This window comes from Bacillus sp. 5RYD7K, from assembly GCF_059831465.1.
In genome coordinates this window covers 1,411,716-1,527,058 of record NZ_CP191200.1, presented here as the reverse complement: position 1 = coordinate 1,527,058, position 115,343 = coordinate 1,411,716, and the positions used below count along the sequence as shown (strand labels likewise).

The window sequence follows — 115,343 nt, the reverse complement described above, 5'->3', positions numbered from 1 at the left end:
CCAGCTCCTGACAAAGCGCTAAAACAAAATCGCTTTTTTTCTCTTTTCGGCATTCAAGCTCAGAAACATAACAGATCGGCGTTTCAATACGGAGCTCTTTTCGGAAAAAATCAATAATGTGCATATTCAAATCATGGAGATATTCCCACTCCCGCTGATAGACATCTTGAAAAAAAGACTGATATCTCTCAAAATACGGGGCTTTCGCATAGTTCATTTTTATTGCCATCCAATGTTTTTTCCGCCAATCCTGTGTCTGATCGATTTTCATATGCCGAAGCTCTATGTCTTTATATTGTTTCATCTGCAAAGGCACCGTCAGCCATCTGGGGCCTTGCGGCGTTTTGATTCTGTTGCGGTTGAGAAATCCTTTTTTCTCAAATTGAGCCGTGTCATGAATGGCAAACAGATCCGACTTATACATTTTTTCGAAAAAACCGTACCACGGCAGATAACTGGATTGATGGCCGCTTATTGTTTTCACTCCGGTTTCGTAAAAAGTCGGCATTGTTTTTCTTCAGCTCCCCAATATCGTTTAGGTCTCGCAATTTCTTTACTGTGTGAATAGCCAAAATCAGCCCATTGAAGTTTGCGGCAAATGGCGAATTGCAGGGCGTCACGCATCAATAAGTAAGAGGCCTGCGCTTTTTTCCCCGCAGGGCTGTTAACATTCTGCCAATAATAGAAATGGGAGCGGTCAAAGAGAAAAATACTGCTGCTGATCAGCGTTTGCTCCTGGTATGCTCCGATCCAAAACATCCGGTCTGAAAAATTGTCAAGCAGCTTTTGAAAAAAGCTTTGACTCAGCACATAAGCCGCGCCGATTGCCGCCGTATGCTCTTTATAAAGTTCATAAAATGCTCCCAATTCATCCTGCCCGATCTGACAGGTAACAACGTTCTCTTTTTCAGCATACCTGACTGCCGTCCTGGCTTTTCCGGAAATGCCCGTCCAAAGTTCGTCAAACGTGTCCGGAAGCGAAAGGATCCGCGTCGTCTTCTCCGTCCACGTATCTCCGATTTCTTCTGTAAAAGAAGTCTGACCGTATGGCAGCAGCATACGGGATATGTTTTGGCCGAAGATGGCATGAATTTCATTTTGAAGCCATTCAAATGAGATGGGACGATCTGAAATAACGCCGCCGTATCCGATCATATTGCCGGATAATACGCCATTCTGTTCAAAAAGCGGCAGATAGATCACTTGTCCTCCGTCCGTTGTCAGTCTGACAGGATGAAATGATGTGCCTGGGAGCTCTTCCATAAGAGTTCCCCAATCATAGCTTTGAAACAGTCCCGCCTGATACATGTCAGCGGCCCGATCCCATGCCTCGCGGCTCGTGCATACTGCTGTTTTTTCCATCGATATCACCACTATTCAGTCTTATTCTTTTGCTCAGCATATGATAAAACGGATTCGGCTATATATCTGATTTGCTCCTTTTGAAGAGGCATTTTAAACGGCAGAGAAAGAACCCTTTTCCAAAGCGGATCTTCCTCTCCATCCTCCGCATATGTTTCATAAATGGGAATGCGTCCGAGGGGAAAATAGTTCCAGCATGTTTGAATTCCTCTCTCGGCTAAATAAACGGAACACTCGTACCGCTCTTCATCCCGGGGAAATACAATCGTTAAATAATTCAGGTGTTCCCCTTCATGAGGCTGGATCATCTTTATGCCGTATGTCTCTTCCGCCTTCGTAAAGATTGCTTCCGCCGCTTGTAAGTTACGGAGCGAAGCTGTTACAAGCTGATCAATCCGTGAGAACTGATCGTCAATAATGGCTTCCCTGGCCGGATGCATGCGCAGCACTGGTATAACAGCCGGTTTATCCGGCAGCGTTTCGAGCTTTGTGGCTTTCATGGAAGGCATGATGCCCGCTTTCCTATAAATATATGAAAGGGGATGATGCCGTTTCAGCTTCATTACAGCTTGTATTCTTTGATTTCTGATATAGGATCGATAGTCATCTGCCACCTGGCCGCGCCGTTCCATCGGGGGAGCTGCGTTCTGCCGCAGTAATTCTTCCGGCGCGATTAACGCGCCGCCTCCGATACTCGCAAGCGGTTTTGACGGACCAAAGCTTAGAACACCGAAATCGCCCAAACCGCCGGCATAGGTATCCGCTTGTTTTGTAAACATGGCTTGAGCGGCATCATCAATGACAAAAATACCGTGTTCCTTCGCCCAGTCAATAATGGCGGTATTTTCTCTCCGGCCGTATACATGCGTGAGGATAATCGCACATGTCTGCCGCGTCGCTTTTTTTTTGACATCCTCAAACGATAAGGAAAGATGCTCCTCCAACTGTGCAAAAACAGGTGTCGCACCGGATTGGAGCACGGCATCAATCACATTCGGACAGCTGAAGGATGAGAAAATCACTTCTTTTCCCGGCCCGGCTCCCGAATATGTTAAGGCGAGCACCAATGCCGCACTGCCGCTGGAGGTCAGCACCACCCCTTTTCCATACCGTTTTTCCAGTTTTTCAGTCAGTCCGCTTTGTCCGGCAGTAAGCAAGTGCTTCACCGCGCGCAGACGGTTCCTGAAGGAAAGCTGTCCGGGATAAACGGGATATTTGACCACTTCCGGGTTTTTAGGAAAGTGAAAGCTTGTGCTTTTGTCTTTCATCTTTTATGATCTCCAGGCCTTCATTCAGACTTACTTTCGGATCGTAACCGAGTAAACGTTTCGCCTTCTCGATTGACGGCGCCCGTTTAAAAATTTCAATGTCTTTTCCTCTCACGCCGTCTTCACCGAGCTTTTTAAACTGATAGTTATCCTTCTCTCTGCCTGAGAGCACATTGACTTTCTCAGCCAATTCTTTTATCGTGATCGGCTGGTCGTTGCCGATATTGAAGTCTTCAAAGACGGCTCCTTCATGAACGAGCGCGAGGTAAGTCCCGGTGACGATATCACTGATATAGCTGAAGCATCGTATTTGTCCGCCGTCTCCGTAAAGAGGAAGTTCAGAGCCCTTCTCGGCCAGACTGAAAAACTTGTTGATGACAAAATCTTCGCGCTGTTTCGGCCCGTATACATTAAAGTACCGGACGACCCGGATATGAAGTTCATCGGAGGCCTGTTCTCTCAAATATTCCTCTGATCGCAGTTTGGCTTTTCCGTAAGCCGATTTCGGAAGTTTTCGGCTTGTCTCGGTATATGGAAAATCAGGTGAATCGCCGAACACTTCTGAGCTCGATGAGAAAAGCAGAGTGCCGATTCCCAATTCCCGGCATACCTCGGTGACGTTTTTCGTTCCTTCAAAATTGACCCGTATGACGTCTTCTTCATTGCTTCGGCAGCTGTCCACTCCGACCATTGCCGCCAAATGGACAACCGCATCCGCTCCCCGCAGTGATTCGCTAAGAGACGTCCGGTCAAGGATATCCGTTTGGCGGAATTCAGTGTCAAAATCCGGCTTCTTTTGGTCTGCAATAATGGTTTGGTACCCTTTAGACTGTAATAATGCCGCCAGCTCGCTTCCGATAAAACCGGCTCCTCCGATAATCGCAATATGCTTCATGATCCAACCTCCTGGCTGATAGTCAAAACTTCTTTTACAGACTTTACAATATAACTGCAATCCTCTTCCGATAACTGGCTGTAAATAGGCAGTGATACGATCTCCCGGAAAACACGTTCAGTTACCGGCAGCTCAGCAGGAAAATGTTTTTGATAGTAAGGATGCATATGCACGGGAATAAAGTGCACGCTCAGCCCGATCTGTTTTTCTTTCATTTTCTCAATAAACAAATCTCTGTCCATGCCGCCGTTTTCTCGAATCCGCAAAATAAATAAATGCCATGAGTGCGTTGTGCCGGTTGGAATGTCAGAAAGCGGAAGCCCCGCTTTGTCGGGTTGGCCGGACAGTTCACGCACATAAAATTGAGCGATCTGCTCCCGTTTCTCTTGAATGTCATTTGCGCGTTTCAATTGAACCAGACCGAGAGCAGCCTGAATATCCGTCATATTGTATTTAAATCCCGGCAATAAAACGTCGTATCTCCAGCTGCCTTTTTCACCGTAACGGTTCCAGGCGTTTTTTGTGATCCCGTGCCAGCCGTACAGTCTCGCTCTTTCCGCGGCCTGTTCGTCTTTCATGACGAGGGCTCCGCCTTCACCGGTCGTTATATTTTTGGTGGCGTAAAAGCTGAAGCACACGGCATCGCCGTGAGTGCCGATCATGCTGCCGTTATATTTTGTTCCGAGCGCATGAGCGGCATCTTCAATCAGGTACAATCCGTGTTCTTTACAAATGGACTGCAAGTTTTTCAGATCAGCCGGGTAGCCTGCAAAGTGAACTGCAATAACCGCTTTTGTACGCGGCGTTATTTTCTTCCTGATATCCTCAGGATCTGCACATAGACTTTCCTCGCATATATCCGCAAACACAGGAACGGCTCCGGCATGCAGGATAACATTGACACTGGAACAGAATGTGAAACTCGGCACGATGACTTCATCGCCTTCTCCCACCCCGAGCGCCAATAAAGCCATATGTAAGGCAGCAGTGCCTGAATTACAGCTGATGACGTGTTCGGCTCCAATATATTCTCCCAGCTTTTTTTCAAAATCGATTACCTTCGGGCCTTTCGAAATCCAGCCCGATTGAATGGTTTCGGTGACGCTTGCGATTTCTTCGTTTGTCATATCAGGTCTGTGAAAAGAGATAAATCGATTACTAATGACCGTTCCCTCCTATAAAGTGACAACCCTGCAATTGTCAGCTGATTTTTCCCTGCATACATTTCTTGTGTCAAAGATAATCGGTGAGGCATCCCTCAAAATACTGTAGTCAATCACATCGTGGTCTGTGTGAATGATGATGACGTCGTATTGATTGATTTGTTCTTTTGTGAAAGGGACAGATTGTTTGCGGCTGCCGTCATTCAAACGGATCTCGCTGATAAACGGATCGTGATAATCAATCGTGCATCCCTTACGCATCAATTCTTCCATGATCGTAAACACCGAAGATTCCCGGGGATCATTTGTATTTTTTTTGTAGGCGGCGCCTATTATTAACATGCTGCATTTGTCTTTGCCCGCCAGTTTCACGGCATAATCAGAGACAGAAATCGGCATGCGGGAATTGATTTCGTCCGCCAGGTCAATTAATTTGGTCTGCAGCCCTTTTTCATTCGCAATCCATTTGAAGTAAAAAGGATCAATCGGGATACAATGGCCTCCGACCCCGGGGCCCGGGATAAATTTTTGAAAACCGAACGGCTTCGTGTCCGCCGCGCAGATGACTTCCCATATATCAATGTCGAGTTCACGGCAGTTAAGCGCCATTTCATTAATAAGAGCTATATTGACATAACGATAGGTATTCTCTAGGAGTTTAGCTGTTTCAGCTACTTCAGGTGAGGTGACCGGGTGAATGCTGGTAACGATGGTGCTGTAAAATGCTGAGGCGAGTTCTGTGCAAGTCTGTGTAATCCCGCCGACTACTTTAGGAATATCTGATACTTCATATTGACTGTTGCCCGGATCGATTCTTTCCGGTGAATAAGCCGTAAAAAAGTCTTTTCCTATTTTCATGCCGCGGCTTGATGCCATTCTGTCGGCAATCTTTTTTTTCGTCGTTCCAGGATAAGTAGTGCTTTCTAAAATTAAAAGCTGATGCTGCCTTCCATAAGCAATCATGCTGTCAACTGCACTGTCGATGTAGGTTAAATCGGGGATCTTATCTTTTTTGTCCAGGGGTGTCGGCACACATATCACAATGATGTCGCATTTTTGGATGAGCGACATGTCGGCACTGACTTGAAATCGTTTTGTTTGTAAAGCAGCGTTCAGTCTATCGTCCTCTATATCTTGAATATGGCTGCTTCCTGCGGCTAACAAGGAAATCTTTTCACTGTTTTTGTCGAATCCGATAACGCTGTACCCTTTATCGACACATTCCAGCGCAAGAGGGAATCCCACATATCCCATGCCTAACACGCCTACTATCGCCTGCTTTGTTTCAATCAGATGTAACAGCCGTTTTTGATCGAGGTTGCTGGCTTCCTTTGTGACAGTATTCATTTTTCGCCCCCTAATAGATTAGAAAGAGTATTGTTTTTTACAATTTAAAACAAATATCGATCGATATCGCAATTATAACAAAAGTAAAAATTTGATAAATGAGTTTTATATCCTTTTGTGAATTGGGTATTATCTATTTATTTTTCTTTTATTTATAAAATAAAATCCTGTTAAATGGTACTTATTTGGTAACAAGTAAGAAAATCTCCCCCAATTGAATGAATATACTGAAAACAATAAAAAAAACAGGCCGAAGCCTGTTTTTTTATTCTTTCACTGCCTCAGTTACAGCAGCGGAAACGAGCGCTCCCGCTTTTTCTAATCGTTCTTTGCTGACGTGCTTCATATCATCCTTCTCGGTGTGATACCAAGGCCCGGGCTCATTTGTATCGGGGCTGAGCCAAATCCAGTTAGCCGACGGAATCCCCGCTTCATAAAAAGAGACATGGTCTGAGTAACCGAGCTGAATCAGGCTTGGCTTGACCAGCCGGGATTTTTCAGCAGCTTTTTCAGCATAGCGGACACTCGGGTTTTCCCGGCCGTCGGGAGTGGTGATACACATTTGACTGGTTTCTTTCCAGTCCGTCGCAATCATATCGGCATTAAAGTTGGCTTGGCTGTGCTTTCTTTCATTGTTCGTGAGTGTACTGACGTAATAAGATGAACCCGCAGACCATAATTCTTCTGCACCGAACAGGATAAAGCGGATTTCTTTGTCTTTCGGGATGTGTGTAAACTGCTTGTTTATTTCCAGAACAGCAGATGTGCCTGAGGCGTTATCGTCCGCTCCGGGCGCCCCATTTACGCTGTCATAATGCGCTGTGACATAAATAATATCAGCAGAAGAAGGATTGGCCTGTGCCGCTTTACGCGTACCTATGATGTTTTGTGAGGTGCGGTTTTTATAGTCTTTAAACTGGATGACTGCCTGCTTTTCTTGCAGCAATGCTTCACCGTCTTCTTTTTTCATACCCGCTGCCGGTATCGATGTTTCTTTCCCGCTGTGCGGGCGGACAGCGAGCGGTTTTGTTTTCTGGTTATAAATGATGACTGCCTTGGCTCCCGCTTGTTCGGCATGCTTTACTTTTTCAGAAACAGGAATCTTTCCTTCACGTATCACTGCGATCTTTCCCTTGGCTCCTGTTACGTCATTTCGCAATCCGAAGCCGCCGTCAAAAATTCCGCCTTCTATTCTGAGCTCTTTTTTAACAGCGGATTGATCAGCGGAGCGGAGCGGGAATTCATGATCTCCTGCTGTGACTGAACCTGAAAAGTACTTTTTCAATTGAAATGTCTGTACTTTGACAGCGGCGCCCTGAGCCTTCAGGCGATTCGATATGTATTCAGCCGCTTCTTTTTCTTTAGCAGTTCCTGTTTCCCGCGGTCCGATGGTTTCACTCAGATCACGCATGGTGTCCAATGCCTCATCGGCATCAAAAACCGGCTCCGTCATTGTTGAATGTGCGTGAATTTCGGACAGCGGCCCGGCAGCTGCGCCCCATATGACGCTCGCTGCCACCGCGGCTGACATGAATGAAAATTTCATCTTAATCCCTCCTCTTAGTAACACCTCTTCCCTTTCGATTCATGAACACTGATTCCTTTAAAAAGGAGGAAAATGAATATAATTGACCAAATGAAGATGATGAAAAAGGAGGGAAAAGCCCGGAAGCATAAAAAAACGCCGGGAGAATATCTCCCGGCGGTCTTCGATTACTTATTCAAGTTATAGAAAGAGTTGATACCGTGGTATTGAGCAGTTTCAGCCAACTGATCTTCGATGCGAAGAAGCTGGTTGTATTTCGCAACACGGTCCGTACGGGACGGAGCACCTGTTTTGATTTGTCCTGCGTTTGTTGCCACAGCGATGTCAGCGATTGTGCTGTCTTCAGTTTCACCTGAACGGTGAGAGATAACAGCAGTGTAGCCTGCGCGTTTCGCCATTTCGATCGCATCGAATGTTTCAGTCAATGTACCGATTTGGTTTACTTTGATCAGGATAGAGTTGCCTACGCCGTTTTTAATACCTTCAGCAAGCTTTTTCGTGTTTGTAACGAAAAGGTCGTCACCGACAAGCTGAACTTTTTTGCCAAGACGCTCTGTAAGAAGTTTGTGGCCTTCCCAGTCGTTTTCGTCAAGTCCGTCTTCGATAGAGATGATTGGGTATTTAGAAACCATTTCTTCATACCAGTCAACCATTTCAGCAGATGTTTTCACAACGCCTTCGCCAGACAGATGGTATTTGCCGTCTTCTTTGTTGTAGAACTCAGAAGATGCAGCATCCATAGCAAGTTTCACTTCTTCGCCAGGTTTGAAGCCGGCTTTTTCGATTGCTTCAACGATTGTTTGAAGCGCTTCTTCGTTAGAACCAAGGTTCGGAGCGAATCCGCCTTCGTCACCTACAGCTGTGTTCATGCCTTTAGCAGAAAGAACTGATTTCAGGCTGTGGAAGATTTGAGCGCCCATGCGAAGCGCTTCACGGAAGTTAGGCGCGCCTACAGGCATAATCATGAATTCTTGAATGTCTACGTTGTTGTCAGCATGCTCTCCGCCGTTTACGATGTTCATCATCGGCACAGGAAGCGTTTTTGAGTTGAAGCCTCCAAGGTACTGATAAAGAGGGATCTGTAAGAAATCAGCAGCTGCGCGCGCACAAGCCATAGATACGCCAAGGATTGCGTTCGCACCGAGTTTGCCTTTGTTTTCAGTTCCGTCAAGCTCGATTAAAAGCTGATCGATTGCGTTTTGTTCTGTTACATCAAAGCCGAGAAGCTCTGGTGAAATGATTTCGTTTACGTTGTTAACAGCAGTTAACACGCCTTTTCCAAGGTAACGGTCTTTGTCGCCGTCACGAAGCTCAACCGCTTCGTATTCGCCTGTAGAAGCTCCGCTTGGCACTAATGCGCGGCCGAAAGCTCCTGTTTCTGTATATACTTCAACTTCAACTGTCGGGTTGCCGCGGGAGTCAAGGACTTCGCGTGCATAAACATCAACAATGTATGGCATGAGTTTTGTCTCTCCTTTTGATTTACGCTTATTTTTGAATTAAAGATGTTCCGGTCATTTCTTTCGGTTTTTCAACACCGAGAAGGTCTAATAACGTTGGTGCGAGGTCGCCTAGGATTCCGCCTTCGCGCAGCGTCACGCCTTCTTTCGTCACAATGACAGGGACTGGGTTTGTCGTATGGGCAGTGTGCGGTTCGCCTGATTCTGTAATCAGAATGTCTGCATTACCGTGATCAGCGGTAATGATGGCATGTCCGCCTTTGGCGATGATGGCGTCAACCACTTCGCCTAAGCACTCGTCCACTGCTTCAATTGCTTTAATCGTCGGTTCGACCATTCCGGAGTGGCCGACCATGTCAGGGTTTGCAAAGTTCAGGATGATCGCGTCATGCTTGTCAGCCGCGATTTCTTTTACAAGAGCATCCTTCACTTCATACGCACTCATTTCAGGCTTCAGGTCATATGTCGCAACCTTCGGCGAGTTAATAAGGATGCGCTCTTCGCCCGGGAATTCTTCTTCGCGGCCGCCGCTCATAAAGAACGTAACGTGCGGATACTTTTCAGTTTCTGCAATGCGAAGCTGTTTTAACCCATGCTGTGCTAATACTTCACCAACCGTATTGTCAAGGTTTACCGGTTTAAAAGCCACATATCCGTCAACAGATTCACTGAAGTGAGTCAGGCAGACGAAATACAGGTTTTTCGGATGATGTTCACCGCGGTCGAAATCGCGGAAATCTTTGTTGGTAAACGTGTTCGAAATCTGGATGGCGCGGTCAGGTCTGAAATTATAGAAAATCACAGAATCGCCGTCATGAATTTTCGCAACGGGTTCACCGTTTTCTTTTGTGATGACGGACGGAATGACGAATTCATCATGAATGCCGTTCGCATAAGAATCGTCGACGACATCCATCGCGCTGCGGTAAGACGGGCCTTCACCGTAAGCCATTGCGCGGTACGCTTTTTCTACACGATCCCAGCGTTTGTCGCGGTCCATGGAGTAGTAGCGTCCGGAAATGCTGGCGATTTCGCCGACGCCGATTTCTTCGATCTGCTCATTCAGCTGCTGAATGTAAGTTTTCGCCGTTTGCGGACCTACATCGCGGCCGTCGAGGAAACCGTGGATATACACCTTCGTCAGCCCTTCACTTTTCGCAAGCTTGAGCAGCGCGAATAAATGATTGATGTGACTGTGTACGCCCCCGTCAGAAAGAAGACCGAACAGGTGCAGCGCTTTGCCGTTGTCTTTCGCGTTTTTGATGGCGTCAAGGAACGTTTGATTGCGTTCGAATTCGCCTTCGCGGATGGCAACGTTCACGCGTGTTAAGCTTTGGTACACAATACGTCCTGCGCCGATATTCAAATGTCCGACTTCAGAGTTCCCCATCTGTCCTTCAGGCAGTCCGACTGCTTCGCCTGATGCCGTCAGCGTCTGATGAGGGTATTGGTTCCAATAACGGTCGAAATTCGGTTTTTTCGCTTGTGCGACTGCGTTTCCGACTGTTTCATTGCGTAATCCGAACCCATCAAGAATGATGAGTGCAGCTGGTTTTTTACTCATATTGACCTTCCTCCAATAATTGAACGAATGACTGCGGTTCAAGGCTTGCGCCGCCGACCAAAGCACCGTCAATATCGGACTCTGCCATATATTCTTTAATATTTGCAGGTTTTACGCTGCCGCCGTATTGAATGCGGAGCTTGTCAGCAGTTTCCTGGCTGAAGCTTTCAGCAACGACTTTACGGATATGCGCGCAGACGTCGTTAGCGTCTTTCGCTGTAGAAGATTTGCCTGTTCCGATTGCCCAGATTGGCTCGTACGCAATAACGGAAGCAGCAACTTGCTCTTCAGAAAGACCCGCAAGACCTTTTTTCACTTGATCGGCAACAAGATCATTAGTTTTTCCGGCTTCGCGCTCTTCAAGCGTTTCACCTACGCAAATGATCGGCACAATGCCGTGTTTGAAAGCGGCATGCGCTTTTTTGTTAACAGTTTCATCTGTTTCAGCGAACATTTCACGGCGCTCAGAGTGGCCGATGACGCAGTAATCCACGCCAAGGTCTTTCAGAGCGACCGGGCTGATTTCGCCTGTGAACGCACCGTTTTCTTCAAAATGCATGTTTTGGGCGCCGACTTTTAAGTCAGTTCCTTTAACAGCAGAAGTCAGCTTTTCTAAGAAAAGTGCTGGTGCGCAAACAACGGCTTCCGCTTTGTCTGCTGCTGGAATGGAAGATTTCACTTCTTCAACGAAGCTGACAGCCTCGCCGAGTGTTTTGTTCATTTTCCAGTTACCGGCTATAATTGGTTTTCTCATCTGTTCCACTTCCTTATAGCAGTTTTATTTATCGTTCAGTGCAGCTACCCCTGGAAGCTCTTTGCCTTCCATGAATTCAAGGGATGCGCCGCCGCCTGTTGAGATGTGGCTCATTTTTTCAGCAAGGCCGAATTTTTCAACGGCTGCCGCAGAGTCTCCTCCGCCGATGACAGAGTATGTATCATTAGCCTCTGCCAATGCTTCTGCAACCGCTTTTGTGCCTTGAGCGAACAAGTCGATTTCGAATACGCCCATCGGTCCGTTCCACACGACAAGTTTGCTGTTTTTGATAACGTCAGCATACGTTTCGCGTGTTTTCGTACCAATGTCGATGGCTTCTAAATCACTTGGAATCTCAGAGATCGGCACGATTTGAACGTTTGCATCGTTAGAGAAATCATCAGCAACGAGAACGTCTTCCGGCATATAGAATTTAACGCCTTTTTCTTTCGCGCGGTCCATGAATGATTTTGCAAGCTCGACTTTATCTTCTTCAAGAAGAGATTTACCGACTTCATAGCCAAGCGCTTTAACGAATGTGTAAGCAAGACCTCCGCCGATGATCAAGTTGTCCACTTTATCAAGCAGACTTTCGATGACGCCGATTTTGTCTTTTACTTTCGCTCCGCCGATGATTGCCGTGAACGGGCGGTCAGGGTTAGACACCGCTTTTCCAAGTACATCAAGCTCTTTTTCCATCAGGAATCCTGCAACCGCCGGGAGATGCTCGGCAATTCCGGCTGTAGATGCGTGAGCACGGTGGGCAGCACCGAATGCGTCATTGACATATACATCCGCAAGCTCAGCAAATGCTTTAGCAAGCTCAGGATCATTTTTCTCTTCGCCAGGGTAGAAACGTACGTTTTCCAATACAAGAACGTCTCCGTCCTTCATATCAGAAATTTGTGCTTTTACAGCATCACCGTAAGCTTCATCTGCTTTTTTCACTTCTTTGCCAAGCAGTTCGCCTAAGCGTGCAGCGACAGGAGTTAAACGAAGCTCCTCAACCACTTCGCCTTTCGGGCGGCCTAAGTGGCTCGCAAGAAGGACTTTCGCGCCTTGGTCTGCAAGGTGTTTGATTGTCGGAAGCGCAGCGCGGATACGAGTATCGTCTGTTACTTCCCCGTCTTTCATTGGAACGTTAAAGTCAACGCGGCAGAATACGACTTTGCCTTTTACGTCGATGTCTTTTACTGTTTTTTTATTCATGCCTTAGGAGATCCTCCTTCAAAATGGTTTGCATAGCACGAAAAACGTGAAACGTGAAACCGCCTTATGATGCTTCCGCCGCGGGGCAGATTGCAGCTTCCGGGCACGGGGCAGATCGTCTTCTGAGCCAGGGCAGGCGGCTAGGAAAACGAAAGTGCCGCTGAAACTGCAAAACGCGGACGTTCTGCAGCAATCAGGCGCTTTCTGAAAGCCGGTTCTCATGGAAAAAGGGAAAGGGAGTCCGTCCCCTTCCCTTGTCCGCTTTCATTATAGCGTTTCTGTCCGAAAGAACCAAGTCCGGCCCTTTCCGGGAGCTATGAATTAAAGACCTTGTTTTGCGATGTAAGCTGCAAGGTCAACAACGCGGTTAGAGTAGCCGCTTTCGTTATCGTACCAAGAGATTACTTTTACCATGCTGCCTTCCATAACCATTGTAGAAAGAGCATCGATTGTAGAAGAGTTAGCATTGCCGTTGTAGTCTCCGGATACTAATGGCTCTTCGCTGTAGCCAAGGATTCCTTTAAGATCGCCTTCAGCCGCTTCTTTAAGAGCTGCGTTTACGTCTTCAACTGTTACGTCTTTGTTAAGTTCAGCAACTAAGTCAACAAGAGAAACGTTTGGAGTCGGCACACGCATTGCTCCGCCGTTCAGTTTGCCTTTCAGTTCAGGAAGAACTAGAGAAACTGCTTTAGCAGCACCAGTTGATGTTGGGATGATGTTTTCAGCTGCTGCACGCGCACGACGGTAGTCTTTGTGCGGAAGATCAAGGATTTGCTGATCATTTGTGTAAGAGTGAACAGTTGTCATCATACCGCGTTTGATGCCGAATTTGTCGTTAAGTACTTTTGCAAACGGCGCAAGGCAGTTTGTTGTGCAAGATGCGTTAGAGATAACATCGTGGTTAGCTGCATCGTATTTATCTTCGTTAACACCCATAACGATTGTGATATCTTCTTCGTTAGCAGGTGCAGAGATGATGACTTTTTTCGCGCCGGCTTCTAAATGTTTCGCAGCGTCTGCGCGTTTTGTGAAGAAACCAGTAGATTCAACTACGATTTCAACGCCTTGTTTGCCCCAGCTGAGTTTCGCAGGATCGCGCTCAGCAGAAACTTCGATTGTTTTGCCGTTAACAACAAGGTTGCTGCCGTCAACTTTAACTTCTGCGTCTAATTTTCCGTGTACGGAATCATATTGTAAAAGATGAGCAAGCATGTTAGCGTCTGTTAAATCGTTAACCGCCACTACCTCAACTTCAGGATTGTTTAATGCTGCGCGGAATACGTTACGTCCAATACGACCAAAACCGTTAATACCGACTTTTACTGCCATGATTATTTCCTCCTTTTAATAAGTGAGAGATATTTATATTGAGGGACTGTTATCCCTTAATAACTTCTTTGCGGCTCCTTCGTCCGTGACGAGAACCGTGTTTCGCTGCTTTTTAAAATATGCTTCGATTGCTTCTGCTTTTGATGATCCGCCCGCTACCGCGATAATATCGGGAATGGCATCGAGGTCATCGAGCTGCATTCCGACTGAATGCACCTTGTGAACGACTTCTCCGTCCGCATTAAAGTAGTAGCCGAATGCCTCTGTCACCGCATGATTGTCATCTATTTTCTTCAAATCTTCCAAAGGTGTGTTTCTTCGCTCCGCCATTGTTCTAGCTTCGCCGATTCCGTGAATGAGCATACTCGCTGATTTAATCGTCTGAAGCACCTCTTTTACGGAAGGTTCTTCAATAATAGATGAATAGGCGCCTTGTGACAGCTGTCCGGGAACGAACAAAAGCCGGTAAGTGCCTGAAGCCTTTTCCGCCATATGCGCGCATATGGTGTTCGCCTGGTTTTTCACGTCTTCGCCTAAACCGCCTCTTGCAGGCACAAACAAAAGCTCGCGGTTTTTAGAATCCGGCGTCATCATATCGGCGACGGCTTCAATTGTCGTACCGCCGGTTACAGCGACGATATTTTTGCCTGAAAATCTCTTTTTCATACACGCAACGGCCGCTCTCCCTAATTCTTTTTTGACCCAAGGAGATTGGTCGCTGTCTCCGGAGACGATAATGGCGTCTTTCAGATTAAGCCGCTCTTTTAATGTCTTTTCCAAAAGCGTCAATCCTAAAACATCCTTCATCGTATCTTCCAGAATCGAAAGCAGTGAATAGCCTTCTTCCGTCATTGTCATGCCGTTTGTTTTAATATCAATGAGATTCTGTTCTTTCAAAAACTGAACCTCGCTTCTGAGAACGCGCTCGGTCAATCCGAGACTGGCTGCGAGACTTCTGCGGCCGATCGGTTCGGTAAGCCTGATATACTGCAAGATTTCAAATCTTTTCTGCATGACAAGCAAAAGATCAGGCAATAATTTTTTTTGAGCTTGTATTAACTGGTTCATGACTCAAACGTTCCTTCCTATTCATACTGGACAGAAAATGTCCCGCTATGACAAAAAACGTCCCATCATAGCCAAAAAAAATTATGTCTGCTTTCTTTAATTATTTTAACAGGATGACTTTGTTAATTCAACTGTTAAAGGTCAATTCCTCGACATTCTTCGCAGGATTTACCAGTATCTCCTTGATACAGTCATTATATACAGAAACAGACTGAAGGTGACAGACAAAAGCCCGCCGGAGCGGACTTTTGTCGTAAAACGCTTTCATTTTATCCAGAGTTTTTCTATTTCCTCTAATGATTTATTTTTCGTCTCAGGGCAGATCGTCACGACAAACAAGAAACAGAGAATATTAATGACGGCAAATATCCAGAAAGTGTACGCGAGACCCAGCCCGCTGATCATCATCGGCACGAACTGGCCGATCGCCCAGTTCGCCCCCCACAGGAATATCGTCGCGATACCGGCGGCGCGTGCGCGGAGGTGGTTCGGAAAGATTTCTGAAATCATGATCCACGTAATCGGCCCGACTGAAACGCAGAAAGCGGCGACGAATCCCAATATAATGACGACTAAAGCCGGCCCGCTTGCCAGCTGAAAATAAAAAGATGCTCCGATTAAGATCATAAACAGCGCCATAAAGGCTGATCCGACCCCCATCAGCTTTTTCCGGCCGACTTTATCGACTAAAAGAACCGCAATAATGGTGAAAATCACTTCGACGACACCGACGATGCATGTCGTGACAAACCCCGCATTCTGCCCGAAGCCCATCATTTTGAAGATTTCCGGCCCGTAATACGTAATCGCGTTCATGCCGATGACCTGATTGAACAAAGCCAGCAGAATTCCGATCACAAGCGCTTTTCTCAGCCCCGGTTTAAACAGCTGAGACAATGATCCCATTTTTTCTAATTGTAAAGACGTTTCGATTTGTTTGATTTCTTCTTTCGCGGTCTGCTCGCCGTTAATGCGCGTCAGCACGGCGAGAGCTTCATTCCTGCGCCCCGCTTTTGCAAGCCAGCGCGGACTTTCCGGCACGATAAGCAGCACGATAAAAAAGATGACGGACGGAATCATGCCGTAAGCGAGCATCCACCGCCAGCCGGTGTGCACCCCCCATTCATATGAGCCGGACTGCTGGACGGCGAGGTTAATAAAATAAGTGCCGGAGATCCCTAATATCGTAAACAGCTGATATAGTGAGGAAAGACTGCCGCGTATGGCCGGCGGAGCGGCTTCGGTAATATAGGTGACAGAAAGCGAGGAGCCCATTCCGATTCCCAGACCGCCGATGATTCTGGCGATAATTAAGGAAGACACACTTTGAGAAAGCGCAGAGACAACCGCTGACACCGCAAACAAAAGGGCCGCTGCCATCAGAACCTTTCTCCGTCCGAAACGGTCACTCAAAAATCCTGAAATCCCGACGCCGAAAACACCGCCGATCATAATGCTTGAAATCACGAGCCCTTCCATAAAAGGACTTAAACGGTACAAGTCTTTCAGAAAACCGATAGCGCCGGAAATCACCGCCGTGTCATAACCGTACAAAAGCCCTCCCAGTCCGGCCGCGCATGAGATAAGAATGACAAACCACTTCGAATGCTCTCGAGTGACAGGTACATTTGAGCCAAATGGTGCCGGGTGATTCTTCATGAATTTTACCCTCCCGCGAATAATAGAATAAAAACGCTTACAAAACAGAGCACTGTTACATTTGTACGTACTTATAAAGAATTTTATCTAAAAATAAGGAAAATTAGTACGTACAAATAAAGAATAAGCAGTTTTTCAGAATCTGTCAATTGTTTTTACAACTTGATGAAAGGGCTTACTATGTTATACTGGAATTTGTCCGTATACATTTTGGAGGAATTGATATGCTACCGAAATATGCTCAAGTAAAAGAAGAAATTTGTTCATGGCTGAATCAAGGAAAAATACAGCCTGACCAAAAACTGCCTACGGAAAATGAGCTGATGCAGCAGTTCGGCGTCAGCCGCCATACCATCAGAAAAGCGATCGGGGATTTGGTCTCGCAGGGACTGCTGTACAGCGTTCAGGGCGGAGGCACCTTTGTCGCTTCACGCACGGCGAAATCAGCCATGCATTCAAACAAAACGATCGGCGTCATTACAACGTACATATCAGACTATATTTTCCCGAGCATCATCAGGGGAATCGAATCTTATTTAAGCGAACAAGGCTATTCCATGCTGCTGACGAGCACCAACAACAATACAGAAAGTGAACGACGGGGCCTTGAAAACCTGCTGTCTAAAAATATAGACGGGCTGATTGTCGAGCCTACGAAAAGCGCGCTGCAGACGCCCAACATCGGCTATTATCTCAATCTGGAGAAAAACGGCATTCCGTTTGCCATGATTAACGCTTCTTATGCGGAGCTGGCCGCACCGAGCTTCTCCGTCAATGATGTCAAAGGCGGCATGATGGCTTGCGAATACGTCATGTCCCTCGGGCACACGCACATTATGGGAATTTTTAAAGCGGATGACACGCAGGGCGTCAAACGGATGAACGGCTATCTGCAGGCGCATCGGGAGCGCGGAATCTTCCCGTCTCCGGACATGATCGTGACTTACACGACTGAGGAAAAAGAAACCGTGCTTCTCCAAAAGATTAAGGATACCCTTGAGCAAAACAGCGGGTCATACCCGACGGCCATTCTTTGTTATAATGATGAAATTGCGCTGAAGACGATTAATCTTCTCAGAGAATTCGGCTTAAAGGTGCCTGATGACGTGTCAGTCATGGGCTATGATGATTCACATTTCGCCCAGATTTCCGAGGTGAAGCTCACCTCTGTCAAGCACCCGAAATCCATTATGGGGAAAGCGGCGGCAAAATACGTCATCGACTGCTTAGAACATAAAAAACCGAAGCAAGATGACGTCGTGTATGAACCGGAACTCGTCATCCGGAATTCCGTCAGGCGGATCGGCGAATGAAAAAAGCAATGTGCTGCGCACATTGCTTTTTTTGATCAGCTGTTTTTTAATTCGGCGATGATTTCAAACGACCGCATTCTGTCGGCATGCTCAAAGCTTTCTGAATTGACCATGATTTCATCCGCCTGTGTTGTCCGGATGAAGCTTTCCAGCTTTTCCTTTACCCGGTCCGGTCCGCCGACGATCGTTGAACTGAGCTGTTCATTGACCATCGCTTTTTCATACGGCGACCAGATTTGATCCATGTCTTCAACAGGGGGCTTCAGCTGGTTCGGCGTGCCGCGGACGAGGTCTAAAAATCTTTGATAATGCGATGTCGCCAGATGCTCCGCCTTTTCATCCGTGTCTGCGGCAATGACGGTGACGCCGACCATCGCGTACGGTTTATCCAGTACGTCTGACGGACGGAAGGAGCTTCGGTATAACTCAAGAGCCGGCACGGTGTTTTTCGGTGAGAAGTGAGCCGCAAAGGCGAACGGAAGCCCGAGCTCTCCGGCAAGGCGTGCGCTGAAGCCGCTTGAGCCCAGAAGCCAGATCGGCACGTCCAGCCCTTCGCCCGGAATGGCGCGGACTTGATTGCGCACATTGCCTGTCGGTTTGAAGTAATTTCTCAATTCTTCAAGCTGCTCCGGGAAATCCTCCCCGCTGTTTATGTTTCTTCTTAAGGCTCTTGCCGTTAATTGGTCGGTTCCCGGCGCACGTCCGAGTCCGAGGTCAATCCGCCCTGGATATAACGTTTCAAGGGTTCCGAATTGCTCCGCGATTATAAGTGACGAATGATTCGGCAGCATAATGCCGCCTGAACCGACGCGGATTTTTTTCGTGCCGCCGGCGATGTGGCCGATCAGCACTGACGTTGCCGAGCTGGCAACTCCTTCTATATTATGATGCTCCGCCAGCCAGTAGCGGTTATAGCCCCACTCCTCGGCGCGGCGCGCTAAATCCATGCTGTTGCGGAACGATTCAGCAACCGTTCCCCCCTGTACGACCGGCGATAAATTCAATACGGAAAACGCAGTATCTTTCAATGTATGTTCAGCCATCGTTTTCTCCTTTATGGTTTAGTGTAAGCAGATCTTAAACAAGGTCTCTACCACCACCTTACCACAGCTTTTCACGTGAGTTAAACAATTTGATTCGATGATCTTCGAACAATCAATCAGCGGTTATCACTGATGAACTCTGTATGAATGAATCTATTACATTCAGATATGATAAGCTTTTCATCCTATAAAAGTGAAAATCTATCGTTGAAAGAACAGATCCAATAATGTTAAGATATGTATGATATTGAATAGGAAGGAAGTCATTCTATATGCGTAAAAAACTCTTAATGGCACTCACAACAGCTTTACTGGCAGCAATCTTTTTTACAGGAAACACCGATAAGGCATACGCTGCAGACTTTTATGACGGCACTCAGCAGCATTTAAATGTAAGCGGATCTACCGATGCCTCCTACTACACGAAAAAAGCGAAAACTGTCGATTTTACTCTCAGTACAGCGTATCCGTCAAATCGAACCTTTAAAGGAAACCTATACTTACAGCGAAAGTCCGGAAAGAAATGGACGACTTGCAAAAAAACAACCTTCTCTTTCTCAGTAAGGGTGACTAAGTCATTCTCTTTAAAAGGATGCAAGACAGGTTATTATCGTGTCAAAGCCACGTTCAGCGGTTCAAAACTTGTCAATACGACAAACTCTTTTAAAATTAACCGATAAGATTCAGGACCCTAAGATGATTAGGGTCTTTTATTCATTCTTTGTGAGTTCCTGCGCGATTTGAATAAAAAGTTTTGCCGCCAATGAAGCTTCCTTTATGGAAGGAACGGCAAGCAGAACATCGCGGTACACCGCCTGATTCAATTCTCTCGTCACGACATTGTCCGGCAGCGATATTCCCGACATAGACATTTGTGACAATATCGCGATTCCCAGCCCTTCTTTAATCATGCTGATGGACGTATTGACGTTGTAAACAGTGAATGCGGCAGTCAGCACAGATCCTGCCTCCCTAAACATATCAATAAGCGGTGATTCGTATCCTCCGTCACAGATAATCATCGGCTGGCAGTCAAGGTCTTTCAGAGAGATTGCCTCACAGCTGCAAAGCGGATGATCATTTCTAAGCACGACGGCCATTTTATCTTTTTTCAGCGGCAGATATTCCATGTCTTCCGTAGGAAAAAGAGTAATACCTACGTCTATTACCCGGGAGCGGAGCCATTCCTTTACTTCGTTGACCGTTCCTTCATGAAGCACCAATTCAAGCTTCGGATACCGCTTTTTAAACATGCTGATCAGCTTTGGAATGAAATAAGCGGAAGCGGCCGGAAATGTCCCGACGTGAATCGTTCCCTGTTCAAGCCCTCTTTCCGCGGCCGCCAGCTGCTCGGCTTTTTCTATGCCTTTGAGCACCTCTCTGATATGGACGAGAATTTTTGCGCCCGTGTCCGTGAGCCTTAAGCCGTTGCGGCGCTCGCGGATGATCAGCTTAATGCCGAGCTCTGACTCAAGCGCCGAGATGGCATGGCTGACGGCGGGCTGCGTCATATTCAACGCCTGCCCCGCTTTCGTAAAACTTCCCGTTTCAGCGATTTGAACAAAAACCCGCAGTTGTGTAATCGTCATAACGTTTTACTTATGCTTCTTATAAAAAAGATTCATTTTATTTATCTTGCTGATTACCGTATCATATGATGGAATTGTTCTACAAGGAGTGAACGACGTGAAACAGCTTTCGAAAATACAGACAGCTCTCATGCTGGCGTTTTTAGTTACGGTATGGGGGATTAACTGGCCGCTGACAAAGGCCGCGCTCGCCTATTCGCCGCCACTTCTGTTTGCCGGAATCCGCACGCTGATCGGCGGACTTCTATTATTAATGGTGGCGCTGCCCCGTTTTAAAAAGCTGCGTTTTAAAGAAACGTGGCCGATCTATCTTATCTCTGCTATTTTAAATATTACTTTATTTTACGGTCTGCAAACGGTCGGCTTGAATTACCTGCCTGCCGGCTTATTTTCAGCCATCGTGTTTTTCCAGCCGGTTTTAATGGGTGTTTTTTCTTGGCTGTGGCTCGGCGAATCGATGTATCCTTTGAAAATCGCCGGGCTTATTCTGGGCTTTGCCGGTGTCGCCGTCATCAGTGCAGCCGGTTTCGGAGGTCATATTTCCGTCGCCGGCATTCTTTTGGCCTTAGGCTCCGCAGTCAGCTGGGCGCTCGGCACGGTATATGTTAAAAGAACGGGCGGACGCGCGGACTCGATCTGGATGGTCGCTCTTCAGCTTCTGATCGGCGGCGTGCTGCTTGTCAGCTCCGGCAGTTTTTCAGAAAGCTTTTCAGCGATTCAATGGAAAGCTCCGTTTATTCTGAGCCTTCTGTTCATTTCGGTATTTGTCATCGCGCTCGGCTGGCTCGCCTTTTTTACGCTTGTTGGTTCAGGGGAAGCAAGCAAGGTTGCCTCTTACACCTTCCTGATCCCGCTCATATCCATTGTCGTCAGCTCGATATTTCTGCATGAGCCGCTGACCGTCAGCCTTTTAGCCGGACTGCTTCTGATCGTCACAAGCATTTGTTTGGTGAATATAACACCGAAGAGACTGAAAACACCTGCTTTGGCCGCAGAAAAAAAGGCCGCTCATTAAAAAAACTCTTGCCGCGGGGCAAGAGTTTTTTATTTATTGACGTCTCCCTTTCACGAGATACGCAACCGTAATAAGCAGGTAGATGGCCGCGGTGATGCATGTGATGACAATGGATGTCGTCGCAATTACGCCGATCAGGATGGCCAAAAGCGCAAGCACCGCGAACCATGTCGTGTACGGGAACCATTTGACGTAATAAGCCGGCTGTTCTGTTGAATGTTTTCTTGATTTCAAATGGGCGAATCCGATAATCAGCCAGATGAACAGCACGGTATAGCCGAGTGAACCCATCAAATAATTAAACGTCTGGCTTCCTGCAAATAAAGAAATCAGGACGCCTACATATAAAAATGACGTACAAGTCAGAATCGCATAGACGGGAACCTTTTTCTTCGATAGTTTTGAAAAGATTTTCGGCACCCGGCCGTCAGAAGCCTGCGTAAATAAGACGCGGGATGACCCATACAATCCCGAGTTCATGGACGAGATAATCGCAAGAAGAATGACGGCATTCATAATATGGTCGGCACCCGGAATTCCGATCATCTTAAATACTATGACAAACGGGCTTTCAGGAACGCTGTTGACTTGATTCCAAGGAATCAGGCTGACGATGATGAAAAACGGCAGCAAGTAAAAAGCGACAATCCGCGTTAACGTGCTTCGGACAGCTTTCGGGATCACCTTTTCGGGATTTTTTGTCTCCGCCAGCGTGACGCCGATGATTTCCGTTCCGCCGTATGAGTAGATCACGACGAGCATCGCCGTGATGACGCCCCCCGCTCCATGCGGGAAAAACCCTCCGTGATCCGTTAAATGAGACAGCCCCGGCGCCGTGTGATTGCCGAATGAGAAAAATAAAAGCAGAATTCCGCATAAAATAAAGATGACAATCACTGTAATTTTAATGAGCGCGAGCCAGTACTCTGTCTCGGCAAACAGCTTCACAGAAAGCATGTTTACGACCGTTACCACGATAGAAATGATCAAAGCGAGTATCCATATCGGACATTCCGGCAGCCAATATTGAATGAAAATGGCGGCTACGACCGCCTCCGCGGCAATATTGAGCACCCACATTTTCCAATAGATCCAGTCTAAAAAGTATGCAGCGTACGATCCGAGAGACTGCTGAACCAAATCACGGAACGTCCTTGCATGTTTGTTTCTGACGGCCATTTCGGCCAGCCCCTGCATAATAAACAGCAGAATGATTCCGCCGAGGAGGTAGGCCAGCAGCACGGAAGGCCCGGCTTCATCAATCGCCGTGCTGCTGCCTTTAAAGAGCCCGGCCCCGATTGCGCCTCCAAGCGCCATCATCATAATGTGTCTGGACGACATCGTCCGTTTTAATGTTTGCTTGTCCTTTTCCATCTATCACACGCCCTCTCGCAAAAAGTGTTCATCACATAAAAAAGCACGCCGCCTCTTTTTAGAAAAGAGACGGCGTGCCTCAGGCAGCCGCGGTACCACTCTTGTTGATCCCGAATATCCGGAATCCAGCTTAAAAACCTTTTAACGAAGGTCAGCCGTTAGGACATAGGGAATATTCCGACAATTCCGTTCCGCCCTGCCACTTCCGGGCGAGTTCAAAGAACAATCAGTCCGCGTTGCACCACCCCGCGGCTCTCTTCTTCTGACTGGATTCTTTTACTGCTCCCGTTCACAGTGTTTTATGTTAAATGAATCTCTTGAGTTTTTATTTTCTGAATATAGTAACATAATATACAGTCTTCTAATTTTAAAGTCAATACTAATTTTTGCCGTCTATTGTCCTTCCCGGTCATTCGAAAATCTCAGCTGAAATCCGGAAACAAGGCTTTGCTTTCCGGGTGCCGCGCTTTCCGCTTTCACCTTAGTGTTTGCGTATAAAAACAGCGCAAGCGCAATGCCGAAGGATATGACGAGAATCCATGCTTTTTTCATCCAGATGCCTCCTCACTTTCTATCATCGGCGGCCTTTCTCTTTTTTTTATACGCCAAATCGAAAAAACAATTTTAAAATTCTGTTTTCCTTATATTGAAACTTGCTTTATCATAAAAGTATGCGTTTACATTCGAATAGGGAGGTTATAGCATGACCCCTGTCAATTCAAGCAGTATCGGGAAGATTCAGGCAGCCAGCAAAGGCTTGTCGCCGAAATTGAGAGCGATTGCAGACCATATCGTGAAGGAACCGAAAGACGTGGTTCATCTCTCTATCATTCAGCTGGCGGAAAAAACGAAAAGCTCTGAAGCGACGATTTTCAGGCTGTGCAAGCGGCTCGGTTTTTCCGGCTATCAGGATTTGAAAATCGCGCTTGCTCAGGAAATCGTTCAGGAGCCTGTGCAGCACATTCATGAAGAAATGAGCCCTGATGACGATACCGAAGTCATCATCCAAAAAGTTTTCCGCGCAAATATTTCCGGCCTGACCGATACGTTTCAGTTGTTAGATCCGGCCGATGTTGAAAAAGCGGCAGAGATGATTCACGGCGCAGACAGAATCGAATTTTACGGAAACGGCGGCTCCGGGCTGATCGCCACAGATGCGTATCATAAGTTTATGCGCACGGGCATAAACTGCATCGCTCACACGGACTCTCACTTCCAGGCGATGTCAGCGGGTCTTCTCGGTCCCGGAAGCGCAGTCATCGGGATTTCTCACTCGGGGAGCAACAAAGATGTGCTCGACGCGGTGAAAACGGCCAAATCGCTCGGCGCGGGCACGATCGGCATTACAAGCTACCAAAAGTCGCCGCTCACCCAGATTTCTGACGTTGTGCTGTATACATCAACAAGGGAGACTGCCTTTCGAACGGAAGCGATGTCCGCAAGACTCGCCCAGCTGACGGTCATTGATACACTTTATTTCGCAACGGCACGTCTGCGGCAGGAGAAAACGCTCGCCAACTTGCAGCAAATCAGAAAAATGATCGCGCACAAACGTTTGTAACCGTTTTCTGAATATTTATTTTTCAAAGAGAAAAGCCGATACAGCGGGAATTGAGGCAATTTTGTGAAAAAAATTTTCTTCTCTATCGTTGATTTATAAAAAAATTATTCCTATAATTGACTTTGTAAGGGCATACATTATCAATCTATCTTATTATTCAATTAGAGTAGGCGGGATATATTATGAAGGAAACCCAAGCTGTTATCGGTCTGGATATCGGCACGACCAGCACGAAAGCCGTTCTGTTCGGACCAAGAGGCAAAGTGCTATCCAAACATTCGGTTCACTATGATTTAATACAACAGAAGCCGGCATGGGCCGAGCAGGATCCCGAGCACATTTTGGAAGCTGTTATCGCGAGCATCAGAGGCGCCGTCACAAAGGCCGGACTGAGCCCGGACAACCTGCTGGCAATCGGTATCAGCACCGCCATGCACTCATTGATTGCTGTCGATCAAAACGGCGGCCTGCTGACCAAAAGCATCATTTGGGCGGACAACCGCAGCGCCGAGCAATCAAAACGGATTTTAAAAGAAATGAACGGTTTCGATATTTATAAAAGAACGGGCACACCGATTCACCCGATGTCTCCCCTTTCCAAAATTGTGTGGATGAGAGAACAGGATAAGGAGACTTTCGCGAAAGCCGCCAGATTCATCAGTATTAAGGAATATATTTTGCACGAGTTTTTCGGAACTTATGTCGTTGATTATTCGATTGCTTCGGCAACGGGGCTGTTCCGTTTAGAGACGCTTTCATGGGATGAAGAAGCGCTCCGGATTGCCGGAATCCGGGAAGATCAGCTGTCGGACCTCGTGCCGACCACTCACCAGCTATGCGGCCTTGCACCGGAAATCGCGGCACGGATGGGCATTCATGCGGATACTCCGTTTATCATCGGCGCAAATGACGGCGTGCTCGCCAATCTGGGAGTAGGCGCGATCGGCAAAGGCGAGGTAGCCGTTACGATCGGAACAAGCGGAGCCGTACGTTCGGTGACGGATAAGCCGGTGACGGATGAAAAAGCGCGGACGTTCTGTTATGCGCTGACTGACAAGCATTGGGTCATCGGAGGACCGACGAATAACGGAGGCATTATGCTGCGCTGGCTTCGTGATGAGTTCGCTTCTCCTGAGGTCGAAACGGCGAAGCGGCTTGGCATTGATCCGTACGATTTAATGATTGATATCGCGGATAAAGTGCCCGCAGGCTCTGATGGTCTGCTGTTTCTGCCATTTTTATCAGGAGAGCGCGCGCCGTTTTGGAATCCGAATGCCCGCGGAACGTTTTTCGGCATCAGCCTCCGCCATAAACGGGAGCATTTTATCAGAGCAGTGCTGGAAGGCGTCATCATGAGCGTCTTTTCGATCGGTGTCGCACTGAGAGATTTGGCGGGCCCCGCAAAAGATGTGCGGGCATCCGGAGGGTTTGCGAGATCGCCGCTGTGGAGGCAGATTTTGTCCGATACGATGGGACGGGAAGTCCTCGTTCCGGAAAGTTATGAGGCATCGGCGCTCGGAGCTGCCGTCCTCGCTTTACACAGCATTGGCGAAATGGAACAGATTGAGGATGTTCAGGACTGGATCAGAATTTCTCACCGTCATGAACCGAATGTCAAAAACAGCGAAACATATATTGAGCTGTTTTACTTATACGAGCGGCTGTATGACAAGCTCAAAGATGAATTTGACGTCATCAGTGAATTTCAGCTCAAACAAAGCCGATAATTCTTCTTTGAAAGGGTGAAAAGGTCATGTTACTGTTTATAGTCATTGCCGCTATTATCGTTTTACTCTTATTGATTACGGTCGCTAAGTTAAATCCTTTTATCAGTCTTTTGATTACATCCATTCTTGTCGGTTTTGCAGCTGGCATGAAGCTGCCGGACATTATCACTTCGATGAAAACCGGGCTCGGCAATACGCTGTCTCTGCTTGCGATCGTGCTGGCCCTCGGCACGATGCTCGGAAAAATGATGGCTGAATCAGGCGGTGCGGAGCGGATCGCCCACACCCTGATCGGCCGTTTCGGCAAAAAGAAAGTGCATTGGGCGATGGTGGCCGTCGCTTTTATCGTCGGCATCCCGGTCTTTTTCCAGGTCGGTTTCGTCCTGCTCGTGCCGCTTCTGTTTACGATTGCGATTGAAACCGGTGTTTCATTAGTGACGATCGGAATTCCGCTCCTTGCGGGACTTTCCGTCGTGCACGGATTGGTTCCGCCCCACCCGGCGGCGATGGCGGCTGTCGGCATTTATCACGCCAATGTCGGAAAAACGATTGTGTATTCTTTAATCGTCGGCATTCCGACTGCTATCATCGCAGGGCCGCTTTACGGAAAATGGATCGGTAAGCGCATTCACAAACCCGTCCCCGAACTGTTAAAAAAACAATTTATTGAACGGAATGAAAAACGCAAGCTTCCGGGATTCGCAAATACATTGTTTACGATATTAGTACCGGTGATTCTGATGCTTATGGCAACGCTTGCCGAAATTGCGCTTCCGGAAAAAAGCGCGCTCTATGACACTTTTAAATTTATCGGCGACCCTGTCACGGCGCTTTTGATCGCCACGGTTTACTCCTTTTTCAGTCTTGGATTTTATCAGGGCTTTAACAGAGAAAGCATTTTAAAATTCAGTAATGACTGTCTGGGACCGATCGCCTCCATTCTGCTCGTGATCGGAGCCGGCGGCGCTTTTAACAACGTTCTGATTGATTCAGGCGTCGGCACGTATATCGCAGACATGGCGAAGCATTCGAGCTTCTCTCCCGTTCTTTTAAGCTGGACGATCGCGGCGGTCATCCGTGTCGCGACAGGTTCAGCGACTGTCGCCATGATGACGGCGGCCGGTATTGTTGCACCGATTGCATCTGTCATGCCGGGGGTCAGCAGCGAGCTTCTTGTTTTGGCAACGGGAGCGGGCTCTTTGATTCTTTCTCACGTCAACGACTCCGGTTTCTGGCTCATTAAAGAGTATTTCGGAATGACCGTGAAAGAAACGTTCCTGACATGGACGGCGATGGAAACGATTATTTCTGTCAGTGCGATTTGTTTTATTATGATCATTAACGCGTTTATATAAAAACAACCCCCGGTTTTGGCCGGGGGTTGTTTTTTATCGGTCATTAACAAGGATATAAGCGGCTTTCACGGGTCCGTGGACGCCGACAACCAAGTCCATTTCGATATCGGCCGAGTTGCTCGGTCCGGTAATATAGTTGATGCTGGAAGGAACGGTGACGCCGTCTCTGATCTGCTGTTTCAGTATATCGCTGGCCTGCGTCATTCTCGGCACAATGGAAGATTTCGGGATGATTGCGATATAGGTTTTCGGAAGCAGGCTGACTGATCGGCCGGCATGCTCTGAGGCATACAAAACGACGGTGGCTGATTCAGCGAGCGTGATCTCGCTGAATGTAATGCCTACATTCGCTTGTTCCGCTTTTTCAATATTTTTCGCTCCTTGCTCCGCATCCCATTCCCAAACCGGAATGCCTTCATCCGGCCACTCTTCCGACATAAGAGTCTGCAGGCCGTACGTTTCAAACCGGCTGTCTTTCGGAATGATGACAGGCCCTCCTTCAAAACGGTCCACCTGCGTGCGCAAAGCGGCGTACAGCCCGGCGGCATCCGTTTCGATCAGCTCGGTATGAATGTTGACGCAGTGGTCTTTCAGCATCGTGACAAGATCATCTTCCGTACAGCCCGCATGCGTTTCATATTGAGGCTGGTACTTCCATTCAGGCAGGGACACGCCTGCTTTTCTGCGCTCTCTGCCCAGACGTTCGGCGATCCGGTTTAAAAAGGATTCCTGATGTTTAACCGTCCCTTTCATCATCATTCTTCCCCCTTTTGTTTTTCCCGGTCAAAAAACCAATCTCTGAATCTCGATTTATGCGGCGCCGGGAAGTCCCGGACTGCGGTCCATCCCTTTAACGGCCCCGGCCCTTTTGATATTTTGTCATCTTCCGTAAACGGCGTCATGGCTGCAGGCGCCCATTTTGATCCCATTTTATAAAGGGACGGGGATGACGAGCCGATCCCGAAGGCTTTCATGGCCAGCTTTTCGCCAAACGGCGCTTTGCCCTCTTTTTCCACGATGTTCTGCCGATGCTTGAGCAGCAGCTCGTGCAGCGGAATTTTAACAGGACACGCTTCCGTACAGGCCGCGCATAAGGAAGATGCGTACGGGAGCTCCTTATACTCATCGTATCCGCCGAGAAGGGGCGATAAGACGGCGCCGATCGGACCCGAATAGATGGAACCGTACGAGTGTCCGCCGACATGCCGGTATACGGGACAGACATTGATGCAGGCGGCGCAGCGGATACATTGCAGCACCGATTGAAATTCCGTGCCGAGTATGCGGGAACGACCGTTGTCCACGACCACGAGGTGGAATTCCTCCGGCCCGTCTGCTTCTCCCTCCTGCCGGGGGCCCGTCAGCGCCGTAATGTAACTTGTAAGCCGCTGGCCGACCGCACTTCTCGTCAGCATGCTGACAAGCACTTCAAACTCAGAAAATGAAGGAACGATCCGCTCCATTCCCATCACGGTGATCTGCGTCTTCGGCAGCGCGGACACAAGGCGGCCGTTTCCTTCATTTGTCACGAGACTGACCGATCCCGTATCTGCGATTGCAAAGTTGCAGCCCGTGATGCCGACATCCGCTTCAAGAAATTTTTTCCGGAGGACGCTGCGCGCATGCATGACGAGCTCTTCCGGTTTTTCGGTCTGTTTGTATTCGAGTCTCTCTTTAAACACGTCACGAATCTGCTCTTTGTTTTTGTGAAGAGCGGGAGCAACGATATGTGACGGCGGATCGTGATCGTCAATCTGGAGAATATATTCGCCGAGATCCGTTTCTGTGACTTCACAGCCCTCTTCTTCAAGCACTTCGTTCATATTGATTTCTTCTGTCACCATGGATTTGGATTTTACGATTTTTTTGGCGTTTTTCTGCCGGATGACATCGCGGATATAGGAGGACGCTTCTTCCGCCGTTTCGGCGAAAAATACGTGTCCCCCTCTTTTGGCGACGTTTTCGGCCAGCTGTTCTAAATAGAAATCAAGATTGTCCAGCACATGCTGCCTGATTTCCTCCGCGTGGGAACGCCAATCCTCCCAGTTTCCCAATTCCTCTGCCGCCTGAAGCCTTCTCGTCCTGAGCCGTTCCTGCGCTCCGGAGACGGCTCCTCTCATAAACTCATTATCTATTCCTTCTGATACCCGCTCTTTAAAAGCCGCGGTACCGATTTTCATCGCCATGATTTTACCCCCTTGTGGTTTCTCGTGTTATCTGCTGTTCAGCACTTCGGCGATGTGCATGACTCTGACGTTTTTATCCTTACGATCAAGACGCCCGCCGATATTCATCAGACAGCCGCAATCCGCCCCGATCAGCACCTCGGCCTCTGTTTCTTCCACGCAGGCGACCTTTTCATCCACCATTTGCTCAGAGATTTGCGCCATTTTCACTGAAAACGTTCCTCCGAATCCGCAGCATTGATGTTTTCCGGGAAGCGAAGTAAAATCAAGCCCCTTTACATGGCGCAAAAGCTTCATCGGCTCCTCCGACACGCCGAGCAGCCTTGTCATGTGGCACGATGTATGTAATGTCGCTTTTTTGTGCAGTACTGCCCCGACATCCTCTACCCCGAGAACATTGACGATAAAATCTGTTAACTCATACGTTTTATCCGCAAGCTGCTGCGCTTTTTCCGCCCACTTCGCATCGTCCTTAAACAGATGCGGATATTCACGGAACATCGTCGTACAGGAACCTGACGGACTGACGACGTACTCCGCTTCCTCAAACGCGGCAATCATCTGCTTCATCGCTTTTTTTGCGTCCGTCACATACCCGCTGTTGTATGCGGGCTGCCCGCAGCAAATCTGACCCTCGGGAAAATCCACCTCACACCCGAGCCGTTCCAGCACCTCAACCGTCGCCTTTCCGACATTGGTCTGGAACATATCCACAAGGCACGTGACAAATAATGAGACTTTCATGATGAACCCCTCTTTCATCCTCAATATGTGATCCGGTCATCTGATGACCTGTTTTTGGAAAGCTCTATAAATATCCTACACTATTCTGAATATGGATTGGAAGGTTTTTCTGAAAAATCCTTTTGTCCGATGCGCTAAGAGCAAAAAAAGAGAAGCCCGCAAGCTTCTTTACACCTTATTTTTCAGCAGGCATCCCAGCCGTTGGACCCCCTCTATTAGCGCGGCTTTCCCTGCGTAACTGAACGACAGGCGAAGATATTCTGCGCCGTCTTCCTGATTCTGAAAAAAATATTTACCGGGTACATAGGAAACACCGTGAGAAAGAGCCCGCTCCAGAAGTGTGGACGTATCCGCCCCCGGCACTTTCACCCAGACAAAATAACCGCCGTCCGGCACGTGCCAGGATGCGGACTCCGGCAGATATTGCTTTAATGCGGCGATCAAAACGTCACGTTTGCTCCGGTATGCTTTACGCAAGGCGGCGAGCCGTTCTTCAACATTTGTTTGTTCCAAATAGACGGCGGTCACCGCTTGAGAAAATGGATGATCCAAGTCTTTTTTAAACCAAGACAATGCCTTGATGAATGCAGCGTCCCCTGCAATCCAGCCGATTCTCAGACCCGGGGCGATGACTTTTGAAAATGAACCGGCGTACAGCACCCGGCCGTTCTGATCCATGGCTTTCAATGACGGCGGGATATCCGTGAATCCGAGCTCGCCGTATGCGTCATCCTCCAAGATGAGAAAATCATACGTTTCCGCAAGCTGAAGCAGGCGGGTTCTCCGCTTCGCTGACATCACGGTTCCCGCAGGATTCTGAAAAGCGGGTATCGTGTAGAGAAGACGGGGAAGCAGAAGCCCTTTTCGTTTTCTTTCCTCAAGCATGAACGCTAATGTTTCTGTTTGCAGGCCCTCTTGATCTGTCGGAATGCTCATGATATGCGGTGTGTAATTTTTAAAAATCTCAAGCGCTTCCATGTAAGCCGGAGCTTCTGCGGCAACGGCGGTTTGTTCATCGAGGAAAACCCGGGCTGCCAGATCTATCGCCTGACAGGCGCCGGAGGTCACGAGCAGCTCATCGTCACGGCAGCGAATGCCGCGGAAGGATAACCGTTCTTGAATCTGCTTTTTTAAAACGGCCGGCCTCGGGCTTCCCATATAATGCAGCGGCAGATCGCGCTCCTCATCCAGAAGGCGGGATGCGGCTTCTTTCAGCTCCTTAGCAGGAACGAGCGCGGGATCGGGATAGCCGGAATGCAGAGGGATGCACGCTTTTGGAACAGCCGGCATCCACTCCCCGGGAGGATCGTTTGTCAAAGCTTTCTTTACATGGTCAGGAAAAAAAGATTCGGCCTGCATGTGATCATATCCCCTTTCACAAGTCAGCTTCTATACATTTTCTTCAAAATAAGCCCCCAGCACTTCTTCCACATTCGTCAGGTGCGCGGTCATCGCAGCTTCCGCTTCATCCGCGTCTCCGGCGGCGACGGCGCTGTATATGCGTTCATGCTCTTCATACAATCGCTGCACGCTCGTTCGTTTAGAAAACAGCCAGATTCTTCTCGTTTCTCTCATCGTTTCCAAAAGAAGCGCAGAGACATGATTCATAAGATGCTTGAGCAGGCCGTTTTGTGATGCTTCCGCCAGCGCCATGTGAAAGGAGAAATCTGCTTTTTCACCCAATTCTTCGTCTCCGTCGATGTCTTTCATCTCCATGAGGGCCTGGCGGATTTTTTGCAAATCCTCTTCAGTGCGTTTTTCAGCGGCCATGGCGGCGACGCCGAGTTCAAGCAGCTTTCTGACTTCGAGCAGCTGTTTGACATCCTCTTTTTTCATTAAGAGAGCGGAAGAAAGCGGCTGGGAAATATGGGACGGCTCAAATTCTCTTATGTATGTGCCTTCTCCCTGCTTCATGTCGACGAGCCCCATCGCTTTTAAAGCTGACAGCGCTTCTCTGACCGCCGAGCGGCTGACCTGAAAGCTCTCGGAAAGCGCCTGAACGGAATCAAGCTTTTCACCCGGCTTAAGCTCGCCTGCTTTTATCTTCTCCAGCAATGCATCAGCGACTTCTTCGTAGATTTTTTTCGTTTTAATTTGTTTATATTTCAACGCGATCACCCCGTCACTTGTGAATCTTGATGTTTATCGTCTATTATACTTCTTTTTTCGCACCGCCGACAGGTTCAGACAATTTGTTCAAGAAAAGGATTGTATTTTCAAAACTTTCAAAATATAATGCTAATTAACCCGGTCATCAGATGACCTTATCATAAAAGTAATCGCTTGCATGACATAAGGAGGGGTTTTTTAGGGATGCAATGGACACAGGGGTACGCTCCATTAGGGGGAAATTTGCTTTTATCGGCAGCTTGCGCGCTCGTGCCGATGATCTTCTTTTTTTGGGCGCTTGCGGTGAAACGGATGAAGGGGTACATAGCGGGGCTTTTGACATTAGCCGTTTCGCTTTTAATCGCTGTATTTGTGTACGGCATGCCGGCGGAAAAAGCGGTGCTGTCGGCTTCGCAGGGAGCGGTGTACGGTCTGCTTCCGATCGGCTGGATTATCGTCACATCGGTCTTTTTGTATAAAATCACCGTGAAAACGGGACAATTTGAGATTATCCGGAGTTCAGTGCTGTCCATTACAGATGACCGGCGTTTGCAGGCGCTGCTCATCGCCTTTTCTTTCGGGGCGTTTTTAGAAGGCGCCGCCGGTTTCGGCGCTCCCGTCGCGATCTCGGCCGCTTTGCTTGTCGGACTTGGTTTTCAGCCGCTTTATGCGGCGGGGATTTGCCTGATTGCCAATACGGCGCCTGTTGCCTTTGGGGCGATCGGCATTCCGATTACCGCCGTCGAAGGTCCGACCGGGATACCGGCTATGGACATTTCCCAAATGGTCGGCCGGCAGCTGCCGTTTTTATCCGTGTTTATACCGCTTTATTTAATCATTTTGATGAGCGGGTTTAAAAAGGCTTTTGAAGTATGGCCGGCCATTCTTGTTTCCGGCGTCTCCTTTGCGGCCGTGCAGTACGCAAGCTCGAACTTTTTAGGGCCTGAACTGCCGGATGTGCTGTCAGCGCTGGTTTCCATGGCCGCGCTCGCTGTGTTTTTAAAGTTTTGGAAACCGAAAACGGCCTTTCGTTTCGCGGCAGAACGGGAATCAGCAGCGTCCATCGACGGGGTGCCGGCCGTGTACGGAGGCGCTCAAATATTTAAAGCGTGGTCTCCTTTTCTTCTTCTGACAGCCATGATATCCGTTTGGGGGATTCCCGGCGTGAAGGCCGCCCTGACCGGCCATTATGAAGGAACGTCCATTTGGCTTTCCTGGCTGAATGCAGCCGGGCGAGCATTGACTTTCACGCCTCCCGTCCCATTTGTAAATCAGCAAATTCTTCAGGCGGACGGCACGCCGATTGAAGCGGTGTACAAGCTTGAGCTTCTCGGTTCAGCGGGCACGGCGATTCTGATTGCCGCCGTCATCTCCAAGTTCGCACTCGGCATGTCGTGGAAGGCATGGGGCGGGGCGTTTATAGAAACGGTGAAGGAATTGACGCTTCCGATCGTCACCATCGTTTCTGTTGTCGGCTTTGCTTATGTGACGAATGCTTCCGGCATGAGCACGACACTCGGTCTTGCGCTTGCCATGACGGGCGCGATGTTTACCTTTTTTTCACCGGTGCTCGGCTGGCTCGGCGTGTTTATTACCGGCTCTGATACGTCGGCCAATCTGTTATTCGGCGGATTGCAAAAGGTGACGGCGCTCTCTGTCGGGATGGAACCGGTTCTCTCCGTCGCCGCCAATTCATCAGGCGGTGTCACCGGAAAAATGATTTCTCCGCAATCCATTGCGGTTGCCTGTGCCGCTGTCGGTCTGGCGGGCAAGGAATCAGACCTTTTCCGCTTTACGATTAAGCACAGTCTGTTTTTGCTTTTGCTCGTCTGTCTCATGACATTTTTACAGCATCATCTGTTTTCATGGATGATCCCGTAACACGGAGAACCTCCCCGGGTATGGCTCGGGGAGGTTTCAGCTGTACCGTTTTCGCGCAGATGACGGCGGGATATTTAATTGGTCACGGTATTTGGCGACGGTGCGTCTGGAGATTCGGATGTCATGTTGTTCGTGCAGCAGATCGGCAAGCTTTTGGTCTGAAAAAGGTTTCTTTTTATCTTCTTTACGGACCAATGCTTCCAGATGGGCTTTTACGGCATAATTGGAGGCGCCGCCGTCTCCCGATGATTCAGCTTTCGCCGAGAAAAATGTTTTCATTTCATACAGTCCGTACGGCGTCTGAACGTACTTCCCTTTGATGGCCCGGCTGATCGTTGATTCGTGGAGCTCCAGCGTTTCCGCCACCTCTCTTAAGGTCAGCGGCTGCATTCCACTTTTTCCTGTGAGAAAAAAGGATGCCTGCCGTTCAGTCAGGACGCCGATGATTCTCGTGATGGTTTGTTTTCTTTGCGATAACGCCCGGTTCAGCCAGCGCCATTCCTGATATTTCGCCGACAGATAATTTTTCGTATCACGGCATCCGGCGGCTGACAATAGCGGCTGGTAATGGGCATGAAGCTGGATGTCAGGGAACGAACGGTTGTTGAGCCGCGCTTGAATGGTGCCGTTTTTCACCGTGATGAAAATATCCGGTTCCACGTAAAAACCCGGCTCCTCATGCGCATAACGGAGCCCCGGCCTCGGATCAAGCGCGCTGATCATGTCAAAGATGTCCTGAATGTCTTTCAGCGGAATGCCCGTCTTTATTGTAAGCGCTTTCCAGTTCTTTCTTGCAAATAGCTCAAAATAGGCACCGGCAATCCATTCCGCCTGTTCGTTCCGCTCAGGCAGACGGCGGAGCTGAAGAAGGATGCATTCCTGCAAAGACCTAGCGCCGATTCCCGCGGGCTCAAGCGATTGAAGCTTTGCGAGAACCGCTTCCGTCTCCTCCAATGATGCGGATACATGGTCGGCGGCAGCTTGTATGTCCTCATTTAAATATCCGTTTGAATCCAAAGAATATATCAGATAATTAAAAATTTTCTTCTCATCATCGGACAGCTTCATGTCCAAGGCCTGCTGTTTGAGCGAATCCTGCAGCGTTTTGCGCGTAAGTCTGATCTGCTGGCTTCCGTCCCGTTCTTTCATCCTGTTTTTACTTGTTTTATGGTAAGATAGTGGCGGCGTGTCTGTTTCCTTTCGTTCAATCAGAGGGTTTTCCAGTGAGAGCTCATCAATATATCCGGCCAGTTCCGCGGAATTGTATCCGAGTAATGCGATGGCCTGTTTAAGCTCTTGCGTTAATTGAGGCTTTAACATTTGTGTTTGCTGAAGTTTCATATCCATCATGCTCACTCCCCTTTTTTCATTGTACATGATTGGTTTCATACCGTATATACTTATTAAAAGGAGTTGCTTTATAGATGTCAGAACTTTTTTCTGTTCCGTATTTTATTGAAAACTTTACACAGCATATTGAAATGAATCCGAATGAAGACCGAATTCATGCGATGAACAGCTATTACCGCTCCGTCGTCTCAACCCTTGTCCAGGATCAGCTGACAAAGAACTCGGTTGTGCTCAAAAGAATTCAGCATTTGGATGAGGCATATAACAAAGTAAAACGTGGAGAAACAAAATAAACCTTCCGCTCATTCAAAGCGGAAGGTTTTCCTTCGTGCCGGCGGTTTCCCCGATCAGACGGACGTCCGGCGCTTCGTGCATCCAAGTGTGATAATAGTTGGCGTTTTTCCCGTATGAATTATCAATGACGGTATTTGGTTTCCCGAGAAGCAAGGACAGAATGTGGCCGTGAAGCCTTGACGTTTCCACCGATTCGTACCTGCTGAAAAACAGGACCGCTTTTTTCGTTAAGAAATTGGAGTAGCTTTTCCAAAACCGCGCAATCGGCAGCGGGTTTCCCGCTTTTTTATTCAAAACATTCAGCGTTTGGAAAAAAGCGATCCCACGGCGGTCACTTGCTGACAGCACATGCTGCCAGTCGCAGCTTTCAACGGAAGAATCGGTTTGCAGATTCGGATTGATTTCCCCGTCTGTGCGGATAAAATGAAGCTTGCCGCGTGACGGAGCCGCTGCCGTCCGGATTGGATACAGCTGATGGGCCATATCCGGCATAAGCCCGATATGATTTGCCGAAAAAAAGCGTTTCGCGGTTTCGTATGACACATGATCTCTCGTAAACAGGTGCAGATCCTTGTGCTCCGCAAAAAGCGCCGCTGTCTTTCGCAGCCGTGTTTTATCCTGATAATAGATGGTTTGCGGCAGAATGACGATCCTGTTTTCCGGAAAGGCTTTGACGATTCTTTCTCTGAACGTCTGATAGTACGGATAGAGATCCCCGAAATTCCCGCCTCCCTGGCAGACGATGATCGTTTCTTTGCCCGCCCGGCGCCCGAATGGAAAATTATCCGGATTCCAGCGCTGTTTCACGCGGATGCCGTGCGCTTTAAAAAACGCCTCTGTCCCTTTCATAATTAATAAATCCCCTACATTTCCGTAGAGGGGATAGTCGGCATACATGATGTCAGACTTGGGCGGTATGACGCTGAGCAGACCTGCCAGCGTCTCTTTTAATCGGCTCATGACATGGCGGCTGTCCATGTTTTCTCCCCTTTCGTTTCAAACAGGTGCGCAAGTGCGTCAATGACACGCTGCTGCTTATCAATAGACAAGTCAGATCCGGACGGCAGACAAATCCCCCGGCTGAAAAGATTCTCAGAGACCCGCTCATCTTCACTGTGAGGATAAAAGACAGAAGACGAGAAAAGCGGCTGCGTATGCAACGGTTTCCACAACGGACGGGCCTCAATATTGTGTTTTGCAAGACAAGCGACGGCTTCTTCCGGCGTCACGCCGTTATCAAGCGTCAGAGCCGTCAGCCAGCGGTTTGAAACCGTTCCTTCAAGCTCCGGCATCATGCGGATTCCCGGATACGTTTCCAGCGCTTCCCGATACCTGTGAAAAATGTCTCTCCTCGCCCGGACACGATCTTCGAGCACTTCCAGCTGTGATATACCCACACCTGCGAGAATGTTGCTGAGTCTGTAGTTATAACCGAGCTCGCTGTGCTGGTAATGAACGGCGGCATCTCTCGCCTGTGACGCAAGAAACCTCGCTTTTTCAATCGCGGCTTCATCGTCAGACACGAGCATGCCGCCTCCCGATGTTGTAATGATTTTGTTTCCGTTAAAGGAATAAATGCCGAAACGGCCGAATGTGCCGCTCTGCCTGCCTTTATATGTTGATCCTAAAGACTCGGCAGCATCTTCAATCAGACAGACGCCATATGCATCGCAAAGACTCATGAGTTCATCCATTTTTGCGCTTTGGCCGTAAAGATTGACGGCGATCACCGCTTTCGGGAGCCTCCCGCGCCGTTTTGCATCCCGGAGCGCCCGCTCAAGCGCGTCGGGCGACATGTTCCACGTCTCCCATTCCGAATCAATAAAAACGGGCTCTGCCTGCTCGTACACAATCGGATTCGCCGTGGCGACAAATGTAAAGGAGGGGCAAAATACAGCGTCTCCTTTTTTCACACCCGCAAGCCGCAGTGCAAGATGGATGGCCGCCGTTCCCGAGCTTACGGCCGCCGCGCTTTTCACTCCCGCATATTCCGCCAGCCGCGCTTCAAACGAATTGACGAGCGGACCGAGCGGCGCAATCCAATTGGAACGGAAGGCTTCCGCGATGTATTCCTGTTCTTTTCCGCTCATATGCGGCGGAGACAAATAAATTCGTTTGTTTGTATGCATGAAATCATCCTTTTTCATTATGAATAGAGGAGATGACGCGGGCCGGAACACCGACCGCCGTCACATGGCCGGGAATCCGGCTGATGACGGCAGCCCCCGCACCGATCACGGACCAAGGGCCGATGTCCATCTGCGGTATGACGGACGCACCGATTCCGACGTGCGCTCCTTCCCCGACTTTCACTCCGCCGGCAAGCGCCGCGCGCGGTGAAAGATGGACGTAATCTCCGATTGCATTGTCATGATCGGCAACCGCACCCGTATTAATGATGCAATGGGCGCCGATGTCAGCGCCCGCCTGGATGACGGCGCCCGCCATCACAACCGTTCCGTGTCCGACGGAAGCCGTTTCACTGACGATTGCCCTTGGGTGAATGAGTGCGGCATAATCGTCTTGTTCAATCCCAAGCGTTTCAGCAAGCTGCTTTCTGACACCGTTATGTCCGATGCATATCGTGAACACGGCTTCAGGGACGAGTTGCAGAAGCATGTGCACGTCTTTCGTCCGGCCCGTATATAAACCGTTCTGAACGGCAAAACCGCTGAATCCGTCGTCCAATACGCCCGCAAGCTCCATATCGGAACGGGCCTGCACGATTTCCTTCACCACTTTTCCGTGTCCGCCGTTTCCGATCAGCACGATCTTTTTCACGATGACATATCTCCGCTGCCTGTGAAGCGCTTTGCCGTCACTTGGCCGTCTTGGTGTATGCCTTCAGACACGAGAACTTTTTTCACCGTTAAAAGCAGAATCTTTAAGTCGAGAAGAAATGAGCGGTTGTCGACATACCACACGTCAAGCTTGAATTTCTCTTCCCAGGAAATCGCGTTTCTCCCGTTAATCTGCGCCCAGCCCGTAATTCCCGGTTTCACCTCGTGCCGCCGCGCCTGCTCCGCCGTGTAAAGCGGCAGATAATCCATCAGCAAAGGGCGGGGGCCGACAAGACTGATATCGCCTTTAATCACATTAAAAAGCTGGGGAAGCTCGTCGATGCTCAGTTTTCTGATCAGCTTCCCCGTTTTGGTCAGACGGAGATGATCCGGAAGCAGCACACCGTTTTCATCACGCGCATCCGTCATCGTCCTGAGTTTATACAACGTAAACGGACGCCCGTTATGCCCCGGTCTCGTCTGTTTGAACAATACGGGAGACCCGATGGCGCATCTGACGGCTGCCATGGCGAAGAGAAGAATGACGCTTGTGCCGCACAATAACAACATCGCGGCCGCTATATCAAATACATGTTTCGCCTTCAAATCTGAACAGCTCCTTTCACTTTTCGGCATTTCTGTAAAGCAAGCCGCCTTTCTTCTTTCGTACAAATGAAGAAAAAAGCGAATGCGGCATAGCTCATGCATACGGCAAGCCCCGCGGCGATCAGACCGGCCCAGCTGTCAAGCGGTGAAAACAGCCGGATACCCCGGCAGACAGCCCAGGCAAATGCGGCCGCCGCCAACGGACCGAACATGCCTTTATAAAACGCGGTTTTCTGAAAGCCGGTAATATGCGAAACATACAGCGGCGTGAAGACGGCATTTTTCAAAATGAGGGAGACTGCACCGGCAATGGTGATGCCGTACAGGCCGAGATGAGCCGGTCCGCTGAGAACCACGGCCAATATGACATTCAGTCCGCCTAAGCATAAAGTAACGACGGCGGGCGTTTTTTGTTTATTAAAAGCCGTCCATACGTAAAAAAGCGGCATGACAGAGAGACTGACCGCCAAGTACCCGGCGTGAATGTATAAAAGCGGCGCCGTCTGCACAAATGACGGGCCCAGCCAAATCGCCAGAAACGGTTCCGCAAGCCCTCCCAATAATGCCGCGGGAAGCGCGAGCAGAAGCCCGTTCAGCCGCACGGCCTTATTGGCGTAAGACAGGAGGCCTTCCATATCGCCTTTTGAATAGCAGGAAGTCAAAACCGGCGCAAACAGCGAAGCAAGCGTCCCGGCAAGACTTCTGAGCAGGAGCGGAAATTGAATAATCGCGGCATAGACACCCGCTTCAGACGGCCCCAGCACGAGGTTGGCCGTCATGAGGTCAATCTGCAGAAACAGCAGCACGCCGATCTGGTTGACAGAGCTCCAGGCACCGGCCGAAAACAGCACTTTGCCCGTCTGTAATGACAAGGTTTTACGGCTGAAAGAAAACCACGGAATCAATTTCTTAAAAAAGAAAAACGTCAGCACCGCAGCACAGACGGCTCCCGCTAAAGCCGAAAGCTGGATCTGCCAGATCTTCGGCGGCAGGCACGTAAACAGAGCGAGCACACACAGCACCCTGACCAGCATTTGCACGGCCTGAATAGAACTTGTGATATAAAGCTTGTTGGCAAAAAACGGCCCCGTCGCGAATCCCGCCGTCAAAAACGTCAGCATAAACAGCACACTGCCGATGACGATAGAGAGCCTCACATCCGTTAACAGCCCGGCCGGCACATTCATGATCTTGTCAATAAAAAAAGCCGTCCCGGCGAGCGGCACAGCGAGCAAGAGAGATATCACGGCAGACGCGGCTAAATAATTGCTTACATACGCATTGGCCTCATCCCTGTTGCCCCTGTGGGCGGCGACGGTGAAAAACCTCACAACGACAGAGCTCAGCGCAACGGTAATAATTGAGAAATAGTTAATGATATTCTGTGTCAGATGGACAAATCCAAAAGCCTCCACACCTAATGTTTTCACAATAAAGGGCGTCATCCACACTGATAAAAACACCGATAGTAAAAACGCCGTCACATTGGCGCCGAAATTAATGGCAAATTTCATGCTCCTTCCGCACTGCCTTTCTCTTTCGATTTCCGTTCGAAAAATGCATGCAGAAGAAGCGGAAGGCGCATTTTGCACAGACCGAGCACCACACGCTCCCCCGCCAGCAGCTGTTTATGCCGGCACGGCGTGCTGCGCACCGCCGTTTTTACCATGTCATACGTCAAAATTCTGCCGATGTGCGCCGTAATCTGATGTGACGGCTGCGGGGCGGCGCATGCGTTGGCGATCAGCATCGGGATCTGATGCTTGCACAAATACGTATCGATATCGTCCCGGCAGGCGTCCGTCAGCCCGTTCGCCTCATAAAAAGCCATTTTCGCTTCATATTGCTTCTGAAGTTCGTCATCTAAGTGAGGCTTAAACGGTGTTTCTGTAAGGCTTTGCGGGTTTTCCCGGTACACGTACAGCCCTTCATCTATTACTTTGACACGCGAGGCTTGCCGGAACGCTGCCAAGTTAAACGGAGAATCTTCGGCAAACCGGATATCTTCATGGAACAACAGCCCTTGCAGCGCTTCTCTCCGGTATATATAGCGCCACACATACCAAATAAATCGATGTTCGTGCGCGCGGGTCAGCAATGCAGTCATCTCAGCCGCCGTGAAGACGCGGCCCGGCGGAAGGGACGGCGGCATATACGCTCTTTCTTTAGACGGCGTTTCTTTGTAATAACCGCAGCCGGCGATATCAAGCCGGTTCTTCTCCGCTTCTTCATAAAGCCGCTCGAACATCGTTTCCGCCGCATAGTCATCGCCGTCCGCAAAACCGATATAACGGCCGCGGGCGGCTTTTATTCCGGCATTGCGGGCCGAGCTGAGACCGCCGTTTTCTTTATGAATCACCCGGATTCTCGCATCTTCTGCGGCGAATTGTTCGGCAATCCGGCCGGACTGATCCGGTGAGCCGTCATTGACGAAAATGATTTCGATGTCTCTCAGCGTCTGTTTTGTTAAAGATACCGCGCATTCTTTAATAAATGGCTCTGTCTTATACATCGGGACGATCACGCTCACAAGCGGCGCGTTCATTGGGCATCACCGCTGATTTTCGAGCGCAGTCCGGCAAAATAAACACTGCGCAAAGAATCGCCTGCCTCATGCTTGCCGCTCAGCAGCCCGTTTACAGCGGCCGTCACGGCTTCAGGCTCCGGACGTTCAAGCAGTGTCATGTTCGGTATATGTTTCAGCCATTGAAAGCCTTCCATCACTTTATGATCAAACGAACGAATGACGACACAAGGCGTTTTCGTCAGCGCGCAAAAAATCATCCCGTGAAGCCTGTCAGTGACAACCGCCTCCGCGCCTTTCAGCGTATCCCACAGCGCCTCCAGCTCCCCTTCGCGTGTATGGCGGCTGACCCTCCGGCCGACCGTCGTGGTAAAGCTATGCAGCTCTCCGTACTCTTTTTTCAAAGCTTCTTTTACCATCGTTCTTTCCTCAGCTGTCAGCGCACTCTCCTTATCCTCCCGTAAACAAAGGTAGATCCCTTCCCGCGGGATGCGCCGCTCGCTTTTATCCAAATATAAGACCATATCAGGCTGTTTGAGCACAGTTTTTCCGGGAAAATGCCGCTTCATCCATTGATACGTCGTCTCATCTCTCGCCATCAGCAGAAGATCGGGATGCGCATTGTACACTTTTTGGGCGCGTTTCAGTTCCTTCCGCCCCTTTTTTGAATCAGAAAAGTGAGCCGTCGCCGGAAGCTGAACGATCCGATACTGCCGGAATGTTTTTATAATAAAACGGCGCGTCCATTCCTCATACCGGTACAAATCCCCCATGTTCCCGCCGCCGATGATGAATACCATATCATCGGGATGGCGCTTTTTGATCAGCGCTTTTGCGGACCTGTAAATATCCTTCATATCGACCTCAATCAGGTCAAAATCGGGATATTCCCGTTCAAGAAACGTTTTGCTTGCGTAGGCGATGGCATGATCACCGAGATTATCGTGGGACGGAAGCAGCGTCAGAATGATCTTTTTTCTTGCCGCTGTATGCTCCGCCCTGTCCGCTGCCGTTCCGAAATGAAATTGGGACGGGTATTTGACCTTTAGCAAAAGCCATTCCGCGAGATTGATTTTTAAAGATTGTATCGACATGTCTTCACCCTCTGATTTTCATTTTGTACTCGATTGCCCGCTGATACGCGGCTGATGCCAGCGATACGAACGGAATCAGCTTCAGCCTCGCCAAAAGCAGAAGGCATGAGCGTTTGGCGTCAAACGGCTCCGTTCCGGTTTTGGAAAGACTCAGCCGAAACACGGGATCAGCGCATATCCGGCTGATATTCCGCCATTTTTCGGAGAACCGGCCGCCGTTGTTCCGCTTCCATTCATTCAGCAGGCAGACCGTTCCATGCTGGACGATAAAATAATCAAGCTCCTGCCGGTATTCCTGTAAGCAGCCGTTTTCACGCAAAAAAGCCTCGTTCAGCCGATAGAGAACGAGACCTGAGTCAAACAGCTTTTTCTGATAGCTTTGCACAATGGAAGTCAAGTGAATCCGATAATGATAGAGCGGCTGATCCACGTACGAAACCGCCCCGGCGAATACATGCGCCCGAAGGCTGAAGTACTGATCCTCCACGTGCTCAAGCTCATCCCGAAGCGGAAAGCGCAGCCGATGCTGTTCGATCATGGCCCTTTTGTACAGCTTGTTCCATGAAAATCCGCTGACTCTTCCTTCAAATAAATCTTTCAGGTACAGCTGTTTCGGGCGGCCATCGTAGGCTGAAGCGATCGTTGAAACGGCGGTTTTCCCTGTATCCGCAAATTCGGCCGCATATTCGCAAATCACGAGATCAGCCTGAGATGCCTTCGCTTTTTCATACATGCGCAGGCAATAGTCGGGTTCAACCCAGTCGTCCGCATCAATAAAAGCGATAAACTCGCCGCGCGCCGCCTCAATCCCCTTGTTGCGGACCGCGCCGAGTCCTCGGTTTTGCTGATGAATGACCCGGATTCTCTCATCCCGCTTCTGATAGGTTTCAAGAATGTCCGGGCTTTGATCCGTTGACCCGTCATTGACGGCGATGATTTCGATATTGGCGAGCGACTGATTGAGCAATGAATCTAAGCATCTTTCTAAATAAGATTCCGTATTATACACAGCAATTAATAAACTGACCGCGGGTGTTTCCATATAAACCTCCAGTATTCATTACCGGGAAAAAATCGTTCTGTACGGCAGCACAGACGAATCGACCGGCATAAGCAAATAGCTGTAAAGAAAATAACAGACAATAATGGCGATATAGATCAGCGCATTCGATTTTTCATCAAAAATCCTCACAAAATAAGGGATCAGGATCATTTGGTAAAGGCCGAAATATATATTAAACCGGGCAAAAATAACATCCTTTGTCGCCAGCAGACCGAAAAGCAGACCCAGCAGACAGAAATTCACGATGACATCAATGTCAGGCCAGAGCTTCCGCAGCCGCTCCCGGTAGCAAAAAGCCAAAAACAGCGGCAGAAGCAGCACCGCGATTTTTACGACGTTCATCCCGTTCGTGTTGGTCATCAGCCATTTCTCATAATGGCCGTACGAACTGTTTTCCAGCACGACGACAAACAGCGAAATGAACTTCTGATACAGAAACGTCATGAGAAGAAACAAGGCCGACAGCCCGAAAATCGCGGGCGACCAGGCTCTTCTTCTGACAATGAAATAAACCGGAATCATGATTAAGGCCGAGGAATGAAAGAGCGAACACAACAGCACGATGGACATATAACGCTTCCAGCTTCCATTTATCACATAGCGGACGGCCCAAAACAATACGGCCGCCACCATATACTGCCTGATTCCGTTAAAGGAAGCGTAATAATGATACGTGCCCAAAAACAAAAACACACTCAGTTCAAACGGACGTCCGAACTCAACGAGTCCCTTTAAAATAAAGCTGCAGGTCACGACAGCCACGGTGAAATACATAATTTGCGGATCTTTCGTGATAAAATTCATGAGCCAGATAAGAGCGGTAAATCCCGGATCAACGGCTGCTTTTTTCGCTCCGAACCCGAAGATCTCCCATATGCTCCCGTAATTTCCCGCCAGCTTGTACATCAGCGCGTACGTCTGAAAATCCGTCCCGACTCTGTAACGCAAACCGGAAACCAATACAAGCGATAGCAGCGGAACGAGCATGACGAGCTGATTCGGCCGGTATCCGGTTGAAAGCGATTGATCACGCCCGCCGCACATTTTCGCGAACCATGACCAAATATAAACAATTCCCATATTGACTACATATACAATCATTCTTACTGTTCCTTTTCACAGTTCATATTGTAAAGCTTCATCACAGCCCCCGCATTCTCTCCCGCGTCATATCCCAGCCGTCCGAAGGTGTCTTTAATGCGCGCCCTGCCAGGCTTTGGCGCCTCAGCTGCCCGCAAAATCGCGGATGCCCATTGTTCAAGCGGTTCTTTGAGGCTGAGCCTTTTGACCAGCCCGAGCCCGGCATCGGCTTCTTCTGTAATGCCGTCTGATATGACGCACGGCACCCCGGAGGCCTGCGCTTCAACGAGCGTGACGGGCAGCCCCTCATAAAGAGACGGCATGACAAATACATCCAGCGTTTTCAGCAGATCATGAACGCGATCTTCCACACCGATAAAACGCACAGCATCATTGAGCCCCAGCTTCTCCGCCAGCTTTTCCATATCGGTGCGAAGCGGACCGTCTCCGGCGAGAATCAGCTGCAAACCGATGCCCCGCTCTTTCATATCAGCGGCCAGCCGGAGCAGAAATTCGTGGTTTTTCTCCTCTGTAAAGCGGCCGATATGACCGATCACCAATCGGCCGGCGGCAATGCCCCGCTTCCTTTTTTCAGATTCTATGTCCGCGCGTCCGCCGGCAAATAAGTCAAGATCAATGCCGTTCGGCAAAAGCCGCACGTCTTTTTGTTTTCCGAATAAGAAACGGCCCGCCTCTTCTCCGCAGGCGCACAGCGCGGTGGCATTTGCCGTAATCAGCCGCCTGAACACAAACATCTGCACCTTGCCAAGCCTGGACGACCGCCCCCGCCACGATGTACTGTGCGAATGACAGATCCGCACGGGGACGCCTGCTAAACGAGCGGCCAATGCGATAAATCCCGACTGAAAATCGGTATGGGCATGCACGGCGGCAAACGGTCCTTTTTCCTGAATCACCCGTTTGACCTGTTTCACAAAAGTAATCGGGTTTGTGCTGCCGATGCTCGGCACATAAAAAAGCCGTCCGCCGAGAGCAAGAATTTCCTCATCATAAGCGCACGGATCGTTCCTATGGGTTAAAAAGTCAAACTGCACCTTCGTTCTGTCCATCTTCCGGTACAAATTCATCATCATCGTTTCTGCGCCGCCTCTATTCATCCCGCTGAAGATGTGCAGCACCCGCGCCGGCTTGTCAGTCATGTTCGGCAAGCCCTTCTTTTTGGCGGACGTCCCTGTTTTTATGATAACGGTTCATGACCGCGGGCGGCGTTATGGCGCGGATGAGCGGTTTGGCGATATACACGTAATGGGATAGCGGCAGCTTCAGCCGTCTGCACGCCTGAAAAACGAGCACCGCGTTATCAATGGAATACGTAAACGATCTCCGTTTGAACGCATCGCTGTCCTCTCTGACTTTATACAGCGTTTCCTGAAGGTTGTACCCTCGGAAACCCGCTTCAAAAAAGCGCAGCCACAAATCGATATCCTCCATCCGCCGCGTCCGCCTGACTGACCGGTAGCCGCCGAGCGCTTTGTACGCTTCGGCCCGCATCATAATGGTGCCGTGGCAGAACGGTGTGCCTTTCGCCATAATTCCCGGTTTCGGCACGGGCGGCAAAAGCCGGGCGCCCCTTACGCCGAATTCGTCAAATACGAGCATCCCCGTGCCGACGACTTGATAGTGGGCGTGCTTGTTTAAGAAAGCGGCCTGTTTTTCCAGTCTTCTCGGGTTGGAGATGTCATCACCGTCCTGTCTGGCGATATAATCCCCCGTTGCGTATGTCAGACAGCGGTTCAGCGAAGCGGCAAGCCGCTTGTTTGTCTTATTTTGAATCAGCGTGATCCGGTCGCTGTAATGGTCCGCGTAGCGGCGCGCAATCTGATACGTTCCGTCAGTTGACGCGTCATCACACATAATCAGTTCCCAATTCTTATAAGATTGGCTCAGGATGGATTCAATACTCTCCGCTAAAGTCTGTTCGCAATTATAAATCCCCATGATAACGGAAATTTTCGGTTGTGCTCCTGCATTCATACGCTTTTCTCCTTTTTGTCCATATAACCGGCGTAAATATGCGCCATTTCCTTTACCGTGCGTGTTTCTGAAAAACATTCCGCCGTCCTGCGCCCTTTTTGCCCCATTGCTTTTCGCAGGCCGGGGGAGCGGTACAGCTTTTCAATCCGATCGGCAAACGCCGCGCTGTCTCCGGCCGGCACGAGAAAACCATTCACACCGTCTTCAATGATCTCGCGGTGCCCCCTGTTGTCCGCGGCAACGACGGGCTTTTCGGCAGCCATCCCTTCAAGCAGATTCATACCGAGCCCTTCGCGGAGACTTGAGGCGACAGACAGATCGGCAAGCTGAATCAGCTCATGAATGTCGCGGCAAAAACCGTAAAATCGCACAATGTCGGATACCCCGAGTGATTCAGCCTTTTTTCTGTACGGCTCTTCCATCGCGCCTTCTCCGGCAAATACGAGTTTCAGCTCCGGGATGCTGCGCTTCAGCAAGGCCGCAGACTCAATGAGGATACCCTGATTTTTGTTGCCGTTTAATTCGGCGGGATATACGAGGATAAATTCCCCGGCGCTGAAGCCGTGTTTTTCTCTCAGCCGTTCACTTTCTCCCCGGCTCACAGGGCGGAACCTGTCTGTATTAACACCGATGCCGTGTATTTTTTTCGCATCGCAATCCGTTTTTTTCATTTGCTTGGCCCGTTCGAAATCTTCTTCATTAATGGTAATGAGACAATCCGTATAAGAAGAGAGAAATTTTTCGATCGGGTAATAAAGAAGCCAGTTTTTCAGAGGCGCTCCGTCGCAGAAGTGAAAGCCGTGCGCGGTGTACAGCACCTTTGTCCCTTTTTGGCGCGCTTGTCTCGCAGCAAGGCGGGTGAGTACGCCGCCGACCGGCGTATGACAGTGAATCATGTCATAGCCGTTGTCTTGAATGAGCTGCTTCAGCCGCCTGTAAACAGAAAGATTTTCGGGATGAAACGGGGAGCGCCGGATCGGAATGGAAAACTTTTTATCAACGAACGGAAGGTTCATATGACCGCCTGCCGCGACGTGCACCTCCCAGCCCATATCCTGAAACCATTGAAAATACGGAAGGTGAAAGGCTTTAAAATGATAATCGACAGTGGCGCAAAATAATACTTTTTTCGTCATCTTTCTGTCCTCCCATCACACGCCTGCGGCAGCTTCTTCATGTACTGATTCAATCGCCTCAAACAGCCGTTTTCTCAGCTCATCTTCAGGCAGACGGCTGAATTCCTCCATAAAACGGATGAGCACGGCCCAATCCCCGTCGATCGCTTTCCCGATATGGATTTTCGGAAAAATCTGTTCCGTATGTACTTCATTATGATTCAGCAGTTCTTCATACATCTTTTCTCCCGGGCGGATGCCGGAGAATTCAATGGGAATCTGTTCTGTCGTATAGCCTGATAAATGAATCAGGTTTTTTGCCAAGTCGACGATTTTGACAGGCTCTCCCATATCCAGAACGAAAATCTGCCGCCCTTTTGCAAGCGCCCCCGCCTGAATGACGAGTCTTGACGCTTCGGGAATCGTCATAAAATATCTTGTCATCGCCGGATGCGTGACGGTGACGGGTCCGCCTTTTTCAATCTGCTTTTTGAAAATCGGAATGACGCTGCCGCGGCTTCCGAGCACATTTCCGAAACGGACGGCGGCGAATTTGGTGCGGCTGACCTTTCCGAGGTTCATGATGACCATTTCCGCAAACCGCTTCGTCGCGCCCATGACATTGGCCGGATTGACCGCTTTGTCAGAAGAAATCAGCACGAATGTTTCCGTTCCGCACATATCGGCGGCTTCGGCGACATTTTTCGTGCCGATAATATTGTTTTTGACGGCTTCTTCCGGATTATGTTCCATTAACGGCACATGTTTATGAGCGGCCGCATGATAGACGACGTGCGGCTCATATTTCTTCATCAACGTAAAGATTTTATCTCTGTCCTGAATATCGGCAATCTCCGCGTGAAAAAGCACCTCTTTGCCGAAGCGTGCGGACAGTTCGTTATGCACCGAATAAATGCTGTTCTCCCCGTGGCCGAGAAGGACGATTTCATGCGGAAGAAACGCGCTGATCTGGCGGCAGATTTCAGAACCGATAGAGCCGCCGGCGCCCGTGACCAGAATCGTTTTCCCCTTTATGCTGTCAGAAATTTTGCTCGTATCAAGGGTGACCGGTTTTCTGCCGAGGAGATCTTCGGCTTTTACATCCCTGATGTGTCCGGCAGCCTGCGTTCCGAGCAGGATCTCATCAAATTGCGGCATGATTTTAATATGGGCGCCCGTCTGCACACATTCTTTGTACAGCGTCTGGAGCTCATGGGGGCAAAGAGACGGAATGGCGATGATGATATGGTGAATTCTCAGCCTCTGCACCGCCGGCATAATGCTTTCTTTTCCGCCGATGACGGGCAGGCCCATAATTTTCAGCTTATGCTTCGTCTGATCATCATCAATAAAAGCCACCGGCATGATGCCGAGATCATTTTTCTGCGTAAGCTGACGGGCGAGCAGTGTTCCCCCTGCGCCCGCGCCAATGATCAGCGCCCGGGAAGAGTCATTTTGCTTCCTGCCGATCGTTTCTTTCAGCACGCGCGAAATCATCCGGCTTCCTCCGATAAACAATAGCTGAATCATCCAGCTGACGGCTAAAAGCCGGAACAAAATCGTGTGGAACACCCCGTATTGGACGGCGGCTGTTACGGCTGCGGACAGAGTGATCCCCTTCAGCAGATCAAGCAGCTCGCCTATTCCCGTATACGTCCATACCTGCTTATACTGATGAAACATAAAAGCGCATACATGGTGGCTGATCAGCATGCTCACGGCGGTCAGCAATAACGCTCCGGAGTCATAAAAGTGATAAGAATCCTCAAAAAATTGATATCCTATAACAACGGAAAGTAAAACGAGATACGTATCCAATGCAAAAATCATTGAAAGTCTTCTCCGGTAAGTCAATCTTTCCCCTCCTCATTTATCGGTTTAGCTGATACGGTTTTCGTAAAAAAACTGGCATAACAGCTAAGCCGATAACAATGCATCATCTTAAGATAAATTGGGCATTTAACCCGTCCTCACACCCCGCCACCGACGACCAGCATCTAAGGCAGCAGAAACCGCTGCCCACAGCAGAGCCGAGTGCCTCCGTTGATAAAGGTAAGGAGACATCACCTGCACCGCTCAATACGAGTAGTGCTCTGTTTTTTTGATCTTCTTTTTATTCAGCAGCGCGCCCAGAAGCTTCGCCTTTGACTGCTGGAGTGCGTCTTTCGCCTTTTGGACGGTATCCATTTTCGTTTTTCCGCTCAAAACGACGAGAACGCTTCCATCCGTCTGGTTCGCTAAAATCTGTCCGTCAGCCACCGCCAAAAGCGGAGGTGAGTCGAAAATAACAAGACTGTACCGGCTGTACATCTCCTGAATCAGCTCTCCCATCGCCTTTGATGACAAAAGCTCTGCCGGATTCGGCGGCGTCGGCCCGCTCGTTAGAACATAGAGGTTGTCAATCAGCGTTTTTTGCACAGTTTCATCAAGGGAAGCGTTTCCGACTAACACATTCGTAAGGCCTTGTACATTTTCAAGCTGATAAGTCTCGTGTATCGTCGGTTTTCGTAAATCCGCATCGACGAGCAGCACCTTTTTCTCCTGCTGCGCAAATACCGCGGCAAGATTGGCGGCGCTGAATGATTTTCCTTCTCCCGGAACGGAAGAAGTGACGAGAATGGAGCGCAGATGGGTCTGGACAGAGGAAAACTCAATATTTGTCCGAATGGTGCGGTATTGTTCAGCCACCAATGATTTGTGATGTAAAACAGATATTTGAGCCAATCCCCGTCTTGACTTCTTTTTTCTGAATCCCAAACGCCTCACTCCCCGAAATGTTTTTCATCAGACCGTGTCTGCTGATTTTTGATATCATACACAACCCCTAAAACGGGCAAGTCAGTTTTTTCGCTGAGCTGCCGCTCGCTCTTAACGGTTTCATCAAGAAAGTGGAGAAAAAACGCAAGCGTCACACCGGCCATAAGAGCCGCACCGAATGCCATCATGATATTCCGGATGCGCGAAGGCTTGACCATCGGGCTTTCCGATGCTTTCGCCTCAGACAAAACGACGACGCCTTTTATATTCATCCTGTCGCGGACTTCTTTTTTAAATGTCTTCATCAGCGTGTTCGCTATAGCGGCGGCCTTTTTCGGATTCTCATCCTGCACCGCTGCGGTGATGATTTCTGAATCGGTTTCGCTGCTTGTCGTGATCTTCGCTTTTAAAGCGGATGCCGTCTCAGAAAGATGCAGCGTCTGTTTCACTTTCTCAAGCACAACCGGGCTTTTCATTATCGTTTGAAACGTGGTGCTGTAATGAAGATTCAGCTGAACGTCGCTGAGATTTGAATTTTTTTCACCGCTTGTTTCATGAATGAGCACTTGTGTCGACGCCTGATAAACGGGCGAAATCACCCGGAATTGGATGTATCCTGTTATCAGCGTCACCGCTGCTGTCATGATAAAAATCAGTAAAAATCTGTGCTTAATAATGTCAAATAATTCTTTAAAACTCATATTCTCATTCATGTAATATACAGCCTCATCCTTATTGCATCAGGCTTAAACGCCCCCTTCTGTTAATGATTGGATTATAAAAGAAAAGCTCGAAATTTGAAAATTTTAAATTAAGCCATTTGGTTCTTTTTAAAGAACATTATCGTGATTTTCCTCTTATTTACTGCACTTACCTTTCAATTTTAAATTTTATAAAGAACGGAAAATTTCTTATAATGAACGAAAAAATGTCAGTATGCAGGGGAGAATTCAGCACAATGATTGGAAGAATAATACGTTTATACCGCAGAAGAAAAGGCTACTCTATTAATCAGCTAGCAGTCGAAGCGGGAGTCTCTAAATCTTATTTAAGCAAGATAGAACGGGGGGTTCACTCAAATCCGTCCATCCAATTTCTTAAAAAAGTGTCCGCCACCCTTCAAGTCGATCTGACGGAGCTTTTTGATGCCGAAACGATGCTGCATCATATGGGAGGCACGGAAGATGAGTGGCGCATTCATCTCGTGCAGGCCGTGCAGTCAGGCATGCCGAAAGAAGAACTGTTCACCTTTACGAACAAACTGACTGAAAAACGGCCGGAGCCCGCACCCTACCGCAACAGAAAACTGACTGAATCTAACATTGAGGAATGGAAAGCGCTGATGCAGGAAGCAAAAGAACTCGGCTTGTCCGTTCAGGAAGTCAGGTCATTTTTAGAACGAAAGCGTTACTGATCATATGCAGGTGAAAGGGATTTCATTCGCTTCATATCTTCATCTCTGTATATAATGAAAAGAAAAAAGGGGATGAAATCATGACTGTACTTACCGTTCAAACCCGCTGCGGCGCATTAAAAGGAACTGCCGGCCGCGGTGTCCGCACATGGAAGGGCATCCCTTACGCCAAGCCGCCCGTCGAAGAGCTGAGATTTAAAGCGCCGGAGCCGCCCGCACCTTGGGACGGCGTAAAACATGCCGACGCGTTCGGACCGGTTTGTCCGCAGCCGGCTGATTTGCTGTCCATGTCGTTTTCCGGAGATGTTCCGCCTCAATCTGAAGATTGCCTTTACCTGAATGTGTTCGCCCCAGAATCAGAGGGTGTGAAACGGCCTGTCATGGTATGGATTCACGGCGGCGCATTTTTTTTAGGCGCCGGAAGCGAACCGATTTACGACGGGTCTGCTCTTGCCGCTGAAGGAGATGTCATTGTGGTGACACTTAATTACAGGCTCGGGCCGTTCGGTTTTTTACATTTGTCATCTATTCATGACGCATATCCCGGCAATATCGGCCTGCTCGATCAGATCGCCGCGCTGCGCTGGGTGAAGGACAATATTTCCGCTTTTGGAGGGGACCCTGATAACGTCACGGTATTTGGTGAATCGGCAGGCGGCATGAGCATCGCCTCTCTTATGGCAATGCCTGGCGCAAAAGGCCTGTTTCATAAAGCCATTTTAGAAAGCGGGGCCTCTCAGACGATGACTGCTGATATGGCAAAAGACATTGCCGAGACTTTTATCAGCGAGGCCGGTATTCAGACAGATGACATGAGCAAACTGCATACCCTCCCGACAGATGACATTCTCACAGCTGCCGGAAAAGTGAACAGTATAAAGGGACAGAATATTTTTCATCTTTTTTATCAGCCGGCCATAGATCCGGCCACATTGCCGGAGGAACCTGAAAAAGCGATTCACGGCGGTGCGGCAGAAGGCATACCGATACTTATCGGCACCAATCGGGATGAAGGATATTTATTTTTCACCCCTGATTCACCTGTTCATTCCGAGCGGGAGCACGCCGATTATTTGCGCCATCACCTTGGAGAAGAGGGCTATTTGCAAGCGGCATCCTTATATCCTCATTCCTTAACGGGACAAATTGATATGATGACGGATCTGATATTCTGGCGGCCGGCTGTCGCTTTCGCACAAGGACAGTCGCGATTCGCACCGGTCTGGATGTACCGCTTTGACTGGCATGGCGAAACACCGCCGTTTCATAAAGCGGTTCACGCTCTGGAATTGCCGTTTGTGTTCGGAAACTTTGATTCTTTGAAAAAGACGCTGCAGAAACCGCTCGGTGAAGATGCAAAAGAGCTCTCCAGGCTGATGCAATCCGCATGGCTGGCCTTTGCGAAAAAAGGAAACCCGGACACCGCTCAGCTCCATTGGCCTCAGTATGAAACAGGCTCGCGTGAGACGCTCATTTTCAACACAGCCGTCTCGACGGAAAGTGATCCCGATTCTGCCAAACGCCGCATCCTGTTTCAAGCATAAAAAAACCCCAAGGGATCAGGTTCCCTTGGGGTTTCGTTTTCATCCCAGTTCAGACCTCAGTCATTCGACTTCGCAGAATACCATTTTCCATATTAACCCTTATATGTTATATTCTTTTATAACTGGTCATCTAACCATTCATAAAGGAGTTTTTATATGGAGAAATCAAGTATTATCGGCACAGCTGCCGTTATCATCGGGGCGCTGATGATCTTAGTTTCAGTTGTCTTCCTGCGCGACACTGATTTCTATGCCGTGAGATGGATAGGGGCTGTCATCATGGCTGCAGGATTTTCATACGGGCCGGCCCACACAATTTCAAAACATAAAAACAAACATGAAAAAGAAACCCGGTAGCCTTACTGGGTTTCTTTCATCTATTTTATTTATCTCACTTCATAATGCAATTCCGCAAATTGTTTATAGCGCCGGACATCCGTCAGCTTCAGCCCGGTCTCCCGGTCTCCGGGTTTGAATAACGGAATTCCCCGGCCGAGCAGAACAGGGGCGATCTGAATGATAAACTCATCGACATTCCTTGACCGCTCATGAATATCCCCCCTTTTTACAAGTTCATACAACCAATTCTACCGTTTTTTCGTTTCTTTCTGCTTTTGAGATACTGTTAAGATACCGTCTATCCATCTTCCGGTAATCGGCATAAAGAAATGAAGGATGAGCCCTCCTAAACAAACGGTAAATAACGTCCCGATGCCGACCGGACCTTTTAAGATCAATGCCAATATGAAAAACAGGAAGTAAATGACCGTTCTTGAAAAAAAGATGCTTCTTCCTGTTAATTCGCGGATAATCAACGTTAACCGGTCAACCGGGATCGGTGCGAAATTTGTGTGCAGATAAGCCGCCGTTCCAATCCCGATCACAACCAAACCGATGGCAAAACAACCCGCTTTTTCGTACCATGGTTCAGGCACTATAAAACGATGCAGGAAAAATAGCCACATATCAATCCCGATTCCCGTTATAAACGCCGTAATCATCCCTGAAAATTCCGGTCTTTGTCTTTTTAACATTGAATTGCAGCATATTACCAGGAAAGCTATGATGATTTCCCAGCTTCCCACAGTCAGCCCGGCATGTACAGACAGCCCCACGATTAGCGCATCGAAAGGCGACGTTCCAAGATCAGATTGAATCGTGACAGAAATACCAAAAGTTAATATGATGATTCCCAAAACATAAAAAACATATTTCATTTTACCGGCCTCATTTTTGTGTTTTATGTTGCAATTACAATAAAATCACGTTATGTTTAATATACGGTATTTTTATTGCAATTACAATATTTCATAAATAAGAAAGGAGCTGTATGAACATGAGCATCAAATTAAAAAAATGCAGCCTCGACGATATAACAGCACTCCGTGAGATAAGCATTGAAACATTCAATGATACATTTACAGATCAAAATTCACTTGAAAATATGAAGGCTTATTTGGAAAATGCATTCCGCTCCGAACAGCTGAAAACGGAATTAGCCAATCGGTCTTCACAATTCTATTTTGTCTATTATGATGATGACCTTGCGGGATATGTAAAAATCAACATGGATGAAGCTCAATCAGAAAAAATGGGTGATGATTCTCTGGAAATTGAGAGAATTTATATAAGAAAAAACCACCAGAAACACGGACTTGGCAAATATCTGCTGAATGAAGCTGTGAAAATCGCTGCCGAGCACAACAAAAAGAAAATCTGGCTTGGCGTATGGGAAAAAAACGAAAACGCAATCGCCTTTTATAAAAAAATGGGGTTTGTCCAAACGGGAGAACACTCTTTTTATATGGGGGATGACGAACAAGTCGACTTTATCATGACGAAGACCCTGTCGTAAAAACCGCAGGATTTCCTGATTTCATATACAAAAAACCCGGCAGCTGAGCCGGGTTTTTTCTATTATTTTAATTTTCCTGCGCGAATATCATCTGTCATTCCTTCGTACGGCGCTTCTGAAATCAATGATTCGTTATTGATTCCCGCATTGTTGAGATACGTAATATCCGCAAACTCGGGAACGACATATTTAGGATACGTCTCATATTTCTCACGTGACTCTTTCATCACATCAATGTAATCATTTTGGTAGCATACCGTGATTTCGGGATGCTCATGCACCCATTTCGGGAAGAAAATAATCCCGTGCATCCGTTTTTCATTCGGCATAAAGTTTAATGAAACGTCTGTGCCTGTCGGTTCAGTCCATGACACTTTATATACGCCTTCTGTCAGCTTTACGATATTCACTTCTTGGTCGCGCACCCAGCGTCCGCCTACCATACCACTATGAATCCGATAGTCGATCGTATGATCATTTTTAATATAAATTTCATACTCCCAGCCGTTTTCATACGTGTAAATCATATGGCTTCCGATAAAGTTTTCCATGTCGACTCACTCTCCATATCATTATTGAACTTCATAAATATCCAACCGAATGTCATCCGGCAAATTGATCGCAGCCCCGATAAACAGCCGGTCCTGCAGAAACTGATATGCCTCACTGCTTGTTTCAAACATAGGCACAGTGCGAAAATAAACATGCTCGGGATCAATGATGCGGTTCACTGAATCATTGATGACTTTTTTAAAGAAGGTTCATTCAAGAACGTATCACCTCCCGAGATATTATGTTTATTCAAACATGTAACTATTTACACGTTTAATTGTAACGCTGTTAAAATGGACTGTCAAATAATGAGCTGTCTCTGATAAAGTTTACCCGAAAAAAGAGGTGTTCAACAAAAAAGACAAGGGCGGCACATGCCGAACCCTTGTCTTTTTTGTTTAGTGTATGCTCATACCAGACGAGCGTCTTTATTAATAATCGCAATCTTTATCTCTGCATTCTTTCTTTCTCACAGCATCTATAGTGTGTCCCATAATCTTGTCATTTGCCTTATCATAAATACCGTCAAATTTATTTGATGTATCATCGTTGTAATAACCAAATACCTCTATCCCGCCCATTGGATCTGTTTCATATTTATCTTTAAATGTAACGTTATGTATTCCTTCATAATTCGCTTTGATAAATTTCTCCATTCGTTCTTGAGCAATCTTTACCTCTTCTGCCTGTTCATTTTTATCATTAATATTCTTCATTATAAAACCCCCAACTGCTATAATAATAATTATAAGGATAAAAATGTATTTTTTCATAGAATCACCCTTTCAATAATTCATTTTACATTATATGTGAGGAGTTTTGTATGGCCAAGAACATAAAAGTACCTGAAGTATCGGATGAAACTTATTATTTACTTAGTCGGTACGCATATAATTATAATAAACTGAAAGAAAGTCTAAAAAACAATCAACCTATTATAGCTGATAGAAATATCCCTTGGTATGTTGAGAAAATAAAAACTGACGAAGATACTGGATTGGACGCAGTTGTACTATCAAAAGGAGAAAAAACACACAACGGCAAATGGGTGAAATCAAAAAACCCCGAAAACGTGGTCGTCGCCTTTGCCGGAACCGATATCGGAAAAGACCCGATCAATGACGGCGCAAAAGCGGACGGCGGGAATATTGTTTTCGGAAATGATCCGCAAAAAGAAGTGTATTATATTGTAAAAAAAGACGCGGAGGATACCTCGAAAACACTCGGAAAATACAATGGAACGCCCTCTCAAGACGCCATGCTCACAACCGGAAAGTATAAGCTGATAACGAAAACATCACAAATCGATCAAGCCGATCAGCTGGTACGGAGCGTAAAGAAAAAGTATGCCGGAACGTCAACGATTATTTCAACAACCGGCCATTCACTCGGCGGCGCTGAGGCCGAATACAGCGCGGTGAATAATGATATTTATGCCGTTGCGTTTAACAGTCCTTCCGTCGTGAAACTGCACGATGAAGAAACACAGAAAGACATCAACAGCGGCATATACGATCCTTACATCCGGTCAATTATCAATCCGGACGACATGGTCGGGGCGGGTTATTGGAACGAATATGACCGCCACAACGGGACAACGATTTATACGAAAAACCCCTCACTCTCACAGTTCAGCCGAAAGCAGCGGCTTGATGGGAACTTAAACGAGCAGATCAGCAAGAATCTCGCTTATTTCTTTACTACCGTCATTCTGAGAAATCCGGATACACACGGCTTAAACGAAGCGAATTTCATATTTGACCGAAACGGAAACATCACAAATCCGAACGGAGATGAGTTAGTCTTCGATAAAAACCTCGGCGCTCTTCTGCCGGCCGGTGCGATCGGAAGCGGAGACACGATAAAAGTAACGCCGAAAAATGCAAAGAAGCTGGCTGAAAAGGTGCAGGCCATGACTGAGGATTTGCGGACGATGAAAAAAGAAGCGCAGAACGCCTATCAGGAGCACGATGAAAAAATTGCCGAGCTGAAAACCGAATTTTACGGCCAAGTCGGACACGGCTTGTTTGATCAGCTTCAAGCACAGGACGTGACCAATACAATTGAAGATATTGCGCAATCCTACGACAAAGGCCCGATTTTTTACGACACTCAGGCTGAGCAGGCGTTTATTGATTCTTTGCAGGCGGCGATCACAGACCTTGAAGAGATCGGCGGATTCTTACATAAAATAGCGGACAAATTTCAGGAAAAAGACCAGATGCTCGCAAACTGGTTAAGATGATAGAGGTGGATACATAATGCCGACATTAGACGAACTTTTAGAACACAAGGATGACCCGATGAAGAAAAGGCTGCAGCGGCAGATGCTGAAAACCGTCATGACGCAGGCAGCGGGAACAAAACTGGAAACAGTGCGCCAAACGCTGAAACCGACATTCGAAATGGACACATTGAAAGATGAATTATATGAAGTTTGAACAGCTTCGAAGGCAAGGCGCAAAAAGCTCTCGCACAGCGGATCAGTGAAAGTGCGCGGCTGATTGCCGGCACCGAAAATAACAGAGACACATTCATTAACAGTTTCAAAACAAGGTAAAATAAAAAGCCTCGCAGATTTATTATTTGCGAGGTTTTTCCTATCGTCTTAACTGAAACGCTCGGAGAATGTATCATATACCTCTATGAACGTTGATATATAAGGTTTTTTGATAATCCTTTTGCAAAAGAACATGTTGAATCTAAAATGTGATCCGCCAGTCGGAATGAGTATCCGGCGGGAAGTGTGAGCGGGAGAATAAAAGAAGCTTATCATGAACATTAACAAAACACGGGGTTTATTGTATAAGATCGCTCGTATTCTTGGCGATGTTTAAGCTGCTAGAAACGGCACGCTTGGAAAAAGGATAAACTCCCACGCTGCAGGAAAAGCCACCGGGACACTAAACGAGCAGGATTTTTTTCGGATAGGCTATATCCTCTTTTAAACACAATCCTTATTTGGTAAAATAATGGGTATTGTAAGAAAGGAGTGATTGAAGCGTGTTATTGTTCATAGGAAAGTTCATATTGCTCTTTTTGTTCTGTACATTAGTGTATTATTTATTTAAAGTGGTTTATTACAATGTTGGTAAGAAGGTCGCTCTCAATGCCTCAGAAGGAACAAAAGCCAATTGGGTTGCGAACGTCTTAATTAAAAACGGTACTAAGCTTACTGACGGAGATTACTTTATGGTTGCTGTCGTTACGGCATTATGGCTTATGCTGAGATAATATAAAAGCCCCCCTTGCAGGAGGCTTTTTCTTATTCAGTTGGATAACCGTTTGCCTTACAGAAACTTTTAATATATTTGTTTTTCTTGGCAAATTTTCTGCATGCTTTATTCATTCCGGCATTATAGACTTCTTTCAAAAACTGTTGAGCTAATCCAGCAAGCCCGATTGCTGTCAAAAGGGCAAGCAACTCTTGCAAAGCAATATAAACTACCCAAGGGATAGCTGGTACAAATGTCGCTGAGGCATCCCCGTTGATTTCAACTTTTTCACCTTTGTTTTCCTCTAACCATTTTACTTGTTTGCTCGGAATACTTTCATAAAACATCGACATATTAAATAATTCTTCGCTTGAATAGCCAATTTGTTTAGCTTTTTCAACATCTATGGTGTATGTAAAATCATCGTTGAGTTTTAATGCACTTTGAACAAATTTCTCTGCTTTTTCGTAATCAGCCTCAGTAACTTGTTTTAATGCTTCGCTGATCTTCTCTTCCGAAGTTAAATTCTTCATGATTGATTTTGCTTCTACGGTGTTGGCAGGAGTGCTTAACAGGACAGTGACCAAAAGAGCGACCGACGACAAAATGATAATCGCACTACTCTTCAACTTCCTCATTCCTTTAATCATTCCTTTCTGCCAATTTTATTACATGTTAAATGTTATCATATTTACCAATTAAATTGAAACCCCGTTTTACATTTTAAAGTTCTATTAATATATTAGTTAAGCCTCTCTAAAATAAGAAGGAGCTTTTTTCTATTAATCAACGACGCTTTCATTTTAAGACATTGGTAACAATCATTATCATACAATCTTTTCAACGATCGGCTTTATAGTTGGATTGATATTTTTAGTTTTTCACCAAACAAGATAAAATCCATTTATGATGTATCAAAACGATTAGGACTTGCTAGTATTGATACGACTCAAAGCCATGTGCAAAGATTGCGTAAAACAAAATGAAATAATAACGTTTTTTAACGCTTTATCGGGTTCCCAATAAGTCCATCGAAACAAAGAAAAACCCTTGCGCAGCAAGGGTTTTCGACTTCTTTAGGCTTTATTAATTTAAAGCTATCTAATGCTTATGACGCGCTCGGAGGGATTCGAACCCCCGACAGACGTGGTACCGGAAACCACCGCTCTATCCAACTGAGCTACGAGCGCACGTTTTTTCAATCAGATACCTTTATATTATAATAAAGACACGCGCAGAAAGCAACACTTTTTCAATAATAGTAAACTTTACGGCGCTTATGCTGCAGTGATGTATGTATAGTAACAGGATTATGCAGCGTCCCCATGCAGCATAATCCCGCCCCGCATAACGGCTTGGTTTTCAAAAGGTTCACACGCCTGATGCGATCAGTCATTTCAGCTGCTCAGTACTTTTCCAGCCACTTCAGAAAAAGCACGTTTCAGCTTTTTTTCCAAATGTCTTTTAACGTCCAATAGGTGAATTCCTCAACCTTTACAGCGCCTTTCTCAGAAAACAGCTCAAGCCCCAATCTGCCCTCTTTCGGATAGATACGGCTTGTCATTGTTGCTTCTCCATGATTGGCGAATACTTCAATCGAAGATCTGTCAATAAATATCCGCAGCGCCAGCTTGCCGCTTGCATCCAGCCGCACTCTTCTCACACCGTCTTTCGCTTTTCCCATTTTGGTGCAATTAAGTGTCAATTTTTTATCCGTTAGATTGTACTTAAGCACAAGTTCTTCTTCACCAAGGCCGCGAATCTTAAAACCTGCCGATTCGGCATCGCAATCGTTGATATCAAACACGACTCGGGCTTCAAGCAGATCTTCGGACGTCTTTGCCAAGTAACTCCCTGATATCTGCCGGCCGGCACATTCCCGGTATTCCTTTGTTCGCAGCTGTTTGGTTTCTTCCGCGGGATTCATCAAAAGTTTATGATCATCACGCAATGTCAGTTCTCGCGGCAGCGTCAATGCACCACACCATCCGTCCGCTTTTGTCGGCATCTCAGATTCCCACATATCCATCCAGCCGATAGCAATTCTGCGTCCCTTATCATCCAGTAATGTTTGCACGGCGTAAAAGTCATGGCCGTAATCCAGCTCTGTAAAAGCGCCATGTGTAAATGTATTTGTTTCATCATTATAGTCACCGATTAAATAACCGGTTTGATGTAAATTGTTATATGAATCGCCGTTCGCTTCAATACCCTGTGGCGAAATCAGCAGGACATGTTTGCCGCCTAATTCAAAGAAATCCGGACATTCCCACATATAGCCGAGATGACCGTCGCTTTGGGCGAGAACACCTGCGTATTCCCAATCACGCAAATCAGATGAACGGTATAAAACGACCCGTCCGACGTTTTCTTTTGTGGAGTTGCCGATGACCATATACCAATCATCGCGATGCTTCCATACTTTCGGATCGCGGAAATGACGGGCGCTGTCTTCCGGCGGTGCCGCAATAACCGGGTTTTCCTGAAGCTTTTCAAACACAACCCCATCTTGGCTGACCGCAATATTTTGAGTTTGATAGAAAAGGTCTTTCTCTTGATCAATCATATTATGACCTGTATAGATTAAAGTAAGGCGTCCGTTATCATCGGCCGCGCTTCCCGAAAAACAGCCGCTTTGATCAAATGCATCACCCGGAGCCAAGGCAACCGGCAGGTGCTCCCAATGAATGAGATCTTTACTCTTTACATGTCCCCAATGCATCGGCCCCCAATGCTCATCATACGGATGATGCTGAAAAAAGACGTGGTATTCTCCTTTAAACTGAATAAGCCCGTTCGGATCATTGATCCAATTCGCCCGGGGCATAATATGGTACCCCAATCGATATCTTTGTTTCACTTTGCCCTCGGCTTCCTTCAAAGCTTCTTCCGCCTGCTGAATTCTATCCATTTGTAACATCCTCTCTATCCGATTTTTTGCAGATGCTGGACACGCCTGCTGTTTTGTTTCGGGCCCAATAAAGTAAATATGGAGATGACGGTAAAAACAAAGACGACCATTCCCATGATGAGATAGGTTTGCCGGAACCCCGCACTGTCATATAATCCTCCCGCCAGCGGCGACAGAATCGACGCGCCTGCCTGAGATGCAAATTGAAAACCGACGAGATAAAGGACGGACGACAGACGCGTATCGAAATTGGCCGCCAAATATTTAAAAACGGCGATCAGCATAATCGGCAGTTCCAGTGCATGGATGAGTTTCATTGATGAAATCCCTACAGGCTCAACTGCAATTCCGGACCCGACGATGCGGAAAGCCATTAAAAACCCCGCTAAAATCAAACTCTTTTTCGCTCCGAACTTATTGACGATAAAAGGCGCAAGAAACATCATGCCGGCTTCCAAAAATACCTGGACTGAATTAAGATAGCCGAATACTTGGTTGCCTATCGCCACTGAAGGAAACAAAGACGCATAATAGATCGGGAACTGCTGATCATATACGCCGTAAATGCAGGTCACGCCGATAATGTACATCATAAAAAACCAAAAATCCTTTAATAAAAAGAGCCGCCCCACATCTTTTAACCGGACCGAATCCGCTCTGTTTTTCTCGTGGTCGGTCATTTCGATTTTTACAGACATGATAATGGCCGTTAAAATGACGGCGGAAACAGACGCGATCCAGAAGTTGATATTGGGGTTGATATTGAAAAGCTGCCCTGCAAAAAATGCAGCCGCCGCCCAGCCCAGTGAGCCCCACATTCTTGATTTTCCATACTCGAAATGATATTTTCGGCTGACCTTTTCAATGTACGTTTCAATCGCGCCTATCCCCGCCAAAAAGCCGGCTCCCAAATACAGGCCTCCGACAATGGCGCCAAGAAAGACATTGTACTGTAAAAGCGGTCCATAGATGAAAATATAAAACGGACCTGTAAATAAGAGAAGAAAGCTGATCATAAATAAGATCTTTTTCTTCAGCCCCAATCTGTCAGAAATAAAACCGTAAAGAGGCTGCATGCACAAGGCAAATACGGCGTTTACAGAAAAAATAATGCCTGTCGCTGACCCGTTTAAATTCATTTCCTGCCCCAGCCAAATCGCAAATAAAGAATAGCTGGAAGACCAAGTAAAAAAGAAAAAGAAAAAATAAGCACTCAGTTTCCAATACAGACTTTTTGCGTTTTTCATTTTCACCGCTCCTTTAATAGGACCTTTTCATCCACATTCCCGAACCGCTGAGCCACGCCATTCTCTCTATATATAAAGTAAGCGCTTTCTTTTTTAGCGCTGTCCAGTACTTCACTTTTTCTGCATCACGCGAACAGCCGCCGTCACTTCCATTCACCCTCTTTGTAAAGCGCTTTCATAAAGAATTTTATGTCAACCGGTTTCATATGTCAATCGGTTGACATACAATTTTCTGATTATTCAAATCAAACAAAACGCACCCCTAGCAGAAATATGGAATTTCCTTGCGCATGTCAGCCCGATTCTCTAAAATAAGTGCGTGACGAGAATTGTAAGCCATTTCAGTAAAGCAGGAGGGCAAGGGAATGAAGCCTAACATTCACGATGTTGCAAAAATAGCGGGAGTTTCCTCTACAACCGTTTCGCGGGTATTAAATAACCGCGGCTATATCAGCGAAAAAACAAAAGAAAAAGTGTACAAGGCGATGGAAGAAATCAATTACTTTCCAAACGATCTCGCCCGCTCTTTATTCCGTAAAAGAACCAATTTAATAGGGCTTATCATCCCGAACTCCGGCAACCCGTTTTTCGGCGAACTCGCTTTTCATATTGAAAGTATTTGTACGTCCATGGGCTACAAACTGCTGCTTTGCAACAGTTTACATCGAAAGGATAAAGAAGAAAAATATGTGGAGATGCTGATAAGAAACCAAGTGGACGGCGTGATCGCCGTGACTTACAATCGGGGAATTCTCAATTATCATAAGCAAAATCTGCCGATTGTCGCCATTGATCATTTCTTATCGGATTCAATTCCCGTCGTCGGCTCAGACAACTATGACGGCGGAAAAAAAGCGGCGGAACTGCTGATCGAAAAAGGGTGCCGGCACATCGTCCATATCAACGGCCCGCTTGAACTCGAAACACCGGCAAACCTCAGAAGAAAAGCATACGAAGATGTCATGCGTAAACACGGAAGGCAGCCCATTACATATGAAGTACCCTTTTATCAACATGACCACGACATCATTTCAGCGTTATTCGATGAACAGCCCGACACCGACGGAATTTTTGCCAGTGATGATCTGATGGCGGCAGCAGTCATGACCGAGGCCAAAAAACGGGGAAAAGACATCCCGACTCAATTAAAAGTGATCGGTTATGACGGCACCGAAACCGTTCAATCGATTCTTCCGGAATTGACAACCATCCAGCAGCCGATCGAATTGATTTCCAAAACAGCCATCGAGATTTTAGTAAAAGAAATTGAAGGCGAATTTGATGACTTGCCGCTGGAAACGTATTTGCCGGTGAGGTTTCTGGAAGGTCAGACAACTTAATCAGCCGTACGGCACGCCAGCGTTCTATTTCGGCTGCTCAAGCCATATCATTTTCTCAAGCGCCGGCGTTGTTAATACCCATTTTTACTTTGCTGTTTGAACTTTTTGTTTTCTGGGAAAAATGGTGTTAGAAGAAAAGGTTGGCATTTTGGTCAGCGTTTTGTTTGACCTTTATTGACCAAAAATGTATCATGTAAATACATACTTACCTAAAAGGTGAAGGAGGAGCATTATGAATTTAATACCTACAGTCATTGAACAAACGAACCGCGGAGAAAGAGCTTATGACATTTACTCCCGTCTTTTGAAGGACCGTATTATCATGCTTGGATCTGCGATTGATGACAACGTTGCGAACTCCATCGTGTCACAGCTTTTATTCCTTGAAGCGGAAGACCCTGAAAAAGATATTTCCATTTACATTAACAGCCCTGGCGGATCAATCACTGCCGGTATGGCAATCTACGATACAATGCAGTTCATTAAACCGAAAGTATCTACAATCTGCATCGGGATGGCCGCTTCTATGGGAGCATTTTTACTTGCAGCCGGTGAAAAAGGCAAACGTTACGCGCTTCCTAACAGTGAAGTCATGATTCACCAGCCGCTTGGCGGAGCGCAAGGACAGGCGACAGAAATTGAAATCGCGGCAAAACGCATTCTCTTGCTTCGCGACAAATTAAACAAAGTGCTTGCTGAACGTACCGGCCAGCCGCTTGAAGTGATCGAGCGCGATACAGACCGCGACAACTTCAAATCAGCTGATGAAGCTTTAGAATACGGCTTAATCGATAAAGTGCTGACACGCAATACGGAAGACCAGAAGTAAGATCCTGCCTGCAAGAGAGTTTCAAACTCTTGCAGGTTTTTTTATGTTCTATCTTCATTCAAAAAAGTAATGAATGCTTTGACGACAGACAATTCTAACGCTGAAGAATCATACATAAGCCACGTATCACGTATCACAGGCTCGTTATTTTTATAGGACAGCGCTAATGTGTATAATTCATCAGAAGGCTGAAGACAGATTTCCGGCACAACAGAATAACCGAGGCCGTTTTTCACCATCTCTTTACAGGTTTCCTGTCTGTCTACCTCCATTGCAATGAAAGGCGGTTCAGTAAATTGATTATTCCACCATTTTTGAATCAGACTTTTCAAAGAAGCATCAGTTTGATAATAAATCATCGGCAATTTGGGCAGGTCCTCACTGTTGATTTCAGTTTTTGAAATAAGGTACAGCCTCTCTTCATTTAACAGTTGTTTTTCCCCTTGCCAATCATAATTTCCCCTCATAATCCCAAGGTGTACCCCCGAATGATGAAGCAGATCCATCACCTTCGCACTCCATCCCGTATTGACGTGGAATTGAACAGACGGATACTGATCAGAAAACCGTTTTAGAATCGCCGGGAGCTTGTACTGAGCAAAATTGCTTGAGACTCCTAATCTGAGAACCCCGCTGACTTCATGGCTCATATTGAGCATATCATCCTTCATTTTTCTGAATTCCTGCAGCATCTCTTTCGAATATTCAACCAGATATTCACCTTCTGAAGTGAATTCCATCCCTTTTTTTCTTTTATAAAAGAGGCGCACTCCGAATTGCGATTCCAGGTTTTTGAGCCGATAACTTAATGCCGGCTGTGTCATATATAACCGCTCCGCCGCCTTCGTCATATTTTTTTCCTCGAATAATGTTATGAGTACAGCCCAATCTTTTTCATCCATATAAAATCCCCCAAAATATTTTTCTGCTATAAAATTTTCTCCTATTATAAAAGTTTTTTATTCAACTTTATAAAAATTATATGTTTTACTTATAATCCTTATTTATCATACGATATTTTCCAAAGGGACCGGTACCTTTTTATCCACACAAAATGATGTAAGGATGAGACAGCATGGAAAAAGTTCCTGTAACCGTCATGAGAGGCGGCACCAGCAAAGGCGTTTTTATTCTTCAAAAAGACATGCCAGACGATACAAACCTATGGAGCGATTTTCTTTTAGACATCATGGGAAGTCCTGACGAGAGACAAATTGACGGCCTCGGCGGCGGCCATTCTCTCACAAGCAAGGCAGCCATTATTAAGAAATCTGCCAGAAAGGACGCAGATGTTGAGTATACATTTGCGCAAGTTAGTCTGACTGATAAATTTACCGACTTCAAAGGCAATTGCGGAAATATCTCTTCTGCCGTAGGCCCTTATGCTATTGAGAAGGGGCTCGTTCAGGCTGAAGAGCCGGTGACAACAGTCAGAATTTTAAATACAAACACTCAAAAAGTGATCGCAGCAGAAGTTGAAGTCAAAAACGGAACATTTCATTATCAGGGAGACTGCTCGATTCCGGGGGTTCCAGGTACAGCTTCTCCTATTTATCTTTCATTTCACCAGGCTGAAGGGGCGGTGACTGGAAAACTGTTTCCGACCGGTCAGCCTATTGATGTTCTCGATACACCGTATGGGAATATCTCCGTATCGATTATTGATTACGCCAATCCGCTTGTCTTTGTAAAAGCAGAGGACGCGGGGCTTACCGGCATAGAACTTCCGGACGAATATACTCCGGATATATTGGAAAAGCTCGAAATAATCCGATCAATTGCAGCCGAAAAATGCAGATTCGCTCCGAGACATGAGGCTTCGGCAAAATCACCGGCCGTACCAAAACTGACTTTAATCTCATCCCCAGCGGATTATATTGATACAAAAGGGATAAAGAGACACGCTCATGAAATGGACCTTGTCATTCGTATGATGTCCATGCAAAAACCGCATCAAGCTTTAGCCATTACAGGGGCGGTATGCACGACCGCCGGCATGTTATTGCAGGATACGATATTATCTGAATTTTCATTCTCCGGAAAAACGATCCGATTAGGGCATCCAAGCGGCATTTTAAAAACCGAAGCAGATGCTGATCCAGACGGAACAACGATTAAAGTAGTACGCACAGCAAGAAAAATCTCTGAAGGCTATGTGTTTACTAAACAAAGTTACAACATGAATACGCTGAATCACATTGGTTAATACAAGCCCCCAGACAAGTCAAAGATAAACGGAGGAATACGAGATGATCAATGTAAACGTGTCTAATCGACTGAACAGACTGCCTTTTTCAAGGGCTCATCAAGCGGTGCTCGTTATCCTTTCATTCGCTTACTTTTTTGATTTTATTGATTTAAATACGTTTTCATATGCGGCGCCTTCACTTTTAAAGGAATGGAACATATCCACTCATACCATCGCTTTTATTACGTCTGTCTCCTATTTCGGAATGTTTATCGGCGCCTCTGCCGGAGGATGGTTTTCAGACCGTTTCGGAAGGAAAAAAGGTTTAATTCTGGTTGTCACCTTTTTCTCTTTCTTCTCCCTCCTCTCTTCTCTGTCTTGGAATCCAGAAATACTCGGTGTTTTTAGATTTCTTACGAGTTTGGGTATCGGCGCCACGACGATTGTGGCCAGTACGTATATCAGCGAATTTTTCCCATCAGCAGCCAAGGGGAAATACCAGGCAATCTGTATTACGATAGGCATATGCGGAATTCCTGCAGCCGGCTGGGTGGCTAAATTGGTTGTGCCGTCCGCCTCTTACGGCTGGCGGTTTATCTTTCTATTCGGCGCGGTCGGTATTTTTTTTCCGCTGATCGCCAGAAAACTGGAAGAATCACCGAAATGGCTGGATACGAAAGGAAAAAGCGAACAGGCACACCGTATTCTGCTTGAGCTTGAAGCAAAAATAGAAAAAGAAAAGGGTGAACTGCCTGAACCGGCTCCGGCTCTAAAAAGCAGAAAAACCGCTGTAAAATCCGTTCCATATCGGACGTTATTTCAAAAGCCTTTAGCAGGAAGAACTGTTGTTTTAATGACGATGTGGGCAGCTTCCACGATTGCCATTCAAGGCTTTGGCACGTGGGTTCCCACCCTTTTGGTGAAAGAAGGCGTATCAATGGATGAGTCTATCGTATACGTCACTCTGGGAACGATCGGTGCCCCGCTCGGCGCTCTCATCGCGTCGCAAATCTCTGACCGTGTGGATCGAAAGTGGGCCATTTCTGTTTTATCGTTCATTATTATGGCGCTTGGATTCATTTACGGCATCAATCCTTTGCCGATGGTCATTGTCATATGCGGATTTCTCATGCATATGTTTGAGCGTACGTTCAGTTCGATCGCATATGCCTATACGCCGGAATTATATCCGGTTGAAGCCAGGGCGTCTGGAAATGGCCTCACTTATGGCGTGGGACGTCTTGCGAATGTAGCCGGTCCCTTTGTCGTCAGTTTCCTGTATTCAGGCTACGGATTTTTAAGTGTTTTCTTGTTCTTTACAGGCTGCTGGCTCCTTTGTGCACTGACAGTCGGTATTTTTGGAATCGGGTCAAAAAAACAAAAGATGCAGCAGGATGATTTCATATCAGAAGACACATTCGCGCAGCAAAAGTTGTAAACGCATACACCTCAAAGTGCAAAACATCCATCTCCTCAGAGGAAATGGATGTTCTTCTTTCAATCCCAACCGCAGTCTCTTTCTCACCTTATTCTCATACATATGTCTTATCTTTAAGAAAGGGCGTGATACGCATGAGATGGAGAAAACGGTTTTTCCCCAGAAAGAAAAGGTATTTTATGGGCGGAGAACTTTCCGATCAGAATGGTTTAGATGCAACCGCCGAACCATCTTCCTACAGAGCAGTTGATGCCGAAACATATTTCAGACCCTCTTGTCTGCCTGTCCTGAACACAGCAATTGAAAGTTCCTTTTTTAATCCTTATATTGATAGGCCTTGGAAAAACATTCATCTGCCCCAATCCCTCACTTTGGCTCCGGAAAAAACGATCTTACATTATTTTAGTATTTTACGTGAAGCCGAAAATCTTACGGACGAAAAAGCCGGGGGGTGCGGTACAGTCGGCCAGGCCCGCATTCCTTTTCCGCTTGCCTATGCCTTTTTCTCTCCGGCCTGCCGTAAGAAACATTCCTACAAATCTTTTCTTGCCTCATTTGAAGGTATCGGTCAGACCCACCTGATCAAATTGAATCAGCTTGAAAACTTGCGCTATTTCGTTGAGATCGAAACCATTCAAGGTTCAAATCAAAACGTCACGTTTTTCGCTTATTATCACGGTATTGTCCAGTTGGAAAAACACAATGGCCGGTTTCAGATCGGACGAATAACTTGGTATGGTGAAGATTTTTTGTGTGCCGCTTACCATTTGTGGCAGCACAATGCAGAAACCAGCCTTGATATCAAATTTGGCAGCTGGTGCAAGCTAATTAAAAAAAGATGGCCCATCCGGCAGAATGGTTATGTCAAAACAATTGATTTTGACGGAACAGACGGCGGTCATTACCGTTTTGTCTATTTTCAGCTCACGAATGGTACAGACGTGTTAGCCAAACAGCTGAGAAAAAACAGCTCCGGACAATGGGAGCTGATTCATCTTGATACTGACGGCTGCTTATAGGATCTTCCTTACAATTCCCGCCATTTCTTATCTAAAATCGGGTATGTATACCGATTCATCTGCTCAATCAGCTCATCCGGGCGGGAGGAGCTGTGGATCAGCTTCAAATGAGACTCATTCGAAAATCCTTCCTGAATGCTGTACTTGACCATCTTCATCATCGGCTCAAAATACCCGTTCACATTGTAAAGTCCGATTGGTTTTTGATGAATGCCGATTTGCGCCCAGCACAGCACTTCAAATAACTCTTCATAAGTTCCGAAGCCCCCGGGCATGGCAATGTACCCGTCGGCAAGTTCACTCATTTTCGCTTTCCGTTCATGCATGCCGCTGACTTCAATCAGCTCCGTCAGATTTTGGTGAACAATCTCTCCGCTGAACAGTCCGCTCGGCATGACGCCGACAGCTTTTCCGCCGCCTGCCATTAACGCGTCGGCAACGGTTCCCATCAGACCGACCCGTGAACCGCCGTAAACAAGGGCGATTCCCTGCTCCGCCATATATTCACCGAGTTCGGCCGCTTTGCGTTTGTATTCTTCATTTACCCCCGGATTTGATCCCGCAAATACACAAATCGTTTTCATTTTTTCATCTCCGCATCTATATATGTACATCAATAAATCAAAATACACTATATATTGTCCCATCTCTATATGATAATATCAATAAGAATCATACAGGACATAAGGAGTGTTTCACATGCAGATCGCTGAAACAGAACAATGGCTGAAAGACTTTTACGAAAAACGGGGATGGACGGCGTACGGACCATTTATCAGAATCGGCTTTTTAATGGAAGAAGCGGGTGAGCTCGCCCGGGCGGTAAGAGCATATGAAATCGGCAGGGACCGGCCGGATGAAAAGGACGCGACCCAGGCAGAACGCAGGCAGGAGCTGATGGAAGAAATGGGTGACGTCCTCGGAAACCTCGCCATCCTCGCCGATAAGTACGGAATCACTTTAGAAGATGCGATGAGAGCCCATCAGGAAAAACTGATTAAACGTTTTGAAACCGAATAAAAACACGGCCTGTCCGCTTTTTCATGGACAGGCCGCACCTGAATTTACCCCGTTATCTCGTCCTGATGCTCAAAGAAGTGCTGTTTTCCGATTTTATGAAACAGCCCCGTCTTTCGGATCAGCTCCCTCGGCTGAGACTGCAATCCGACGATCATCAATCTGCCGTTATGGCGTTTGATCCGGTTCATGACATTCCCCAGCACCGCTTCTGCGGAAGTATCCATGTAATGCACATTATTCATCAGCAGGATAAGCGTTTTCGGCTTTTCCTGAAGCCTCTCCAGCAATGATGATTCCAATGAATCAATCGAACCGAAAAACAGCGGCCCTTCAATGGAATATGTGCTGACGGACGAATCGTTTTTAACCGATTTGACGGCGGCATGCGGTGTTTTGACGCTTGTCGATTCGCTCATTTTTCTGATAAAGAAAACAAAGGCGAGCACGAGACCGGCAGACACGCCGATGATTAAATCAAACAGAACCGTCAGTAAAAAGGTTGCCGCCAGTACGAATGAATCAGTGTTTTTCAGCCGCATCATATTGGCGACTTCCCTCCGTTCACTCATGTTCCAAGCCACAACCATCAATACCGGTGCCATGCTTGCCAGCGGTACGTGAACGGCAAGCGGGGCGAAGACGAGCAGGACGAGGAGGACGGTGACTCCGTGGACAACACCGGAAATCGGAGAAACTGCGCCGTTTTTAATATTTGTTGCGGTCCGCGCAATCGCTCCCGTTGCCGGTATGCCGCCGAAAAGCGGCGCGGCCATATTGGCGATGCCCTGCCCGACAAGCTCCCTATTGCTGTCATGCCGTGATCCCTTCATATTATCCGCGACCATTGCCGATAATATGGATTCAAGCCCGCCGAGAAGCGCAATGATCAGAGCTGACGGAAACATCATGATCATGTTATCAATTGAGAAATCCGGTAGCTGAAAAGCCGGTAGCTGCCGCGGAATCTCTCCGTAAGCAGAACCGATTGTCGCCATCTTGTCAGGAAAAAACACGACCGCCGCGGCTGTAGATACAAGCAGCGCCACAAGCGCGCCCGGAATCTTCGGCATCAGCCTGGCTGATAACAGCAAAATGGCCAAAGCAATTCCCGCGATCAAAATGCTGTACAAATTAAAGGTTCCGATCTTTTTGCCGATCTCCGCAATGTTAAGGATAAAGCTTTCATGCTTTTGAATATCGCGCAGACCGAGAAAATGGGCGATCTGCTCTGAGAAAATCAGCACCGCGATTCCGGCCGTAAATCCGACGATCACCGGCTTCGGCACGAATTTCATAATCTTCCCGAGCTTAAATACGCCGAACAAGACGAGCATCACGCCTGCCATGAAACCGGCGACAAGTAAATTCTCAAAACCATACTGCATCACAATGGCAAATAAAATGGGAACAAACGCCCCCGTAGGCCCTCCGATCTGATATTTAGAGCCGCCCAACAGCGAAATCAGAATTCCGGCTACAATAACGGTATAAAGCCCGTATTCCGGACCGACCCCGGAGGCGATGGCAAAGGCCATGCCCAGAGGAATGGCTACAATTCCGACGACAATTCCTGCGACTAAGTCTTTCTGAAATTTCTGCAAATTGTATCCATGATATCTGCCGGAAAATTGCATGGTCAGCTGCATCCCCCTTTGACTGTTTCATAGCCGTCAACAACAACATCCAGCGTCCCCGTCCCCGGATCAATCACCAGCCCGTGCACCGGCACCTCTTCAGGCAGGAGCGGATGGTGCCTGACCATATTCACGCTGTGAGCCACGCTTTCCTCGACGCTGTGAAAACCGGACAGCCATGTCTCCAAATCGACTCCCGCATGCTGCAAAAGGCTGAGGCATTTCTCCTCCACGCCGCGCTCTTTTGCTTTATTTAATATGGAGGCCGCATTCAATCCCGACATCCCGCACTCGCGGTGACCTACGATGCAGACTTCCTCAGCCTGCAGTTCATAAACGGCAACCAAAATACTCCGCATGACACTTCCAAATGGGTGAGAAACAATGGCTCCCGCGTTTTTTATGATTTTGGCATCGCCGTTTCTGAGTCCCATCGCCTGCGGCAGAAGCTCCGTCAGCCTTGTATCCATACAGGATACGATGACAAGCTTTTTTTTCGGGAATTTTGTCGTTTGGTAAGGTTCATATTTCCTTTCTTGGACAAACTGCTGGTTGTGCTCCAAAATGCTTGATAAAGAAACCATTTTTCTAATCATCTCCCATCCGATTGTATTGCAAGCCTTCTTACCCAGCTTACAGTAAGGAATTATAGCACAGAAAAAGCCCTCAAAAGCGCTTTCAAAAAAAGACACGATAATTTAACTGTAAATTCAGATTATATTCATTTATATCTTTCAAAAATAATAAAATTTATCTTTATACAAACCTATAAAGCTTTTGAAAACAGCGGTCCCGCGCTTTTTGCCTTCAGAAATATAGGCGGATTCTGTTACGGATTGGAGAAATCACACATGTATATCTCTTCTTCTTTTCATTTTGGGTTCAAAAGAACCAGAAATTCACCGAACGCGTTTGAATATTTCTCACTTTACCGCTTCTCTTATATAATAAAATAGAGATGAAAGACAAAGGAGGAGAAGCCCCGTTGAAACCATATGTATTCATCGCAAAACCGATACCGCCGGAAGTCGAACAAATGATAGGCGAGCATTGCCGCTATGACATCTGGAAAGAAGATACCATTTCAAAAGAAGAATTGTACGAGAAAATGAAGGATGCTGAAGGGCTGCTGACATCCGGAACGGCGATTGACAGTGATTTGCTGGATCACGCGCCGAAACTGAAAGTCGTCAGCAACAATTCAGTCGGCTACGATAATTTTAATATAGAAGAAATGAAAAGACGCGGGGTCGTCGGCACACATACGCCGTACACCTTGGATGACACGGTCGCTGATCTGGCTTTTTCATTAATCCTGTCTTCCGCCAGACGGGTTGCCGAATTGGATCGGTTCGTCCGCGCCGGCAAATGGGGAACCGTTGAGGAAGAATCCCTTTTCGGTATGGATGTCCACCATCAGACATTAGGCATTATCGGCATGGGCAGAATCGGTGAACAAGCAGCCAAACGGGCAAAATTCGGCTTCGATATGGACGTGCTGTACTATAACCGCAGCAGAAAACCGGATGCTGAGAAAGCGCTCGGCGTTACATATGCCGACTTAGATACACTGCTGAAAACGTCAGACTTTGTGCTTTTAATTACGCCGCTTACTGACGAAACGTATCATATGATAGGAGAACGGGAATTTAAAATGATGAAAGATACGGCATTTTTCGTCAATATTTCCCGGGGAAAGACGGTTGATGAAAAAGCGCTCATTCGCGCATTGCAGGAGGGCTGGATAAAAGGCGCGGGTTTAGATGTATTTGAAAAAGAGCCGATCGGCGAAGACAATCCGCTCCTCCAGCTGGAAAACGTCACATTGCTTCCGCATATCGGGTCAGCAACGGCTAAAATCCGTTTGAATATGTTCAAGCAAGCCGCCCAAAACATGATTGACGCCGTATACGGAAAAACACCGAAAAACCTCACGAAAGAATTTCAATGAGAGGAAAAATCCCGGTTGGTTCAGCCGGGGTTTATTTTTCGATAGATCAAAAGTACTATTTTTAAATTCTTTCTATTCCTTTCTCTCGATGCTGATACAATGAAAAGGAATCAGCTTCACATGATGAAAAATGGGAGGTATTGCTTTGAAAAAACGTTTATCATGGATTTCCGTATGTTTACTGGTGCTTTTCTCGGCGGCCGGGATACTGTTTTCAACGAATGCCAAGACGGAAACACCGTCTCACAAGGCACACACAGAAGCACAGGTTATCAACACATTTGACGGGGTTGCAGATTATCTTCAGACATATCATAAACTTCCTGATAATTACATTACAAAATCAGAGGCACAGGCCCTCGGCTGGGTAGCATCAAAAGGGAACCTTGCAGACGTCGCTCCGGGGAAAAGCATCGGCGGAGACATCTTCTCAAACAGGGAAGGCAAACTCCCGGCCAAAAGCGGGCGGACGTGGCGTGAAGCGGATATTAACTATACATCAGGCTTCAGAAATTCAGACCGGATTCTTTACTCAAGCGACTGGCTGATTTATAAGACGACAGATCATTATAAAACCTTTACGAAAATGAGATAAACACATACAAAAAACGGCTTCCCTGCGGGAGGCCGTTTTTTTGCAGAGAACCTGCGAGCTTCATATAAAATGAGCAGTGAATTTTTCTTCAAACTCTGATCGGTCTATTCTGCTGTTTTCCGCCGTGCCATCGTGTTTTTTTATTGTTATATTGCGTTCAGACAGAACCATGTGCCCTTCCGGTGTCCGCTTAGAAGCAAGCAGGCGTTTGTTGAAAGGAGAGCGTTCATGTTCAAAGATTGTTTGTTTCATAGACTTGAGGTCCTTTTCACCGATTTCTTCAAGCGAAAATGCGTAACCTGTCTGCCAGCCGTCCCCTTTGTTCATTTCAAGCACGTATGTCCCGAATTCCGTCTCTTCTATCCTCACGCGGAACGCGCCGGCCGCTGATACCGTCTCATCTCCCGACATCGGCACAGGCTGCATGGCGAGATTGAGGCCGAAGCCTGCATCAGCGATGTACTCATTCCCCCCGGCGGAAAGAAGGACGGCCGCATGTGTGCCGGGCAGCGCCCAGCCGTTTTTCCAGACCGTTCCGCGGATCAATTTGACATCAAATTCGGCATCTTTCAGGATGAAATAAAGCAGTCCGTTCAAGTCATAACAAAGGCCTCCATGAGGTTCCTTCACCATGTGCCGCCACAGTCCTTCTTTCGTGAGGTCATATTCTTTTTTGGACAAAACAGCGCGATTTTCAAACGGAAACCGATACGCGAGCGCCTTTAAAAACTCCGGCAGGTTGCTGAAATCGAGGGAATCCTTTTCCCAGCCTATCGTTTGATAACAATCTTTCAGAAACTCATTCATCGTCCCGTCCCCCTTACAAAGTGTTTACACTTCCTCCTGCACATAAGCGGACAACTTTTCCAGCGCTTCCTTTTCATCGTCGCCTTCAGCGATCAGAGTGACTTCCGTCCCCGTGCTGACCGCCAGACTCATTAATCCCATAATGCTTTTGGCGTTCACTTTCTTGCCGTTTTTCTCAAGAAACACATCTGATGCAAAGCGATTTGCCTCCTGTACAAACAATGCAGCGGGACGCGCCTGCAATCCCGTCTTTAAACGCACTTCCACTTTCTCCTGAACCATAAGATCTCCCCTTTTCGTTACGGTTATTTCAAAGTGATGCTTTGTCCTGTACGCAGCTGTTCTGCAATTTCATCGAGCTTTCTCAGCCTGTGATTGATGCCGGATTTGCTGATTTTCCCGCTTGCAACCATTTCCCCAAGTTCTTTCAGCGTGACTTCCTGATAATCAATCCGCAGCTGCGCAATTTCGCGAAGCTTTTCCGGCAGCGCTTCAAGACCGATCCGTTCATCAATGTATTTAATATTTTCCACTTGTCTGAGCGAAGCCCCGATGGTTTTATTTAAGTTTGCTGTTTCACAATTAACGAGGCGGTTCACCGAATTTCTCATATCTCTGACAATCCGCACATCTTCAAAGCGCAGCAGTGAATTGTGGGCGCCGATGACATTCAGAAATTCAGTGATTTTTTCCGCCTCTTTTAAATACGTAATATAGCCTTTTTTCCGTTCAAGCGTTTTGCTGTTCAGATGGAACTCATTCAGCAGCGCGCATAATGAATCGTTATGTTCCTTATAAAGCGAGAAGATTTCCAAGTGGTATGACGATGTTTCAGGATTATTCACAGATCCCCCCGCCAAAAACGCCCCTCTCATATAAGAACGTTTGCAGCACCGTTTCGCCACCAGTTCCTCAGAAATATTCCGTTCAAATACAAAGTTCTCTCCGAGGATTTTCAATTCCTCTAAAATCAGCTTTGCATTTTCAGAAAAGCGTACAATATAAACATTGTTTTTTTTCAGCCGCATTTTTTTTCTGACTAACAGTTCGACCGATACATCATATTGTTTCTTCAGCAATGTATAAATGCGGCGCGCAATCGCCGCATTTTCGGTTTGAACGTCAAGCACGAGATGGCGGTTTGAAAATGACAATGAACCGTTCATCCGAATCAGCGCGGACAGCTCCGCCTTGGCGCAGCAGTCCTTCACTTCCAGATTCGTCAGTTCTTTTTTGGTTTCCGATGCAAATGACATATTAGCCACCTCATTTCAAAAGACCTCTAGTCCCTTAATAAATCGACGAGAAGAGAAGCCACTTTATGTGTATCGTGACGGATTACGCCATTTTTATACGTGATAATCTGGTCTCTGATCACTTCAAGCCCCATGGCTTTCAGCTTTTCAACGTTAAATTCAACGGGCCGGGCCAGCTCTTTCGCATATTTGCTTTTGATTTCGTCAGGGATATCTTCATTATTGATTAAAATCGTATCGATAAACGGCTGCTCCATATGATCGTTCAGCGCCTTGACATGGTCGGCTGCGCTGTATTGAAGCGTTTCACCGGGCTGCGTCATGACATTGCAGATATATACTTTTTTGGCCGCAGCCTTGACGACTTCCTCTCCGATTTTCGGCACGAGCAGGTTCGGGAGAATGCTTGTATACAGGCTTCCCGGGCCGATAATGATTAAGTCGGCCTGGCGGATCACGTCAATCGTCTCCGGCAGCGGATCAATTTTTTCAGGCGTCAGAAACACCCGTTTAATGCGCTGGCCGTAAGAAGGAATGGTCGATTCTCCGGAGACGACCTGCCCGTCCTCCATTTCGGCATGAAGAACGACGCTGGTGTTGGCAGCCGGCAATACTCTGCCGCGGACATTCAGCACTTTGCTCATTTCGGTGACAGCGTGAAAGAAATCACCGGTTATATTTGTCATCGCTGCCAAAATTAAATTGCCGAGCGAATGTCCGGTTAAGTCGCTTCCTTTGTTGAAACGGTGCTGAAACAGGTTTTCAACGAGCGGCTCAACATCTGACAAAGCAGCCAGTACGTTACGGATGTCACCCGGCGGCGGAATTTGAAGTTCATCCCGCAGACGGCCTGAACTTCCGCCGTCATCGGCAACGGTCACAATCGCCGTAATATCAACGGGCTTATGCTTTAATCCGCGAAGCAGCACGGACAAACCCGTTCCGCCTCCGAAGATTGCGATTTTCGGCTTCTTATTCATTTCCGGCTTCTCTTTTCAATGTCCCGGTGAGTAACATGAGTATAGAAATCCTTTTTAAAGTAATCAGCCAGATACTCAGCGAGTGTAACAGAGCGGTGCTGGCCGCCCGTACAGCCGATCGCGATGACAAGCTGGCTTTTTCCTTCCCGCTTATAAGACGGAAGCATAAAGCCGAGCAGATCAACAAGCTTTTCGATAAACTTTTGTGTTTCATTCCACTTCATCACATAAGATGAGACTTCCTCATCTTTCCCCGTAAGCGGCCTCATGCTTTCAATGTAGAACGGATTCGGCAGAAACCTTACATCAAACACGAGATCGGCATCTATCGGAAGGCCGTATTTGAAACCGAATGACATCACGTTCACTGTAAAGGTCTCACCTTGGTTCGTGGCGAAATGCGCCACGATTTTTTCACGCAGATCACGCGGTTTCATATCCGACGTGTCATAGATCAGCTGAGAGCGCCCTTTCAATTCTTCAAGCAGCTGGCGCTCCAGTGCGATTCCTTCGAGAGGAAGCCCGGTAGCGGCCAGCGGATGAGAACGTCTCGTTTCTTTGTATCTCGTCACAAGGATGGAATCCTTCGCATCTAAAAAGAGAATGCGCGGTGTAATCCACGGATTTTCCGCCATTTCATCCAGCGCCTCAATCAGCCTGTCAAAAAATTCACGTCCCCGCAGATCCATGACAAGTGCGACCTTGCTCATTTTTGAACTTGATTCTTTCATCAGTTCCAAAAATTTCGGCAGCAAGGAAGGCGGCAGATTGTCGACGCAAAAATAGCCGAGATCCTCAAAGCTTTGAATGGCGACGGTTTTCCCCGCTCCAGACATTCCCGTTATGATGACGAGCTGAATATCATGATTTTCATTCACACTCATCTTTCTCCCCCCTGAGGTCTTTCTTTTATTTGATAAGCTGCGGATCTAAACGATAGCTGAGCAGCTCGAAGTCCGGCGTATACGTAAAGGTGCCGTGCAAAAGCCCTTGGCCCTTGATCATAAAATCAAGGATATGTCCGTCTCCGGGCGCCATCGGAAGGCTGTGGATATCTTTTACGTCATGCCACTTCAAAATGCCTTCCTCAGATTCAGCGACATTCCGCCCCGTGTAGGAATCGGCGACAAAAGTAAACATCATCCACTCTGACACGATTTGTTCCTGTTCCTTAATAATAAAGGTAAACACGCCTTTTAACTGCGGATTTAATATATAAATTCCCGTCTCTTCTCTGTACTCTCTGATGACGGAATCTCTGACTGATTCACCGCTCTCCATCTTCCCGCCGGGTGCGACCCACCAGCCCCGTCTCGGCTTTTGGAGAAGGAGAACCTGATCATCTGTCTGCAACACACAATTTGTCACTCTTTGCACAAGTACGTCACCTAACCTTCTCAACAAATCATCGTCTCTTCATTATACCGTTTCGGCATGTCTCTCACAATGCAGAGACACCGACATCCTTTTCTTTTATTTGACAGAAAACAAAAATTTACAAAAAAAGGGCACGGATACTGGAATCCGTGCCAAGGTGTATTCATATAAAAAGGGGGTCAATTACTACATTCATCTTAAAACATCAGTATTTCACCCGTGTTACAGCGGAATTAAAAGCCAGTAACGATTCAAAAACTGAACATTACAGCGATTATTTAACGGTTTTGAGCGTTTCCTGAAGCTCTTCCACATAATGCTGAACGCTTTGGGCCGCAATACTTCCGTCACCTGTCGCCGTAACGATCTGGCGGAGTGATTTTTCACGGATGTCTCCCGCAGCGAAAATGCCGGGAACTTTCGTTTCCATTTGATCATTTGTTTCAATGTAGCCTTCTTCATTTGTGATGCCCAAGTTTTCGAACGGTTTAGAAAGCGGAAGCATGCCGATATAAATAAAGACGCCGTCAGCTTTGAATTCTTCCTCTTCTCCCGTCACAGTATCCACAAGTGTCAGTCTGCCGACTTTTCCGTTTTCCTCGTGGATTTCTTTTACGGTTTTATTCCATTCAAAATCAATTTTGTCATTGTCAAAGGCACGCGCCTGAAGAATGCTTTGCGCACGCAATTTATCACGTCTGTGAACGATGGTGACTTTTGAAGCGAAGCGTGTCAGATAGACGCCTTCTTCCACAGCCGAGTCTCCGCCGCCGACTACGACAAGCTCTTTATTTTTGAAGAATGCGCCGTCACATACCGCACAGTACGATACGCCGCGGCCGCCAAGTTCTTTTTCCCCGGGAACGCCGATCTTTTTGTATTCCGCTCCGGCAGAAATGACGATAGCGCGTGCTTTATATTCTTTTGAACCGGCTTTGACCGTTTTATATTCTTTGCCGTCGACGATTTCTTTAATATCGCCGTACGCATATTCCGCACCGAATTTTTTCGCATGTCCAAACATTTTATTAGAAAGTTCAGGGCCGAGAATGCTTTCAAAACCCGGATAGTTTTCAACATCCTCTGTGTTAGCCATCTGGCCGCCCGGAATTCCTCTTTCGATCATTAATGTGGATAAGTTCGCTCGTGATGTGTAAACGGCAGCGGTCATCCCCGCCGGACCCGCGCCGATAATGATCACATCATAAATTTTTTCTTCTGACACCATGATTCACTCCTTTTCGAAATGGGGCGCACCCTATATGAATAAGAATCCCCATCAATCGTATTCCTTACCCATATCCTATTAAATCTGAGGGCAATTCGCTATTTTTTTGCTCATTTTTCTGAGAAAACGTGATTAGGCATCTCCTGAGCGGGTATACAAATAAAGAAAGAGCCTTCCGGGATGGAAGGCCCTTGTCTTATTCATTATTGCACGACACGTCTTACATTGCCGTTGAATACTTTTTTCCAGTAAGGGTTGCTCATAGAATCGATGGATACACCGTGAGATGTATTATCGTTCAGGAACGTTCCGTTACCCAAGTAGATGCCGACGTGGCCGTTTGTTTTATACGTATCGAAGAATACTAAGTCTCCGCGTTTCATATCAGACGCGCTGACAGCTTTACCTCTTCCGATTAGCGTATCTGTGCTTGTGCCGCTTACAGGTCCGAGGTTAACGCCTGCGTTAGCATAAGCCCAGCGTACAAATGAAGAGCAGTCAAAGATACGGTTATTAATATCAGACTGTGTGCGTCCGCCGCCGAATTTGTACGGAGATTGACCCACAAGGCTTGATCCTACGCTGATCGCACCTTCAATACCGCCTGAATTTGAGATAACAGATCCGCCGTCAGAATCATCTGAACCGCCGCTGTTATGAGATGAGCCGCCTGAAGTGCCCGATTTGCTTGAGCTGTCAGATGAATCAGATGATGTTGAAACAGCCGCTTTTTTCACAGTTTTAACCGCTGCCGGCTGGCTGTCATCTGTTTGGTTTTGGTCTTCAGAGGCTTTTTGCGCTTCTTCCTGCTTTTTGATCAGGGCAGCCGCTGCAGCCTGCTCAGCTTTAATGCGCTTCTGTTCTTTTTCAGTGTCCGCTTTTGCGTTTGCAAGCTGTGACGCTTCTTTTTTCAGATCAGAGATAGCGGCAGCCGCTTTTTTCTGACCGTTTTTCGCTTCGTCGAAAAGCTTGTCTTTCTGATCAAGCTGTTTGTTCAGGTCTTTTTGCATAGACTCTAGCTTCGCAAGGTCATCCTGGACTTTTTTCAGCTTCACGTTAAGCTCAGCTTCCGCATCTTCGAGTTTCGCTTTATCCTGCTCCTGCTGTTTGATCAGGTCTTTATCCGCATCAACGATAGAAGATACCGCAGTCGCACGTGAAATGAAGTCCCCGAAGCTTGTCGCCCCTAAAAGAACATCTATGTATCCTTGAGAACCGCCGTTTTCCTGTAAAGAACGAACGCGTTTTTTCAGGATTTCATTGCGTTTTTCAATACGCGCTTCTGTTTCTTTGATTTCTTTTTTTAAATCAGCGATCCGCTTTTTCGTTTTTTCGTTTTCAGCTTTTTTATCTTCAATTTTATTACTTGTATCCAACGCTTTTGCGTTAATGTCTTTCAGTTCTTTTTCAATCTTAGCCTGCTTGTCCTGAAGTTTAGACAATTCCTTTTCTTTTGCATCAAGGCTTGAAGCCACCTCAGATTGCTTGCTTTCGATTTTTGCTTTTTTGCTGTCTAATGTTTCCGCCGATGCAGTTTTTGTAAATGGGATCAAAAAACTGCTTGTCCCGATGACGGAAGCCAAACCAAGTGTTAATAAACTCTTTTTCACTTTTTCTTTCCTCCCTTTTACTTTAAACCTGTTCTCATTTGGAATTCTATTATGAACATCAAAGTTACGCTTCCTCACAAACCCGTGAGGCTGATGATTTTTATGTATGAATCTTTTAATCTTTTAAATTGGTATAGATTATACAGCACATGTAAAATAAACTAATCTCTTATGTACGAGAATCATTATACCATCATGTTTCGACAATTTTTATTACAGTTATATTTCAATGTGATTGCAAATCTCATATTTTGCAAAATAAACGGTGCTGGCGGCCTGATTTCGGTTCAAAAAGCAAAAAAAAGACGTATAAAAATCTCTTTTTTCGGCAGTAAAGTTCTGTTTTGCCCCTTTCTGATAAAAAAAGAACCGACTCTTTATATAGAAAGAATCGGTTTTATTCCAATATATCATCTATTTGTCTGATGTATTTTGACAGTGTTGCCGGAGATACACCGTAAACGGCGGCCGTATCTTTTTTCGTCGTTTTTTCGCCGTTCGCTTCTTTCCATACGTATGCGATGGCTGCGGCCCATGCCCGCTCATTCTGTACGGCAGCGGCGGCGCGGATGTGCTGAATGACGTGAAAAACCCAGCAGCTCATGACGTCAGTCTTTAAACTGCCGGCTTCCGCTTTCTCCAGCAGTTTGACCGTCCGATACGTGAACAAGGCATCATGAGAAACGCCTGAAGCGCCTTCTTCACCGGAAAGCAGCAGTCTGACAAAGTCTTGTTCAAACGGTGAAGCAGCGCGTTTTGCCGTCAGAACTTTTTCAAGCTGGTTCCGCTCTCCTTCAGCGCTGCTGATATAATAGGCGGCGAGCCGCTGTTCAAGTGCAGCAGGCAGCGGTTCCTGCCGTTCCGCCCAAGGCGCGGACCGGTCTGATTCGGGAAATTCGGTTTCGGCCTTTCTCCAAATGGTTTCGGCAAATGCTGTGCGGCCTGTCCCGTAGGCTGAGGCGGCCAGCCAGTAATAAAACGTGTCGTCGCCTTCAAACCCGCTTTTGTAGAGTGACCGGAGCCATTTATAGCCGAGATCATGTCTGCCGACAAGCGCCAGCGTCGCCCCCAGCTTGTAGCGCTGTTCGAATAAAATCGGATACACATTGGAGAGCCTTTCGCTCAATTCCCCGACTTTTTCATCTTCTCTCTCGTAATAGCAGAATACCAGGTAGTTGCACAAGGCATGGAGATTGCCTTCATTTTTCTCAAGCACTTCGAATACCGTCTGTTTCGCTTTTGTGACATTGCCTGAGTAAAAGTAAGCGAGCGCAAGGTTGTTGTATGCGGACCAAAGCTCGGGATAATCGGCTGTAATCTCTTCAAGCATGACAACCGCTTCATGAAGCTGGCCGCTCTCAAGAAGCGTTTTTGCCCGGTCCTGCCTGATCAGCAATTCATCCTGGTCATAGAGCGATTCGTTTTCACCCGCTTCACCGAAATCCAAAAGCTCCATCAGATTTTCTATCTCTTCGCTGAATTCTCCGTCCGGTTCGGCATCTGAATAAGCCGCGGCTTCTTTGTATGCTTCCTGAAAGAGCCCCAAATGCGCGAAATTGTTCGCTTTAAAGTAATGACACTCGGGCATTTCTTCTTTCAGGTTCACCATAATAAAGTCGAACAGCTCATTTGACTGCTGGTAGTGGCCCATTTCAGAATAAATGACGGCCAGCCGGGACAGCATTTCGGAATCATTCGGCTCGAGGTGAACGGCCCTCTGAATCAGTTTGCTGGCCCGTTTTAAATTCCGCTCTTTATATGCTTTTAAGCCTTTATGAAAAAAATATTGTCCATCCTGAAGCAGCTGGACAATTTGTGCGTGCTTTTTATGTTCAGAAGTGTGTTTTCCCACAAATATCCTCCGTTTTATACGTATTACCGTCAGTAGTATACCATAAAACGGTTTCGCCTCAATAGTTCAAAAGACAGAATCAGCTTCGTTTTTTACTGGCTGGTTCGACCAGATTTTAGCTGTTTTTTTCATGCGGATCGGCAGGAAGGGTGACGCGGAAAAGGGTTCCTTCGCCCCGCTTGCTTTCTACCTCTATCGAACCGCCGTGCAGCTCGGCGATTTTTTTGGCGATGGACAGGCCGAGGCCGCTGCCCCCTGCGTTTCTCGCCTTGTCCGCTTTATAAAACCGTTCAAATACGCGCTCCGCCTGCTCAGGCTCCATTCCGATTCCGTCGTCGGCGATTTCGACAGCCGCCGCCTCCGGCAAATCAACAATTTTAACGGATATACGGCCTCCCTCACCGGTAAACTTCACGGCATTGTGAATCAGATTCATCCATACTTGGCTGAGCAGCGCCTCATCTCCGTACACATACGACTCCTGTAAATCAATGAGAAATTCAATCTGTTTGGCGGACCACTCAGGCTCACAGGTCAATATGGTGCGCCGCAGCTGTTTGTCAATGCGGAACGGTTTTTTTTGAATCGGTTCGGTTTGGCGTTCGAGTGCAGTGAGCTTCAGCAGATTTTCACTGATTTTTGATAATCGTTCTGTTTCTGTCTCGATGATGTGTAAGTAGCGCCCCCGCTCCTCATATGATAAATCAGGTTTTTTCAGGAGGTGCGCGTACCCCTTTAATGAAGTAAGCGGGGTTTGGATTTCATGGGAAACGTTCGAAATAAATTCTTGTTTCAGTTTTTCCATTTCGCTTAGTTCCGCGGCAAGTGTCGACAGTTCATCAGCCAATTTCGTCACGGGGTGGTCCCGTTCAATCTTCTCCATTTTTCTGGAGGCGGCCGCGGTGAAGTTGCCGCTCGACATTTGCTTGATCGTGGCGGTCAGCGAATCCCAGATCGCATGATGTCTTTCACGTGCTGACTTTGAAAAAATAAACATCGTGACAAACAGCAGGCCGAAAACAAGCCAAAGCGTGAGAATCTGCTGGACGTAGGGCACAAGCAAAATCGGCCATATGAGACCGAATCCCTGAACGATCAGGTGGGCCGCCAGCCATAAGAATGCGGTGACAGTGAGAAGGATGATGATTTTTCCAGCCGTTCTGAAGATCCGTTTCATCCTGTCACCACAAACCGATAGCCGAGCCCCCGCACCGTATGAATGGCAAAGGGATAGTCTTTTTCCGGAAACCGTTCTCTCAGCCTTTTAATATGCACGTCAACCGTCCGCTCATCACCTTCATAATCAAAGCCCCAAATATCTTCTATTAAATGTTCTCTGGAAAACGTCTTATTCGGGTAACTGGCGAGCTTGAATAAAAGCTCAAATTCGCGCCGGGGCAGTGTCATTCCCGCCCCGCCGCCGCGCGTTACGGTGCGGGATTGCTTATCTAATGTGACCGTTCCGACGGTCAGCAGTTTTTCAGCGGTGATCCGGTACCGTTTCAGCAATGCTTTGACCCTCGCTTCAAGCTCAAGCGGCTCAAACGGTTTGACGAGATAATCGTCCGCTCCGGAAGTAAAACCTTGCACTTTGTCCAGTGTTTCGCCTTTTGCCGTCAGCATCAAAATCGGAATGTCCGTAAAGCTGCGGACGGCTTCACTGACTTCAAACCCGTCCATTTTCGGCATCATCACATCCAGTATGACAAGATCAACAGGTGTTGATTCTATCAGCCGCACCGCCGCTTCTCCGTCTTCAGCTTCTGCGACGTCAAAGCCGCTCTGCTCCATCATAAGGCGGACAAGCTCACGGATATGACGGTCATCATCCGCAACCAATATGACAGCCATAAAAATCCCTCCTTCTGATTTTTTCACTCATCATCTTTTAATGAATCGACATGATTTTTATAAGCCGTCTGATCTTTTCATTGTCTCCTGTATCGACATACACTTTTTTTGTATGGCGGATCATCTCCTCCGTCACTTCTTTCATTACGCATTTTTCGAAGACTCCCAGCGCAAAGGAACATTGTATACCTGAATGGTGCCGTCGCCGTTGCTGCTGTAAGTGACCGACCCATCAACTAAACGGGAACCGGCTAACTGAGTAACATCTTTCGGATAGCGGGCGCTCGTATGATCGTCAGGATTGACGAGTGCTCCGGCCGGAATGCGGCGAACGTTCAATTCATCTATCTGCTGATTTTCCCCAAGCTGCAGCCAGACGCGGGCATATTCAATTTGCAGAGGAGAATAATCTGCCGCGATGCTGTCTGGTTCGCTTTGTCCGCAGAGATGTGATGTGAATCTTTGTTTACGGCTTCGTTTTTTTCTGCCGCTGATGCTGTTTCAGCCTTGTTTATGCTGCTTCCCCGGCCGCCGGACTTGAAGAACGGCCCGGCTCTTTGTCGTTACCGCCCGTACACCCGGCAGTCATGATTACGAGCAGCACGGCAGCGTGACAATAAAAAATCGTTGTGCGTTTTTTCATGATTTAACCCCCGATTCCAATGAATAGGACTCCGGCTGCAAAATAAAAAGCAGCTTTTTCAGCTGCTTTCTATTCCCAAAGTCTTCCTTTACACAGCTTTGTTTTCTAAATCGGCATTCAGCTTCAGCTGCTGTTCCGCAAAATCGCGGTACAGCGAATGGGATGCCATTAATTCATGGTGTGTGCCCCGTCCGGTGATTTCCCCCTGTTCGACAAAGAGAAGCTGATCTGCATCCACAACCGTGGATAAACGGTGGGCAATCACAATCGTGGTGCGCCCTTCCATTAAGACTTCGAGCGCCTGCTGCACCCATTTTTCAGATTGGCTGTCCAGACTGGATGTCGCTTCATCAAGCATCAGAATACTCGGATTGCGGAGAAGTGCTCTGGCAATGGCAATGCGCTGGCGCTGTCCGCCTGAAAGCATAATCCCCCGTTCACCGACCTCGGTTTCAAATTTCTTCGGTAAGTCTTCAATAAATTGCAGGGCGTAGGCCATGTCGGCTGCTCGTCTTAATTCATCGTCAGTCACCTCGCGTTTTAATCCATAGCAGATATTATCGCGGATGGTTCCTGACATTAACGGGCTTTCTTGCGACACGTAGCCGATATGCTCCCGCCATGATTCAAGGGAATACGCATCAATCGGTTCGTTTCCGAGCAGGATGCTGCCGGCCGTCGGATTGTAGAATCGTTCCAGCAGCTTAAATAACGTTGTTTTCCCGCCGCCGCTCGGTCCGACAATCGCGGTGACTTTGCCGGCCTCAATTGTTGCCGTAATGTCTTTTAAGATGGTTTGATCTGTTTTGTAGCCGAATGAGACTTGTTCAAGCTTAATCGGCTGATCTGCGTTTTCAATGATCTTTCCGGTTTGGATATCTTCTTCTTTTTCTGCAAGAATGTGAATCATCCGTTCCGTTGCGCCGACGGATTTTTGAAGCTGTGTAAAAAATGAAGTGATTTGGCCCATCGGCATAATGATCTGGAACAAATACAGAATAAAGGCAACGAGCGCGCCGGCTGTCAGTTCACCGGATGACACCTGCATTCCGCCGTACCCGATGACAGCGACCAGCGCCGCCATTAATACAAGTGTAATAAGCGGGCCTACGAGCGACTGCACCTTCGCTTCACGCAGCCCGAGTTTAAAGAGCGCCATGATGCCTGCTTTTCCGCGGCCGTATTCCGCTTCTTCGGCGTTTGAGGCTTTCACAAGTCTGATTTCCGGGAGGATGTGGTTTAATAATCCGGTGAATCTCGCCGTCTCATCCTGTGTTTCCCGAGAAATTTTAAACATTTTCCGGCCGATCGGCACTAAAATCACCGCAGCCAGCGGCACGACGATCAGCACGAGCAATGTGAGCTTCCAGTTCATGAAAAATAAGATCGTCAGTGACCCGATAACGGAAATGATTCCGGTAATAAATCCGCTGATATTGTTTGTGATCAGCTCTTTTACCACCATTGTGTCATTGGTAACACGGCTGATCGTTTCTCCCGTGGCGTTTTTGTCAAAATAAGAGACAGGCAGTTTAATTAACTTCTGCCACAACAAATCACGCAGCCCCGAGATGATTTTCTGGCCGCTGTAGTTCAGGGCATAGGTGGCGTAGGCGCTTAATGCAGCCTGTACGATAAACACGGCTGCGATGATTCCGATTTGCACGCCTGACAGCGACGACATGGAAAAGCCGTCGACGAGCTGCTTTGTCAACAGCGGAATCAGCAGGCTGACGAGCGTTGTCACAATACTGAGAGACAGCGCGAAGGCCAGCATTCCGTAGGATGGTTTTGTTTTTTTGACTAATGAAAAGAATGAGCTGAATTTCCCTTTAGGTTTTGGTTGTTTATTCGGCATATGTTTTCCTCCTATATCACTGTTTATACTATAACGGATGTGCATGAACGGAATATGAACAAAACGTACATTTTTGATAAAAACCAAAATAAACTCTATTAGTCAATATTATCAAATTCATCTGCCTCCGGTTGCGAAATAAGGAATATTTTATTGAATGTTTAAGTTCGGGCATATTTAAAAACCTCACGGAGCTCTCCGTGAGGTGTGTTTTACTCAGATGCTGAATGGCGTTTCGCAAGAACGTCAAGCACGTCGTCCAAAGGAAGCGACTGTTCACGCAGAAGAACGAGCAAATGATACAGCAAATCTGCCGCTTCCCATTTTAATTCTTCATGGTCGCGGTTTTTCGCGGCGATGATCACCTCTGCGGCTTCTTCACCGACTTTTTTGAGAATTTTATCGACGCCTTCCCGAAACAGATACGTTGTGTAGGCTCCCTCAGGCATCTCCGCCTGCCGTTTGGCGATTACGCTTTCCAGTTCATTTAAGATGCCGAAACGATCCTGCGCGTCCGCTTTTTCCGGAGAAAAGCAGCTGTAGCTTCCCTTATGGCATGCGGGTCCTGATGGCTCCGCAAGCACGACAAGGGCATCTTGATCGCAATCATAGCGGATGGCTTTCACCTTTTGGGTATTCCCCGACGTCGCTCCTTTATGCCACAGCTCCCCGCGTGAACGGCTGTAAAACCAGGTTTCTTTCGTTTCTATCGTTTTTTCGTAGGATTCACGATTCATATAAGCCAGTGTCAGTACTTCTTTGCTTGCCGCATCCTGCACGATGGCGGGAATCAGTCCGGCCTCGTCAAACCGCAGTTCATCTGCCCGTTTCATCTCACATTCACCCCGTGTTTCTTCATATAATCTTTCACTTCTTTTATAGATGTCTCTTTGTAATGGAAAATGGAAGCTGCAAGCGCGGCGTCCGCTTCACCGATCGTGAAGGCTTCAAGCATATGGCGCGCGCTGCCGGCTCCCCCTGACGCAATGACGGGCACCGGGACGGCACGTGAGACAAGTTTTGTAAGCGTATGGTTAAAGCCTGTTTTCTCACCGTCAGCGTCCATGCTTGTCAGCAAGATTTCACCCGCTCCCCGTTTGACGGCTTCTTTTGCCCAAGCCGTGACTTCCCACTCGGTTTTCTTTCTGCCGCCGTGTGTGTACACTTTATAGCAATCCGAATCTTCGTCATACTTTGCATCGATCGCCGCTACGATGCATTGCGAGCCGAAAAAATCCGCTCCTTCCGTAATCAGCTCGGGACGGAGGACGGCCGCTGTATTAACGGATACTTTATCAGCGCCTGCGCGAAGCATTCGTTTCATATCGCTTAATTGATTGATTCCGCCGCCGACCGTAAACGGAATCGCCAGTTTTGCCGCAACCTGCTCCACGACGTCAGTCATCGTCTTCCGGCCTTCATGAGAGGCGGAAATGTCGAGAAAAACAAGCTCGTCAGCGCCCTCCCTGTCATAGGCTTCGGCCAGTTCGACAGGATCGCCCGCATCTTTCAGCCCGAGAAATTGAATGCCTTTGACGACGCGTCCTTCTTTCACATCGAGACACGGAATGATTCGTTTCGTGATCATGCGTCCTTCACCCCGCTGAGCGCTTCAGCCAATGAAAATTGTTTTGTATACAGCGCTTTTCCGATAATCGCTCCCGATACACCGGTGTCTTTGCAGCGGGCCAGCGCTTTGAGGTCGGCGACTGAGCTGACACCGCCTGAGGCGATGACGTTTTTCCCCGTTGCTTTTGCGAGCTGAACGGTGCTTTCGATGTTCGGGCCTGACAGCATGCCGTCAGTCGCAATATCCGTGAAAATGAAGGTTTCCGCCCCTTCCTCCGCCAATTCACGACCCAGATCGGACGCTCTTACCGAAGAAGTTTCCAGCCACCCTTCCGTCGAGACATACCCGTTTCTCGCATCGAGACCGATGGCAATTTTTCCGCCGTATTGTTTCAGCATGCTTTTCACAAATGCCGGATCGGAAACGGCCGAGCTGCCGAGAATGACGCGATCAGCGCCTTGTGATAAGTAGCCGTATACATCAGCTTCAGAACGAATCCCCCCGCCGATCTCAACCTTGACATCAAGCTGCCGGACGATGTCCAGAACATGCCTGTCGTTTACTTTCCTGCCCTCTTTCGCACCGTCAAGATCCACGAGATGAATCCATTCGGCACCTTCTTGTGCAAATTGCGCCGCCATGTCTAAAGGTGAGTCTCCGTAGATCGTTTCCTTGCCGTAATCACCTTGAATGAGGCGGACGCATTTGCCGTTTCTCATATCGATTGCCGGATATAATGTAAAAGCATTCATTTCTTCACCTTCTGTTCCGCTGCCATTTTTGTAAATTGCGTTAAGATCGCCATTCCGGCCTCGCCGCTTTTTTCCGGGTGAAACTGCGCTCCGAAGACATTGCGTTTCCCGACGACCGCAGGAACACGAACGCCGTACTCAGCGCTTGCCAGCAGATCGCCCTCTTCCATCCCGTCTATATAATAGGAATGGACAAAGTAAACAAAGCCTTCTCCCGCTTCCGAAAGCAAAGGAGATGTTTGGTGAACCGTCAGCCGGTTCCAGCCCATATGCGGCACCTTCAGCTTATTTCCTTCGGCATCCCTGTCTTTGAGTCTCACTGCTTTTCCGGCTAATAAACCAAGTCCTTTTGCAGAGCCGTTTTCACTGCTTTCTTCGAAAATGAGCTGCATGCCGAGGCAGATGCCGAAAAGCAGCTTCCCCTCATCAACCATGCGGCCAATGAATTGATCAAGCTTCGTGCTGCGTAAATTGTCCATGGCGTCACTGAATGATCCGACACCGGGGAGAATAAAAGCATCCGCTTTTTCGAGCTCTTCCGGCCGGTCTGAAACGACATACGGGACGCCGACGCGTTCCAGCGCCTTCGACACGCTGAATAAATTGCCCATTCCGTAATCAATTACACCGATCATTTACAGCATCCCTTTCGTAGACGGCACACCTTTGACGCGCGGGTCAATGGATGACGCTTCGTCCAGCGCTCTGCCAAGCGCCTTAAACACGGCTTCTATCATATGATGCGTATTCGTGCCGTAATGAACGATGACGTGCAGATTCATTCTCGCTTCGAGCGCCAGTTTCCATAAGAATTCATGTACCAGCTCGGTATCAAACGTTCCGACTTTCGCTTGCGGAAATGCACCGCGCATCTCAAGGTGCGGCCGGTTGCTCAGGTCTACGGCGACTTGGGCGAGCGCTTCGTCCATCGGCACAAGCGCTGATCCGTACCGTTTGATTCCTTTTTTATCACCGAGCGCCTCCAAAAAAGCCTGCCCTAAGCAGATGCCGATATCTTCAGTCGTGTGGTGATCATCTATCTCCGTATCGCCTTTTGCGTCAACGGTTAAATCGAATTGTCCGTGCTTTGTAAACAAATCAAGCATATGAGTCATAAACGGCACATCCGTGCTGATATCGGCTTTTCCTTCTCCGTCTATTTCGAAAGCCAGCTTAATATCCGTCTCATTTGTTTTTCTGGCGCGTTCCGCTTTTCTCATCGGTCATTTCCTCCGTTTCTCGCTTCAATCGATCTCGCGTGCGCTTCAAGCCCTTCCAGTCTCGCAAAGGCGGCAATGCTGTCCGCGTGGGTTTCAAATGCCTTCCGGCTGTATGAGATGATGCTCGATTTCTTTTGAAAATCCGTGACATTCAGCGGGCTTGAAAACCGCGCCGTCCCGTTTGTCGGCAGAACGTGATTCGGTCCCGCAAAATAATCGCCGACCGGTTCAGCGCTGTATCGCCCTAAGAAAATCGCTCCCGCGTGCCTGATGCTTCCAAGCAAAGCCTCCGGCGAATGCGTCATGATTTCTAAATGCTCAGGCGCCAGCGCGTTCACTGTGTCCACCGCATCCTCCATCGTTTCCGCGATGTAAATATGGCCGTGATCCCTGATCGACGCTTCGGCGATTTCTTTACGCGGCAGCGTCTGAAGCTGTTTATCCACTTCATCTGATACTGCTTCTGCAAGCTTCCGTGAGTCGGTGACAAGCACGCTTGAGCTGAGCATATCGTGTTCGGCCTGTGAAAGCAGGTCAGCGGCAACTTCTTCGGGCGCCGCCGTATCGTCTGCCAGGACTGCGATTTCGCTTGGCCCGGCTATCATGTCAATATCCACATCACCGAAGACTTCGCGCTTCGCCAGCGCCACAAAAATATTGCCGGGACCTGTAATCTTATCAACAGGCTGTATCGTTTCGGTACCGTAAGCGAGCGCGGCAATCGCCTGCGCGCCTCCCGCTTTGTAAATTTCCTTTATGCCGAGCTCAGACGCCGCCGCCAGAACGCCCGGCGAAAGGCGGCCGTCTTTTCCCGGCGGACTGACGAGAACGATCCGCCCCACTCCCGCAGCGAGAGCGGGGATGACATTCATCAAAACGGACGACGGATAAGCGGCCGTCCCGCCCGGCACATATACGCCCGCGGAATCAAGCGCCGTTATTTTCTGCCCGAGCATTGTGCCGTCTTTACGATGGTAAAACCAAGAGGATTGCAGCTGGCGCTCGTGATATTCTTTAATATTGGCAATTGCCTGCTTGATCACTTCTAGCAGCTGATCATCAAGCAGACGGTACGCCTCTGCGATTTCTTCTGCGCTCACCGCCAACCGGTCCAGACTGATGCCGTCAAATGTTTTTGTATAGGCCAAAACGGCTTTGTCGCCGTTTTTTCTGACGTCTTCAATAATCGCCCTAACGGTTTTCCGCTGCTCTTCGGTTCCGCTGTCAATGGAACGCTTCAGTGAAAAACGCTCGCTTTTTTTTATTACGGTTATTTTCATTTTGCCGTTTCTCCTTCCACAACCCTTGCCAGCCTGGCAGCCATTTCGTCGATGACGTCATCCTTCATGCGGTAGCTGACCGGATTGACGATAAAACGCGATGTGATGTCACAAATGTGTTCTGATTCAACCAGTCCGTTTTCCTTTAATGTCCGCCCTGTTGATACGATATCCACGATTCTGTCAGCAAGCCCGATTAAAGGCGCCAGCTCAATGGAGCCGTTCAGCTTAATGATTTCCACCTGCTCGCCCTGCTCTCTGAAATAACTTGACGCAACATTCGGATATTTCGTCGCAATCCTCGGGGCGACACCGTTCCAATCCGCTCCCGGAAGCCCCGCAACGGCGAGATGACATTTGCTGATATTCAGATCGAGCACCTCATACACGTCACGCTCTTCTTCAAGCATGACATCCTTTCCGGCAATACCGGCATCAGCGACGCCATGTTCGACATAAGTCGTGACGTCCATCGGCTTCGCTAAAATAAAGCGGAGATTTTCTTCAGGAACGTCGATGATCAGCTTTCTTGATTCCTCAAACTCCTCGGGCAGCCTGTATCCGGCCTGCCGCAGCAATCCGGCCGCTTCTTCGAATATCCGCCCTTTTGGCATTGCCATTGTGAGTACCTTACCCATTTTGCTCTTCCTTTCTGGCACCGATAAAGTATGTGACGTTTGTGAATGATTTTGTCATATGATCGATATTTTCAATGCCTGCCAAATCCTGCAGGACGACCTTTCTGCCTCTTGCTCTTTCTTCCTCCGCGAATAAAATGGCCTGCGCCCGCTGCTCCTTGCTGAAAATAACGGCGTCCGCCTCGCTTGTTTCTTCCTGGATGCCGAGCGCTTCAATCAGCCTGTCGATACGGAGTCCGAAGCCCGTGGCGGGAGCAGGGCTGCCGAAATGGCCGAGAAGATTGTTATAGCGGCCGCCGCTTCCGATGACAAACCCGACATTTGCCGTATACACTTCGAATAAAATTCCCGTGTAATAACTCATATGGCTGACCATGTTCAGATCAAGGCGGATATGCTCGGCACACCCGTAATCTTCAAGAATGTCCCATAGGTCTTCCAGCTCCTGAATCACGCTTTGCCCGGAGATGCCGATGATCTCCTCCGCTTTGGCGCAGATCTCTTTTCCGCCCCGCAATTCCAAAAGTCCGAGCAGCCGGCTTTTGTCTATTGAAGAAAGCGGAAGCGATTTGACATGTTCTCTGTACCCCACATAATTCTTTTCAAAGAGAAAGCGCCGCAGAACATCCGCCCGCTCGGCATTGCCCAGCACCTCGACAAACAGCTCATCTGCGAGTCCTGCATGGCCGATCGCGATTTTAAATCGGTGCAATCCCGCGTTTTTCAAAGCGCCGGCCGCGAGTGCAATCACCTCAGCGTCCGCGCTTGTTGATCCGTCGCCGATCAGCTCCGCGCCGACCTGTTCGAATTCAGCCGGACGTCCGCCTTCCCGTTCTTGAGCGCGGTAGACGCTTGCCGCATATCCCGCTCTGAGCGGATGATTATTTTTGTGCAGCTTAGACGCCGCCACCCGGGCAATCGGTCCGGTCATGTCAGGCCGAAGCACAAGCGTTTTTCCGTCCTGATCGAGAAGCTTAAACAGCTGCTGTTCTTCAATAGCTGACTGGACACCCACTGTTTCATAGAATTCTAGGGTCGGAGTCTCCATAAACTGATAACCCCATTTATCAATTAAATCCGTCAGTGTGGAACGGACTTTCTTCTTTGCTTCGTATAAACCGGGAAGCGTATCTCTCATGCCATGCGGTTTCTCAAACATAAACATTCCCTTTTGCACCTCCGCTTTGTCTGAAGGAAAATTCCGAATCCTTTAGTTCGCTAATATGATAATATGTTAGCAGATAAAAGAATGGATTGCAATGCCCAATGTCCGCCTATTCTTTCCCATATTGATGACTAAATCATGAACAAATCTGTAAACATAACAGAACCATCTAATCATATTGAGCAGAAGTGCTATAATACATAGAATAGCTTCAACAGAAACAAGGGAGAAGAATTGATAATGAAGACGCTTGGAACATTATGTGTGCTGATTCTGACAGCCGTCCTTGTCTATCTGGGATATAACATCTATACAAACGATATTCATTTGAATCTTTTCAATCAGCAGTCCGACGAGCCTGATGAGAAAACACCGTTAAAAGGGAGCGCGTCACCGCTGAATGTCGTTCTGTACAGACAGATGGATTCACCCAGACTGTACAATGGCTGTGAGGTGACAAGCCTTGCTATGATTTTGAACAATGCCGGATATCATGTATCAAAAAATACATTGGCGGATCGAATCAATAAAGTTCCGCTCACATACAGCAGCGGGCTGAAAGGAGATCCGAATGAAGGATTTGCCGGAGACATGGAAAACGGCCCGGGTTTAGGCGTTTATCATGAGCCGATTGTTAAACTGGCCAAAGAGTATGCGGGAAACAAAGTATACGACCTGACGGGAAAAGACATTTCTGCTGTGTACCGCCAGCTTGAAAAGGGACGGCCGGTCTGGGTGATTATCACCACTTCCTTTAAACCGGTTGGTCATATGCAGACTTGGAATACGCCGAACGGAAAGGTCGACATCACGTACAGCATGCACAGCGTAGCCGTCACCGGTTATGATCACGATTATGTATACGTCAATGACCCTTACGGCTATAAAAACAGAAAAACGGACCGGACTGAATTCGAAAAAGCCTGGAAGCAGATGGGCAGCCAGGCCATTGTAATCAAGTCATAAAAAAACCCCGCTGACGTTAATCAGCGGGGTTTTCCATTCGTTTTTTCATTTCTTCGTGCGTATAGATCAGCTTCATCGGATTTCCTCCGACAAACGCCCCGGCCGGGACATCTTTATGCACCAGCGTGCCGGCTGATACAACGGCTCCGCTCCCGATGGTGACGCCGGGCAGAATCGTTGTGTTTGCCCCGATCATTACCTCGTCACCGATTGTGACATCACCGGTCCGGTACTCATGTATTAAATATTCATGAGCCAAAATCGTCGTATTGTAGCCGATGATGCTGTTTTCTCCGACAGTGATTTTTTCAGGAAACATAATATCCGGCATCACCATCAGCGCGAAAGAGGTTTGTTTTCCGACATTCATTTTCAAAAAGGTTCGGTACAGCCAGTTCTTCACGCTTAGAAACGGCGTATACCTTGCGATCTGGATGATGATGAAGTTTTTCATCACCTTCAGAAAGGGAACCGTCTGATATACATGCCACAATGAATTTGCACCTGCAACCGGATGGCGGTCTGTTTTTCTCACGGATCACTTCACTCCGGTGATGTGCAATAAATCACTCATTTTCTCAAGCATATAATCGGGTTCATACGCGGAAAGCGCCTGTGCGCCTTTAATCGTCCACGCCACGCCGGCTGTTTTCGTGCCGGCGTTTTTGCCCGCCATGACATCGTGATAATTGTCACCGACCATCATGGCCTCCGACGCATCGCACCCAAGCCGGCTGAGCGCAAGCCGCACAGGTTCGGGATCAGGCTTCGGATGCTTTACATCATCAAGCGTGACGACAGTATCGAAAAACCGCCCGATGCCTGTCAGCTTCAATCCCATATTGACTGTATCCCTCAGCTTTGTGGTGACAATACCGAGCTGATAGCCCGCTTTTTTCAATTCATCGAGCGTTTCATAAACCGTTTCGTACTCCGTGACGAGCTCATCGTGCTTCTCATGATTGAATGCCCTGTACATGCTGATCATGTCATCGCACTTTTCGGCATCAATGCCTGAAAACGTTTCGTACAGAGGCGGGCCGATAAACGGAAGCACATCTTCCCGTTTATACTGCCCCGGGCAATAATGATCAAGCGTATGAAGATAAGAAGCGATAATCAGTTCATTCGTGTCAATCAGCGTGCCATCGAGATCGAATAAAATGGCGGTTAAACGTTTATCAGTCATCTTATGTCCTTTCCGATTTCAGACGTCAGTCCGTATCCGCATACCGCTTATCGGCATACCCTTTAACTCGTCTGAAAACCATTAAAATAATCGCAAGAACAATCAGCACAATGGAAATGACCTGCGCGATTCGAAGCTGGCTCGTGAGCATCAGGCTGTCCGTGCGCATTCCTTCAATAAAGTATCTGCCGATCGAATACCAGATGATATACGTCAAAAACAGATTGCCCCTGCGCAGATTCACGCGGCGGAGCAGAAGCAGAATCACGACACCCGCAAAGCTCCACAGCGATTCATATAGAAACGTCGGGTGATAATAATGTCCGTCTATGTACATCTGATTAATGATGAAATCCGGAAGGTGAAGACTTTCCAAAAATGAACGGCTGACCGCTTCGCCGTGAGCCTCCTGGTTGATAAAGTTTCCCCAGCGCCCGATGGCCTGACCGAGCAGAATACTCGGCGCGGCAATATCCGCCAGCTTCCAGAATGAGATCCCTCTTACTTTTGAAAAAACAACGCCCGTTGCGATCGCGCCGATTAATCCGCCGTGAATCGCGATGCCGCCTTTCCAGGTTTTAATGATTTCCCCGGGGTGTTCCGAGTAATAGCTCCACTCGAAAAGCACATAGTATGCCCGTGCGCAAATGATTGCGATCGGGATGGCGAAAAGAACAAGATCAATAAAAATGTCCTTTTTCAGCCCCCGCTTTTCACTCTCCCTCATGGCCATCCAAAGCCCTAATAACGCACCCGCGCCGATAATGATCCCGTACCAGTGCACGGATAAAGGTCCGAGCTGCAAGGCAATCGGATTGATCGGTGTTCCTGCTTCGTTCATATTATTGCCAACTCCTATTCGTCTTGTTCGCCGTCTTCAATGACATCCGCCAGCTTATTCGTAAATTGCTCGGCGGCATTTAAACCCATCCGCTTCAATCTGAAGTTCATCGCCGCAACTTCGATAATAACGGCGAGATTTCGCCCAGGGCGGACTGGAATGGTCAGTTTTGTAATTTCCGTATCAATGATTTTCATTTTTTCTTCTTCAAGTCCGAGACGGTCGTATTGCTTCCCTTGCTCCCAAAGCTCAAGGTCCATGACGATTGTAATTCTCTTATTGCTTCTGACGGCGCCCGCTCCGAACAGCGTCATGACATTTATAATGCCGAGACCCCTGATTTCAAGCAGATGCTCAATCAGATCAGGCGCATTCCCGACGAGCGTATCCTGATCCTCCTGCCGGATTTCGACGCAGTCATCCGCGACAAGACGATGGCCGCGTTTGACGAGCTCCAGGGCCGTTTCACTTTTACCGACGCCGCTTTTTCCCGTTATGAGCACACCGACGCCGTATATATCCACAAGCACGCCGTGAATGGCGGTTGTCGGCGCGAGACGGCTCTCAAGAAAATTCGTCAGCCGGCTTGACAGCCTGGTTGTTTTCAGAGGGGATCTTAGCACCGGCACGCCGTTTTTCTCGGATGCTTCTACAAGCTCCGGCGGGATCGGCATATCTCTGGAAAGGATGATAGCCGGCGTCACATCGGTGCACAGCGATTCCATCCGCTGTTTTTTATCCTCCTCAGGAAGCTGATCGAAAAATGACAGCTCCGTTTTTCCTAAAAGCTGCACCCGTTCTCTCGGGTAATATGTAAAATAACCGGCGATTTCAATACCGGGCCGTGATAAATCACTCATCGTAATCGGGCGGTTAATCCCTTCTTCTCCGCTGATCAATTCTAAATGGAACTGCTCCATTACGTCTTTGGTCCGAACCTTTGCCAAGATATGTTCCTCCTGTTCTGGGATGTTCCGAGCTTTGAACAGTTATATTTTATCACTTTACCGTCTGAACCAAAACAGATTTATACAATTCCGGCATAACTGGTCTAGATAACTAGTCTGAAAAAGAGTAAAATAAAACTAACAACTAACCAGAAAGGCGTGTTTTAAAGTGGCTGAAAGCTTGTTAATCAGCGGTGCGGACATCGTAACAGAAGAAGAAATCATCCGAAACGGATTTCTCGGCATAAAAGACGGCATCATTTCTTACGCGGGTCAAACAAGACCGCAAGAAACGTATGAGAAGGAATGGAAGGCGCCCGCGGGTTCGTATGCGCTTCCCGGAATGATAGATATCCATATTCACGGCGGTTACGGCGCGGATACGATGGATGCCGATCTCGCGGCTCTTGATACAATGTCCGCCCGGCTGCCCGAAGAAGGAACAACCGCTTTTCTAGCGACCACGATCACACAGCAGCACGAAAACATTGAAAAAGCGCTCAAAAACGCCAAGGAATGGACGGACTCCTCACCGCAGGCTCATAAAGGCGCTGAGTTGATCGGCATTCATTTAGAAGGACCGTTTGTCTCTCCGAAAAAAGCAGGAGCACAGCCGAAACAATGGATTACGCCGGCCGATGCCGGGCTCTTTCAGAAATGGGAGCGCCTCTCCGGAGGGCTGATCAAAATCGTGACGCTTGCGCCGGAAGAAGATCCTGATTTCAGCCTGATCCGTTATTTAAAAGACCGGAACATCATCCCGTCAATGGGACATACAGACGCGGGAGCCGATCTTTTAGAAAAAGCGGCGGATGCCGGAGCGCTGCATATGACACACCTTTTCAACGCCATGAGCTCCTTTCACCACCGTGAGCCGGGGGGCATCGGTACGGCTCTCGCTTGCGGGCGCATCACGGCGGAGCTGATCACTGACGGCATTCATTCTCATCCTTTGGCTGTAAAGCTTGCCTATTTGGCGAAAGGAAGCCAAAACCTGATCATGATTACAGACTCCATGCGGGCAAAAGGGCTTAAGGACGGAGAATACGAATTCGGCGGACAAAGAGTCACCGTTTGCGGAGACAAAGCGCTTCTTTCTGACGGGACGCTGGCCGGTTCCATTTTAAAAATGAATGAAGGCGCGGCGCTCATGCGCAGGTTTACGAACTGCTCATGGCTGGATATAGCTAATATGACAGCGGCAAATGCAGCCCGCCGGCTCGGCATTTTTGACCGTAAAGGAAGCCTTGCGGAAGGAAAAGACGCCGACGTTGTTTTGACGGACGGACAGTGCGGCGTGCTGGCAACGATTTGCCGAGGAAACACCGCATATATCTCAGGAGGAGCTGATTGGACATGAACGTCATCACATGCAGACATTATGAAGAATTAAGTGAAAAAGCCGCAGAGATAATTGCTGAAACAGTTAAACAAAAGCCGGATGCCGTTCTCGGGCTTGCGACGGGCGGCACCCCTGAAGGCGTATACAAAGAGCTTGTGCGGATGCACCGCTCCGAGGGCCTGTCATTCCGGGATGTCACGACGATCAACCTTGATGAATACGCCGGGCTTTCTCCCGAGGACAAAAACAGCTATCATTATTATATGAATACACATTTTTTTGCACATATCGACAGCCGAAAGGACCGCCGCTTTCTCCCTGACGGACGGGCAGACGATCTTGATGCTGAATGCGAACGCTATGACCGATTGATTCAAACACTCGGCGGAGCGGATATTCAGCTTTTAGGCATCGGACACAACGGCCATATCGGCTTTAATGAGCCCGGTACGCCATTTGAATCCCGAACCCATGTCGTTGAGCTGAATGAAGAGACAAGACGGGCGAATGCGCGGTACTTTCCGTCAATCGACCAAGTTCCTGAAAAAGCCGTGACAATGGGGATCAGGACGATCTTGTCCGGCAAACGGATTTTGATCATGGCATCCGGAAAAAGCAAGGCCCAAGCGGTGAAGCAGCTTCTGGACGGGCGCGTCACTGAAGCATTCCCCGCCTCCGCCCTGCACGAACACCCGGATGTGACGGTCTTGATTGATGAAGAGGCTGCGGGCGGCGATTGAAAGGATTTGACCTATGCAGATTGATAAACAATCTCCGATTCCGATTTACTTTCAGATTATGGAACAATTGAAAACCCAAATCAAAAACGGCGAGCTGAAAGCGGATGCGCTGCTTCCGTCGGAACGGGAATACGCCGAACAATTCGGCATCAGCCGCATGACGGTGCGCCAAGCGCTTTCCAACTTGGTGAATGAAGGATTTTTATACAGACAGAAAGGCCGGGGAACGTTCGTCAGCAAACTGAAGATGGAGCAGCCGCTTCAAGGGCTGACAAGCTTCACCGAAGATATGAGAAGCCGGGGCATGAAGCCTGGGAGCAGACTTGCCGAATACCAGCTGATTCAGGCGACGGAAGAATTATCTTCTATCCTGGGATGCGGCTGTCCGGCAACGCTTCATAAAATTATCCGCGTCCGGCTGGCGAATGATATCCCGATGGCGATTGAGGCATCGTACATCCCGTTTGACAAGGCGGGGAAATTGGATGCCTCCCATTTTCAATCATCCATGTATGAGCATATTGAAGCGTACAATCAGATGCCGATTTCACGCGCCAAACAAGAGCTTGAACCGGGAACAGCTTCCGAGGAAGAAGCCGAACTGCTCGGGATCCAGCCCGGCGCGCCCGTCCTCTATATCAAGCGGACCACTTATCTGCAGGACGGCACTGCCTTTGAGCATGTCAAATCCGCCTACAGAGGCGACCGCTACACATTTGTGCATTATATGGACAGGGTGAAATGAAACATCTCCAACCGTTACGGGTTGGAGATGTTTTTTTGATCTGCCATTTTCAAATCAATTCTCTATGACTCTGTCAAAATGGAGAGGCTGGGGGTTCTGGTATCTATTTTTATAAAGAAAAGAGTACTAAAATGCTACCCTCTGTTTTGGACAATATACGGAACCTGCTTTGAAATCAGCAGCAGCGGTTCTTTGTTTTTATGAGCCAGTGAAAACATGATTGCGCCTTCAATCATCGAGTTGATTGTCATCCCAAGCTTCTCTGCTTCCTCTTGTTCAAACCCATGCTCAAGAAATTTTGCCGCAAACACATCCGTCCACTTCTTGAACACCTCAACACATGTGCATCTTAACGTTTCATTGATCAGAGCGGTCTCACCCGCCAGCAATCCAACCGGCACGCCCTCAATATTCTGAGGATCATTAAACTGTTCAGCCGTTACATGAATAAAGTGCTGAATGGCTTCTACAGGGTCCCCGAATTCAGACATACTATTCTGTATTTGCTTTTCAACGCATCGTCCCGTATGTCTGATTGCCGCAATGGCGAGTTCTTCTTTTCCGTTTGGAAAGTGATGATACACAGACCCTCTGGGTGCTCCGCTCTCTTTTATAATTTGATTCAAACCTGTCGCATGGTATCCCTGAATCTGAAAAAGATATGCAGAGGTTTGAATAATTCTTTCTTTTGTCCCGGTTTTACTGTTCATTATGTTTCCTCCTGCATTTAAGAAAACCAATCGATTTTAGTATAGAAAAGGGACATAAAAAAGTCAAAAGCACTTATCACAGCAGGGCGCCGCCATTTCCGCACAGAAAAAATCCTGCTGACCGTCAGATTCCGTTCTGAGCGATCAGCAGGCGGTATTTCACTGTTATGGGTTGGAGACATGCCTGAAATCAAGCTGATCCGGAGCTGGAGCATACGGCGTATTTCCCGTTTTGAACATCCAGATCGGTGATATTGTTTTGCCGTTGTACGGATCTTTGACGACGGTGTACCAGTAATAAACCGATTCCGGCTGCAGGCCGTCCCAGACCCACTCTGCGGTTTTTCCGCTTTTTACGTGTTTTTGATGACCGAGCAGTTCGTTCGTATAAACGTTGCATTCAAAATAATCGGTCGCTACCTTTTTCATTTTCGGCTGTAAATCCATTTCAGCTGAAAATTCGTCTTTATCAGCGAACAGATCGGTGTCATAGTAATTGATGTCATCCGTATACGGCGAGTAGGAGAACATGTGAACCTGATTGGCGGCCTGATCGAATTGCATGATGCGCATATAGCCTTGTCCCCCTTCAGGACCATCCTGATAGTCAGTCAGAATTTGATGAACGAGGCGGTCCGGTTTTCCGTCGCCGTCATCGTCAAGGGCATCGGTTTTTTTCACAGCATTATGATAATGGCCGCTCAATACCATCGCCACATTGCGATTCGGCTTAACGACTTTTTGATAGATCGTCTCCCCGATCGGGCTTCGGTTTCCGCTCACAAGCAAATACTCATGAAAACATAATATGGCGGTTCGGTCCGGATATTGCTTAAGCACTTGATTGATCCAGTCAATCTCTTGATCCCCAATGCCCCAGCCCATATAAATCATAATAAAATCGTTCCCGCTTGCCGACAGCAGATCGTAATGCCCGCGGTTATTTTTGTATGACCCGCCGTAATGCATGTTCTTTTCAAAACGGCGGCTTCCGAAGAAATCCCCGAAGGTTCGGTATGTGCCGTCTTTATGGCCGACGTCATGATTGCCGGCAAGCACTCCGTACGGAATCCCCGCCTTATCAAGTGTCCGCATGGAGTGATCGGCATTTTTCCACTGTTTCATCACCATTGAATCATCGACGATATCGCCGGTATGAAAGACATATTTGATATTGTGCTTTTCCTTATTTTCTTTGATCCACTCCGTCATTTTGTCAAAAATGTTCGGGTGCCCTTGTGCGTAATACTGTGTATCGGACATCCAGACAAATGAGTAATTGCCTTTTGCCGGGATTTGATCCTGAACGATGACATTCATTTTTGAGTTTTTCACCGCATCCGCTGCGGACACGGCGGCTTTTAACGTAAACGGCTTTTTATTTTTGGCAAGGACGCTGTCCGCCTCCTGCCAGCGGCTTGTCCGGTAATTCCAAATATACATGGTTACCTTTCGGCCGGGCAGAGAGCTTCCTTTCCAGACCGCTTCGGCCAGGTCCGTTTCGTCAATAGACGGGTCAACGGTTACTTCAAATCGGTGATAAGGGAAACGTTCCTTGCTTTCTGACGAGACTGTTTTTCCGTCATTTGCCGAGATACGGTTCATTTCCGGCAGTGTAAACGGCATTTCATTTTCTTTTATGCCTTGCGGCGGTTCTGTTAATGAGGCGTGTTTATACACTCTCACGCTGCCCGGATTCCGCGCGGTGTAACGGAATCCCCGGTAAAATGATACATTCATCTCATCCTTCGTCGGATCTTTTACCCGAACGGACAGCTTCGCTTTATGGGCGCTTATGTTTTGATCGGCAAGCTCCGGCTGATCCGGCTCCTCCCGTTTGATATGGAAGGTGCGGACGGACGTTGTTTCATTTCCGGCAAGGTCTGCCGCAGTGATGGTAAGCGTATGCTTTCCGGGCTTAAGATCGGCTGATGACGTATGATGCGGGAGCGTGATGCTTTCTCCGTCCAAAAACGCTTTGACTTCTTCCACCTTGCTCCATTTATCACGGATGTCCGCTTTCAGCTCAAAGTTACCTTTCAATGTCGCGCCTTCTTTGATCCCCGGAACAATTTTCGGCCCTGTATTGTCCACCCGCACAGACTGACTGAGCTGCTCCTCACCGTCGCTTACAAAAATCTGGTGATAGCCTTCAGAAAGCCTTGCCGTATCCCATGGCAAAAGCCGCGACGTAAATAAATGATCCGGCAGGCTGAATGAGAAGGTCATGCTCTGATTCGCCCGCTTGCCGTCACCGATAAACAGCTGCTCATCAGGATCCCGCTTCCCGTCTTTGATCAACGTTCCGTCTGAAAGCACCAGGCGGGCATTTTTCACGATAAAATCGTCCCGATTCTCCCCCGTGTCATACGGAGAAACCTTTGAGCCCGCGCGGATGGATACTTTCTGCGTTTTGCCCCCTTTTTGCAGCAGACGTTCCGGAAGCAGAACCGAGTACGTTCTGTAGCGATGAGCCGGATCGTCAAAAATGTGCAGCACCTCGTTTTCCATCATGACGGTGTTTTTGAAATAAAGATTGGTTTTCCGGGCATCGAAGGCGAAATAGACCTCTTTTTCCAGCGCCGGCCGGGTCTCCTGCCGCTTGCCGTCAATCCACAGTTTGATCTTATCCGCGCCGGCGTCAGATGTGGCTTTGAGCAGATAGGTGCCCGATATCGTATCCTCCGGTTCAATGTTCATTCTGAGTCCGTGTGATTTACTCGTCTGTTCAATGTCAATCATCTTGACGGGTGTTTTTGCTTCATTTTCCCCGTCACCGGCTGCGATATAATACTCCAGCTGACCCTGGCCGAGCAGTTCCGGGGAATAAATAATGTGACGGTATAAGCTGTCGTTGCGGTCTTTTTCAGCCAGAATTCGTTTGAATGGTTTGTTCTCATTGGTTCTGTAATAAAACGCGGCTGTTTTGACAAGGTTTTTGTCCCGGATGTCCGCTTTTAATTCAATGCTTTCTGCCGGCCGGACCGGCTTTTTGTCTGTAAGGTCTTCAATGACCGGTTTTTCCTTGTCCGGTTTGATCACTCTTTTCTGCTGAGGGATCTGCGCCTGAAAAACGGAGCCCGGTGACGGCTTATGTTCGCTTGTGGAGATCTTCAGCAATTCTCCCGTTCCGTTCAGCGGATATTTGTACAGCAAAGAAGTCAGCCGGCGGAATGCATGTTTTCTGTAATGCGCTGAGGCGATGGTTTTTCCGGTGTTTGCTGACAGCACCACCGTCCGCGGGCGGCCGTTGGACATTCCGTCCGTCCCTTCGATGACGGCGAGATGTTTTCCCTCCTTCAGGTGGGTTCCGTAATAGCGGTTGAAATCATCTGCCGTCAGTTCTGATGCGGCGCGTCTCAGCCAAAACACATAAGCGCCGCCTGACGGAATGACAATATCTTCTTTCGGCCTCCATATCACATCTGAATCCGGCCCTTCCTTCGGGTAGCGGTAGCGGATATGATAATCCTTAAAGTGAATGGGTCTGTCCGTCGTGTTATACACCTCGATAAATTCATAGGCATCAGCGCCGTCTTCATTTTTCGTATCAACGGCAAGCTCCGTAATCATCAGCTCGGGAATATGATTCAAATCGGCTTGATAGCCGTCCAGCTTCAGCCGCTTTTTCTCCGATTCCGCCCGCTGTCTGCCGTTGGTGAAAACGAGGTAATATTCCAATTCTCCATTCCAGATATCCCGTTTTGAAACCTGGGCCGTAAACAGCCGGATTGCGCCTGGAGCTGGCTCCATCGGCACCATCTTATATCCCAGCTCATTGCTTTGTTTATAAAAAAGAAACGCCGAAAACGCTTGATAATCGGCATTCTGTACATGAGCCTGTATGAACAGGTTTCTTTTCATTTCCGCCTTTACTTCGATTTGGGGAGGATTCTCCAGAAGCGGTATGTAATGAGGCGGCTGTCCGAATTCCTGCTGATTCACCGGGATTTCCGATTCTTTGCGCGCCGCACCCGCAGAAGGACTCACACAAAGCAAACCAATCAGAAAAAAGAGCGTCATCACAAGTTTCATCTCATTACCTCCCTATGCATTATGTTGCGTCAGGAGGCCTCCGCTTATGTAACCGCACATAAAAAAGCTGCCCTCTCGGGGACAGCTCTTTTTTTATCCTTTTCTAAGCGGCTCCAATATGCCTTTTTGAATCAGCAAGTGGAAAACGGAAAGCACGACGGATGCCCAAATGGCGGTGCCGAACCCGTCAATCTGAAAGCTGTCTCCCATTAAGGCAGCGGTCATCATTAACGTAATGGCGTTGATGACAAACAGAAAAAGGCCGAGGGTCACAACCGTGACAGGCAATGTCAATATGACGATGATCGGTTTGATCAGCACATTTAACACAGAAAGAATCACACTGGCGATGACAGCCGCTCCGATACTGCTGATATGGACGGAATCAAAATATCCCGCGATAACGATTAATAATAAAGCATTTACTAAAATGCTGACTGCCCATTTGATCATTTATTTCAAATCTCCTTCTAAAGGTACAACAAAACACCAGATAATATATACAATTGGCACGATTCCGCTCGTGACAAGCGCTAATACAACGGTTATGATGCGCAAAAGCGACGCATCCATGTTGATGTACTCCGCCAAACCGCCGACGACACCGGCGATTTTACGGTTTTTTTCTGAACGGTAAAGTCTTTTCATCCAATCACCTCTGAGTATGCTTGAGCTTAATGGCTCCTGTTAACGATTCTGAGAAAATCGAAAGATGCTGATCATGGCCTTGATTTGATTCCAGCATCAGTTCTTTTTGAATGGTATCATTCTTTTCCTTTAAAATCTCCGCATCAATCAGCTCGTGGCTGAGAGAACCGAGATTGCTTTTGAGCTCCGCTTTCACCGCCGAGTCATCAGGCAGGGCGATCTCCACATTTCCGGTCGTCGTTTTTGTGTAGATGGAGCGGCAGTGCGGCGCTGTCACGGTAAGGATGATATTGCCGTTAAAGCTTTGGACGTCAATAGATTCACTCGATCCGCGCAAATCAATCAAGCCGTTAATTGTTTCCGCTTCGATCGCGCCGCATTGATGGCCGGCCAGCTTGATTTGTCCGTTAGCCGTTTCCGCCGACGCTTTCTCAGCCGTCAGATGAGAGAATGACAGGACGCCGTTTGTCGTTTTCGCCGAGAATTCTTTTACATGTAAATGTTCCCCTCTGATCGGTCCGTTAAACAGTTTCACCCTTATCTTATCGTACTCTTTCTGAGGAACATAAAGCATGACATTGGTTTTCATCGTTTTCTTTTCCGTGCGGACAAAAAACTTATTGCCCTTCATTTCGCACTCAATATGCTGGAGAAATGCGGTGCGCGCCGCCTCCTGACTGTCCGCCCGGTACACTTTCGCCTGGCACTCCGCTCTGACATCTTCATCCGCCCACGGTACGATATTGACGCTGCCGTTTGCAATCTGCATATCAATGGCTGAGAATTCACTGTCTTTAAATTGAAAAATATGCTGCACGTCGTGTGCGTGGCCGAAATTCAGATCCAGATCCGCTTCCTTCACTTTTTTGACAGCCGAATCAATCCAATCGAACAGCTTAGCACCGATCGACGGCTTTTGGCTTTCTTTTGTCCCGCTTTTGAAATCTTCCGCAGGTTCCTGGACCTCCGTTGATAATGCGGTGATCTGCTCTTCTTTTTCTTTATATTCATGATCCAGTTTTTCAATGAGCGTCAAAGCTTCCTGCGCCGTCAGCCTGCCTTCTTCCACAAGCTTTAAAATCCGTTCTTTCTCCTGTTTCATATAAAACTCCTCCCCCGACTTTTCTTACACCTGGCGTAATACCTTTATTCCCTGCACGATATTCCAAATGACCATTCCGATGAGGATCAGAAAGTAAACAGCTGCTCCTGCTATCATAACAAAAACCGGAACCATACTCTCCCCCTGAGCCGTAATTGCTCCTCCGACAACACCGGCGATCACAATCAGCAATCCCGCAAACGGAATGATGTGAGAAATCAGAGCGCGCATGGCATGCCGCTTCGTCTCTTTTTCATCGACGACGAAGTAAGCCACAATCGGAAGAATAAGAGGCGCGAAAAACACGCTGAAATAACAGATGGATGCGATGATTGCTTGGTTTCGATTCAATAAAAACACTCCCTGTGAGGTAATGTAAAAGGCCCTTCATTATACATACGTATGACGAATGGGCGGGTTTCATTTTCATGCTAAAGGACATGCTTCGTTATACGTAATTTTTCATTTCAGAGATTTCACTATAGAATCTTTTCCCCTAACCGATTACAATATGTAACAAAGCCTGACCGTATGCAAGGAGGACATACCAAATGGAGAAAGATCCCGGAAACGACCAAGTAACGGAAGAAAGTCTGCGAAAATTGATTCGCGAACAGAAAAGAATGAACAGCGAAATGCTGGCTGAACTGGAACAGATCAAAGCGGCGCCTCTTCCCATTTCTCATGATATTCAATATATAAAAGTGCTGCTGGACAGCAGCAGCACTCATATTCTGCAGGATTTAATGCATTTAAGCAGACAGCTTCCCCAACAGAAGAAAAGCCTGTAGTACAACAGCCCAAAACCGATCGGTTTTGGGCTGTTCTTGTATCTGTTAAGTGGCTGCCGTTTCTTTTTCGGCCAGCAATGCTTTCATCCGTTTTTTATCACGTTCCATTACCGGTTTCAGATAGCGGCCCGTATATGATTCTTTCACTTCGACAATTTCTTCAGGCTTCCCGGAGGCTACGATCGTGCCGCCGCCCGCGCCGCCTTCAGGTCCGAGATCGACGATGTAGTCCGCCGTTTTAATGATATCGAGATTGTGTTCAATAACCAAAACGGTATCTCCGTTATCGACGAGTCTTTGAAGCACAACTAAAAGCCTTGCGATATCATCAACGTGGAGGCCTGTCGTCGGTTCGTCCAGAATATACAGTGTCCGGCCGGTGGAGCGCTTATGCAGTTCGGAAGCGAGCTTGACGCGCTGCGCTTCTCCGCCTGAGAGCGTCGTCGCAGGCTGGCCGAGCGTCACATACCCGAGTCCGACATCGGCAAGCGTTTGAAGCTTGCGTTTGATTTTCGGGATATTTTCAAAGAAAGACAGAGCATCTTCCACCGTCATATCCAGAACATCAGAAATGCTTTTTCCTTTGTATGTGACCTCAAGCGTTTCCCGGTTGTAACGTTTGCCGTGACACACTTCGCACGGGACGTACACGTCAGGAAGGAAATGCATCTCAATTTTGATGATGCCGTCGCCGCGGCAGGCTTCACAGCGCCCGCCTTTCACATTAAAGCTGAATCGGCCTTTTTTGTAGCCGCGCACCTTTGCTTCATTTGTCTGCGCGAACACATCGCGGATGTCATCAAACACACCCGTGTAAGTTGCCGGATTTGATCTCGGCGTCCGGCCGATCGGCGCCTGGTCGATATCGATCACCTTATCAAGATGGTCGAGGCCTTTGATCTCTTTATGGCTTCCCGGTTTCGCTTTGGCTTTATGAAGCTTTTGCGCAAGCGCCTTATGCAGAATTTCATTCACAAGCGTGCTTTTTCCGGAACCGGATACCCCTGTCACGGCCGTAAAAGTGCCGAGCGGGAATTTGGCATTCGCTTTTTTCAGGTTGTTTTCCGTAGCGCCTTTGATTTCAATGTATCGGCCGTCAGGTTTTCTTCTCTCAGGAGGCATCGGGATGAATTGAGCCCCTGACAAATAACGTCCGGTCAGAGAATCCGCATCATTCATCACTTCTTCAGGCGTGCCCGCCGATATGACACGGCCGCCGTGAATGCCGGCGCCCGGTCCGATATCTATCAGATAATCGGCAGCCATCATCGTATCTTCATCATGCTCGACGACAATCAGTGTGTTGCCGAGATCTCTCATGTTTTTCAGCGCGCTGATCAGACGGTCATTGTCACGCTGGTGAAGACCGATGGACGGCTCATCAAGAATGTACAGGACGCCTGACAAACGGGAGCCGATCTGCGTCGCAAGCCTGATACGCTGGGCTTCGCCGCCTGACAGCGTACCCGCCGCCCGGCTCAGCGTCAGATAATCAAGACCGACTTTATCTAAGAAACTGAGCCGTTCTACAATTTCTCTTAAAATTAAATCTGCAATCTGCATATCTTTCTCAGACAGCGTCAGTTTTTTGAAAAATTCCAGCGCATCGCCGACGGAAAGTTCGGTAATGGTTCCGATGTGGCGTCCGTTGACCAAAACGGCCAGCGCTTCTTTCTTCAGCCGGTAGCCTTTGCAGGTCGGGCACGGCTTCTGTGACATATATTGCTCCATCTGTTCACGGATATAATCGGAGCTTGTCTCTTTATACCGTCTCTCAATATTGCGCAGCACGCCTTCAAATTCAATTTCATTCTCCCGCACTTGTCCGAAATCATTCTCGTATTTAAAGTAGATCCGTTCATTGCCGCTGCCGTACAGCACTTTATCAAGCTGATGCTTCGGCAGGTCTTTGACCGGAGTCTCCATATCAATGCCGTAATGGCGGCAGACCGCCTGAAGCAGCTGCGGATAATATTGGGAACTGATCGGCGTCCACGGTGCGATGGCGTGTTCTTTTAATGAGAGCTCGGGATTTGGAATGACGAGCTCCGGGTCCACTTCCAGCTTCAAACCGAGACCGTCGCAAGTCGGACAAGCGCCGAACGGGCTGTTAAACGAAAACAGCCGGGGCTCAAGCTCTCCGATGGAAAAACCGCAAATCGGGCAGGCGTGATGCTCGCTGAACATCAGCTCTTCCTGGCCGATGACATCTATCATGACACGGCCTTCTCCTAAGCGGAGGGCGGTTTCCAGTGAGTCGGAAAGCCGGGCGGCAACGCCTTCCTTGACGACAATCCGGTCAATGACTACTTCAATGGAATGCTTTTTGTTTTTTTCAAGTTCAATATCGTCGGAAAGCTCGGCCATTTCTCCGTCAATCCGCACCCTTACATACCCTTGCTTTCTGATTTGGTCAAGGACCTTAACATGGGCGCCTTTTCTGCCTGAGACCATCGGCGCAAGCACTTGAAGCTTCGTCCGCTCAGGATATTCAAGAATCCGGTCAACCATCTGTTCAATCGTTTGCGACGTAATTTCGATGCCGTGCTCCGGACAGTGCGGCTTACCGACTCTCGCGTATAAGAGCCGGAGATAATCATAAATCTCCGTTACCGTTCCGACGGTTGACCGCGGATTGCGGCTTGTCGTTTTCTGGTCAATGCTGATGGCCGGAGAAAGCCCTTCGATCGCATCAACGTCCGGCTTATCCATCTGCCCTAAAAATTGGCGTGCATAGGCAGAAAGCGATTCAACATACCGTCTCTGTCCTTCCGCGTAAATGGTGTCAAAAGCAAGGGATGATTTTCCCGATCCGGACAGGCCCGTCACGACGACGAGCTGATCCCGCGGAATCGTTACATCAATGTTTTTTAAATTGTGCGCCCTTGCCCCTTTCACCTCGATCCGGTCAATTGCCATGTGTTCATCATCCTTCCGCTTTTAGCTCTAACAGTAAATCACGAAGCTCTGCCGCCCGCTCGAAATCAAGCGCTCTGGCCGCTTCTTTCATTTCATGCTCCATTTGCTCAACGACTTTCTGGCGTTCTTTCTTCGTCAGCTTCGTCAGCTTAGGCGCGGCTTTTGTTTTGTATTCTTCTTTATCCTCAGCGGCCTGCGTCGCGCGGATCACATCGCGAATTTCCTTATTGATCGTTTGCGGCGTAATGCCGTGGATTTCGTTAAAACGCTCCTGCTGTTCCCGGCGGCGCTTCGTTTCATTCATCGCGATTTCCATCGAATGCGTGATTTTATCGGCATACATGATGACCCGGCCTTCTGCGTTTCTCGCCGCCCTTCCGATCGTCTGAATCAGCGAACGCTCAGAACGGAGGAAGCCTTCTTTATCCGCATCCAGAATGGCGACAAGCGACACTTCCGGAATATCAAGACCTTCCCTCAGCAGGTTGATGCCGACCAGCACATCATATTTTCCGAGCCGGAGGTCACGGATGATTTCAATCCGTTCAAGCGTCTTAATCTCGGAATGCAGATAATTGACCTTGATGCCGATTTCTTTCAGATAATCGGTCAGATCCTCTGACATTTTTTTCGTTAAAGTCGTTACGAGCACGCGCTCATTCCGTTCTATCCTCGCCTGAATCTCGCCGATTAGATCATCAATCTGTCCTTCGATCGGCCGGACGTCAATGAGAGGGTCGAGCAGTCCCGTCGGCCTGATGATCTGTTCGATCATTTCCGGCGTATGCTCAATCTCATACGGTCCCGGAGTAGCCGACACGTACACGATATTGTGCATATGTTTCTCAAATTCCTCGAATCGGAGCGGACGGTTGTCAAGCGCTGACGGCAGGCGGAACCCATGATCGACAAGCACCTGTTTTCTTGCCTGGTCACCGTTGAACATGCCGCGCACCTGCGGAATCGTCACGTGTGATTCATCAACGACGATCATAAAATCGTCCGGAAAATAATCAAGCAGCGTATACGGCGTAGAGCCCGGAGGACGGAGCGTCAAGTGTCTTGAATAGTTCTCAATGCCCGAACAGAAACCCATTTCCCGCATCATTTCAAGATCATATCTCGTCCGCTGCTCAAGCCGCTGCGCTTCAAGGAGCTTGCCGTTTTCGCGCATGACTTTCAAGCGCTCCTCAAGCTCCTGTTCAATGTTCAGAATCGCTTTTTCCATCTTTTCCGCCCGGGTGACGAAGTGGGAAGCCGGGAAAATCGCGACATGATCGCGGTCGCCGAGAATCTCTCCGGTCAAAGCGTCAACTTCTCTGATCCGCTCAATTTCGTCTCCGAAAAATTCCACTCTGATACAATGTTCGTCACGGGAAGCCGGGAAAATTTCCACAACGTCGCCGCGCACGCGGAATGTCCCCCGCTTAAAGTCGATATCATTGCGGGCATACTGGATATCCACAAGCTTTCTCAGCAGCTCGTTCCGCTCAATCTCCATTTCCGGTCTGAGCGACACGACCATCTCCCGGTATTCTTCAGGCGAACCGAGACCGTATATGCATGACACACTCGCAATGATAATGACATCTCTCCGTTCAAACAGAGAGGATGTCGCGGAGTGCCGCAGTTTATCAATTTCATCGTTAATGCTTGCGTCTTTCTCTATAAATGTATCCGTTTGAGGCACATACGCCTCCGGCTGATAGTAATCGTAGTAGCTGACAAAATATTCGACAGCGTTGTTCGGAAAAAACTCCTTAAACTCGCTGTACAGCTGTCCGGCAAGGGTTTTGTTATGGGCAATGACCAGTGTCGGCTTATTGACTTCTTTAATCAGATTGGACACGGTAAAGGTTTTGCCCGTCCCTGTCGCACCCAGGAGAGTCTGGTGTTTTCTGCCTTCCTGTATGCCTTTGACAAGCTTCTCAATCGCTTGCGGCTGATCTCCCTGGGGCTGATATTTCGAGACTAACTCAAAACGATCTTTCACAAAAAAGCCTCCGTTTCTTTACGAAATCTTCCTATTGATATAGTAACACAATGACGGGCAAAATCACTAAAAATACGAACTAAAGTTCGATGGTTTATTTTTACCAAGTCAATTTTTGTATAAAAAACCTGCTTTTATGGCGTAAAAGCAGGCTTCCATTTCATATTCACCATGTCAGGCATTGTCTTTCTTTTTGTCTGCTTCTTTTTTGGCCATGTACAGCCCGCCGGCTACCAGTGATACGACATCCAATCCAACGATAAAATACGTTTCGGTGTAACCTTTTAAATAGGATGCGAAAAGCAGTGCGGCTGTGAGAGCGATCGCCACATAATGGTTAAAAGTGACCCGCGTAAA

109 protein-coding genes, 1 tRNA gene, 4 pseudogenes and 1 other annotated feature (2 of these 115 cut by a window edge) are annotated in these 115,343 nt (G+C 47.8%); of the genes and pseudogenes, 28 read left to right on the top strand and 86 right to left on the bottom strand.

Annotation, left to right across the window (positions count from 1 at the left end; all coding sequences use genetic code 11):
- The 14 genes from ACQE26_RS07525 to araE all read right to left on the bottom strand — a co-directional run.
- On the bottom strand, window positions 1-508 hold the 5' portion of the coding sequence (locus ACQE26_RS07525) for a WbqC family protein (protein ID WP_500471152.1). 251 nt of this gene lie to the left of the window's left edge; the window shows 508 of its 759 coding nt (coding positions 1-508); its start codon is at window positions 506-508; its stop codon lies off the left edge, out of view.
- On the bottom strand, window positions 481-1,362 hold the full coding sequence (locus ACQE26_RS07520; protein WP_438420665.1) for a GNAT family N-acetyltransferase: 882 nt from the start codon (window positions 1,360-1,362) through the stop codon (window positions 481-483). The genes ACQE26_RS07525 and ACQE26_RS07520 overlap by 28 nt, the downstream gene beginning before the upstream one ends.
- 11 nt (window positions 1,363-1,373) lie before the next feature.
- Complete coding sequence (locus ACQE26_RS07515) at window positions 1,374-2,630, bottom strand: aminotransferase class V-fold PLP-dependent enzyme (RefSeq protein ID WP_500471151.1); 1,257 nt, start codon at window positions 2,628-2,630, stop codon at window positions 1,374-1,376.
- Entirely contained in the window at window positions 2,596-3,525 is a 930-nt protein-coding gene (locus ACQE26_RS07510; protein ID WP_500471150.1) for an NAD-dependent epimerase/dehydratase family protein, read from the bottom strand. Before ACQE26_RS07510 ends, ACQE26_RS07515 begins: the two co-directional genes overlap by 35 nt.
- Entirely contained in the window at window positions 3,522-4,652 is a 1,131-nt protein-coding gene (locus ACQE26_RS07505; RefSeq protein WP_500471149.1) for a DegT/DnrJ/EryC1/StrS family aminotransferase, read from the bottom strand. The genes ACQE26_RS07510 and ACQE26_RS07505 overlap by 4 nt, the downstream gene beginning before the upstream one ends.
- Before the next feature lie 48 nt (window positions 4,653-4,700).
- A complete protein-coding gene (locus tag ACQE26_RS07500) occupies window positions 4,701-6,035 on the bottom strand; it encodes a nucleotide sugar dehydrogenase (RefSeq protein WP_438420669.1) in 1,335 nt (444 codons plus the stop codon).
- A 265-nt stretch (window positions 6,036-6,300) separates the two neighbouring features.
- The gene (locus tag ACQE26_RS07495) at window positions 6,301-7,581 is read right to left on the bottom strand and encodes a M28 family peptidase (protein WP_500471148.1); all 1,281 of its coding nucleotides are present in this window, start codon (window positions 7,579-7,581) and stop codon (window positions 6,301-6,303) included.
- Between the two features lie 167 nt (window positions 7,582-7,748).
- Complete coding sequence (gene eno, locus ACQE26_RS07490; protein ID WP_007409956.1) at window positions 7,749-9,041, bottom strand: phosphopyruvate hydratase; 1,293 nt, start codon at window positions 9,039-9,041, stop codon at window positions 7,749-7,751.
- Between the two features lie 28 nt (window positions 9,042-9,069).
- A complete protein-coding gene (gene gpmI / locus ACQE26_RS07485) occupies window positions 9,070-10,605 on the bottom strand; it encodes a 2,3-bisphosphoglycerate-independent phosphoglycerate mutase (RefSeq protein ID WP_060964238.1) in 1,536 nt (511 codons plus the stop codon).
- Entirely contained in the window at window positions 10,598-11,359 is a 762-nt protein-coding gene (tpiA, locus tag ACQE26_RS07480; protein ID WP_003151618.1) for a triose-phosphate isomerase, read from the bottom strand. The genes gpmI and tpiA overlap by 8 nt, the downstream gene beginning before the upstream one ends.
- A 24-nt stretch (window positions 11,360-11,383) precedes the next feature.
- Window positions 11,384-12,568 (bottom strand): phosphoglycerate kinase, encoded by a 1,185-nt coding sequence (locus tag ACQE26_RS07475; protein WP_500471146.1) that lies wholly within the window; start codon window positions 12,566-12,568, stop codon window positions 11,384-11,386.
- A gap of 321 nt (window positions 12,569-12,889) precedes the next feature.
- A complete protein-coding gene (gene gap, locus ACQE26_RS07470) occupies window positions 12,890-13,897 on the bottom strand; it encodes a type I glyceraldehyde-3-phosphate dehydrogenase (RefSeq protein WP_016937887.1) in 1,008 nt (335 codons plus the stop codon).
- Between the two features lie 33 nt (window positions 13,898-13,930).
- Window positions 13,931-14,965 (bottom strand): gapA transcriptional regulator CggR, encoded by a 1,035-nt coding sequence (gene cggR / locus ACQE26_RS07465; RefSeq protein ID WP_016937886.1) that lies wholly within the window; start codon window positions 14,963-14,965, stop codon window positions 13,931-13,933.
- Between the two features lie 264 nt (window positions 14,966-15,229).
- Window positions 15,230-16,624 carry an arabinose-proton symporter AraE gene (gene araE, locus ACQE26_RS07460; protein ID WP_500471145.1) on the bottom strand — a complete coding sequence of 465 codons (1,395 nt, stop codon included), beginning with the start codon at window positions 16,622-16,624 and terminating at the stop codon, window positions 15,230-15,232.
- A gap of 224 nt (window positions 16,625-16,848) precedes the next feature.
- Here araE and araR point away from each other — a divergent pair, with 224 nt between their 5' ends.
- Complete coding sequence (araR, locus tag ACQE26_RS07455; protein ID WP_049627429.1) at window positions 16,849-17,937, top strand: arabinose utilization transcriptional regulator AraR; 1,089 nt, start codon at window positions 16,849-16,851, stop codon at window positions 17,935-17,937.
- Between the two features lie 35 nt (window positions 17,938-17,972).
- On the opposite strand, the gene ACQE26_RS07450 is transcribed toward araR, so the two are convergent.
- Window positions 17,973-18,980 carry an LLM class flavin-dependent oxidoreductase gene (locus ACQE26_RS07450; RefSeq protein WP_064778603.1) on the bottom strand — a complete coding sequence of 336 codons (1,008 nt, stop codon included), beginning with the start codon at window positions 18,978-18,980 and terminating at the stop codon, window positions 17,973-17,975.
- Window positions 18,981-19,252: 272 nt separating this feature from the next.
- Here ACQE26_RS07450 and ACQE26_RS07445 point away from each other — a divergent pair, with 272 nt between their 5' ends.
- The gene (locus tag ACQE26_RS07445) at window positions 19,253-19,660 is read left to right on the top strand and encodes a hypothetical protein (protein ID WP_438420673.1); all 408 of its coding nucleotides are present in this window, start codon (window positions 19,253-19,255) and stop codon (window positions 19,658-19,660) included.
- A 30-nt stretch (window positions 19,661-19,690) separates the two neighbouring features.
- On the opposite strand, the gene ACQE26_RS07440 is transcribed toward ACQE26_RS07445, so the two are convergent.
- Window positions 19,691-20,569 (bottom strand): LysR family transcriptional regulator, encoded by an 879-nt coding sequence (locus ACQE26_RS07440; protein ID WP_438420674.1) that lies wholly within the window; start codon window positions 20,567-20,569, stop codon window positions 19,691-19,693.
- 97 nt (window positions 20,570-20,666) lie between these two features.
- Between ACQE26_RS07440 and ACQE26_RS07435 the strand changes: the two genes are divergently transcribed.
- Complete coding sequence (locus ACQE26_RS07435) at window positions 20,667-21,584, top strand: DMT family transporter (protein WP_438420675.1); 918 nt, start codon at window positions 20,667-20,669, stop codon at window positions 21,582-21,584.
- Between the two features lie 33 nt (window positions 21,585-21,617).
- Here the strand turns inward: ACQE26_RS07435 and ACQE26_RS07430 are convergent, their stop codons facing one another.
- A complete protein-coding gene (locus ACQE26_RS07430) occupies window positions 21,618-22,958 on the bottom strand; it encodes an amino acid permease (RefSeq protein ID WP_040238862.1) in 1,341 nt (446 codons plus the stop codon).
- Window positions 22,959-23,020: 62 nt separating this feature from the next.
- Window positions 23,021-23,260, bottom strand: a binding site (T-box leader).
- 91 nt (window positions 23,261-23,351) lie between these two features.
- Entirely contained in the window at window positions 23,352-23,510 is a 159-nt protein-coding gene (locus tag ACQE26_RS07425) for a hypothetical protein (protein ID WP_016937878.1), read from the bottom strand.
- Window positions 23,511-23,661: 151 nt separating this feature from the next.
- Here ACQE26_RS07425 and ACQE26_RS07420 point away from each other — a divergent pair, with 151 nt between their 5' ends.
- The 3 genes from ACQE26_RS07420 to ACQE26_RS07410 all read left to right on the top strand — a co-directional run bounded on the left by ACQE26_RS07420 (window position 23,662) and on the right by ACQE26_RS07410 (window position 27,601).
- The gene (locus ACQE26_RS07420; protein WP_060964229.1) at window positions 23,662-24,519 is read left to right on the top strand and encodes a MurR/RpiR family transcriptional regulator; all 858 of its coding nucleotides are present in this window, start codon (window positions 23,662-23,664) and stop codon (window positions 24,517-24,519) included.
- Between the two features lie 182 nt (window positions 24,520-24,701).
- A complete protein-coding gene (gene gntK / locus ACQE26_RS07415) occupies window positions 24,702-26,246 on the top strand; it encodes a gluconokinase (protein WP_500471142.1) in 1,545 nt (514 codons plus the stop codon).
- A 26-nt stretch (window positions 26,247-26,272) separates the two neighbouring features.
- Window positions 26,273-27,601, top strand: coding sequence for a GntP family permease (locus ACQE26_RS07410; protein ID WP_016937875.1), 1,329 nt, complete (start codon window positions 26,273-26,275; stop codon window positions 27,599-27,601).
- A 33-nt stretch (window positions 27,602-27,634) separates the two neighbouring features.
- On the opposite strand, the gene ACQE26_RS07405 is transcribed toward ACQE26_RS07410, so the two are convergent.
- The 5 genes from ACQE26_RS07405 to lutR all read right to left on the bottom strand — a co-directional run bounded on the left by ACQE26_RS07405 (window position 27,635) and on the right by lutR (window position 32,640).
- Window positions 27,635-28,357 carry a LutC/YkgG family protein gene (locus ACQE26_RS07405; RefSeq protein WP_500471141.1) on the bottom strand — a complete coding sequence of 241 codons (723 nt, stop codon included), beginning with the start codon at window positions 28,355-28,357 and terminating at the stop codon, window positions 27,635-27,637.
- Complete coding sequence (locus ACQE26_RS07400; RefSeq protein WP_060964225.1) at window positions 28,357-29,787, bottom strand: lactate utilization iron-sulfur protein LutB; 1,431 nt, start codon at window positions 29,785-29,787, stop codon at window positions 28,357-28,359. Before ACQE26_RS07400 ends, ACQE26_RS07405 begins: the two co-directional genes overlap by 1 nt.
- 27 nt (window positions 29,788-29,814) lie before the next feature.
- A complete protein-coding gene (locus ACQE26_RS07395) occupies window positions 29,815-30,531 on the bottom strand; it encodes a (Fe-S)-binding protein (RefSeq protein WP_500471140.1) in 717 nt (238 codons plus the stop codon).
- Window positions 30,532-30,699: 168 nt separating this feature from the next.
- A complete protein-coding gene (locus ACQE26_RS07390; RefSeq protein WP_500471139.1) occupies window positions 30,700-31,890 on the bottom strand; it encodes an aminotransferase-like domain-containing protein in 1,191 nt (396 codons plus the stop codon).
- Window positions 31,891-31,920: 30 nt separating this feature from the next.
- Window positions 31,921-32,640 (bottom strand): L-lactate utilization/bacilysin biosynthesis transcriptional regulator LutR, encoded by a 720-nt coding sequence (lutR, locus tag ACQE26_RS07385; protein WP_326351466.1) that lies wholly within the window; start codon window positions 32,638-32,640, stop codon window positions 31,921-31,923.
- Window positions 32,641-32,844: 204 nt separating this feature from the next.
- Here lutR and lutP point away from each other — a divergent pair, with 204 nt between their 5' ends.
- A complete protein-coding gene (gene lutP / locus ACQE26_RS07380; protein ID WP_438420682.1) occupies window positions 32,845-34,521 on the top strand; it encodes an L-lactate permease LutP in 1,677 nt (558 codons plus the stop codon).
- A gap of 36 nt (window positions 34,522-34,557) precedes the next feature.
- On the opposite strand, the gene rpoN is transcribed toward lutP, so the two are convergent.
- Entirely contained in the window at window positions 34,558-35,868 is a 1,311-nt protein-coding gene (gene rpoN / locus ACQE26_RS07375) for an RNA polymerase factor sigma-54 (RefSeq protein WP_438422161.1), read from the bottom strand.
- A gap of 77 nt (window positions 35,869-35,945) precedes the next feature.
- On the opposite strand from rpoN, the gene yvfG reads away from it, so the two are divergent.
- On the top strand, window positions 35,946-36,164 hold the full coding sequence (yvfG, locus tag ACQE26_RS07370; protein ID WP_003151570.1) for a protein YvfG: 219 nt from the start codon (window positions 35,946-35,948) through the stop codon (window positions 36,162-36,164).
- Between the two features lie 13 nt (window positions 36,165-36,177).
- Here the strand turns inward: yvfG and ACQE26_RS07365 are convergent, their stop codons facing one another.
- From ACQE26_RS07365 to ACQE26_RS07295, 15 genes are all read right to left on the bottom strand, one after another.
- Window positions 36,178-37,143: a polysaccharide pyruvyl transferase family protein gene (locus ACQE26_RS07365; protein ID WP_500471138.1), complete on the bottom strand. Its 966-nt coding sequence runs from the start codon at window positions 37,141-37,143 to the stop codon at window positions 36,178-36,180.
- Window positions 37,122-38,294 carry an aminotransferase class I/II-fold pyridoxal phosphate-dependent enzyme gene (locus tag ACQE26_RS07360; RefSeq protein WP_500471137.1) on the bottom strand — a complete coding sequence of 391 codons (1,173 nt, stop codon included), beginning with the start codon at window positions 38,292-38,294 and terminating at the stop codon, window positions 37,122-37,124. The genes ACQE26_RS07365 and ACQE26_RS07360 overlap by 22 nt, the downstream gene beginning before the upstream one ends.
- Window positions 38,295-38,298: 4 nt before the next feature.
- Window positions 38,299-38,946 carry an acetyltransferase gene (locus ACQE26_RS07355; RefSeq protein ID WP_500471136.1) on the bottom strand — a complete coding sequence of 216 codons (648 nt, stop codon included), beginning with the start codon at window positions 38,944-38,946 and terminating at the stop codon, window positions 38,299-38,301.
- Window positions 38,943-39,581, bottom strand: a complete 639-nt coding sequence (locus ACQE26_RS07350) for a sugar transferase (RefSeq protein WP_500471134.1) — start codon at window positions 39,579-39,581, stop codon at window positions 38,943-38,945. Before ACQE26_RS07350 ends, ACQE26_RS07355 begins: the two co-directional genes overlap by 4 nt.
- A complete protein-coding gene (locus ACQE26_RS07345; protein ID WP_500471133.1) occupies window positions 39,548-41,065 on the bottom strand; it encodes an MATE family efflux transporter in 1,518 nt (505 codons plus the stop codon). Before ACQE26_RS07345 ends, ACQE26_RS07350 begins: the two co-directional genes overlap by 34 nt.
- Complete coding sequence (locus ACQE26_RS07340) at window positions 41,062-42,096, bottom strand: glycosyltransferase (protein WP_500471132.1); 1,035 nt, start codon at window positions 42,094-42,096, stop codon at window positions 41,062-41,064. The genes ACQE26_RS07345 and ACQE26_RS07340 overlap by 4 nt, the downstream gene beginning before the upstream one ends.
- On the bottom strand, window positions 42,093-43,169 hold the full coding sequence (locus ACQE26_RS07335) for a polysaccharide pyruvyl transferase family protein (protein ID WP_500471131.1): 1,077 nt from the start codon (window positions 43,167-43,169) through the stop codon (window positions 42,093-42,095). The genes ACQE26_RS07340 and ACQE26_RS07335 overlap by 4 nt, the downstream gene beginning before the upstream one ends.
- A gap of 4 nt (window positions 43,170-43,173) precedes the next feature.
- Window positions 43,174-44,211 (bottom strand): glycosyltransferase family 2 protein, encoded by a 1,038-nt coding sequence (locus ACQE26_RS07330; protein WP_438420690.1) that lies wholly within the window; start codon window positions 44,209-44,211, stop codon window positions 43,174-43,176.
- An 18-nt stretch (window positions 44,212-44,229) separates the two neighbouring features.
- Window positions 44,230-45,333, bottom strand: a complete 1,104-nt coding sequence (gene epsG, locus ACQE26_RS07325) for a biofilm exopolysaccharide biosynthesis protein EpsG (RefSeq protein ID WP_047477235.1) — start codon at window positions 45,331-45,333, stop codon at window positions 44,230-44,232.
- A gap of 2 nt (window positions 45,334-45,335) precedes the next feature.
- Entirely contained in the window at window positions 45,336-46,472 is a 1,137-nt protein-coding gene (locus ACQE26_RS07320) for a glycosyltransferase family 1 protein (RefSeq protein WP_500471129.1), read from the bottom strand.
- Window positions 46,465-47,307: a glycosyltransferase EpsE gene (gene epsE / locus ACQE26_RS07315; protein ID WP_060964211.1), complete on the bottom strand. Its 843-nt coding sequence runs from the start codon at window positions 47,305-47,307 to the stop codon at window positions 46,465-46,467. Before epsE ends, ACQE26_RS07320 begins: the two co-directional genes overlap by 8 nt.
- Entirely contained in the window at window positions 47,304-48,443 is a 1,140-nt protein-coding gene (locus tag ACQE26_RS07310; protein WP_500471128.1) for a glycosyltransferase family 4 protein, read from the bottom strand. The genes epsE and ACQE26_RS07310 overlap by 4 nt, the downstream gene beginning before the upstream one ends.
- Window positions 48,444-48,458: 15 nt before the next feature.
- Complete coding sequence (locus ACQE26_RS07305; protein ID WP_326351454.1) at window positions 48,459-50,276, bottom strand: polysaccharide biosynthesis protein; 1,818 nt, start codon at window positions 50,274-50,276, stop codon at window positions 48,459-48,461.
- A gap of 222 nt (window positions 50,277-50,498) precedes the next feature.
- On the bottom strand, window positions 50,499-51,179 hold the full coding sequence (epsB, locus tag ACQE26_RS07300; RefSeq protein ID WP_060964209.1) for a protein tyrosine kinase EpsB: 681 nt from the start codon (window positions 51,177-51,179) through the stop codon (window positions 50,499-50,501).
- A gap of 5 nt (window positions 51,180-51,184) precedes the next feature.
- Window positions 51,185-51,892 carry a YveK family protein gene (locus tag ACQE26_RS07295; protein ID WP_060964208.1) on the bottom strand — a complete coding sequence of 236 codons (708 nt, stop codon included), beginning with the start codon at window positions 51,890-51,892 and terminating at the stop codon, window positions 51,185-51,187.
- Window positions 51,893-52,137: 245 nt separating this feature from the next.
- Between ACQE26_RS07295 and slrR the strand changes: the two genes are divergently transcribed.
- The 3 genes from slrR to ACQE26_RS07280 all read left to right on the top strand — a co-directional run bounded on the left by slrR (window position 52,138) and on the right by ACQE26_RS07280 (window position 54,494).
- Window positions 52,138-52,593: an HTH-type transcriptional regulator SlrR gene (gene slrR, locus ACQE26_RS07290; RefSeq protein ID WP_003151541.1), complete on the top strand. Its 456-nt coding sequence runs from the start codon at window positions 52,138-52,140 to the stop codon at window positions 52,591-52,593.
- Between the two features lie 80 nt (window positions 52,594-52,673).
- The gene (locus tag ACQE26_RS07285; RefSeq protein ID WP_500471127.1) at window positions 52,674-54,137 is read left to right on the top strand and encodes a carboxylesterase/lipase family protein; all 1,464 of its coding nucleotides are present in this window, start codon (window positions 52,674-52,676) and stop codon (window positions 54,135-54,137) included.
- A gap of 156 nt (window positions 54,138-54,293) precedes the next feature.
- The gene (locus tag ACQE26_RS07280) at window positions 54,294-54,494 is read left to right on the top strand and encodes a hypothetical protein (protein WP_049627452.1); all 201 of its coding nucleotides are present in this window, start codon (window positions 54,294-54,296) and stop codon (window positions 54,492-54,494) included.
- 29 nt (window positions 54,495-54,523) lie between these two features.
- Here the strand turns inward: ACQE26_RS07280 and ACQE26_RS07275 are convergent.
- Together ACQE26_RS07275 and ACQE26_RS07270 are read right to left on the bottom strand one after the other, a co-directional pair.
- Window positions 54,524-54,670: pseudogene (locus ACQE26_RS07275) on the bottom strand (dihydrofolate reductase); the annotation flags it as partial.
- Window positions 54,671-54,724: 54 nt separating this feature from the next.
- A complete protein-coding gene (locus ACQE26_RS07270; protein WP_500471125.1) occupies window positions 54,725-55,354 on the bottom strand; it encodes a YczE/YyaS/YitT family protein in 630 nt (209 codons plus the stop codon).
- Between the two features lie 119 nt (window positions 55,355-55,473).
- Here ACQE26_RS07270 and paiA point away from each other — a divergent pair, with 119 nt between their 5' ends.
- Window positions 55,474-55,992: a spermidine/spermine N(1)-acetyltransferase gene (paiA, locus tag ACQE26_RS07265; protein ID WP_500471124.1), complete on the top strand. Its 519-nt coding sequence runs from the start codon at window positions 55,474-55,476 to the stop codon at window positions 55,990-55,992.
- A 62-nt stretch (window positions 55,993-56,054) separates the two neighbouring features.
- Here the strand turns inward: paiA and padC are convergent, their stop codons facing one another.
- The 3 genes and pseudogenes from padC to ACQE26_RS07250 form a co-directional block, all read right to left on the bottom strand.
- Complete coding sequence (gene padC / locus ACQE26_RS07260) at window positions 56,055-56,543, bottom strand: phenolic acid decarboxylase (protein WP_045925902.1); 489 nt, start codon at window positions 56,541-56,543, stop codon at window positions 56,055-56,057.
- 21 nt (window positions 56,544-56,564) lie between these two features.
- A pseudogene (locus ACQE26_RS07255) lies at window positions 56,565-56,726 on the bottom strand (DUF3237 family protein); the annotation flags it as partial.
- 249 nt (window positions 56,727-56,975) lie between these two features.
- Window positions 56,976-57,260 carry a DUF1433 domain-containing protein gene (locus tag ACQE26_RS07250; RefSeq protein WP_014305885.1) on the bottom strand — a complete coding sequence of 95 codons (285 nt, stop codon included), beginning with the start codon at window positions 57,258-57,260 and terminating at the stop codon, window positions 56,976-56,978.
- Between the two features lie 107 nt (window positions 57,261-57,367).
- Here ACQE26_RS07250 and ACQE26_RS07245 point away from each other — a divergent pair, with 107 nt between their 5' ends.
- From ACQE26_RS07245 to ACQE26_RS07235, 3 genes and pseudogenes are all read left to right on the top strand, one after another.
- Window positions 57,368-58,789 carry a lipase gene (locus ACQE26_RS07245; protein WP_500471123.1) on the top strand — a complete coding sequence of 474 codons (1,422 nt, stop codon included), beginning with the start codon at window positions 57,368-57,370 and terminating at the stop codon, window positions 58,787-58,789.
- A 16-nt stretch (window positions 58,790-58,805) separates the two neighbouring features.
- A pseudogene (locus tag ACQE26_RS07240) lies at window positions 58,806-59,104 on the top strand (hypothetical protein).
- Window positions 59,105-59,547: 443 nt separating this feature from the next.
- A complete protein-coding gene (locus tag ACQE26_RS07235) occupies window positions 59,548-59,778 on the top strand; it encodes a hypothetical protein (RefSeq protein WP_500471122.1) in 231 nt (76 codons plus the stop codon).
- A gap of 31 nt (window positions 59,779-59,809) precedes the next feature.
- On the opposite strand, the gene ACQE26_RS07230 is transcribed toward ACQE26_RS07235, so the two are convergent.
- From ACQE26_RS07230 to ACQE26_RS07215, 4 genes are all read right to left on the bottom strand, one after another.
- Window positions 59,810-60,409, bottom strand: coding sequence for a hypothetical protein (locus ACQE26_RS07230; RefSeq protein WP_500471121.1), 600 nt, complete (start codon window positions 60,407-60,409; stop codon window positions 59,810-59,812).
- Window positions 60,410-60,873: 464 nt separating this feature from the next.
- Window positions 60,874-60,949: transfer RNA gene (locus ACQE26_RS07225), tRNA-Arg, on the bottom strand.
- Window positions 60,950-61,200: 251 nt separating this feature from the next.
- On the bottom strand, window positions 61,201-62,670 hold the full coding sequence (locus tag ACQE26_RS07220; RefSeq protein WP_500471120.1) for a glycoside hydrolase family 32 protein: 1,470 nt from the start codon (window positions 62,668-62,670) through the stop codon (window positions 61,201-61,203).
- A gap of 14 nt (window positions 62,671-62,684) precedes the next feature.
- Entirely contained in the window at window positions 62,685-63,917 is a 1,233-nt protein-coding gene (locus ACQE26_RS07215; RefSeq protein WP_500471119.1) for an MFS transporter, read from the bottom strand.
- 365 nt (window positions 63,918-64,282) lie between these two features.
- Between ACQE26_RS07215 and ACQE26_RS07210 the strand changes: the two genes are divergently transcribed.
- Both ACQE26_RS07210 and clpP read left to right on the top strand, forming a co-directional pair.
- Window positions 64,283-65,257 carry a LacI family DNA-binding transcriptional regulator gene (locus ACQE26_RS07210; RefSeq protein WP_264819201.1) on the top strand — a complete coding sequence of 325 codons (975 nt, stop codon included), beginning with the start codon at window positions 64,283-64,285 and terminating at the stop codon, window positions 65,255-65,257.
- A 232-nt stretch (window positions 65,258-65,489) separates the two neighbouring features.
- Complete coding sequence (gene clpP, locus ACQE26_RS07205; RefSeq protein WP_003151513.1) at window positions 65,490-66,086, top strand: ATP-dependent Clp endopeptidase proteolytic subunit ClpP; 597 nt, start codon at window positions 65,490-65,492, stop codon at window positions 66,084-66,086.
- Between the two features lie 41 nt (window positions 66,087-66,127).
- Here clpP and ACQE26_RS07200 read toward each other — a convergent pair whose 3' ends face one another.
- Entirely contained in the window at window positions 66,128-66,988 is an 861-nt protein-coding gene (locus ACQE26_RS07200; RefSeq protein WP_049627464.1) for a LysR family transcriptional regulator, read from the bottom strand.
- Between the two features lie 173 nt (window positions 66,989-67,161).
- Here ACQE26_RS07200 and ACQE26_RS07195 point away from each other — a divergent pair, with 173 nt between their 5' ends.
- The 3 genes from ACQE26_RS07195 to ACQE26_RS07185 all read left to right on the top strand — a co-directional run bounded on the left by ACQE26_RS07195 (window position 67,162) and on the right by ACQE26_RS07185 (window position 70,731).
- Window positions 67,162-68,292, top strand: a complete 1,131-nt coding sequence (locus ACQE26_RS07195; RefSeq protein WP_060964194.1) for a 2-methylaconitate cis-trans isomerase PrpF family protein — start codon at window positions 67,162-67,164, stop codon at window positions 68,290-68,292.
- A gap of 43 nt (window positions 68,293-68,335) precedes the next feature.
- Window positions 68,336-69,712 (top strand): MFS transporter, encoded by a 1,377-nt coding sequence (locus tag ACQE26_RS07190; protein ID WP_060964193.1) that lies wholly within the window; start codon window positions 68,336-68,338, stop codon window positions 69,710-69,712.
- A 179-nt stretch (window positions 69,713-69,891) separates the two neighbouring features.
- A complete protein-coding gene (locus tag ACQE26_RS07185; RefSeq protein ID WP_500471118.1) occupies window positions 69,892-70,731 on the top strand; it encodes a hypothetical protein in 840 nt (279 codons plus the stop codon).
- Between the two features lie 8 nt (window positions 70,732-70,739).
- Here the strand turns inward: ACQE26_RS07185 and ACQE26_RS07180 are convergent, their stop codons facing one another.
- Window positions 70,740-71,315, bottom strand: coding sequence for a TIGR00730 family Rossman fold protein (locus ACQE26_RS07180; RefSeq protein WP_047477263.1), 576 nt, complete (start codon window positions 71,313-71,315; stop codon window positions 70,740-70,742).
- A 115-nt stretch (window positions 71,316-71,430) separates the two neighbouring features.
- Between ACQE26_RS07180 and ACQE26_RS07175 the strand changes: the two genes are divergently transcribed.
- Complete coding sequence (locus ACQE26_RS07175; RefSeq protein ID WP_500471117.1) at window positions 71,431-71,751, top strand: MazG nucleotide pyrophosphohydrolase domain-containing protein; 321 nt, start codon at window positions 71,431-71,433, stop codon at window positions 71,749-71,751.
- 44 nt (window positions 71,752-71,795) lie between these two features.
- On the opposite strand, the gene ACQE26_RS07170 is transcribed toward ACQE26_RS07175, so the two are convergent.
- Together ACQE26_RS07170 and ACQE26_RS07165 are read right to left on the bottom strand one after the other, a co-directional pair.
- On the bottom strand, window positions 71,796-73,385 hold the full coding sequence (locus tag ACQE26_RS07170; protein ID WP_049627467.1) for a SulP family inorganic anion transporter: 1,590 nt from the start codon (window positions 73,383-73,385) through the stop codon (window positions 71,796-71,798).
- A gap of 2 nt (window positions 73,386-73,387) precedes the next feature.
- A complete protein-coding gene (locus ACQE26_RS07165; protein WP_095241440.1) occupies window positions 73,388-73,978 on the bottom strand; it encodes a beta-class carbonic anhydrase in 591 nt (196 codons plus the stop codon).
- A 365-nt stretch (window positions 73,979-74,343) separates the two neighbouring features.
- Here ACQE26_RS07165 and ACQE26_RS07160 point away from each other — a divergent pair, with 365 nt between their 5' ends.
- Together ACQE26_RS07160 and ACQE26_RS07155 are read left to right on the top strand one after the other, a co-directional pair.
- Window positions 74,344-75,336, top strand: a complete 993-nt coding sequence (locus ACQE26_RS07160) for a 2-hydroxyacid dehydrogenase (RefSeq protein ID WP_500471116.1) — start codon at window positions 74,344-74,346, stop codon at window positions 75,334-75,336.
- A 130-nt stretch (window positions 75,337-75,466) separates the two neighbouring features.
- Window positions 75,467-75,931 carry a ribonuclease gene (locus tag ACQE26_RS07155; protein WP_060964189.1) on the top strand — a complete coding sequence of 155 codons (465 nt, stop codon included), beginning with the start codon at window positions 75,467-75,469 and terminating at the stop codon, window positions 75,929-75,931.
- A 60-nt stretch (window positions 75,932-75,991) separates the two neighbouring features.
- Here ACQE26_RS07155 and ACQE26_RS07150 read toward each other — a convergent pair whose 3' ends face one another.
- From ACQE26_RS07150 to ACQE26_RS07050, 21 genes and pseudogenes are all read right to left on the bottom strand, one after another.
- Complete coding sequence (locus ACQE26_RS07150) at window positions 75,992-76,738, bottom strand: arylamine N-acetyltransferase family protein (protein ID WP_500471115.1); 747 nt, start codon at window positions 76,736-76,738, stop codon at window positions 75,992-75,994.
- A gap of 24 nt (window positions 76,739-76,762) precedes the next feature.
- Complete coding sequence (locus tag ACQE26_RS07145) at window positions 76,763-77,020, bottom strand: HPr family phosphocarrier protein (RefSeq protein WP_012118534.1); 258 nt, start codon at window positions 77,018-77,020, stop codon at window positions 76,763-76,765.
- Window positions 77,021-77,043: 23 nt separating this feature from the next.
- Window positions 77,044-77,994, bottom strand: coding sequence for a DNA-binding protein WhiA (whiA, locus tag ACQE26_RS07140; RefSeq protein ID WP_007407421.1), 951 nt, complete (start codon window positions 77,992-77,994; stop codon window positions 77,044-77,046).
- A gap of 26 nt (window positions 77,995-78,020) precedes the next feature.
- Window positions 78,021-78,974, bottom strand: coding sequence for a gluconeogenesis morphogenetic factor MgfK (gene mgfK / locus ACQE26_RS07135; protein WP_013353725.1), 954 nt, complete (start codon window positions 78,972-78,974; stop codon window positions 78,021-78,023).
- Entirely contained in the window at window positions 78,971-79,858 is an 888-nt protein-coding gene (gene rapZ / locus ACQE26_RS07130) for an RNase adapter RapZ (RefSeq protein WP_013353726.1), read from the bottom strand. Before rapZ ends, mgfK begins: the two co-directional genes overlap by 4 nt.
- Window positions 79,859-79,883: 25 nt before the next feature.
- Window positions 79,884-80,351, bottom strand: coding sequence for an 8-oxo-dGTP diphosphatase (locus tag ACQE26_RS07125; RefSeq protein ID WP_013353727.1), 468 nt, complete (start codon window positions 80,349-80,351; stop codon window positions 79,884-79,886).
- Between the two features lie 274 nt (window positions 80,352-80,625).
- The gene (gene trxB / locus ACQE26_RS07120) at window positions 80,626-81,576 is read right to left on the bottom strand and encodes a thioredoxin-disulfide reductase (RefSeq protein WP_500471114.1); all 951 of its coding nucleotides are present in this window, start codon (window positions 81,574-81,576) and stop codon (window positions 80,626-80,628) included.
- Between the two features lie 206 nt (window positions 81,577-81,782).
- Window positions 81,783-83,189 (bottom strand): peptidoglycan DL-endopeptidase CwlO, encoded by a 1,407-nt coding sequence (gene cwlO, locus ACQE26_RS07115; RefSeq protein WP_049627469.1) that lies wholly within the window; start codon window positions 83,187-83,189, stop codon window positions 81,783-81,785.
- 397 nt (window positions 83,190-83,586) lie between these two features.
- Window positions 83,587-85,041, bottom strand: a complete 1,455-nt coding sequence (locus ACQE26_RS07110; protein ID WP_500471113.1) for a tetratricopeptide repeat protein — start codon at window positions 85,039-85,041, stop codon at window positions 83,587-83,589.
- A gap of 115 nt (window positions 85,042-85,156) precedes the next feature.
- Entirely contained in the window at window positions 85,157-86,218 is a 1,062-nt protein-coding gene (locus ACQE26_RS07105; RefSeq protein ID WP_500471112.1) for a sensor histidine kinase, read from the bottom strand.
- A complete protein-coding gene (locus tag ACQE26_RS07100) occupies window positions 86,215-86,892 on the bottom strand; it encodes a response regulator transcription factor (protein WP_016937821.1) in 678 nt (225 codons plus the stop codon). The genes ACQE26_RS07105 and ACQE26_RS07100 overlap by 4 nt, the downstream gene beginning before the upstream one ends.
- Window positions 86,893-86,929: 37 nt before the next feature.
- Window positions 86,930-87,535: pseudogene (locus ACQE26_RS07095) on the bottom strand (YdeJ family lipoprotein).
- A gap of 88 nt (window positions 87,536-87,623) precedes the next feature.
- Entirely contained in the window at window positions 87,624-89,393 is a 1,770-nt protein-coding gene (locus ACQE26_RS07090; RefSeq protein WP_500471111.1) for an ABC transporter ATP-binding protein, read from the bottom strand.
- Window positions 89,394-89,605: 212 nt separating this feature from the next.
- Entirely contained in the window at window positions 89,606-90,226 is a 621-nt protein-coding gene (gene hisIE / locus ACQE26_RS07085) for a bifunctional phosphoribosyl-AMP cyclohydrolase/phosphoribosyl-ATP diphosphatase HisIE (protein WP_012118542.1), read from the bottom strand.
- Window positions 90,223-90,981 (bottom strand): imidazole glycerol phosphate synthase subunit HisF, encoded by a 759-nt coding sequence (gene hisF, locus ACQE26_RS07080; RefSeq protein ID WP_328220958.1) that lies wholly within the window; start codon window positions 90,979-90,981, stop codon window positions 90,223-90,225. The genes hisIE and hisF overlap by 4 nt, the downstream gene beginning before the upstream one ends.
- A complete protein-coding gene (hisA, locus tag ACQE26_RS07075) occupies window positions 90,978-91,715 on the bottom strand; it encodes a 1-(5-phosphoribosyl)-5-[(5-phosphoribosylamino)methylideneamino]imidazole-4-carboxamide isomerase (RefSeq protein WP_500471110.1) in 738 nt (245 codons plus the stop codon). The genes hisF and hisA overlap by 4 nt, the downstream gene beginning before the upstream one ends.
- Window positions 91,712-92,350 carry an imidazole glycerol phosphate synthase subunit HisH gene (hisH, locus tag ACQE26_RS07070; RefSeq protein WP_500471109.1) on the bottom strand — a complete coding sequence of 213 codons (639 nt, stop codon included), beginning with the start codon at window positions 92,348-92,350 and terminating at the stop codon, window positions 91,712-91,714. The genes hisA and hisH overlap by 4 nt, the downstream gene beginning before the upstream one ends.
- A complete protein-coding gene (gene hisB, locus ACQE26_RS07065) occupies window positions 92,351-92,935 on the bottom strand; it encodes an imidazoleglycerol-phosphate dehydratase HisB (protein ID WP_500471108.1) in 585 nt (194 codons plus the stop codon).
- Window positions 92,932-94,215 (bottom strand): histidinol dehydrogenase, encoded by a 1,284-nt coding sequence (gene hisD, locus ACQE26_RS07060; RefSeq protein WP_500471107.1) that lies wholly within the window; start codon window positions 94,213-94,215, stop codon window positions 92,932-92,934. Before hisD ends, hisB begins: the two co-directional genes overlap by 4 nt.
- A complete protein-coding gene (gene hisG / locus ACQE26_RS07055) occupies window positions 94,212-94,853 on the bottom strand; it encodes an ATP phosphoribosyltransferase (protein WP_045925879.1) in 642 nt (213 codons plus the stop codon). Before hisG ends, hisD begins: the two co-directional genes overlap by 4 nt.
- The gene (locus ACQE26_RS07050) at window positions 94,846-96,018 is read right to left on the bottom strand and encodes an ATP phosphoribosyltransferase regulatory subunit (RefSeq protein WP_500471106.1); all 1,173 of its coding nucleotides are present in this window, start codon (window positions 96,016-96,018) and stop codon (window positions 94,846-94,848) included. The genes hisG and ACQE26_RS07050 overlap by 8 nt, the downstream gene beginning before the upstream one ends.
- Window positions 96,019-96,258: 240 nt before the next feature.
- Between ACQE26_RS07050 and ACQE26_RS07045 the strand changes: the two genes are divergently transcribed.
- Window positions 96,259-96,984 carry a C39 family peptidase gene (locus ACQE26_RS07045; protein WP_500471105.1) on the top strand — a complete coding sequence of 242 codons (726 nt, stop codon included), beginning with the start codon at window positions 96,259-96,261 and terminating at the stop codon, window positions 96,982-96,984.
- Window positions 96,985-97,000: 16 nt separating this feature from the next.
- Here the strand turns inward: ACQE26_RS07045 and ACQE26_RS07040 are convergent, their stop codons facing one another.
- Genes ACQE26_RS07040 through hprK form a run of 4 tightly spaced genes read right to left on the bottom strand, consistent with a single transcriptional unit; the run spans window position 97,001 to window position 99,961 of the window.
- Window positions 97,001-97,519 carry an acyltransferase gene (locus tag ACQE26_RS07040; RefSeq protein ID WP_045925876.1) on the bottom strand — a complete coding sequence of 173 codons (519 nt, stop codon included), beginning with the start codon at window positions 97,517-97,519 and terminating at the stop codon, window positions 97,001-97,003.
- Between the two features lie 3 nt (window positions 97,520-97,522).
- On the bottom strand, window positions 97,523-98,173 hold the full coding sequence (ppaX, locus tag ACQE26_RS07035; RefSeq protein WP_500471103.1) for a pyrophosphatase PpaX: 651 nt from the start codon (window positions 98,171-98,173) through the stop codon (window positions 97,523-97,525).
- Window positions 98,174-98,198: 25 nt separating this feature from the next.
- A complete protein-coding gene (gene lgt, locus ACQE26_RS07030; RefSeq protein WP_500471102.1) occupies window positions 98,199-99,014 on the bottom strand; it encodes a prolipoprotein diacylglyceryl transferase in 816 nt (271 codons plus the stop codon).
- A gap of 14 nt (window positions 99,015-99,028) precedes the next feature.
- Window positions 99,029-99,961, bottom strand: a complete 933-nt coding sequence (gene hprK, locus ACQE26_RS07025; protein WP_013353746.1) for an HPr(Ser) kinase/phosphatase — start codon at window positions 99,959-99,961, stop codon at window positions 99,029-99,031.
- Window positions 99,962-100,130: 169 nt separating this feature from the next.
- On the opposite strand from hprK, the gene nagA reads away from it, so the two are divergent.
- The 3 genes from nagA to nagR are packed head-to-tail and all read left to right on the top strand — an operon-like array spanning window position 100,131 to window position 102,788.
- Window positions 100,131-101,321, top strand: coding sequence for an N-acetylglucosamine-6-phosphate deacetylase (gene nagA / locus ACQE26_RS07020; protein WP_045925874.1), 1,191 nt, complete (start codon window positions 100,131-100,133; stop codon window positions 101,319-101,321).
- Window positions 101,318-102,043 (top strand): glucosamine-6-phosphate deaminase, encoded by a 726-nt coding sequence (gene nagB / locus ACQE26_RS07015; RefSeq protein WP_500471468.1) that lies wholly within the window; start codon window positions 101,318-101,320, stop codon window positions 102,041-102,043. Before nagA ends, nagB begins: the two co-directional genes overlap by 4 nt.
- A 13-nt stretch (window positions 102,044-102,056) precedes the next feature.
- Window positions 102,057-102,788, top strand: a complete 732-nt coding sequence (nagR, locus tag ACQE26_RS07010; RefSeq protein WP_438420726.1) for an N-acetylglucosamine utilization transcriptional regulator NagR — start codon at window positions 102,057-102,059, stop codon at window positions 102,786-102,788.
- Between the two features lie 134 nt (window positions 102,789-102,922).
- Here nagR and ACQE26_RS07005 read toward each other — a convergent pair whose 3' ends face one another.
- The 6 genes from ACQE26_RS07005 to ACQE26_RS06980 all read right to left on the bottom strand — a co-directional run bounded on the left by ACQE26_RS07005 (window position 102,923) and on the right by ACQE26_RS06980 (window position 109,634).
- Window positions 102,923-103,498, bottom strand: a complete 576-nt coding sequence (locus ACQE26_RS07005; RefSeq protein ID WP_045925873.1) for a TetR/AcrR family transcriptional regulator — start codon at window positions 103,496-103,498, stop codon at window positions 102,923-102,925.
- Between the two features lie 165 nt (window positions 103,499-103,663).
- Window positions 103,664-107,533, bottom strand: coding sequence for a lamin tail domain-containing metallophosphoesterase family protein (locus ACQE26_RS07000; RefSeq protein WP_500471101.1), 3,870 nt, complete (start codon window positions 107,531-107,533; stop codon window positions 103,664-103,666).
- A 93-nt stretch (window positions 107,534-107,626) separates the two neighbouring features.
- On the bottom strand, window positions 107,627-107,986 hold the full coding sequence (locus ACQE26_RS06995; protein WP_014418984.1) for a phage holin family protein: 360 nt from the start codon (window positions 107,984-107,986) through the stop codon (window positions 107,627-107,629).
- Complete coding sequence (locus ACQE26_RS06990; RefSeq protein WP_003151448.1) at window positions 107,987-108,181, bottom strand: PspC domain-containing protein; 195 nt, start codon at window positions 108,179-108,181, stop codon at window positions 107,987-107,989.
- A gap of 4 nt (window positions 108,182-108,185) precedes the next feature.
- Window positions 108,186-109,283, bottom strand: a complete 1,098-nt coding sequence (locus ACQE26_RS06985; RefSeq protein WP_500471100.1) for a DUF4097 family beta strand repeat-containing protein — start codon at window positions 109,281-109,283, stop codon at window positions 108,186-108,188.
- Between the two features lie 24 nt (window positions 109,284-109,307).
- Window positions 109,308-109,634, bottom strand: coding sequence for a hypothetical protein (locus tag ACQE26_RS06980; protein WP_016937800.1), 327 nt, complete (start codon window positions 109,632-109,634; stop codon window positions 109,308-109,310).
- Between the two features lie 200 nt (window positions 109,635-109,834).
- Between ACQE26_RS06980 and ACQE26_RS06975 the strand changes: the two genes are divergently transcribed.
- Window positions 109,835-110,074: a hypothetical protein gene (locus ACQE26_RS06975; RefSeq protein WP_016937799.1), complete on the top strand. Its 240-nt coding sequence runs from the start codon at window positions 109,835-109,837 to the stop codon at window positions 110,072-110,074.
- Between the two features lie 45 nt (window positions 110,075-110,119).
- Here the strand turns inward: ACQE26_RS06975 and uvrA are convergent, their stop codons facing one another.
- The 3 genes from uvrA to ACQE26_RS06960 all read right to left on the bottom strand — a co-directional run.
- Window positions 110,120-112,993: an excinuclease ABC subunit UvrA gene (uvrA, locus tag ACQE26_RS06970; protein ID WP_500471098.1), complete on the bottom strand. Its 2,874-nt coding sequence runs from the start codon at window positions 112,991-112,993 to the stop codon at window positions 110,120-110,122.
- A gap of 7 nt (window positions 112,994-113,000) precedes the next feature.
- Window positions 113,001-114,986 carry an excinuclease ABC subunit UvrB gene (uvrB, locus tag ACQE26_RS06965; protein WP_438420729.1) on the bottom strand — a complete coding sequence of 662 codons (1,986 nt, stop codon included), beginning with the start codon at window positions 114,984-114,986 and terminating at the stop codon, window positions 113,001-113,003.
- A gap of 174 nt (window positions 114,987-115,160) precedes the next feature.
- Window positions 115,161-115,343: the 3' portion of a CsbA family protein gene (locus tag ACQE26_RS06960; RefSeq protein ID WP_003151438.1), read on the bottom strand. Its footprint extends 54 nt past the window's final position; 183 of the gene's 237 nt are visible here — the last part of the coding sequence; its start codon lies beyond the right edge, outside the window; its stop codon occupies window positions 115,161-115,163.

Coding starts and splice junctions, on each gene's coding strand:
- ACQE26_RS07400 (WP_060964225.1), bottom strand. CDS start 29,787: ATGGCGATGAAAATCGGTACCGCGGCTTTTAAAGAGCGGGTATCAGAA.
- ACQE26_RS07250 (WP_014305885.1), bottom strand. CDS start 57,260: ATGAAGAATATTAATGATAAAAATGAACAGGCAGAAGAGGTAAAGATT.
- ACQE26_RS07285 (WP_500471127.1), top strand. CDS start 52,674: ATGACTGTACTTACCGTTCAAACCCGCTGCGGCGCATTAAAAGGAACT.
- rpoN (WP_438422161.1), bottom strand. CDS start 35,868: ATGGATATGAAACTTCAGCAAACACAAATGTTAAAGCCTCAATTAACG.
- slrR (WP_003151541.1), top strand. CDS start 52,138: ATGATTGGAAGAATAATACGTTTATACCGCAGAAGAAAAGGCTACTCT.
- ppaX (WP_500471103.1), bottom strand. CDS start 98,173: ATGACTGATAAACGTTTAACCGCCATTTTATTCGATCTCGATGGCACG.
- ACQE26_RS07105 (WP_500471112.1), bottom strand. CDS start 86,218: ATGAAACGGATCTTCAGAACGGCTGGAAAAATCATCATCCTTCTCACT.
- ACQE26_RS07505 (WP_500471149.1), bottom strand. CDS start 4,652: ATGACAAACGAAGAAATCGCAAGCGTCACCGAAACCATTCAATCGGGC.
- ACQE26_RS07495 (WP_500471148.1), bottom strand. CDS start 7,581: ATGAAATTTTCATTCATGTCAGCCGCGGTGGCAGCGAGCGTCATATGG.
- ACQE26_RS07100 (WP_016937821.1), bottom strand. CDS start 86,892: ATGGCTGTCATATTGGTTGCGGATGATGACCGTCATATCCGTGAGCTT.
- ACQE26_RS07310 (WP_500471128.1), bottom strand. CDS start 48,443: ATGACGAAAAAAGTATTATTTTGCGCCACTGTCGATTATCATTTTAAA.
- ACQE26_RS07045 (WP_500471105.1), top strand. CDS start 96,259: ATGAAGACGCTTGGAACATTATGTGTGCTGATTCTGACAGCCGTCCTT.
- ACQE26_RS06995 (WP_014418984.1), bottom strand. CDS start 107,986: ATGATCAAATGGGCAGTCAGCATTTTAGTAAATGCTTTATTATTAATC.
- ACQE26_RS07245 (WP_500471123.1), top strand. CDS start 57,368: ATGGCCAAGAACATAAAAGTACCTGAAGTATCGGATGAAACTTATTAT.
- ACQE26_RS07280 (WP_049627452.1), top strand. CDS start 54,294: ATGGAGAAATCAAGTATTATCGGCACAGCTGCCGTTATCATCGGGGCG.
- ACQE26_RS07000 (WP_500471101.1), bottom strand. CDS start 107,533: ATGAAACTTGTGATGACGCTCTTTTTTCTGATTGGTTTGCTTTGTGTG.
- ACQE26_RS07005 (WP_045925873.1), bottom strand. CDS start 103,498: ATGAACAGTAAAACCGGGACAAAAGAAAGAATTATTCAAACCTCTGCA.
- gntK (WP_500471142.1), top strand. CDS start 24,702: ATGAAGGAAACCCAAGCTGTTATCGGTCTGGATATCGGCACGACCAGC.
- araE (WP_500471145.1), bottom strand. CDS start 16,624: ATGAAGAATCACCCGGCACCATTTGGCTCAAATGTACCTGTCACTCGA.
- araR (WP_049627429.1), top strand. CDS start 16,849: ATGCTACCGAAATATGCTCAAGTAAAAGAAGAAATTTGTTCATGGCTG.
- ACQE26_RS07175 (WP_500471117.1), top strand. CDS start 71,431: ATGCAGATCGCTGAAACAGAACAATGGCTGAAAGACTTTTACGAAAAA.
- yvfG (WP_003151570.1), top strand. CDS start 35,946: ATGTCAGAACTTTTTTCTGTTCCGTATTTTATTGAAAACTTTACACAG.
- ACQE26_RS07450 (WP_064778603.1), bottom strand. CDS start 18,980: ATGGCTGAACATACATTGAAAGATACTGCGTTTTCCGTATTGAATTTA.
- hisD (WP_500471107.1), bottom strand. CDS start 94,215: ATGAAAATAACCGTAATAAAAAAAAGCGAGCGTTTTTCACTGAAGCGT.
- ACQE26_RS07210 (WP_264819201.1), top strand. CDS start 64,283: ATGAAGCCTAACATTCACGATGTTGCAAAAATAGCGGGAGTTTCCTCT.
- gap (WP_016937887.1), bottom strand. CDS start 13,897: ATGGCAGTAAAAGTCGGTATTAACGGTTTTGGTCGTATTGGACGTAAC.
- gpmI (WP_060964238.1), bottom strand. CDS start 10,605: ATGAGTAAAAAACCAGCTGCACTCATCATTCTTGATGGGTTCGGATTA.
- hisF (WP_328220958.1), bottom strand. CDS start 90,981: ATGATCACGAAACGAATCATTCCGTGTCTCGATGTGAAAGAAGGACGC.
- epsG (WP_047477235.1), bottom strand. CDS start 45,333: ATGATTGTATATGTAGTCAATATGGGAATTGTTTATATTTGGTCATGG.
- ACQE26_RS07430 (WP_040238862.1), bottom strand. CDS start 22,958: ATGGAAAAGGACAAGCAAACATTAAAACGGACGATGTCGTCCAGACAC.
- ACQE26_RS07170 (WP_049627467.1), bottom strand. CDS start 73,385: ATGCAATTTTCCGGCAGATATCATGGATACAATTTGCAGAAATTTCAG.
- ACQE26_RS07340 (WP_500471132.1), bottom strand. CDS start 42,096: ATGAACGCGCCGCTTGTGAGCGTGATCGTCCCGATGTATAAGACAGAG.
- ACQE26_RS07350 (WP_500471134.1), bottom strand. CDS start 39,581: ATGCCGAAAAGTGAAAGGAGCTGTTCAGATTTGAAGGCGAAACATGTA.
- ACQE26_RS07200 (WP_049627464.1), bottom strand. CDS start 66,988: ATGGATGAAAAAGATTGGGCTGTACTCATAACATTATTCGAGGAAAAA.
- ACQE26_RS07410 (WP_016937875.1), top strand. CDS start 26,273: ATGTTACTGTTTATAGTCATTGCCGCTATTATCGTTTTACTCTTATTG.
- lutP (WP_438420682.1), top strand. CDS start 32,845: ATGCAATGGACACAGGGGTACGCTCCATTAGGGGGAAATTTGCTTTTA.
- ACQE26_RS07335 (WP_500471131.1), bottom strand. CDS start 43,169: ATGTCGATACAATCTTTAAAAATCAATCTCGCGGAATGGCTTTTGCTA.
- ACQE26_RS07190 (WP_060964193.1), top strand. CDS start 68,336: ATGATCAATGTAAACGTGTCTAATCGACTGAACAGACTGCCTTTTTCA.
- ACQE26_RS07195 (WP_060964194.1), top strand. CDS start 67,162: ATGGAAAAAGTTCCTGTAACCGTCATGAGAGGCGGCACCAGCAAAGGC.
- eno (WP_007409956.1), bottom strand. CDS start 9,041: ATGCCATACATTGTTGATGTTTATGCACGCGAAGTCCTTGACTCCCGC.
- ACQE26_RS07445 (WP_438420673.1), top strand. CDS start 19,253: ATGCGTAAAAAACTCTTAATGGCACTCACAACAGCTTTACTGGCAGCA.
- ACQE26_RS07360 (WP_500471137.1), bottom strand. CDS start 38,294: ATGCATACAAACAAACGAATTTATTTGTCTCCGCCGCATATGAGCGGA.
- ACQE26_RS07390 (WP_500471139.1), bottom strand. CDS start 31,890: ATGCAGGCCGAATCTTTTTTTCCTGACCATGTAAAGAAAGCTTTGACA.
- ACQE26_RS07295 (WP_060964208.1), bottom strand. CDS start 51,892: ATGAATGAGAATATGAGTTTTAAAGAATTATTTGACATTATTAAGCAC.
- ACQE26_RS07150 (WP_500471115.1), bottom strand. CDS start 76,738: ATGAATGAGTTTCTGAAAGATTGTTATCAAACGATAGGCTGGGAAAAG.
- ACQE26_RS07230 (WP_500471121.1), bottom strand. CDS start 60,409: ATGATTAAAGGAATGAGGAAGTTGAAGAGTAGTGCGATTATCATTTTG.
- ACQE26_RS07185 (WP_500471118.1), top strand. CDS start 69,892: ATGGGCGGAGAACTTTCCGATCAGAATGGTTTAGATGCAACCGCCGAA.
- ACQE26_RS07155 (WP_060964189.1), top strand. CDS start 75,467: ATGGGAGGTATTGCTTTGAAAAAACGTTTATCATGGATTTCCGTATGT.
- ACQE26_RS07365 (WP_500471138.1), bottom strand. CDS start 37,143: ATGGACAGCCGCCATGTCATGAGCCGATTAAAAGAGACGCTGGCAGGT.
- hisIE (WP_012118542.1), bottom strand. CDS start 90,226: ATGAAACGGGCAGATGAACTGCGGTTTGACGAGGCCGGACTGATTCCC.
- padC (WP_045925902.1), bottom strand. CDS start 56,543: ATGGAAAACTTTATCGGAAGCCATATGATTTACACGTATGAAAACGGC.
- ACQE26_RS07180 (WP_047477263.1), bottom strand. CDS start 71,315: ATGAAAACGATTTGTGTATTTGCGGGATCAAATCCGGGGGTAAATGAA.
- hisA (WP_500471110.1), bottom strand. CDS start 91,715: ATGAATGCTTTTACATTATATCCGGCAATCGATATGAGAAACGGCAAA.
- ACQE26_RS07500 (WP_438420669.1), bottom strand. CDS start 6,035: ATGAATACTGTCACAAAGGAAGCCAGCAACCTCGATCAAAAACGGCTG.
- hisB (WP_500471108.1), bottom strand. CDS start 92,935: ATGAGAAAAGCGGAACGCGCCAGAAAAACAAATGAGACGGATATTAAG.
- ACQE26_RS07090 (WP_500471111.1), bottom strand. CDS start 89,393: ATGCCGAATAAACAACCAAAACCTAAAGGGAAATTCAGCTCATTCTTT.
- ACQE26_RS07160 (WP_500471116.1), top strand. CDS start 74,344: ATGAAAGACAAAGGAGGAGAAGCCCCGTTGAAACCATATGTATTCATC.
- epsE (WP_060964211.1), bottom strand. CDS start 47,307: ATGAATGCAGGAGCACAACCGAAAATTTCCGTTATCATGGGGATTTAT.
- ACQE26_RS06985 (WP_500471100.1), bottom strand. CDS start 109,283: ATGAAACAGGAGAAAGAACGGATTTTAAAGCTTGTGGAAGAAGGCAGG.
- lgt (WP_500471102.1), bottom strand. CDS start 99,014: ATGAACGAAGCAGGAACACCGATCAATCCGATTGCCTTGCAGCTCGGA.
- ACQE26_RS07475 (WP_500471146.1), bottom strand. CDS start 12,568: ATGAATAAAAAAACAGTAAAAGACATCGACGTAAAAGGCAAAGTCGTA.
- nagR (WP_438420726.1), top strand. CDS start 102,057: ATGCAGATTGATAAACAATCTCCGATTCCGATTTACTTTCAGATTATG.
- ACQE26_RS07215 (WP_500471119.1), bottom strand. CDS start 63,917: ATGAAAAACGCAAAAAGTCTGTATTGGAAACTGAGTGCTTATTTTTTC.
- ACQE26_RS07270 (WP_500471125.1), bottom strand. CDS start 55,354: ATGAAATATGTTTTTTATGTTTTGGGAATCATCATATTAACTTTTGGT.
- ACQE26_RS07345 (WP_500471133.1), bottom strand. CDS start 41,065: ATGAAATTTGCCATTAATTTCGGCGCCAATGTGACGGCGTTTTTACTA.
- ACQE26_RS07520 (WP_438420665.1), bottom strand. CDS start 1,362: ATGGAAAAAACAGCAGTATGCACGAGCCGCGAGGCATGGGATCGGGCC.
- ACQE26_RS07420 (WP_060964229.1), top strand. CDS start 23,662: ATGACCCCTGTCAATTCAAGCAGTATCGGGAAGATTCAGGCAGCCAGC.
- uvrA (WP_500471098.1), bottom strand. CDS start 112,993: ATGGCAATTGACCGGATCGAGGTGAAAGGGGCAAGGGCGCACAATTTA.
- nagB (WP_500471468.1), top strand. CDS start 101,318: ATGAACGTCATCACATGCAGACATTATGAAGAATTAAGTGAAAAAGCC.
- ACQE26_RS07395 (WP_500471140.1), bottom strand. CDS start 30,531: ATGAAAGTCTCATTATTTGTCACGTGCCTTGTGGATATGTTCCAGACC.
- ACQE26_RS07320 (WP_500471129.1), bottom strand. CDS start 46,472: ATGACTGACAAGCCGGCGCGGGTGCTGCACATCTTCAGCGGGATGAAT.
- hisG (WP_045925879.1), bottom strand. CDS start 94,853: ATGGGTAAGGTACTCACAATGGCAATGCCAAAAGGGCGGATATTCGAA.
- tpiA (WP_003151618.1), bottom strand. CDS start 11,359: ATGAGAAAACCAATTATAGCCGGTAACTGGAAAATGAACAAAACACTC.
- ACQE26_RS07440 (WP_438420674.1), bottom strand. CDS start 20,569: ATGACGATTACACAACTGCGGGTTTTTGTTCAAATCGCTGAAACGGGA.
- rapZ (WP_013353726.1), bottom strand. CDS start 79,858: ATGAGTGTGAATGAAAATCATGATATTCAGCTCGTCATCATAACGGGA.
- mgfK (WP_013353725.1), bottom strand. CDS start 78,974: ATGAATAAGAAGCCGAAAATCGCAATCTTCGGAGGCGGAACGGGTTTG.
- ACQE26_RS07050 (WP_500471106.1), bottom strand. CDS start 96,018: ATGTTTATGTTTGAGAAACCGCATGGCATGAGAGATACGCTTCCCGGT.
- ACQE26_RS07515 (WP_500471151.1), bottom strand. CDS start 2,630: ATGAAAGACAAAAGCACAAGCTTTCACTTTCCTAAAAACCCGGAAGTG.
- ACQE26_RS07220 (WP_500471120.1), bottom strand. CDS start 62,670: ATGGATAGAATTCAGCAGGCGGAAGAAGCTTTGAAGGAAGCCGAGGGC.
- ACQE26_RS07405 (WP_500471141.1), bottom strand. CDS start 28,357: ATGATGAAAGGGACGGTTAAACATCAGGAATCCTTTTTAAACCGGATC.
- whiA (WP_007407421.1), bottom strand. CDS start 77,994: ATGTCATTTGCATCGGAAACCAAAAAAGAACTGACGAATCTGGAAGTG.
- ACQE26_RS07145 (WP_012118534.1), bottom strand. CDS start 77,020: ATGGTTCAGGAGAAAGTGGAAGTGCGTTTAAAGACGGGATTGCAGGCG.
- paiA (WP_500471124.1), top strand. CDS start 55,474: ATGAGCATCAAATTAAAAAAATGCAGCCTCGACGATATAACAGCACTC.
- ACQE26_RS06990 (WP_003151448.1), bottom strand. CDS start 108,181: ATGAAAAGACTTTACCGTTCAGAAAAAAACCGTAAAATCGCCGGTGTC.
- hisH (WP_500471109.1), bottom strand. CDS start 92,350: ATGATCGGTGTAATTGATTACGGAATGGGCAATTTATTCAGCGTGTCG.
- cggR (WP_016937886.1), bottom strand. CDS start 14,965: ATGAACCAGTTAATACAAGCTCAAAAAAAATTATTGCCTGATCTTTTG.
- ACQE26_RS07330 (WP_438420690.1), bottom strand. CDS start 44,211: ATGGAAACACCCGCGGTCAGTTTATTAATTGCTGTGTATAATACGGAA.
- ACQE26_RS06975 (WP_016937799.1), top strand. CDS start 109,835: ATGGAGAAAGATCCCGGAAACGACCAAGTAACGGAAGAAAGTCTGCGA.
- clpP (WP_003151513.1), top strand. CDS start 65,490: ATGAATTTAATACCTACAGTCATTGAACAAACGAACCGCGGAGAAAGA.
- ACQE26_RS07425 (WP_016937878.1), bottom strand. CDS start 23,510: ATGAAAAAAGCATGGATTCTCGTCATATCCTTCGGCATTGCGCTTGCG.
- ACQE26_RS07510 (WP_500471150.1), bottom strand. CDS start 3,525: ATGAAGCATATTGCGATTATCGGAGGAGCCGGTTTTATCGGAAGCGAG.